Origin of the sequence: Haladaptatus pallidirubidus, from assembly GCF_020700235.1 — an archaeon.
Lineage (GTDB): Archaea > Halobacteriota > Halobacteria > Halobacteriales > Haladaptataceae > Haladaptatus > Haladaptatus pallidirubidus.
In genome coordinates this window covers 228,732-344,074 of the sequence record NZ_CP085305.1, presented here as the reverse complement: position 1 = coordinate 344,074, position 115,343 = coordinate 228,732, and the positions used below count along the sequence as shown (strand labels likewise).

The 115,343-nt window shown below is 55.4% G+C and carries 111 protein-coding genes and 4 pseudogenes (2 of these 115 cut by a window edge); 64 read left to right on the top strand and 51 right to left on the bottom strand.

Annotated elements, in window-relative coordinates:
- From LIX15_RS28530 to LIX15_RS28470, 12 genes and pseudogenes are all read right to left on the bottom strand, one after another.
- On the bottom strand, positions 1-435 hold the beginning of the coding sequence (locus LIX15_RS28530) for an orc1/cdc6 family replication initiation protein (protein WP_227778186.1). It extends 960 nt beyond the left edge of the window; 435 of the gene's 1,395 nt are visible here — the first part of the coding sequence; the start codon lies at positions 433-435; its stop codon lies off the left edge, out of view.
- Positions 436-941: 506 nt separating this feature from the next.
- The gene (locus tag LIX15_RS28525) at positions 942-1,868 is read right to left on the bottom strand and encodes a DMT family transporter (protein ID WP_227778185.1); all 927 of its coding nucleotides are present in this window, start codon (positions 1,866-1,868) and stop codon (positions 942-944) included.
- 166 nt (positions 1,869-2,034) lie between these two features.
- Positions 2,035-3,843 (bottom strand): formate/nitrite transporter family protein, encoded by a 1,809-nt coding sequence (locus LIX15_RS28520; protein WP_227778184.1) that lies wholly within the window; start codon positions 3,841-3,843, stop codon positions 2,035-2,037.
- 515 nt (positions 3,844-4,358) lie between these two features.
- A pseudogene (locus tag LIX15_RS28510) lies at positions 4,359-4,875 on the bottom strand (archaea-specific SMC-related protein); the annotation flags it as partial.
- A 222-nt stretch (positions 4,876-5,097) separates the two neighbouring features.
- Positions 5,098-5,691 (bottom strand): rod-determining factor RdfA, encoded by a 594-nt coding sequence (gene rdfA, locus LIX15_RS28505; RefSeq protein ID WP_227778183.1) that lies wholly within the window; start codon positions 5,689-5,691, stop codon positions 5,098-5,100.
- A gap of 395 nt (positions 5,692-6,086) precedes the next feature.
- On the bottom strand, positions 6,087-7,025 hold the full coding sequence (locus tag LIX15_RS28500) for a nucleoside hydrolase (RefSeq protein ID WP_227778182.1): 939 nt from the start codon (positions 7,023-7,025) through the stop codon (positions 6,087-6,089).
- 59 nt (positions 7,026-7,084) lie between these two features.
- Positions 7,085-8,830, bottom strand: coding sequence for an ABC transporter ATP-binding protein (locus tag LIX15_RS28495; RefSeq protein ID WP_227778181.1), 1,746 nt, complete (start codon positions 8,828-8,830; stop codon positions 7,085-7,087).
- The gene (locus LIX15_RS28490; RefSeq protein WP_227778180.1) at positions 8,827-9,606 is read right to left on the bottom strand and encodes an energy-coupling factor transporter transmembrane component T family protein; all 780 of its coding nucleotides are present in this window, start codon (positions 9,604-9,606) and stop codon (positions 8,827-8,829) included. Before LIX15_RS28490 ends, LIX15_RS28495 begins: the two co-directional genes overlap by 4 nt.
- A gap of 69 nt (positions 9,607-9,675) precedes the next feature.
- Positions 9,676-10,305 carry an ECF transporter S component gene (locus LIX15_RS28485; protein ID WP_227778179.1) on the bottom strand — a complete coding sequence of 210 codons (630 nt, stop codon included), beginning with the start codon at positions 10,303-10,305 and terminating at the stop codon, positions 9,676-9,678.
- 199 nt (positions 10,306-10,504) lie between these two features.
- Complete coding sequence (locus LIX15_RS28480) at positions 10,505-10,954, bottom strand: universal stress protein (protein ID WP_227778178.1); 450 nt, start codon at positions 10,952-10,954, stop codon at positions 10,505-10,507.
- Entirely contained in the window at positions 10,951-11,901 is a 951-nt protein-coding gene (locus LIX15_RS28475) for a nucleoside hydrolase (protein WP_227778177.1), read from the bottom strand. Before LIX15_RS28475 ends, LIX15_RS28480 begins: the two co-directional genes overlap by 4 nt.
- Entirely contained in the window at positions 11,902-12,735 is an 834-nt protein-coding gene (locus LIX15_RS28470; RefSeq protein ID WP_227778176.1) for an NAD-dependent epimerase/dehydratase family protein, read from the bottom strand.
- Between the two features lie 93 nt (positions 12,736-12,828).
- Here LIX15_RS28470 and LIX15_RS28465 point away from each other — a divergent pair, with 93 nt between their 5' ends.
- The gene (locus LIX15_RS28465) at positions 12,829-13,554 is read left to right on the top strand and encodes a metal-dependent hydrolase (RefSeq protein ID WP_227778175.1); all 726 of its coding nucleotides are present in this window, start codon (positions 12,829-12,831) and stop codon (positions 13,552-13,554) included.
- A 37-nt stretch (positions 13,555-13,591) separates the two neighbouring features.
- Here LIX15_RS28465 and LIX15_RS28460 read toward each other — a convergent pair whose 3' ends face one another.
- The 3 genes from LIX15_RS28460 to LIX15_RS28450 all read right to left on the bottom strand — a co-directional run bounded on the left by LIX15_RS28460 (position 13,592) and on the right by LIX15_RS28450 (position 16,381).
- A complete protein-coding gene (locus LIX15_RS28460) occupies positions 13,592-14,695 on the bottom strand; it encodes a mandelate racemase/muconate lactonizing enzyme family protein (RefSeq protein WP_227778174.1) in 1,104 nt (367 codons plus the stop codon).
- A 70-nt stretch (positions 14,696-14,765) separates the two neighbouring features.
- Entirely contained in the window at positions 14,766-15,587 is an 822-nt protein-coding gene (locus tag LIX15_RS28455) for a fumarylacetoacetate hydrolase family protein (protein ID WP_227778173.1), read from the bottom strand.
- 2 nt (positions 15,588-15,589) lie between these two features.
- Positions 15,590-16,381 carry an SDR family oxidoreductase gene (locus LIX15_RS28450; RefSeq protein ID WP_227778172.1) on the bottom strand — a complete coding sequence of 264 codons (792 nt, stop codon included), beginning with the start codon at positions 16,379-16,381 and terminating at the stop codon, positions 15,590-15,592.
- A gap of 268 nt (positions 16,382-16,649) precedes the next feature.
- On the opposite strand from LIX15_RS28450, the gene LIX15_RS28445 reads away from it, so the two are divergent.
- Positions 16,650-17,411 carry an IclR family transcriptional regulator gene (locus LIX15_RS28445; protein ID WP_227778171.1) on the top strand — a complete coding sequence of 254 codons (762 nt, stop codon included), beginning with the start codon at positions 16,650-16,652 and terminating at the stop codon, positions 17,409-17,411.
- 621 nt (positions 17,412-18,032) lie between these two features.
- On the opposite strand, the gene LIX15_RS28440 is transcribed toward LIX15_RS28445, so the two are convergent.
- Positions 18,033-19,412 (bottom strand): exo-beta-N-acetylmuramidase NamZ family protein, encoded by a 1,380-nt coding sequence (locus tag LIX15_RS28440; protein ID WP_227778170.1) that lies wholly within the window; start codon positions 19,410-19,412, stop codon positions 18,033-18,035.
- A 69-nt stretch (positions 19,413-19,481) separates the two neighbouring features.
- A complete protein-coding gene (locus tag LIX15_RS28435; protein ID WP_227778169.1) occupies positions 19,482-21,323 on the bottom strand; it encodes a glycoside hydrolase family 3 protein in 1,842 nt (613 codons plus the stop codon).
- 524 nt (positions 21,324-21,847) lie between these two features.
- On the opposite strand from LIX15_RS28435, the gene LIX15_RS28430 reads away from it, so the two are divergent.
- The 14 genes from LIX15_RS28430 (at position 21,848) to LIX15_RS28365 (ending at position 34,669) form a co-directional block, all read left to right on the top strand.
- A complete protein-coding gene (locus LIX15_RS28430; protein WP_227778168.1) occupies positions 21,848-23,005 on the top strand; it encodes an ABC transporter ATP-binding protein in 1,158 nt (385 codons plus the stop codon).
- A 50-nt stretch (positions 23,006-23,055) separates the two neighbouring features.
- Positions 23,056-24,054: an LLM class flavin-dependent oxidoreductase gene (locus tag LIX15_RS28425; protein ID WP_227778167.1), complete on the top strand. Its 999-nt coding sequence runs from the start codon at positions 23,056-23,058 to the stop codon at positions 24,052-24,054.
- A 463-nt stretch (positions 24,055-24,517) separates the two neighbouring features.
- A complete protein-coding gene (locus LIX15_RS28420; RefSeq protein WP_227778166.1) occupies positions 24,518-25,885 on the top strand; it encodes an extracellular solute-binding protein in 1,368 nt (455 codons plus the stop codon).
- Between the two features lie 104 nt (positions 25,886-25,989).
- A complete protein-coding gene (locus LIX15_RS28415) occupies positions 25,990-26,922 on the top strand; it encodes a carbohydrate ABC transporter permease (RefSeq protein WP_227778165.1) in 933 nt (310 codons plus the stop codon).
- Complete coding sequence (locus LIX15_RS28410; RefSeq protein ID WP_227778164.1) at positions 26,919-27,812, top strand: carbohydrate ABC transporter permease; 894 nt, start codon at positions 26,919-26,921, stop codon at positions 27,810-27,812. Before LIX15_RS28415 ends, LIX15_RS28410 begins: the two co-directional genes overlap by 4 nt.
- 3 nt (positions 27,813-27,815) lie before the next feature.
- The gene (locus tag LIX15_RS28405) at positions 27,816-28,223 is read left to right on the top strand and encodes a carboxypeptidase-like regulatory domain-containing protein (protein WP_227778163.1); all 408 of its coding nucleotides are present in this window, start codon (positions 27,816-27,818) and stop codon (positions 28,221-28,223) included.
- A gap of 117 nt (positions 28,224-28,340) precedes the next feature.
- Complete coding sequence (locus LIX15_RS28400; RefSeq protein ID WP_227778162.1) at positions 28,341-29,165, top strand: SDR family NAD(P)-dependent oxidoreductase; 825 nt, start codon at positions 28,341-28,343, stop codon at positions 29,163-29,165.
- A gap of 180 nt (positions 29,166-29,345) precedes the next feature.
- The gene (locus LIX15_RS28395) at positions 29,346-30,110 is read left to right on the top strand and encodes an IclR family transcriptional regulator (RefSeq protein WP_227778161.1); all 765 of its coding nucleotides are present in this window, start codon (positions 29,346-29,348) and stop codon (positions 30,108-30,110) included.
- A gap of 71 nt (positions 30,111-30,181) precedes the next feature.
- Positions 30,182-31,300 carry a mandelate racemase/muconate lactonizing enzyme family protein gene (locus tag LIX15_RS28390; RefSeq protein WP_227778160.1) on the top strand — a complete coding sequence of 373 codons (1,119 nt, stop codon included), beginning with the start codon at positions 30,182-30,184 and terminating at the stop codon, positions 31,298-31,300.
- Complete coding sequence (locus tag LIX15_RS28385; RefSeq protein ID WP_227778159.1) at positions 31,297-32,460, top strand: alpha-amylase family protein; 1,164 nt, start codon at positions 31,297-31,299, stop codon at positions 32,458-32,460. The genes LIX15_RS28390 and LIX15_RS28385 overlap by 4 nt, the downstream gene beginning before the upstream one ends.
- 175 nt (positions 32,461-32,635) lie before the next feature.
- Entirely contained in the window at positions 32,636-33,163 is a 528-nt protein-coding gene (locus LIX15_RS28380; RefSeq protein ID WP_227778158.1) for an ABC transporter substrate-binding protein, read from the top strand.
- Positions 33,091-33,468, top strand: coding sequence for an anhydro-N-acetylmuramic acid kinase (locus LIX15_RS28375; protein WP_227778157.1), 378 nt, complete (start codon positions 33,091-33,093; stop codon positions 33,466-33,468). Before LIX15_RS28380 ends, LIX15_RS28375 begins: the two co-directional genes overlap by 73 nt.
- An 83-nt stretch (positions 33,469-33,551) precedes the next feature.
- Positions 33,552-34,196 (top strand): HAD family hydrolase, encoded by a 645-nt coding sequence (locus LIX15_RS28370; protein ID WP_227778156.1) that lies wholly within the window; start codon positions 33,552-33,554, stop codon positions 34,194-34,196.
- Positions 34,197-34,288: 92 nt separating this feature from the next.
- Positions 34,289-34,669: a RidA family protein gene (locus LIX15_RS28365; RefSeq protein WP_227778155.1), complete on the top strand. Its 381-nt coding sequence runs from the start codon at positions 34,289-34,291 to the stop codon at positions 34,667-34,669.
- A gap of 17 nt (positions 34,670-34,686) precedes the next feature.
- On the opposite strand, the gene LIX15_RS28360 is transcribed toward LIX15_RS28365, so the two are convergent.
- A complete protein-coding gene (locus tag LIX15_RS28360; protein WP_227778154.1) occupies positions 34,687-35,490 on the bottom strand; it encodes a creatininase family protein in 804 nt (267 codons plus the stop codon).
- Positions 35,491-35,604: 114 nt separating this feature from the next.
- Between LIX15_RS28360 and LIX15_RS28355 the strand changes: the two genes are divergently transcribed.
- Positions 35,605-36,774, top strand: coding sequence for an exo-beta-N-acetylmuramidase NamZ family protein (locus tag LIX15_RS28355; protein WP_227778153.1), 1,170 nt, complete (start codon positions 35,605-35,607; stop codon positions 36,772-36,774).
- A gap of 176 nt (positions 36,775-36,950) precedes the next feature.
- Here the strand turns inward: LIX15_RS28355 and LIX15_RS28350 are convergent, their stop codons facing one another.
- On the bottom strand, positions 36,951-37,856 hold the full coding sequence (locus LIX15_RS28350) for an endonuclease/exonuclease/phosphatase family protein (RefSeq protein WP_227778152.1): 906 nt from the start codon (positions 37,854-37,856) through the stop codon (positions 36,951-36,953).
- A gap of 641 nt (positions 37,857-38,497) precedes the next feature.
- On the opposite strand from LIX15_RS28350, the gene LIX15_RS28345 reads away from it, so the two are divergent.
- Both LIX15_RS28345 and LIX15_RS28340 read left to right on the top strand, forming a co-directional pair.
- Entirely contained in the window at positions 38,498-38,785 is a 288-nt protein-coding gene (locus LIX15_RS28345; protein ID WP_227778151.1) for a DUF211 domain-containing protein, read from the top strand.
- Positions 38,785-39,372, top strand: coding sequence for a VIT1/CCC1 transporter family protein (locus LIX15_RS28340; RefSeq protein ID WP_227778150.1), 588 nt, complete (start codon positions 38,785-38,787; stop codon positions 39,370-39,372). Before LIX15_RS28345 ends, LIX15_RS28340 begins: the two co-directional genes overlap by 1 nt.
- A gap of 52 nt (positions 39,373-39,424) precedes the next feature.
- Here the strand turns inward: LIX15_RS28340 and LIX15_RS28335 are convergent, their stop codons facing one another.
- The 4 genes from LIX15_RS28335 to LIX15_RS28320 form a co-directional block, all read right to left on the bottom strand.
- The gene (locus tag LIX15_RS28335) at positions 39,425-40,798 is read right to left on the bottom strand and encodes a calcium:cation antiporter family protein (protein ID WP_227778149.1); all 1,374 of its coding nucleotides are present in this window, start codon (positions 40,796-40,798) and stop codon (positions 39,425-39,427) included.
- Between the two features lie 462 nt (positions 40,799-41,260).
- Positions 41,261-41,449 carry an HVO_2922 family protein gene (locus LIX15_RS28330; RefSeq protein WP_227778148.1) on the bottom strand — a complete coding sequence of 63 codons (189 nt, stop codon included), beginning with the start codon at positions 41,447-41,449 and terminating at the stop codon, positions 41,261-41,263.
- Between the two features lie 238 nt (positions 41,450-41,687).
- Positions 41,688-42,464, bottom strand: coding sequence for an SDR family NAD(P)-dependent oxidoreductase (locus LIX15_RS28325; protein ID WP_227778147.1), 777 nt, complete (start codon positions 42,462-42,464; stop codon positions 41,688-41,690).
- A gap of 358 nt (positions 42,465-42,822) precedes the next feature.
- Positions 42,823-43,395 carry a DUF2238 domain-containing protein gene (locus tag LIX15_RS28320; protein WP_227778146.1) on the bottom strand — a complete coding sequence of 191 codons (573 nt, stop codon included), beginning with the start codon at positions 43,393-43,395 and terminating at the stop codon, positions 42,823-42,825.
- A gap of 279 nt (positions 43,396-43,674) precedes the next feature.
- Here LIX15_RS28320 and LIX15_RS28315 point away from each other — a divergent pair, with 279 nt between their 5' ends.
- Entirely contained in the window at positions 43,675-44,037 is a 363-nt protein-coding gene (locus LIX15_RS28315; RefSeq protein ID WP_227778145.1) for a hypothetical protein, read from the top strand.
- Between the two features lie 146 nt (positions 44,038-44,183).
- Here LIX15_RS28315 and LIX15_RS28310 read toward each other — a convergent pair whose 3' ends face one another.
- Together LIX15_RS28310 and LIX15_RS28305 are read right to left on the bottom strand one after the other, a co-directional pair.
- Entirely contained in the window at positions 44,184-44,474 is a 291-nt protein-coding gene (locus LIX15_RS28310) for a hypothetical protein (protein WP_227778144.1), read from the bottom strand.
- Positions 44,408-45,118, bottom strand: coding sequence for a TAXI family TRAP transporter solute-binding subunit (locus LIX15_RS28305; RefSeq protein ID WP_227778143.1), 711 nt, complete (start codon positions 45,116-45,118; stop codon positions 44,408-44,410). The genes LIX15_RS28310 and LIX15_RS28305 overlap by 67 nt, the downstream gene beginning before the upstream one ends.
- A gap of 384 nt (positions 45,119-45,502) precedes the next feature.
- On the opposite strand from LIX15_RS28305, the gene LIX15_RS28300 reads away from it, so the two are divergent.
- Positions 45,503-45,730, top strand: a complete 228-nt coding sequence (locus tag LIX15_RS28300; RefSeq protein WP_227778142.1) for a hypothetical protein — start codon at positions 45,503-45,505, stop codon at positions 45,728-45,730.
- A 6-nt stretch (positions 45,731-45,736) separates the two neighbouring features.
- Complete coding sequence (locus LIX15_RS28295) at positions 45,737-46,963, top strand: CaiB/BaiF CoA transferase family protein (protein ID WP_227778141.1); 1,227 nt, start codon at positions 45,737-45,739, stop codon at positions 46,961-46,963.
- Positions 46,964-47,193: 230 nt separating this feature from the next.
- Here LIX15_RS28295 and LIX15_RS33885 read toward each other — a convergent pair whose 3' ends face one another.
- Complete coding sequence (locus LIX15_RS33885; RefSeq protein WP_390185196.1) at positions 47,194-47,661, bottom strand: MGH1-like glycoside hydrolase domain-containing protein; 468 nt, start codon at positions 47,659-47,661, stop codon at positions 47,194-47,196.
- A complete protein-coding gene (locus LIX15_RS28280) occupies positions 47,655-48,020 on the bottom strand; it encodes a glucosidase family protein (protein WP_227778138.1) in 366 nt (121 codons plus the stop codon). The genes LIX15_RS33885 and LIX15_RS28280 overlap by 7 nt, the downstream gene beginning before the upstream one ends.
- A 205-nt stretch (positions 48,021-48,225) precedes the next feature.
- Here LIX15_RS28280 and LIX15_RS28275 point away from each other — a divergent pair, with 205 nt between their 5' ends.
- From LIX15_RS28275 to LIX15_RS28265, 3 genes are all read left to right on the top strand, one after another.
- Positions 48,226-48,528, top strand: a complete 303-nt coding sequence (locus LIX15_RS28275; RefSeq protein ID WP_227778137.1) for a Rossmann-fold NAD(P)-binding domain-containing protein — start codon at positions 48,226-48,228, stop codon at positions 48,526-48,528.
- The gene (locus LIX15_RS28270; protein ID WP_227778136.1) at positions 48,489-49,055 is read left to right on the top strand and encodes an NAD(P)-dependent oxidoreductase; all 567 of its coding nucleotides are present in this window, start codon (positions 48,489-48,491) and stop codon (positions 49,053-49,055) included. Before LIX15_RS28275 ends, LIX15_RS28270 begins: the two co-directional genes overlap by 40 nt.
- Before the next feature lie 69 nt (positions 49,056-49,124).
- Positions 49,125-50,306, top strand: coding sequence for an AGE family epimerase/isomerase (locus tag LIX15_RS28265; RefSeq protein ID WP_227778135.1), 1,182 nt, complete (start codon positions 49,125-49,127; stop codon positions 50,304-50,306).
- 44 nt (positions 50,307-50,350) lie between these two features.
- Here LIX15_RS28265 and LIX15_RS28260 read toward each other — a convergent pair whose 3' ends face one another.
- Positions 50,351-51,538, bottom strand: a complete 1,188-nt coding sequence (locus tag LIX15_RS28260) for an MFS transporter (protein ID WP_227778134.1) — start codon at positions 51,536-51,538, stop codon at positions 50,351-50,353.
- A gap of 294 nt (positions 51,539-51,832) precedes the next feature.
- On the opposite strand from LIX15_RS28260, the gene LIX15_RS28255 reads away from it, so the two are divergent.
- Both LIX15_RS28255 and LIX15_RS28250 read left to right on the top strand, forming a co-directional pair.
- Positions 51,833-52,612 (top strand): SDR family NAD(P)-dependent oxidoreductase, encoded by a 780-nt coding sequence (locus LIX15_RS28255; protein WP_227778133.1) that lies wholly within the window; start codon positions 51,833-51,835, stop codon positions 52,610-52,612.
- Positions 52,613-52,691: 79 nt separating this feature from the next.
- Positions 52,692-53,720, top strand: a complete 1,029-nt coding sequence (locus LIX15_RS28250; RefSeq protein ID WP_227778132.1) for an LLM class flavin-dependent oxidoreductase — start codon at positions 52,692-52,694, stop codon at positions 53,718-53,720.
- 334 nt (positions 53,721-54,054) lie between these two features.
- Here the strand turns inward: LIX15_RS28250 and LIX15_RS28245 are convergent.
- A pseudogene (locus LIX15_RS28245) lies at positions 54,055-56,149 on the bottom strand (beta-glucosidase family protein).
- Between the two features lie 218 nt (positions 56,150-56,367).
- Positions 56,368-56,781 (bottom strand): winged helix-turn-helix domain-containing protein, encoded by a 414-nt coding sequence (locus tag LIX15_RS28240; RefSeq protein ID WP_227778131.1) that lies wholly within the window; start codon positions 56,779-56,781, stop codon positions 56,368-56,370.
- A gap of 127 nt (positions 56,782-56,908) precedes the next feature.
- Between LIX15_RS28240 and LIX15_RS28235 the strand changes: the two genes are divergently transcribed.
- The 9 genes and pseudogenes from LIX15_RS28235 (at position 56,909) to LIX15_RS28195 (ending at position 67,170) form a co-directional block, all read left to right on the top strand.
- The gene (locus LIX15_RS28235; protein ID WP_227778130.1) at positions 56,909-57,457 is read left to right on the top strand and encodes a DUF8170 family protein; all 549 of its coding nucleotides are present in this window, start codon (positions 56,909-56,911) and stop codon (positions 57,455-57,457) included.
- 372 nt (positions 57,458-57,829) lie between these two features.
- Positions 57,830-59,194 carry an adenylosuccinate synthase gene (locus LIX15_RS28230; protein WP_227778129.1) on the top strand — a complete coding sequence of 455 codons (1,365 nt, stop codon included), beginning with the start codon at positions 57,830-57,832 and terminating at the stop codon, positions 59,192-59,194.
- Positions 59,195-59,345: 151 nt separating this feature from the next.
- Positions 59,346-60,537: pseudogene (locus LIX15_RS28225) on the top strand (mandelate racemase/muconate lactonizing enzyme family protein).
- A gap of 515 nt (positions 60,538-61,052) precedes the next feature.
- Entirely contained in the window at positions 61,053-62,348 is a 1,296-nt protein-coding gene (locus LIX15_RS28220) for an ABC transporter substrate-binding protein (protein ID WP_227778128.1), read from the top strand.
- Between the two features lie 2 nt (positions 62,349-62,350).
- Positions 62,351-63,265, top strand: a complete 915-nt coding sequence (locus tag LIX15_RS28215) for a branched-chain amino acid ABC transporter permease (protein ID WP_227778127.1) — start codon at positions 62,351-62,353, stop codon at positions 63,263-63,265.
- Complete coding sequence (locus tag LIX15_RS28210; protein WP_227778126.1) at positions 63,262-64,305, top strand: branched-chain amino acid ABC transporter permease; 1,044 nt, start codon at positions 63,262-63,264, stop codon at positions 64,303-64,305. Before LIX15_RS28215 ends, LIX15_RS28210 begins: the two co-directional genes overlap by 4 nt.
- Positions 64,302-65,057, top strand: a complete 756-nt coding sequence (locus tag LIX15_RS28205; RefSeq protein ID WP_227778125.1) for an ABC transporter ATP-binding protein — start codon at positions 64,302-64,304, stop codon at positions 65,055-65,057. Before LIX15_RS28210 ends, LIX15_RS28205 begins: the two co-directional genes overlap by 4 nt.
- A gap of 112 nt (positions 65,058-65,169) precedes the next feature.
- The gene (locus LIX15_RS28200) at positions 65,170-65,874 is read left to right on the top strand and encodes an ABC transporter ATP-binding protein (protein ID WP_227778124.1); all 705 of its coding nucleotides are present in this window, start codon (positions 65,170-65,172) and stop codon (positions 65,872-65,874) included.
- Positions 65,875-66,021: 147 nt separating this feature from the next.
- The gene (locus LIX15_RS28195) at positions 66,022-67,170 is read left to right on the top strand and encodes an NAD(P)/FAD-dependent oxidoreductase (protein WP_227778123.1); all 1,149 of its coding nucleotides are present in this window, start codon (positions 66,022-66,024) and stop codon (positions 67,168-67,170) included.
- Positions 67,171-67,307: 137 nt separating this feature from the next.
- On the opposite strand, the gene LIX15_RS28190 is transcribed toward LIX15_RS28195, so the two are convergent.
- The 5 genes from LIX15_RS28190 to LIX15_RS28170 all read right to left on the bottom strand — a co-directional run bounded on the left by LIX15_RS28190 (position 67,308) and on the right by LIX15_RS28170 (position 71,309).
- On the bottom strand, positions 67,308-68,519 hold the full coding sequence (locus LIX15_RS28190; protein ID WP_227778122.1) for an inorganic phosphate transporter: 1,212 nt from the start codon (positions 68,517-68,519) through the stop codon (positions 67,308-67,310).
- A 362-nt stretch (positions 68,520-68,881) separates the two neighbouring features.
- On the bottom strand, positions 68,882-69,169 hold the full coding sequence (locus LIX15_RS28185; RefSeq protein ID WP_227778121.1) for a PI-PLC domain-containing protein: 288 nt from the start codon (positions 69,167-69,169) through the stop codon (positions 68,882-68,884).
- Positions 69,170-69,190: 21 nt separating this feature from the next.
- The gene (locus LIX15_RS28180; protein WP_227778535.1) at positions 69,191-69,583 is read right to left on the bottom strand and encodes a glycerophosphodiester phosphodiesterase; all 393 of its coding nucleotides are present in this window, start codon (positions 69,581-69,583) and stop codon (positions 69,191-69,193) included.
- A 24-nt stretch (positions 69,584-69,607) separates the two neighbouring features.
- Positions 69,608-69,733 (bottom strand): twin-arginine translocation signal domain-containing protein, encoded by a 126-nt coding sequence (locus LIX15_RS28175; RefSeq protein WP_227778534.1) that lies wholly within the window; start codon positions 69,731-69,733, stop codon positions 69,608-69,610.
- 514 nt (positions 69,734-70,247) lie between these two features.
- Positions 70,248-71,309, bottom strand: a complete 1,062-nt coding sequence (locus LIX15_RS28170) for a Gfo/Idh/MocA family protein (RefSeq protein ID WP_227778120.1) — start codon at positions 71,307-71,309, stop codon at positions 70,248-70,250.
- Positions 71,310-71,674: 365 nt separating this feature from the next.
- Here LIX15_RS28170 and ddfA (LIX15_RS28165) point away from each other — a divergent pair, with 365 nt between their 5' ends.
- Positions 71,675-71,968, top strand: coding sequence for a DdfA family disk-determining factor (gene ddfA, locus LIX15_RS28165; RefSeq protein WP_227778119.1), 294 nt, complete (start codon positions 71,675-71,677; stop codon positions 71,966-71,968).
- A gap of 441 nt (positions 71,969-72,409) precedes the next feature.
- Here the strand turns inward: ddfA (LIX15_RS28165) and LIX15_RS28160 are convergent, their stop codons facing one another.
- A complete protein-coding gene (locus tag LIX15_RS28160; RefSeq protein WP_390185144.1) occupies positions 72,410-73,663 on the bottom strand; it encodes a C39 family peptidase in 1,254 nt (417 codons plus the stop codon).
- A 392-nt stretch (positions 73,664-74,055) separates the two neighbouring features.
- On the opposite strand from LIX15_RS28160, the gene LIX15_RS28155 reads away from it, so the two are divergent.
- Positions 74,056-75,324: an ArgE/DapE family deacylase gene (locus LIX15_RS28155; protein WP_227778117.1), complete on the top strand. Its 1,269-nt coding sequence runs from the start codon at positions 74,056-74,058 to the stop codon at positions 75,322-75,324.
- 128 nt (positions 75,325-75,452) lie between these two features.
- Here the strand turns inward: LIX15_RS28155 and LIX15_RS28150 are convergent, their stop codons facing one another.
- The 7 genes from LIX15_RS28150 to LIX15_RS28120 all read right to left on the bottom strand — a co-directional run bounded on the left by LIX15_RS28150 (position 75,453) and on the right by LIX15_RS28120 (position 83,321).
- Entirely contained in the window at positions 75,453-76,286 is an 834-nt protein-coding gene (locus LIX15_RS28150) for an ABC transporter permease (RefSeq protein ID WP_227778116.1), read from the bottom strand.
- A complete protein-coding gene (locus LIX15_RS28145; RefSeq protein ID WP_227778115.1) occupies positions 76,283-77,203 on the bottom strand; it encodes an ABC transporter permease in 921 nt (306 codons plus the stop codon). The genes LIX15_RS28150 and LIX15_RS28145 overlap by 4 nt, the downstream gene beginning before the upstream one ends.
- On the bottom strand, positions 77,203-78,294 hold the full coding sequence (locus LIX15_RS28140) for an ABC transporter ATP-binding protein (RefSeq protein WP_227778114.1): 1,092 nt from the start codon (positions 78,292-78,294) through the stop codon (positions 77,203-77,205). The genes LIX15_RS28145 and LIX15_RS28140 overlap by 1 nt, the downstream gene beginning before the upstream one ends.
- A 5-nt stretch (positions 78,295-78,299) precedes the next feature.
- A complete protein-coding gene (locus LIX15_RS28135) occupies positions 78,300-79,418 on the bottom strand; it encodes an ABC transporter substrate-binding protein (protein ID WP_227778113.1) in 1,119 nt (372 codons plus the stop codon).
- A gap of 123 nt (positions 79,419-79,541) precedes the next feature.
- Complete coding sequence (locus LIX15_RS28130) at positions 79,542-80,627, bottom strand: pyridoxal phosphate-dependent aminotransferase (protein ID WP_227778533.1); 1,086 nt, start codon at positions 80,625-80,627, stop codon at positions 79,542-79,544.
- Positions 80,628-80,921: 294 nt separating this feature from the next.
- The gene (locus LIX15_RS28125; RefSeq protein WP_227778112.1) at positions 80,922-82,244 is read right to left on the bottom strand and encodes an aminotransferase family protein; all 1,323 of its coding nucleotides are present in this window, start codon (positions 82,242-82,244) and stop codon (positions 80,922-80,924) included.
- Between the two features lie 282 nt (positions 82,245-82,526).
- Positions 82,527-83,321, bottom strand: coding sequence for a hypothetical protein (locus tag LIX15_RS28120; RefSeq protein WP_227778111.1), 795 nt, complete (start codon positions 83,319-83,321; stop codon positions 82,527-82,529).
- 125 nt (positions 83,322-83,446) lie between these two features.
- On the opposite strand from LIX15_RS28120, the gene LIX15_RS28115 reads away from it, so the two are divergent.
- Positions 83,447-84,688 (top strand): serine hydrolase domain-containing protein, encoded by a 1,242-nt coding sequence (locus LIX15_RS28115; protein WP_227778110.1) that lies wholly within the window; start codon positions 83,447-83,449, stop codon positions 84,686-84,688.
- A 129-nt stretch (positions 84,689-84,817) separates the two neighbouring features.
- On the opposite strand, the gene LIX15_RS28110 is transcribed toward LIX15_RS28115, so the two are convergent.
- Entirely contained in the window at positions 84,818-85,276 is a 459-nt protein-coding gene (locus tag LIX15_RS28110) for an ester cyclase (protein WP_227778109.1), read from the bottom strand.
- Positions 85,277-85,841: 565 nt separating this feature from the next.
- On the opposite strand from LIX15_RS28110, the gene LIX15_RS28105 reads away from it, so the two are divergent.
- The gene (locus tag LIX15_RS28105; protein WP_227778108.1) at positions 85,842-87,101 is read left to right on the top strand and encodes a sulfite oxidase; all 1,260 of its coding nucleotides are present in this window, start codon (positions 85,842-85,844) and stop codon (positions 87,099-87,101) included.
- A 675-nt stretch (positions 87,102-87,776) separates the two neighbouring features.
- Here the strand turns inward: LIX15_RS28105 and LIX15_RS28100 are convergent.
- The gene (locus tag LIX15_RS28100; RefSeq protein ID WP_227778107.1) at positions 87,777-89,213 is read right to left on the bottom strand and encodes an MATE family efflux transporter; all 1,437 of its coding nucleotides are present in this window, start codon (positions 89,211-89,213) and stop codon (positions 87,777-87,779) included.
- A gap of 910 nt (positions 89,214-90,123) precedes the next feature.
- Between LIX15_RS28100 and LIX15_RS28095 the strand changes: the two genes are divergently transcribed.
- The 3 genes and pseudogenes from LIX15_RS28095 to LIX15_RS33495 form a co-directional block, all read left to right on the top strand.
- Positions 90,124-90,402 carry a hypothetical protein gene (locus LIX15_RS28095; protein ID WP_390185149.1) on the top strand — a complete coding sequence of 93 codons (279 nt, stop codon included), beginning with the start codon at positions 90,124-90,126 and terminating at the stop codon, positions 90,400-90,402.
- An 827-nt stretch (positions 90,403-91,229) separates the two neighbouring features.
- Positions 91,230-91,391 carry a family 20 glycosylhydrolase gene (locus tag LIX15_RS33500; RefSeq protein WP_368410721.1) on the top strand — a complete coding sequence of 54 codons (162 nt, stop codon included), beginning with the start codon at positions 91,230-91,232 and terminating at the stop codon, positions 91,389-91,391.
- A 44-nt stretch (positions 91,392-91,435) separates the two neighbouring features.
- Positions 91,436-91,663, top strand: a pseudogene (locus LIX15_RS33495) (family 20 glycosylhydrolase); the annotation flags it as partial.
- 56 nt (positions 91,664-91,719) lie between these two features.
- Here LIX15_RS33495 and LIX15_RS28080 read toward each other — a convergent pair.
- Together LIX15_RS28080 and LIX15_RS28075 are read right to left on the bottom strand one after the other, a co-directional pair.
- Positions 91,720-92,109: a DUF7344 domain-containing protein gene (locus LIX15_RS28080; protein ID WP_227778518.1), complete on the bottom strand. Its 390-nt coding sequence runs from the start codon at positions 92,107-92,109 to the stop codon at positions 91,720-91,722.
- A gap of 79 nt (positions 92,110-92,188) precedes the next feature.
- On the bottom strand, positions 92,189-92,863 hold the full coding sequence (locus LIX15_RS28075) for a helix-turn-helix domain-containing protein (protein WP_227778517.1): 675 nt from the start codon (positions 92,861-92,863) through the stop codon (positions 92,189-92,191).
- Positions 92,864-93,337: 474 nt separating this feature from the next.
- Here LIX15_RS28075 and LIX15_RS33880 point away from each other — a divergent pair, with 474 nt between their 5' ends.
- The 8 genes from LIX15_RS33880 (at position 93,338) to LIX15_RS28035 (ending at position 99,293) form a co-directional block, all read left to right on the top strand.
- Positions 93,338-93,508 carry a hypothetical protein gene (locus tag LIX15_RS33880; protein ID WP_438267238.1) on the top strand — a complete coding sequence of 57 codons (171 nt, stop codon included), beginning with the start codon at positions 93,338-93,340 and terminating at the stop codon, positions 93,506-93,508.
- A 288-nt stretch (positions 93,509-93,796) separates the two neighbouring features.
- The gene (locus LIX15_RS28065; RefSeq protein WP_227778516.1) at positions 93,797-94,420 is read left to right on the top strand and encodes an HAD family hydrolase; all 624 of its coding nucleotides are present in this window, start codon (positions 93,797-93,799) and stop codon (positions 94,418-94,420) included.
- Positions 94,417-95,319 carry an adenosylcobinamide-phosphate synthase CbiB gene (cbiB, locus tag LIX15_RS28060; RefSeq protein WP_227778515.1) on the top strand — a complete coding sequence of 301 codons (903 nt, stop codon included), beginning with the start codon at positions 94,417-94,419 and terminating at the stop codon, positions 95,317-95,319. The genes LIX15_RS28065 and cbiB overlap by 4 nt, the downstream gene beginning before the upstream one ends.
- Positions 95,310-96,050, top strand: coding sequence for an adenosylcobinamide-GDP ribazoletransferase (gene cobS, locus LIX15_RS28055; protein WP_227778514.1), 741 nt, complete (start codon positions 95,310-95,312; stop codon positions 96,048-96,050). The genes cbiB and cobS overlap by 10 nt, the downstream gene beginning before the upstream one ends.
- Positions 96,050-96,595 (top strand): NTP transferase domain-containing protein, encoded by a 546-nt coding sequence (locus LIX15_RS28050; RefSeq protein WP_227778530.1) that lies wholly within the window; start codon positions 96,050-96,052, stop codon positions 96,593-96,595. The genes cobS and LIX15_RS28050 overlap by 1 nt, the downstream gene beginning before the upstream one ends.
- Positions 96,592-97,593: a nicotinate mononucleotide-dependent phosphoribosyltransferase CobT gene (gene cobT, locus LIX15_RS28045; protein WP_227778513.1), complete on the top strand. Its 1,002-nt coding sequence runs from the start codon at positions 96,592-96,594 to the stop codon at positions 97,591-97,593. The genes LIX15_RS28050 and cobT overlap by 4 nt, the downstream gene beginning before the upstream one ends.
- On the top strand, positions 97,583-98,593 hold the full coding sequence (locus tag LIX15_RS28040) for a threonine-phosphate decarboxylase (protein WP_227778512.1): 1,011 nt from the start codon (positions 97,583-97,585) through the stop codon (positions 98,591-98,593). Before cobT ends, LIX15_RS28040 begins: the two co-directional genes overlap by 11 nt.
- A complete protein-coding gene (locus tag LIX15_RS28035) occupies positions 98,586-99,293 on the top strand; it encodes an adenosylcobinamide amidohydrolase (RefSeq protein ID WP_227778511.1) in 708 nt (235 codons plus the stop codon). The genes LIX15_RS28040 and LIX15_RS28035 overlap by 8 nt, the downstream gene beginning before the upstream one ends.
- Before the next feature lie 27 nt (positions 99,294-99,320).
- Here LIX15_RS28035 and LIX15_RS28030 read toward each other — a convergent pair whose 3' ends face one another.
- Positions 99,321-100,376: a PGF-CTERM-anchored ABC transporter substrate-binding protein gene (locus LIX15_RS28030; RefSeq protein ID WP_227778510.1), complete on the bottom strand. Its 1,056-nt coding sequence runs from the start codon at positions 100,374-100,376 to the stop codon at positions 99,321-99,323.
- A gap of 159 nt (positions 100,377-100,535) precedes the next feature.
- Between LIX15_RS28030 and LIX15_RS28025 the strand changes: the two genes are divergently transcribed.
- The 3 genes from LIX15_RS28025 to LIX15_RS28015 are packed head-to-tail and all read left to right on the top strand — an operon-like array spanning position 100,536 to position 104,028.
- Positions 100,536-101,834 carry a cobyrinic acid a,c-diamide synthase gene (locus tag LIX15_RS28025; RefSeq protein WP_227778509.1) on the top strand — a complete coding sequence of 433 codons (1,299 nt, stop codon included), beginning with the start codon at positions 100,536-100,538 and terminating at the stop codon, positions 101,832-101,834.
- 2 nt (positions 101,835-101,836) lie between these two features.
- Positions 101,837-102,544: a cob(I)yrinic acid a,c-diamide adenosyltransferase gene (locus LIX15_RS28020; RefSeq protein ID WP_227778508.1), complete on the top strand. Its 708-nt coding sequence runs from the start codon at positions 101,837-101,839 to the stop codon at positions 102,542-102,544.
- Positions 102,544-104,028 (top strand): cobyric acid synthase, encoded by a 1,485-nt coding sequence (locus LIX15_RS28015; RefSeq protein ID WP_227778507.1) that lies wholly within the window; start codon positions 102,544-102,546, stop codon positions 104,026-104,028. The genes LIX15_RS28020 and LIX15_RS28015 overlap by 1 nt, the downstream gene beginning before the upstream one ends.
- A gap of 939 nt (positions 104,029-104,967) precedes the next feature.
- Here LIX15_RS28015 and LIX15_RS28010 read toward each other — a convergent pair.
- Positions 104,968-107,424, bottom strand: a complete 2,457-nt coding sequence (locus LIX15_RS28010) for an MEDS domain-containing protein (RefSeq protein WP_227778506.1) — start codon at positions 107,422-107,424, stop codon at positions 104,968-104,970.
- 295 nt (positions 107,425-107,719) lie between these two features.
- Positions 107,720-108,220, bottom strand: coding sequence for a hypothetical protein (locus LIX15_RS28005; RefSeq protein ID WP_227778505.1), 501 nt, complete (start codon positions 108,218-108,220; stop codon positions 107,720-107,722).
- A 302-nt stretch (positions 108,221-108,522) separates the two neighbouring features.
- Between LIX15_RS28005 and LIX15_RS28000 the strand changes: the two genes are divergently transcribed.
- From LIX15_RS28000 to LIX15_RS27980, 9 genes are all read left to right on the top strand, one after another.
- Positions 108,523-109,014 (top strand): plastocyanin/azurin family copper-binding protein, encoded by a 492-nt coding sequence (locus tag LIX15_RS28000; protein WP_227778504.1) that lies wholly within the window; start codon positions 108,523-108,525, stop codon positions 109,012-109,014.
- 216 nt (positions 109,015-109,230) lie between these two features.
- On the top strand, positions 109,231-110,232 hold the full coding sequence (locus tag LIX15_RS27995; RefSeq protein WP_227778529.1) for a Cdc6/Cdc18 family protein: 1,002 nt from the start codon (positions 109,231-109,233) through the stop codon (positions 110,230-110,232).
- Positions 110,233-110,301: 69 nt separating this feature from the next.
- On the top strand, positions 110,302-110,424 hold the full coding sequence (locus LIX15_RS33050) for a hypothetical protein (protein WP_265338464.1): 123 nt from the start codon (positions 110,302-110,304) through the stop codon (positions 110,422-110,424).
- A gap of 341 nt (positions 110,425-110,765) precedes the next feature.
- A complete protein-coding gene (locus LIX15_RS34080; protein WP_486327118.1) occupies positions 110,766-110,987 on the top strand; it encodes a DUF8156 family protein in 222 nt (73 codons plus the stop codon).
- Positions 110,956-111,039 (top strand): hypothetical protein, encoded by an 84-nt coding sequence (locus LIX15_RS34075; RefSeq protein ID WP_497007447.1) that lies wholly within the window; start codon positions 110,956-110,958, stop codon positions 111,037-111,039. The genes LIX15_RS34080 and LIX15_RS34075 overlap by 32 nt, the downstream gene beginning before the upstream one ends.
- Before the next feature lie 130 nt (positions 111,040-111,169).
- Positions 111,170-111,472: a DUF7344 domain-containing protein gene (locus LIX15_RS33875; protein ID WP_438267237.1), complete on the top strand. Its 303-nt coding sequence runs from the start codon at positions 111,170-111,172 to the stop codon at positions 111,470-111,472.
- Positions 111,473-111,646: 174 nt separating this feature from the next.
- Positions 111,647-111,925: a DdfA family disk-determining factor gene (gene ddfA / locus LIX15_RS27990; protein ID WP_227778503.1), complete on the top strand. Its 279-nt coding sequence runs from the start codon at positions 111,647-111,649 to the stop codon at positions 111,923-111,925.
- Positions 111,926-112,108: 183 nt separating this feature from the next.
- On the top strand, positions 112,109-112,780 hold the full coding sequence (locus LIX15_RS27985) for a helix-turn-helix domain-containing protein (protein ID WP_227778502.1): 672 nt from the start codon (positions 112,109-112,111) through the stop codon (positions 112,778-112,780).
- 81 nt (positions 112,781-112,861) lie between these two features.
- Positions 112,862-113,191 (top strand): DUF7344 domain-containing protein, encoded by a 330-nt coding sequence (locus LIX15_RS27980; protein ID WP_345411327.1) that lies wholly within the window; start codon positions 112,862-112,864, stop codon positions 113,189-113,191.
- Between the two features lie 142 nt (positions 113,192-113,333).
- On the opposite strand, the gene LIX15_RS27975 is transcribed toward LIX15_RS27980, so the two are convergent.
- The gene (locus LIX15_RS27975; protein ID WP_390185202.1) at positions 113,334-113,471 is read right to left on the bottom strand and encodes a ribbon-helix-helix domain-containing protein; all 138 of its coding nucleotides are present in this window, start codon (positions 113,469-113,471) and stop codon (positions 113,334-113,336) included.
- Between the two features lie 332 nt (positions 113,472-113,803).
- Between LIX15_RS27975 and LIX15_RS27970 the strand changes: the two genes are divergently transcribed.
- Positions 113,804-115,343, top strand: partial view of a PAS domain S-box protein gene (locus LIX15_RS27970; RefSeq protein WP_227778499.1) — the 5' portion only. Its footprint extends 926 nt past the window's final position; the window shows 1,540 of its 2,466 coding nt (coding positions 1-1,540); its start codon is at positions 113,804-113,806; its stop codon lies beyond the right edge, outside the window.

The following is a 115,343-nucleotide window of genomic DNA, read 5'->3' as shown; positions in this document are numbered from 1 at the left end:
TTCGACGAGTTTGTAAACCGCACGATCGAGTGTTGTAATCGGTTGACAATTGAGGCTAACGACTCCGAAGTTGATGTCCTGTGACTCGCAGAGTTCGACAATTTGTCCGCAGACGGCATTGACGATCAGAGATTTCCCGGTACCGGATGGACCGTAAAGGAGCATATTAGGTGGCCGCTCATCACGGAGAGCCGGTTTGAGATAGGCGACGACCGCTTGAAGTTGGTCGTCTCGACCAACGATTCGCTCTTCGTCGATGATGGTATCTGGCTCGACGAGGTTACGGTTCACGAAGACCGATTTACCGGAATCTTCCTCGAGGAGTTCGCGAATCGTCTTTTGATTAGAGTTGTCGTCTACCGGGGGGTCTACGGCGGTGTCGTCTGGGTCATCTGAATGAGCACTATCAGATGTCCCTGTGTCATTCCCTGGCATATACAAAACCAACGGTACTGTGAATAAAAAACTACCCATATCGAAGTCTATCTACACGAATATTCGGATTTGATAATCTCTACTGGTTGCATAATCGATGTTGATACGAACCACAACCGAAGTCTAAGAATGACGAACTTGTCTCACCCGTATGTTAGGCACATCTGTCTCATTCGTGTGTTAGACAAATTTCTGGCTGTGCTAATCTAACGAGCTCACAGTAACAGAAACCTTCGAGCGGTGCTCTCGCCCGTCATCAGTCGTCATGCGTGGAGCCAAGCTTTCGGATGGTTTTTACGGAGATGGTCGTGATACCACTTTACCGCTTTTGGGTACGTCGAGCTAATCATTTTCGAACCGCAGTGGCAGCAACAGGCTACAGGCATGCGATAGCGTGGAAGGTAGGGATGATAAACATTCGCTTCTCGGCAAGAAGCAAGTCGCGAATGCAGTTGCTGTCATCCGATTCAAGAAACGATAGTGTTACCGCGGGAGTGGGCCACAGCCTACTGTTTCGCGTGTTCCTCGTGTTTCGTCGTTCCATCTACAATGTTGGCAATGCCTCGACGCTTAAGCAGAATAAAGCCGATAAAAACGACGACGAATCCGACGACCGTGAGTGGTGTGATTGTTTCCCCTAAGACTACGACTCCGACGATGGTCGCGACGATCGGTATCAGATACGCAACGAGTGATGTTTCGAGCGCGCCGCGAACGTCGAGGAGGGTAAAATAAATCAAAAAGGCGATGGCAGTAGCGAAGATTCCAAGATATGCAACTGCAGCGCTACTTCTAGTACCGGTCGGGAGTGAGAACGTCTCACCGATACTAGTGCTAACGACGTGGAGGAGCAGTCCACCAGTAAACATCGACCAGCCGGAGAGTGCGGCCTTATCGAGGGTTGGTTTGAATCGCTGAATGAGAACACCCCCGAGCGCCACACCTGTTACTTGGATGAAAATCAAAAGGCGGCCGGCGACATCGTTTCCGAGCAAGTTTGCCGGATTCGGGCGGATAATGAGGCCGACACCGATGAATCCTAAAACGATTCCGACTGTATCGGTCGCCGAGATACGTTCTTCCGGAAGGAGGCCAACCGCCCATAGCGATGTCATAATGGGAAGAAGACTCTGTAGGATGGCAGCCATTCCGCTGGAGACGGTCTGTTGACCGATAAAGAGGAACGCATTCGCGCCGACGAGAAAAACTCCTCCCGCGAGGACGGCACCGACGTTCGGTTTGTCGGTCGGACACCACGCGGTGTCGCTACGAAGCGCATACCCCAGTAGGAGGATCGCAGCAATGTCGTAACGGAATGCGGCGAAGAGTATCGGTTCGAGCGATTCGAGACCGACGGAGATTGCTAGGAATGAAAAGCCCCAGAGCGTCGCAAGAACTCCGAACAGTCCAATAGTGAGGAAACGACGGTTCACGAACGATCGAACGTTCGCCAGCTAATTATTGCCCTCGGTTTGTTTCTCGCTGGAACGACAGCTCCTCTCACATTCATCGAATTCCCTCATTCATCGACATCTAACATTCGAAAAATCCTCTCGTTTGAAAAATTCCAAATAGATACTAAAACGGAGGTTCGTGTCGCTAGTCACCGAAAAGCCGTTCAAAAAACGTCCGATTGTCCGGTCGCTCTGCGAGTAACACTGAACAATCGACCTCGTTGAGAATGTCGAAATGTAATGACTCGGTAACGAGTCGTGAGAGGAGTCCCTTTTCAGTCGCTCCGACGATTACCAACGAATGTTCCTTCGATTTGCGACTGATTGCATCACCAACGTTACCGGAATCGTCAACCACGAGTTCGGCACTGTCTAAATCGTTGTCTGCAGCCCACTCGGCAAGAAACTGTTCACCTGATTCATATTTACCGGGACTATCGACAACGTGCAACAGGGTAATCGTTGAATCGAGAGCTGATTTGAGGGCCCGTGCAACCTCGGCCCCCAGTTCCGAATCTGGTCCTCCCGCGGTTGGTAACAGGATTTTCGAAGCGTCCATTCCACGATCTCTGAGTACGAGAAAGTCGCAGGGAAGCCGGCTGGTGAGTTCGTCTATCGGCCGCTCTGCGCGAGCGTCTCCCCACGGCCGGTCGGTACCCCACCCCATCACGACGAGATCTGCGTGTTCGCGTTCAGTCGTATTGAACACCTCTTGAAACGAGCGGTGGGAAACGACCGTCGATGTCTCATACGACACGTTGTATGAATCTATGATTTCGCGGACGCTTTCCATGAGCTCGTTGGATTCTGTGACGATTCGTTCTCGCTGATTGTGGTCGTAGCTCATCGACGCACGAGGCGGCGTCTGTACGATGTGAACCGCGTGGATGACCGCGGACGGATGCTCGCTAGCGAGTACACACGCTAGATTCACGATTTCTGACTCGGTTCGAGGGTTCCCGATTGGAACCAGTATCCGGTATGAATCATCATCGGCGGCGACCGCCTCGCTGGTATCGATCATCGAAACGTATGAACGACCTACGAAAGTGCCAAACAGCCACTCTCGAACCGACAGTTGGCGGTCTGCCCCTTCGAACCGAGCCGATTCCAGGCGACGTTCGCTCGTTTGAAAGTAGTTGACGACCGTTACCAGTACGACCCCACCTACGGTGTTGCCGAGTAACACCGGGCCAACGAACTGCGTCATTCCGATGGTGAGACCAACGTCACCTGCGAGAACCAAATACACCAACTCGGTGAAGGAAACGACGACGTGAAAGAGATCGCCGAGTGGAATCGCGAGGAATGCCAAATAGATTACCACGAGTCGAGAAATCGTGTCACGGGAGGCGTATACCACCCAAACGACACCAGCGACGATGAGACCAGCAAAAACTGCCTTAAAAAACAGCGATGTCACTGGCGTTTCGATACCGTGTTCAGCGTGGCTCAAGGCCATCATTTTCGCTTCGGGAGAAAAGACGTTTCCCCACAAAAGGGCGGTCGCGCCGATGGCCCCTCCCGCGAAGTTGCCACAGAGTACGATGAGCCAGTGTCGTAACAACCCAGGAATGCTGACGAGCCGTTCCAGATTCAATGCAACAGGCGGGAGCGTATTTTCGGTGTACAGCTGGTAACCTCCGATAATGATATAAATGAACCCAAGTGGATACAAGATGACGCTTAAAAGCGGGTCGCCGTCCATCGTGGCCGACATCGATGAGTACAATAAGAATGTAATCGTAATCGCAAAGCCACCCGCGAGCGCGCTAAAAAACAGTTCACGGGAGCTCGAAGTGACCTCCTCATCGGCGGCAGCAATAATCCGCTGGAAGATTTCGTCCGAAGAAAACCGATCCCGGACGACTGCTCCGACGGCGGGGGCACCGCTTCGAGAGCTTTCAACAGCATCGCGAACAGTCTCCTGATCCTCCCGTCCCGAGTCTTCCATGTCTACCGTTACTGTTCGACAAGCTAAACGACTTACGTCATATTATCGTTTAAAAACATAAAATCAACTAATTTATATATTGATAAATATTTGGCATTATACGTTCTATTTCCCGACGTTACGGTTCAAATTGAGTGTGTCAGTACTCACCGTTCGTGAAAACGGCTGGTCACAACTTCCTATGTACGACGTGTCTCAACGTGCGATCGACTCCCGAGCGGCGATGAGTACGGATTCCACGAGAAGTTCACCTCGTTTGCCATGAAGAGGTACCGGTCGTCCGAATCAATCCGGCAATTTGCCGTCGTTCCCAACAAGAGTCCACTTCGGCCGATAACTCGATGAAAAGACGTTACACTTACCTGTTTCCGTAAATCGAGGATGACTTAGATTTCGGTCACGCACTCGTACTCGTCATCGAGTGCGGCGGCATCCTCGGGAAGCAGCGCAGCTACGAGGTAGCATACGTAGTCGCTGAAATACTCGACGAGCCTCGCGATACGGTTCGAATCGATCGCATCGAGCGTCGCTCGTTTCTCCTCGATTTCGTCCGCCAACTGATTTTGCTTCTCTTCGAGCGTCGGGAGCGTTTGAGCGAGCGACTCCAACTCCTCCAGTTTATCGTCGATACGGCGCTTTTCGTCCGTGAGCTGCTTTTTCCGCCTGAATCGCCTTGATATCGACGGGGCGCATAATGAGGTTGCGGAGGTCGTCCCCTCGCGCTACTGCGCGTCGCGCTTCGTTCGATTCGAGTAAGAACGAAAAGGGATCTGTGAGTTCCGGGTCGTCGAGATACGGGTCGCCGCTCGTCACAATTGCGCCGTTTCGTCGGGTGAGTGTCCGCGTGTAGGTTTCGTCACCAACCGTGAGTTCGACTGACCCCTCGTCGGCGTCGCCTTTGATCGAAGCTTGTTCACTGCCTAGAGCCGCCATAATTGCTTGAAGGAACGACGTTCTGTTAGTTGCGTTCCGACCAGTGAGAATGGTTACGCGCGGGGTGAAGCTGACGTCAGTTTGGTCAATCCCGCCGATGCTGTGTGCAGTGACCTCTACTTGGGGTTACCTCTGCTGCGTCGACTCCATTAACCGATTGTTAGGTGCGCGGTTATAATCAAATTTCTGTACTGTGTGCAACGACGATACTATCGTTCTAAAACGAGAGTAAACACACGTAAAATAATCAGTTTGATAAATATGTATGTACCTTTACACTTACAGGTAGGATATCTGTGGTGTGGGAGAAAGAGCTCCAGTTCAGCGCTCGCACTCACAACCGCCCGCCTCGAGAAGGTCGTCTACCGGGTACGATCGGCCACACGAGTTGCAGACGACTTGTACGTCAGTGAGGACGTCGAAGTCAGTAAGGACTATTCGTTCCGTGTTGCGAAGATTCTTGAGTGTCGTCTCGGTAACTGCAGCGGTTCGATTCTGAAGTCGTCGAATCGTATCGGCGGCCTTCTCAATGTGTGCCCCTTCGTCGTCTGTATTCGATTCGTGGCTCACGTCGCGATATTTAGTGAGATAGGTGTGGATGGCTTGATGGGACACGAAATCCTGTTTCAGGCGCTCCACGTCGATTCCCTCTCGCGCAAGGGAGTTTTCGGTCTCCGCTCGGATACCGCTACTGACTGTCGTATCGGTTAGCAGCCGATACGTATTCTCGACCTCGCCCGAAAGCAGCGATGCGTTCTCTCGTTCCAGCGCGGTACGTAACACCGTCTGGTTAAAGAAGTCGGCGAGTTCTCGAAGACTGTACTGCTCGTCGCCTTCGCCGATCCAGTAGGTTTCGAGTGTTTCTCCCATACTGTCCAACTGGTACTCGCTGATTACGCGTTCGACTTTACTCATCTTTGTTTTCGAACTTCTTTCGCCCATGATCTTTAGATTGGTATCCGATTCAGTGTAGAGAGTAGCACCCGACTACCCTGTTTCGGTTATAATACCAGAAGTATAACGGAGTTAAGGGTACCGGTTTTACTCGGGGAACGCGTCAAAGTAGTACTTAGTACTGTCCAACTGTCGCGTTCTCGTTTCCGCCAGTATTTTAACCGAACATTGATAATCTGCCTGTCTAATATTGTTTCTCTCTACTGACTAGTATATCTATTTGATAGTGGCATAGTTCACACAATTCAACTCGAAACACGATTCGGCCGGAGAATGAGCGAACGGTTCGACCTATAGTCGAAGTCGTCAGCAAGACGTATACGGTGACACTGACGAGCGACCGAATCCGGAGATTGCTACTCGACGAATGTTCGGAGGCTGTCGAGAACCGTGCGTTGGTACGCGTCTCCATCCACGTCGAGTGCCACCTCACAGTTCGGTGATTTCTCGTAGACGCCGTGTTCGTCGTAGATGGTCGCGCCGTTCGACGGCCCGCCCGTCGTATCGATTTCTACGTACGCCTTCTCGAAGTCGAGCGCGTCGTTGACAATGTCAGCTAGAACGACCGCATCACTCGCCAATCCGCCGTCGTGCCCGAACTTCGAGCGCACTTCTTCGATGCTGAACTCCAAAATGGCAGCTATCGTCGGGAGAGGGGCTGCTTCCTCGGCAAGCGCCAAAATATCTGCCGTATCCACATAGACGTGTTCCGTCACGTCGAGGCCGACGACTTTCGGACGAGCATCTTGAACGACGCGGGCTGCCGCAGCGGCGTCTACGTAGAAGTTAAACGACGCCTGCGGCGTCACGTTCCCCGTCGTCTTCAGCGCGCCACCCATCTGGTAGATGTCTCCAACCATATCGGAAAGAGATGGTTCTTTCGCGAGCGCCAACGCGATGTTGGTCTGCGGCCCGAGCGCCGCGATGGTGAGGTCGTCGCCGTGTTCGTGCGCCTGTTCGAGGATGAAATCGACCGCGTGCCGCTCTATCGGCTCGATTGATGGGTCGGAAAGACCCTCTCGAACCGCTTCGGGAAGTCCGTCCGGCCCGTGGACGTGTTCGGCCATCTCCAGTTCATCCGCGAGCGGACGGCCCGCGCCCTTTGCGACGGGAACGTCCGTTCTATCGACTAGTTCGAGTAGTGACAGCGTGTTTCGTGTCGCGTTGTCCACCGTCGTATTGCCTGCGACGGTTGTGATGCCGACGACGTCGACATCATCGGCGGCGAGTGCGATGAACAGCGCGATAGCGTCGTCGTTCCCCGGGTCTACGTCCAATAGCAGTTTTGTACTCATGTGTATCGTGTAATTGTGTGGTCGCGTGACTGTATTTCGTGTGGTTGTGTGTTTCGAAGTCAGTTCGACGGCGATGCACCACCGGTCGAAGCATCGACGGCGTCCAGTAACTCGTCGACTGAGAGGACCGAACCGACGCCGAGTTCAAGACTTAGTCGTGTCACCGTCGGTGGATGCACGTTTGAGCGAGCGAGCGTCTCGGCATCGCCCAACACTGTGCGCGTGTCGCCGTCCGCGATGACCTGCCCCTCCGCGAGGAGAACCGTGCGGTCGGCGTGTTCGCGCACGAAGTCCATGTCGTGCGTGATGACGACGACGAGCTTCCCTCGTTCCACGAGGGTGTCGACGGCATGTCCAAGTCGTTTGTATCCCGGAGCGTCCTGTCCGCTCGTAGGTTCGTCGAGGACGACTATTGGTGTGTCCATGGCGACGATGGAAGCCACCGCGACTCGCTTGCGCCACGGTTCGCCGAAATCGTACGGGTTCTCGTTTCGTCGCTCCTCTACTCCGAGTAGCGACAACGCTTGTTCGGTCGTTTCCGCCACTCGTTCGTCGTCGAAGCCGAGATTTCGCGGTCCGTATCGTATCTCCTCTTCGACGGTGCTGTGGAAGAGTTGGTCGTCCGGATTTTGAAAGCTCAGTCCGACCTCGTGGGCGAGTTCGGCGGTGGTGTGTTCGGTCGTGTCCGCGCCGCGAATGTACGCGACGCCCTCGGTGGGTTCGAGGAGTGCGTTCAGGTGTTTTACGAGCGTGGACTTCCCCGCGCCGTTCTGTCCGATGAGACAGACGCAGCCGTCATCGAGTGAGAATGAGACGCCACGAAGTGCCTTGACGCCGCTCGGATACTGATGGTGCAGGTCGTTGAGGACGATATCGGCCGTCTCGTCGAGAGGTTCGTCGGACGGCGAAGCGCTGCGTCCACCGTCGGTTTTGCTGTCGAATCGTTGACGGTTGCCGACGTGACGGAGTTCGGACAGACAACCGGACTCCGTCACCGGAATCGGCTCGTCGGACGCGATGATTCCGGCGTCGCGGAGCCGGTGACCGATTTCGACCGGGACGGGGACGGGTATCGGAAGTCCCTCCTCGATAGCTCGGACGAGAACGTCGTCCGGTCGCCCGTCGAATTGAATTTTGCCGTCGTCCATCACGACGAGCCGGTCGAGGTGGGGTACCAGTCGCTCTATCTCTTGGCTGACCATCACGATTGTGTAACCGTCGTCGTTCATCGACCCGACCACGTCGAACACTTCCTCGGTTCCCTCGGGGTCGAGTTGCGCCGTGGGTTGCCGGAGAACCATCACGTCGGGTTGCATCGCGATAACTGATGCGATGGCGACGCGCTGGCACTGTCCGCCGGAGAGTTGCATCGGATTACGGTCGGCGAGGTCTTCAACCCCGATGGCGGCGAGACTCTCCCTGGCGCGGTCACGCATTTCATCACGAGTAAGACCGTGGGTTTCGAGTCCGAACGCGACCTCTTCGAGGACAGTCGAGGTTGCTCCTGTAAGCTGGTCGTAGGGATTCTCGAAGACGAATCCGATCTTCTTCGAAAGCTCGCCGACGGTCGATTCGACCGTCGAATTTCCTTCAACTGTAACCGTTCCCGAGAGTTCTCCGTGATAAAAGTGGGGAATCTGCCCGGAGATGAGCCGACAGAGGGTCGCCTTTCCGGCCTCGCTCTGTCCCACGATTCCGACGAACTGGCCTTCTTCGATACTGAAATCGATGTCGTTTACGGCGTATTCGTCGTCTGGTTGAGTGCCGTACTGAAACGTCACGTCGTGTAGTTCGATCAAACTCATGTGAGAAGTCTCCATGCGATTGCCGCGATGACGGCGACGCCACCGAGGTACCGTAGAACGCGTTCGCCCGTCGGGTCGGACACCTCGTACAGGTACGTCCGCGGCCCTTTCGCTTGGAATCCACGGGCGTTGAGCGCTAGTGCTCGGGTGTTTGCGACGATGAGCGTACTGATGAGCAGAGGTGCTAACAGCGCGACGATGGACGAAAGCCGCGTCCGAACATCCGCTGTGGTGTCGAGCCCGCGCGCTTGCTGTGCCTCCGAGATGGCCCCTGCCCGATCTCGAATTTCCGGAATTATTTGGAGCGACGCGATGAACACGTACGCGAGTTTGCTCGGCACGCCCTTCTCCATGAGCGCGATTCGCATCCGCTGTGGTTGCGCCGTCGTGGCGAACAACAAGAATGCCAATATGAGGACGCTGATTCGAAGGAATATCAGCCGCGCCTGCTCGAATCCCGACTGCCAAACGGTTATCGAACCAAACGTGTACAACGCCGTCGGATCCGTTGGTTTGAGCAGAATACCTTGGATGAGCAGCAGGAAGAACGCGAACGGTACCGCGACCGCTCCGTACAGTTTGAGGACGAGTCCGTGCACTCGTGCGACGAACACGAGTCCGAGCAGGACGAGCGCTAGCACGAACGGGATTTGGTAGTCGCTGACGATAAACACTACCAACGAAAGGCAGGTCGCGAGGACGATTTCCGTCACCGGATTCATTCTGTGCAAGATGCTCTCGCCGGGCTGGTATATCGAGGTGTCCGAATCAGGCATCGATGTACCCCTCACGTGAACGGAGACAGCCGTAACCACAACTCCATTTCATACCTTTTCTTGAAGCAACTACGAATATATATCTTGCCCCTGGGGCGGCAGGTACCGAGACGGAACCGACTTTCCGATGAAGTACGCGACGAAGGCCGACCCACCTTTGTCCACGAATTCGACGGCCAACTGAGCGGTGGCCGCGCTTTCGACGAGGCTCCGACCCGTCGCGACGAGCGTCGCTGTGACCAGACTTGTCCCCGAACTCGTGACCCCGCCGAACACGAGGACGACGATGGGTGTCGCGATGATGGTGGCCACAATCGTGAGAACGATGGCCGGAACGATTGTCTTTTTCACGCTGTCGAACCACCCCCTGCGAGCTAAAAATCCCGTGACGAGGCCGATAGCAACCGGAACAGGCATGAACGCCAGCTGAACCGGATTGCCGAGCATCGCTTGGACCAGATTCGCGAGGCCACCGGTTAGTGCGGCCGCCCACGGTCCAGCGAGGATTCCGATGAGCATTGTCCCGATGTTGTCCATGAACAGTGGGAGCTTCAGTGTACTCGCGATGAATCCGCCGATTGCATTGATGCCGATACCCAAGGGAATGAGTACCCACGTCGTCGTCGTGAAATCCTCCGAAACGCTTTTACGAAACCGTTCGATGCGACTCGTACTAGTCGTGGCACCTGTGCTTGACATTATGTACCATGAATGAGTGTGAGATAACCTCTATTAAATGTTTGGTTCTCCTCGATGCGGAGGCGTACCGTCGTTTTCACCCGACGGTGGACGGCCGAAACTTTGTTTTCGGACGGAGATGCGAGTGCGTCTCCGTTCTACGCGGTTCGTTATCTTACATCCCAATGCGAGATTCGTGTTTTTACGTTTATCATCACCGCTACACAGTCCGTACCGTGACGAACCCGTCGAAGTTCAGGATAACCGACTGGGCCGTATCACCGAACAACGCCTTTCCCGTCGGCGATCGCCCTCGGTTGGTAACGTAGACATGGTCACAGTCATGGTTTTCCGCGACGTCGATAATCTTACTCGACGGTCGAGTGGTTTCGATTCGTTCGCCAATTGGGAGATACTCGACCCCCAGAGGGTCGAGAATTTGATTCCCGAGGTGCTCCGCAAATCGGTGGACGGTCTCTGCCGTTTCGTCGGTGTTATCGTCGAAGCCGTCCCACTGTCGTATCGCATCCACCGACACATCCTCGCTTCCCTCCGATACGAGCGCGAGCACGACGACCTCGACGCCTGTGGCCGCGGCGACCACGCCAGCCTCTTCGAGCAGTTCCAAGTCAGTTTCCGTCGGTTTGACGACGGCGAGTATTCGATTCATGCATCTTCCTCGGGCAATAGCCCTTCCAAGTTCGACATGATGACCTCGCGACAGCGCTCGATGTCCACATCGAGCGCGACGGTACAGTTCGGTGATTTCTCGTAGACGCCGTGTTCGTCGTAGATGGTCGCGCCGTTCGACGGCCCGCCCGTCGTATCGATTTCCACGTACGCCTCTTCGTACGTCAGGGGGTCGCCGAGGATACCGGCCAAGACTACCGCGTCGCTCGTGATAGAACCGCCCTCGGCGACTGTTCCGTCCGGCCCCTGCGCCTTGTATTCGAGGATGTCCGCGACCACGTCGCCGAACGGCCCTCGACCGCGGAAGCGTTCCTGTGATTCCGGCGGGAGGTACGCGGGTTCGGTTACGTCGAGACCGACGACGGTTGGCCAACCATCCTGAACGACGCGAGCAGCGGCGGCGGCATCGACGTAGAAGTTGAACGACGCCTGCGGCGTCACGTTCCCCGTCGTCTTCAGCGCGCCACCCATCTGGTAGATGTCCGCGACCGTATCCGGAAGTGTCGGGTCGAGTGCCATCGCCAATGCGACGTTCGTCTGTGGGCCGACGGCGGCGATGGTGAGGTCGTCGCCGTGTTCGCGCGCCTGTTCGAGGATGAAATCGACGGCGTGCCGCTCTATCGGCTCAGTGGACGGTTCCGGAAGCGCCTCACGAACAGTTTCCGGCACCCCGCCGGGGCCGTGGACGTACTCGGCCATCACGAGTTCGTCCGTGAACGGACGACCCGCACCCTTTGCAACCGGAACGTCGGTTCTATCGACGAATTCCAATAGCGCGAGGGCGTTCTTCGTCGTGTTCTCGATGGTCGTGTTTCCCATGACCGTCGTGAGACCGACAACTTCGACGTCGTCGTTTCCGAGCGCCATCAAAACGGCGAGGGCGTCGTCGATTCCGGGGTCGACGTCGAGTAGCAGCTTTTCCGCCATTTAGTTCCCCTCCGGCGGCGCGTCCCATTCCTCGCCATTGTCCTGGGGATCGTAGCCGATAACGTCCCGTCCGTGCTCGATGCTGAACCAGCGGCGGTCGTTGTCGCTGACGCCAAAGAACACGTCGAACTCTACGTCGTCGTCTTGCAAGCAACAATCGACCTGTTGAGCGAGGTCACGACGGGACTGCCACATTGCCTTCATCCGGGCGACTTTCAGTTCATACTCCGGGCTGTCGCGCTTCCACTTTCCTTCGTCAGCGCCGTGTTCGGCATCGCCGTAGGGATGGTCGTACTCCTCGTGGCGAACCGAGCAGATTCGGAGCGCGTAGAACTGTTCAGGGTAGTCGTAGTTCTCGACGTAGTACCGACCCAGATCCTCGTCGAACGATTTCGACGTTCCGTAGTAGGAGTCGGGACGCCGGGGCGAATCTTGGTCGACCAGCAGGTCGAAGTCCGGCTCGTACAGTTCAGGCGCGAACTCTACTTCGTACATGCCGACGACGTGATTGGTGGAGCCGAAGATGAACTTCGGCACGCCCGCGTCTTTGGCGGCTTCGAGCGCGTTCTGCATTCCGATGATATTGTTCTGTAGTATCTGTTCCCACGTACCGTCGGTTTCCGGGTAGCCAGCGAGGTGAATTACTGCGTCTTGGTCGTCGAACGCCGGACGCATCTCCTCGTAGTTCGAGACATCCGCGATGAACGTGTCGTACTCCTCGCGTTCCGACCGATTGAGGTACGTAAACTCGTACTCTTCGCGGTCTGCGAGGTGGTCGATGATGGCCGTGCCGACACGGCCGAACGCACCCGTCAGTAGGACGTTCTTGGTCATGTGCTGTAGCAACCCGTTTATCGGCACCTCATAAAAGTGTTCAGGTCAGTTTACGTCGGAACAGTATTGTAACCGGGGAAAAGAGGGGTAGCTATGTCGGCAGCAGCACCACCCAGTCTCACGTACTACGGCCTATCGTCGTTCGAAGTAACGGATGGAAACGTTCGAATACTCGTCGACCCGTGGGTCGTCGAACCCGAATGGACCGACGTTACGGTGTCGGAGTTCGAGGATACGGACGCAATCTTCGTCACGCACGGGGCCTACGACCACCTCGGGGATACCGTCGAAATCGCGGTAGAGTCGGGTGCAACGGTCTACACTGAACCCGCGGTCGCCGACCACCTCGTGACCGAGGGTGTTCCTGAACCCAACGTCGAACGAGTCATTTGGGGAAACGCGTTCGAACTGTTCGGCGTGGAGGTGCGTGTTCTCGAAACCCGCCACCTCTCCTACTTCGAATCGGACGGCCAGCGACTGTCGGGGATGCCGCTCGGGTTTCAGTTCGACTTTTCCGACGCGAGCCTCTACTACGCCGGGGACACGTCGCTGTTTAGCGACCTCGAACTGTTCGTCGAACTGAACGAGCCGGACATCGTAATGCTACCTGTAGGGAGCGCACCAGGCGACCTCGCACCCCTTCCCCCCCGCGACGCCGCCGTTGTCGCCGGGTGGCTGGACGTCGAAACCGTGATTCCGGTTCACTACGTCCCGGGAAGCGACGAGGTCGAGAAGTTTGCCGTCGAACTCGCAGACCGGGCGGGAGAAAACGCGCCAACTATTACCGAACTATCCGTCGGCGAACGGTACAAACTGTAACCGCGTTTGCAAATTCCAAATCCTTCTTCCCAGACACTCAGATTCGGAACTCTTCGAGGGCGTCCCGTTCGAGTTCGACGCCGTGGCCGGGGCGCTGTGGAAGTTGTATCATGCCGTCCTCTGGCTCGACCGGGTACGTTAGCACGTCGTCGAACGCCTTCACGTCCGAGTCGCGGTAGAAGTACTCTATCCAGAGGCCGTTTTCGATGGCAGCGAGCAGTTGGATGTGCAGATCCCAGTTGTAGTGCGGTGCGACTGGAATGTCGTGGCACGCAGCCATGTCGGCGACGCGCATCCACTCGGTGACGCCGCCGACGACCGTCACGTCGGGTTGGATGACCTCGACGGCGTTCTCGCGGAGCAAGTCGGCGAAACCGTAACGGTTGAACTCCAGTTCGCCGCCTGCGACGGCGTAATCGAGCGACTCGTTGACCTCTCGGTAGAGGTCGAGGCTGTCCGGCATCACCGGTTCCTCGATGAAGTACGGATCGTACTCCTCGAACGCGCGGCAGGCGCGGACGGCTTCCTGTTTGTTCTTCCACTTTCCGTTCGCGTCCATGAGGAGCGTTCGGTTCGGGCCAATGGCTTCGCGGGCGACGCGCACTCGTTCGACTTCCTCCTCCAACGACTTCCGACCGACCTTCATCTTGACGACGTCGTGACCCCGGTCGACGTAGGTTTCCATCTCCTCGCGGAGGCCGTCCAGACCTTTCCCCTCGCGGTAGTAGCCGCCGCTTGCGTACGCCGGAACTTCGTCGGCGTGCCCGCCGAGCAGTTTGTACAGGGGCATTCCGGCGGCCTTCGCCTTGATGTCCCAAAGCGCGGTGTCGATGCAGGAGATGGCCCGCACCATCACGCCCTTTCGGCCGATTTGCACCGTGCCGTCGAACATCTCGCGCCAGAGACGCGACGTATCTCGGGGGTCTTCGCCCTCGACCATCGGCGCGAGAACGCTCTCGACGGCCTGCGCGACGACATCTGCGCCGCCGTAGCCGAGCGTGTATCCCACGCCCTCGGTGCCGTCTTCCGTTCGGACGTATACGATGGCGTGGTCGCGCTCCTCGACGACGCGAGTCGCGAAGGCGACGGGTTCTTTCAGCGGAATCGATACGGCAAAGCTCTCTACTTCTGCTATTTTCATGGGTGGTGTGTTATCTTGGCGCACGGGATGTCTAAAATCTTTCTGACGATGAAGTGACGTCCGAATCGAGTCATCCGACCACATCCGAACTGACGGTGCCGACGCGTTCGACCTCGGCCCTGACGCTGTCGCCGGGAACGATGTGTTTCGCACCGGGCGTCCCAGTCGAAATGACGTCTCCCGGTTCGAGCGTCATAACTTTCGAATGGAACGCCACGAGTTCGCGTGGCGACGCCATCATGTTTCGAATCTGGTTTTCCGCGGCGACTTCCTCGTTGACGACGGTTCGCACCGACAGTTCGCTGATCGAACCGACCCGGTCGGTTGTGACCATTGACGAACCGAAGACGAGGAAGGTGTCGAAGCTCTTCGACCGGGTCAAAAAGCGCGGATTCCGCTCCAAGATATCCTCCGCCGTCATGTCGATGACGGGGACGTATCCGGCGATGACATCATCGACTTCGTCTTCGGTAAGGTCGGAACACGTCTGACCGATTACCAGTGCGAGTTCTGCCTCCGCGGTAACGCGGTTCGTGATATCGCTCGGCGGCAGTCGGATTGAGCCTTCGGGGCCGGTGGCCGTCGTCGCGGGTTTCATGAAACTCGCCGGCTCCGTAGGACTGTCTTCGTTCAAATCCGATGCGTGGTCGGCGTAGTTCAGCCCGATACCCCACAGTTTCCCGGGGCGTTCGAGCGGCGCGGCAAACGAAAGGTGCTGTTCGGGAACGCGGCGCGCAGACGCCTCGTCCGGCGTCGGCAAGTCGCCCGCGGCGGCAAGCGGAAGGGCGTCTCGAACCGAAGTGAGTGATGGGTCGGCGGACGAGAGCGGAACGAATCCGTCATCGTCGCCGAGCATGGGTCTACCGTCGATTGTTCGTGCTAGTCGTGTCATGGCTACAGGTTGGACGCGCCCTGCCCTCCGTCGATCGGGACGGCGACGCCGTTGATGAAACTCGACTGCTCCGAGGAGAGGAAGGCGACGGTGTCGCCGAGCTCCATCGGGTCGCCAATACGGCCGAGCGGGTTGATGTCGCCCTTCGTGTCGAGACCCTCTTCGTAGCTGTCGTACTCTCCTCTATCAACGGCGGCCTGAATGAGTTCCTGCTGGCGAGCCGTCTCGTGCGGCGCCGGGAGAACCGCATTCGAACGGACTTCCGGTGCGAGTTCCTTCGAAAGTGTTTTTTCGAGACCGATGACGCTCATGCGAACGGCGTTCGAAAGAACGAGCGACGGAATCGCCTCTTTGACGCTTCGAGAGGTAATCGTAACGATGGTGCCACCGCCGTCCTCGCGGAGGTACGGAGCCGCCTCGCGGACGAGGCGAACGACGCTCATTACGAGGAGGTCGAACGCACCGTACCAGTCCTCGTCGTTCATTTCCATGAAGGAGCCGCTCGGTGGGCCGCCGGCGTTGGTTACGAGGTGGTCGATTCCGTTGAACTCCTCGACTGTGCGTTCGACGAGGTGTTCGATATCTTCGTAGTTCGTCAGGTCGCCTTGGACGGCGAGAATATCACCTTCGGCGACGGCTCGGATGTCTTCTTCAGCCTCCGCGAGGCGTTCCTCGTTTCGACCGTTGATGACGACGTTCGCGCCCTCTGCCGCGAGGGCTTTCGCCGACGCCTTTCCGAGACCGCTGCTCGATGCTGTAACGAGAGCTACATTTCCATCTAGTTCATAGTCCATATTCGGCACAGGAGTATCTGAGACACCACATGTAAAAGCTTTCGCCGAACTTCGCTCGTCATCGCGTTTAGCCGCGCTAAACCGATTTCAGTAAATAGTCCGCGACGAACGAAAGCCATACGTCGAAAACTCGGTTGATACTGCATCTCGGGGCTCAGGAACGCATTTCTACTCAGTCTCTAGCGCGTAAACAATGATGGAGTTAGAGTATCGATACGTTTAGAATTGCTAAACAACTTTTTTGTAGCTGGCTCTCCCCTCAAGTGACATGGGACGCGCAAAAAACCCGGTAAAGGCCGTGGAAACCACCGCCACAATTCTCAAAAAGGTAGCCGAACTGGATGGCGCGGGAGTAACCGAACTCTCGAACCACCTCGATATTACGAAGGGGACGGTTCACAATCACTTGACGACGCTCGAAGAAAACGAACTGGTCGTGAAAGACGGTAACCGATTCCGATTGGGACTTCGATTCTTCGAGTTTGGCGAACAGATAAAAAATAAGCACAAAATTTACGAGGTAGGGATGCCGGAAGTGGACAAACTCGCCGAGGAAACGGGCGAACTCGGTAACATTCTCGTCGAAGAGCATGGCCGCGGTATCTATCTCTATCGCGCGGAGGGAGAAAACGCTCTGTCGCTCGATACGGGCATCGGCTCTCGCGTCTATCTGCATCAGACGGGACTCGGGAAGGCCATCCTCGCGCATATGCCGAGAGACCGCGTCGAAGCAATCATCGACGAACACGGCCTCGCACCGAGCACGAAACACACCGTGTCGTCGCGCGAGGAACTCTTCGATGATTTGGAACAGATTCGCGAGCAGGGGTACGCACTCGACATGGAAGAACGAGCCGAAGGGATTCGGTGCGTCGCAGCACCGGTTATCACGAACGACGGCACCGTTCGTGGGGCCGTTAGCGTTGCTGGTCCCGCGAGCAGGATGCGCAGCGAACACCTGGAATCAACCGTTTCCGATATGGTCATGCGGGCCGCGAACGTCATCAGCATCAATCTCTCATACAGCTAGCTTTCGTCCGTTTTGCATTGCTAAACGATCCGTGTCACACTCACTCACTGTATTTGAAACAATCCTATTACAGTACTAACGTTGTAAAGAATGTCTCTCGTCTCGTGTGATCACAGCCACAACGAATCCGTCCTCTCATTCATCGCTTGTGACGGTCAAATCGTGGATAAGTATCGGTAAGTGGTTAGCGACATCTTTCGTCTGTTCGAACAATACCATTTAAATTATGTATTCCATATGCAATCTCAACATTCAATTATGAACAGTATAGCAGTATTACGTGAAAGGATGCGCAGAAAGATTCGTACCAGTAAACGACGCTGCTTTCGCTAAACGCCGCTTGTGGTGTTATATTTGCTATTCTAATACACCTGCAATCCGTTCCAACGTGGCAAGCGTGTCGTTCGTGAGTATTTCCGCGTTTGTAGCCGCGAACCGGCGCATTATACGTCATCTCGATTTACCGTTAACGTTGATATTTATTGTGGGTCTTCCACAATATCAAACGTCACAGCGTACCGAACTCGGGAGTATTTCTAACGACTACCTGAAAAAACGAGAATGCAAAAACGACGATCGATGAATCATCATAGACAGTAAGCCGACGCGGAACGCAACCTACTAGCGACGCGGGCCGCCGTACAGGAGATACTGCCTTCGAATCCGCCGGAACTCGTCCAAATCGTCAGACCACTCGCTTCGAATACGATCGGCCAACGCCAGTGGATCTGTGTCGGGGTCGGCGTCCTCGATGGTTTTCCTGAGTTGGCTTCCGTTCGCTCGACTGTCAATTGCGTAGGTGTCGCCCCACGTTAGCCAGTCGCTCTCCGGATAGGAGAGGAACGCAGATATCAGCATCGCTAGCCCGACTCGAACGGGTTGAACGGTGTTGCGGTCGCGAACGTGTATCTGCACGCCCGCCGCGGTGTCTCCCTCGTGGTCGTCGAACGTAGGGGTGAACCAAATTGGGCGGAAGCGAACACCGGGGAGATTCAATTCGTTCAGAGAACTCGCCCACTCCTGGGCGTCGATCCACGGTGCACCGATAAATTCGAATGGTTTCGTCGTCCCGCGACCTTCGGAGAGGGTGGTCGCTTCGAAGTACACCATTCCCGGGTATATCGTCGCCGTCTCCAACGTCGGCATGTTGGGCGACGGCGGCACCCACGGCAATCCGGTTTGGTCGTGCCAACTGTTTCGTCGCCATCCGCGCATCGGAACGACTTCCAGGTCAGCCCCCATCTCGAACTCGTTGTTGAAGTACTGCGCGAGTTCGCCGACGGTCATTCCGTGAACGATGGGAAGGCGATAATCACCGATGAACGAGGCATTCTCCTCGTCGATCCGACTCCCCGTCGGTTCGAGCGGGGCAATCGGATTCGGCCGGTCGAGGACGACAATACGTTTATCGGTCCCACCGATGGTTTCCATCGCATAGGCGAGGGTGTAGATGTATGTGTAAAACCGAGCACCGACGTCCTGAATGTCGAAGAGGACGGTATCGATGTCATCGATCATCTCCGGCTGCAGTTTCCGATTGTCCCCGTAGAGGCTAGTGACCGGAAGCCCGGTCTTCTCGTCGACCGTGTCACCGACCTCCTCGCCCGCCTCGGCGTTGCCGCGAATTCCGTGCTCGGGACTGAACAGCTTCCGGAGGTCGAACGATTCGTGCTCGTACAGCAGGTCGATGGTCGAACGCAATTCGCTGTCCGTGCCCGAAGGATTGGTAATCAGACCCAGTCGATCACCGTCGAGGAAAGCAGTTCGTTCTCGAACGAGGGTTTCGACGCCGAGTCTCACCGACTGGCAACTTCCCTCTGACGATTGTGCTCCCGTGGATCGTGCGGCCGACGCGGCGCTCTGGCTACCTAGCAATCCCGTTGTCCCGAATACGGTTCCGATCGCTCCTGCTACGGTAGCCTGTAGCCATCCTCTCCTCGTCGAAGGAACTGACCGGCTGGCATCTACACTAGTCGACTCGGTATTGTTACCGTCTACCATGAAAAATAAATCATGTTAATAGACTATAAATCTTTGCACCGATGTGTCGGAAACGGAGGTGTGGTTCGTCTACTCGTTCTCGTACCGGAGTCCGTGACCGTACGGGTAGTGACCGTCTATTCTGACTGGGAGCGCTCCCCTCGGTTCGACGCCGAAAACGACATCCACTGCGGCCTCCAGCGCAGATACGTTCAACTGCGCCCACCGGTCGAGCGCGTACGACGCGAGATACGCATCGACATCGGGGTACGATGCGATATCGTACGGGAGACCGACGGACACCGCCGCTGTGGGCGTTCCGGTGTCACGTACCGCATCGACGAGCCGGGCCTGTCCCTCGGGAAGGTCGGACGCGGAGTACGTGGCGACGAGGACGCGATCCGCGTCCGCCGCGAGCGTCGCCGCTTGGTCTATCTCCTCGTCGGTCGGATCCTTATCGCGCCACTGGCTCGATTGCCACGAGACGACATCGCCGGTAGCGGTATCTCGAACGGCCGACGCGATGACATCGGTGTGGATGACACCGGCGACGAGCGTCGTCGCGTTCGTTTCGTCGTCGAACGGAAGGACGTCCTCGTTTTTGACGAGCGTCATGGAGTCGCGAGCGATCTCCGCGGCGCGCCGACGATGCGGAACCATTCCGGTGCGATGGGTGGCCCGCTCGGGTTCAACGTATATCCGACCGCTCCGTCGTTCCCCGCCTCGCGACAGCAGGCCATATTTCATCTTCGTTTCGAGAACCCGGGCAACCGCCTCCTCGACGCGCTCCATGGAGAGCTCGCCGATTTGTACGGCATCGTACAGCGCATCGACGGTTTTCGCGTGTGTCTCGTAGTCACCCATGGACATGACGACGTCCGCGCCCGCCTTCGCCGCGAGAACCGCCGCGCGGTCTTGCCCCCAGATGTCCGTTATCGCTTGCATCGACATCGCGTCGGTGACGATGAGACCGTTGAAGCCGAGTTCGTCGCGGAGGAGACCGGTGAGAACCGGCGGCGAGAGCGTCGCCGGTCGTTCCGGGTCGATAGCTTCGACGACGATGTGGGCGGTCATGAGGGCGTCGGCCCCGGCGTCGATGGCGGCCTCGAACGGGGGAAGATGGACGTTTTCGAGGGTTTCCCGATCGTACGAGACAACCGGTAGACCCGTGTGAGAGTCGACGTGAGTGTCTCCGTGCCCGGGGAAGTGCTTCGCGGTGGCAACGATACCGCGCCCGCCGGCTTGGAAGTTTGATACCTGTGCGGCGGTGAGGCTTGACGCCAAATCGGTATCCCCGCCGAACGACCGGATGCCGATAACCGGGTTCGACGGGTTGGTGTTGACGTCCGCGACCGGGGCGAATCCCCAGTGATAGCCCATCGCTCGGGCTTCCGTCGCCGTGATGGTCGCGGAATCGGCCGCCGCTCGTTTGGAGCGGAGCGCTCCGAGGTTCATGTTCCGCGGGAACTGCGTCGTCTGGTCATCTCGCAGGTCGCCGACGCTGTGGGCGGTACCGAACTCGAAGTCAGCACCGACGAACAACGGAAGCGCGGACTCCGTCTCGGACGCCCAGCGCTGCAGTTGATTGTTAAATTCTGCTGTGTGCGCCGGAGTGTCGATGTGTTCGACCATCGCCGAACCGACTTTGAGATCTTTCACGACCGCTTCAGCTTCCGATGACGGCTGACCGTCATCCGTCGGGTTCATCAGCGCCATCACCATCTGACCGACTTTCTCTCTGTCGGAGAGATCCGTGAGCGTTTCCTGAACGACCCGTGACCGATAATCGGTATCGGTTGTCCGCCCGTCCCCGGAGGCCAATCCCGGAACCATCGATACCACGCCAGCGGCGCTGGCCGACCGAACGAACATGCGGCGGGTGGTTGTACTCTCGGCGCGTTCGCGGGACGGACTGCTGTTATCGAATGGCATGACATCCGATAGCAGTTTAATTGTTATAAATCATTCGAAATTTTAAATAATATAGATAGGTAGATTGATATTGGGATGCGCGTCGCCGTTCAACGGTAATCAGTGATGTCGAGAGTCCCGGTACACTGTCGTCAAGTACGCAATGAACTTCCGTGATACTGAACCGTGTGCGTGGTGATACCTCGCGGAGCGCGTCGGTGCCATTCCTTTTCGATTCTGGGATTCGTTCTCCGCCGTATTGGTTTACATCGTCGGTCTCATCCGCTTTTTGGTCGATTTTTACCGACGATATTCGATGATGTATCACGGTTCGAGCGGTAATAAATTACAAATCTAGTACTGTAACGGATATTCGCCAGATACTAACAGCCGCTTTCAGTAACGGAGTTCAGCATCGCTGAAATCGTGGCTGTAAATCGGACTTCGCCTACTCATTCGAGACGAAAAACAAGATATTCTGTCACGGTTTAGAAACGACCGTTACAGACGTAAAGTATATTCAGGACGCGTCTCGAAATCAAAGCATGGCATCGTTAACTCTTGACAGACTCAGGAAGGTCTTCAGTTCCGAGGGTGACGATGGAATCGTTGCCGTCGACGACGTATCCATCGACATCGAGGACGGAGAGTTTATCGTACTGGTCGGTCCGTCGGGAAGCGGGAAATCGACGATTTTGCGGCTCCTCTCGGGTCTCGAGGAGCTATCGGACGGCGAAATCTACGTCGACGATACGCCGATAGGCGACGTCAAACCAAAGAACCGTGACGTCGCCATGGTGTTTCAGAACTACGCGCTGTACCCGCACCTGACGGCCAGAAAGAACATGTCGTTCGGGCTGCGAATGCGGGGCGAACTCTCCGACGAAGAGATCGAACAGCGCGTCGATCATGCGGCAACTATCATGGGCATTGAGGAACTGCTGGAGAAAATGCCGAACGAACTCTCCGGCGGCCAGCAACAGCGCGTGGCGCTCGGCCGCGCCATCGTCCGGGATCCGAAAGTGTTTCTGATGGACGAACCGCTGTCGAATCTCGACGCGAAGCTTCGGACGACGATGCGAACCGAAATCCAGCAACTTCAGTCGGAACTCGACGTCACCACTCTCTACGTCACGCACGACCAGACGGAGGCGATGACGATGGGCGACCGAATCGCCATTATGAACCACGGGGAGCTCCAGCAGATAGCGACGCCGCTCGAAGCGTACTACGAACCGGCGAACGTCTTCGTCGCGGGGTTCATCGGCAGTCCGTCGATGAACTTCATCCGGATGTCCGCGTCGGTTCGCGAGGACGGCGTCGTCTTCGAGCATCCGGAATTCGATTACGAGACGTCGGGAACCTTTCGCGAAGAATGGGACGCCGAACGTGAAGACGTGTTGGTTGGGGTTCGTCCGGAGTCTATCCAACTCGCGGAACCTGACACTCCGGACGGAATCACCGTCACCGTCACCGTCGTCGAACCGCTGGGAAAGGAACGACTCCTGTATTTTACGCTCGGGGACGAGACGTACATCGCGAGCGTGGATGGGCGAACGCTCGTTTCGGAGGGACAGGAGATTACCGTGCGATTTCCGGAATCCCAGTTGCACGTGTTCGATCCCGACACCGGAGTCGCCGTTCAAACGCCGGAAGCGCCGTCCGATGGGGACGGCGAGTTCCCCTCCCAACTGAATTTATAACGCCTCACACACCCCGAATTTTATATCGTAGCTGTCCGTTGCAGTTCCGTATGGGTCTGGAGATTCACTACAACGTTTACGGCTGTTTCCGCGAGCCGCGAGCGGACGTCGAGCTCGCCAAAAAGGCCGTCGACGCCGGGTTCGAGGGAATTTGGATCGGCGATCACTTCATGCCGTGGATCGACTCTCGGCCGTTTACCCACCACATGCTCCCGTGGTTCGGGACCCTGATGGCTGAAATCCCGGACGTCCCGGTTGGAACCTCGGTCACCTGTCCGATGCTTCGCTACCGTCCGCCCCTTCTTGCACAAGGTATCGCGACGCTCGACAACATGTATCCCGGTCGATTCAACCTCGGCGTCGGCGTTGGCGAAGCGCTCAATGAATCCCATTTCCTCGATGGTGGGTGGCCGAGCTGGTCTAAGCGGTCGGTGATGCTCGTCGAAGCGCTCGACGTGATGGAATCCCTCTGGACGTCGGACTCCTACATCTTTCACCGGGGGAACCATTTCGAGTACGATCAGCTCAAACTGTATACCCGACCGAAATCGGACATTCCTATCCACTGGGCCGCTTGGGGTCCGAAATCCTGCCGGAAGGCGGGACGCCATGCAGACCACCTGCTCACCGCCGCGCCCGCGGAGCAGATCGAAGAGCACATTATTCCGAACTATCGGAGGGGGTTGGAGGACGCCGGACGGGAGTTCGCGAACCGGGACGTAACGACGGAGTTCGCGGCGAACGTCGGCAACCCGGACGACCTGGTCGCCGAAATCCGCGAACGAGGGGAGCACGTTCCCGACGACACCGAACTTGGCAACCCCGACCCGCGTTCCATCCAGCGCGTCGCCGATACGCGGCTCGCGGAGCTATCCGACGAGGAGATCCGTGACGGCCACAACATCACCGACGACCCGGACGAACTCGTGGCCGACATTCGACGGCTCGAGGAGGCTGGCGTCACCCGCGTCCTCGTCGGCTCGCACTGCGGTGATCCGTACCGCACTATCGAAGCGTTCGAGAATCACGTGTTTCCAGAACTCCGATAGCGCGGCCGAGTTCGAGGATACACCCGTTGGCAGTTTTAGTTCCACCGTCGATGGCATTCGTATGGAAATGGCGAGCGTGACAACGCGCCGTCAGAAAGTTCGTCGAAATCGCCGAGGATGCGGGGGGATCCGGTCGTCCACCACTAGCATTCGATCTCGGGATTCGTATCGCGACGATACTACACCCCGTCAACGGAATTCTACCTCCCGATGGACGCCGTCTAACTACTCGCGGGAAGCCGACGTTATCCACGACCCACGCGTTGTCAAAGACAGTATCATCGCCGTCTCGCAAGAATCGGGATTAGGTCGATATCGACAAGGCGAAACTCGGACGGCATCAAACTTCGGAGTGAACTCCCGGCCACTCTTATTTACCGGAGTTAGTAGCGCTCACCGAATCGAAAATATAATTCTCCACTTATGTTATTGTAACTATACGGTAAATATATATCCTCTCCCAATGGCAGATGATACCATGCCGGAAGATTCGACTCGGCCGACTAGCTTCCATTCCAGTCGCCGCCAGATACTGGCGGCGACCGGTGGTGCCGCTCTTGCCGGACTCGCCGGGTGCATCGGTGGCAACGATGGTTCAGACCAACTGAAAGACCCGATCGAACTGTACACGTGGAATCTCCCGTTCCTCGAGGAGTCAATCAACGGCTGGATGGACCAGTTCAAAAAGGAGTATGGCGATAAGTACGACGGACTCGAAGCCGAGTGGACAGACCGCGGACCGGCGACCGGAGACGTCCTCTCGTACTTCCAGTCTCGGCTGCAGAGCGATGACCCCGTCAACATATTCGACACCCAAATGACGACGTACACCCGGTATGCGAAGGACGACATTTGGGTGGACTTGAACCAGTTCGCAGACGAGGAGTTCCTCGGGAAATACTACGACAAGCTGATCGAGGTGATGACCTACGACGATAAACTCGTCCAGATGCCGTTCTACATGGGTTCGATGGCAACGTACTCCCGGAAGAAGTGGTTCGACGAGACCGATCTCGACCCGCCGACGACGGACAATTTCTACTCAACGATGGACTACCTCGACGCGGCGGAACAACTCGTCGAGAACTCCGGAGCCAAATTCGGCCTCACGTTCATCCGCTATGACTGGCAGCTGTGGCCCTGGTTCCAGAGCGAAGGTATCGACGTTCTCAACGATGACGGAACGAAAGCTGCGTTTAACACCAATCGGACGCGGGAGATACTTTCACGGTTTCGCGAACTCACAGAGAAGGGCGTCATTCCGGAGGTGTCGTGGACCGGCGAGTGGAAACCGGCCGCCGAGCAGTTCGGCGCAGGGGACACGGCGATGTTCTACAGCTCGACGTCCGCCTTGCGATTAGTGCAAAACACAGGGAGCGATTGGGTCTCCGAGGATTCGGTCGTTCTCGGCGGCGCACCGAGAAACGGCCGATACGGCGGGCCGATGACGATGCACGGACTCGGCGCCGTCAAACCGAAGACATCGGAGAAGGCGCACGAAGCGTCGTTCGACTTCATCTCCGTCATCGTCAACAAAAAATGGCAGAAGGATTTCCTCCGCAACACGACGGTGCTGGTGCCGCACAAGCAGGCGGTGAAGGAACTACAGAACGACTCGCAGTTCGTCGAGGAGAATCCGCTGCTCGTGGAAATATACAAACTGTGGGACGCCGTCAGCGCGGATGTATGGGTGCCTCCGCTCATCGAAGCGTCCAGCGAGATGTCCCAAACCATCGACAAACAGTTCTCGGCGGCCGCGCTGGGCGAAAAATCCGTGGACGAGGCGATAAACACCGCCGAACAGCAGATCAACCAGGCGCTAAACGGGTGACGACGTTCCCGTTGTAACCGATTTCGTCCGCCCTCGTTCCCCGAGCATCTTACTATACCACGAGAAAAACTAAAGTATTCCCGGCAAGAGGTAACACGTATCGAATGATATCAAGAATAGCCGAAACCGGCCACGCCGTCGGAACGGCGGTCGGCTACCGAAATCTCTCGAAGAAGGGGCAACGAACGGTGAAAGCCGGACTGCTTCTGTCGCCTGTTCTGCTCTGGCTGGTGCTGTACAAGTACCTCGCGCTCGGATACAACGTCTATCTCTCGTTCAGCGAGATGAGCTACACCGGCGAGTTCAGCTTCGTCGGGCTGGCGAACTGGCAGCAGTTAGCGAACGACCCGGTGTTCTTCCAGAGCCTATTCAACACGGTCGTTCTCTTCGCGACGATTCCCGTCTCCATCGCCATCGCACTCGGTATCGCGATACTGCTCAATCAACAGTTTCCCGGTAACAACGCGTTCCGGTCGCTGTTCTTCCTCCCGTACATCACGATGATGGTCGCCATCGCGGTCATCTGGCAGTACATGTTCAAGACGGACGGCGGCGTCATCAACTACTTCCTGCTCCAGCTCGGCGTAATCGAATCGAACATCTCGTGGTTTGGTGACTCGACGTGGGCGTTGGTCGCTATCTTCGCCATCCAAGTCTGGAAGACGGTCGGCTTCTACATCGTCATCCTGCTTGCGGGCCTCCAGACGATTCCGGAGCAGGTGTATCAAGTCGCGAAGATAGACGGTGCGACCCGCTTGCAGCGATTCCTCTACCTCACGCTTCCGCTGTTGAAGTCCACCATCGGCGTCTGCATGCTCGTCGGAATCGTGATCTCGTTCCGCTTGTTCGATCTCATCCTCGTCCTGACCAACGGCGGCCCCGGGAACGGGACGGAAATCCTTCTGACGTGGATTTACAAACAGGCGTTCTTGCACGGTAACTTCGGCTACGCGGCCGCCCTGAGTGTCGTCATGATAGCCCTCGCCGTCGTCGTCGCGCTCATCGGCCGCAACCTCCAACGGAGCAGCCACCTATGAAAATCAACGATTACCTTTCCCGAAGCGACTTCGCCCTCACGAAAGGTGTCGCGGCGTACCGAGACGACCCGATGGAGTTCTACCGCCGAACCGGTTTGTTCCTGGTAACGCTCTGTATCGGGCTGCTGTTCGCGTTCCCGTTTTACTGGCTCCTGAAGGTCGCGTTAACGTGGCCGGCCGCTTCACTGTACGCCGGCACGCCGTCGCTGGCGATTGAGAACCCGAGCCTCTACAATTTCGTCAGAGTGTGGCACGCCATCCCGTTCGTGCGCTACTTCGCGACGAGCCTCATCGTGACGGGCATCGCCGTCGCGAGTCAGTTGCTGTTCTGTTCGCTGGCGGCCTATGGCCTGTCGATGGATTTCTACGGCAAGAAGTACGTCTGGGGGTTCATCCTCACCGCGATGATGATTCCGTTCCAAACCATCTTCCTCCCGGACTACCTCATCACGCAGAAGCTGGGACTCGTCAACTCCTACACGGGGCTCGCAATCGTGGTCGCGATGAGCATCGTCAACATCCTTGTCCTGCACGACGCGTTCACTTCGATTCCCGACGCGCTCTCGGAGGCTGCGCGACTCGACGGCGCATCGGAACTATACATCCTGTTCGGCGTGTACTGGCCCCTGTCGAAGCCCGCGCTCGCGACGACCGTCATCCTCTCGTTTATCTTCTCGTGGAATTCGTATCTCTGGCCGTTGGTCGTGGTCAAAGACGCGCAGTACACGCCGCTTCCGCTGGGACTCGCGGAGTTCCAGAGCCAGATGTCCGGCAACTTCGCCCTCCAGTACGCGTTCGCCATCATGGTGCTGTTGCCGGTACTCGTCGTCTTCCTCCTGTTGCAGCGACAGTTCATTAAAAGCGCCATCCTCGGCAGCATGAAAACCTAAGCTATGAAAATCCCACCACTAGTCCGACTCGCGATGGAACTGATCACGTGGAAGCGCCTGCTGTTCAACCGGTTTACGCTACTGGCGGTAGTCATCTGCATCGCCACCGTCACGGGGGCGGCATACGTCGACGAAAACGACGACGGAACGGTCGCAGGGTCGGTCGTCACCGAGTCCGGCGACCCCGTCGCGAATGCGAACGTCACGCTCCGCCAGATACCCCTTCAGGGTGTTCCGAAGGTCGCGTCGACGACGACGAACGCCGATGGCGAGTTCGAGTTCCGAGACCGAACGAAGCTGCTGGAGTACATTATCCAAGTCAAAATCGACGGCACGGTCGTCGCCTCGGAACACCATCATCTCTACTTTCGGGGTCAGAACCAACAGCTCGTTGTCGAGATAGACGAATGACAGTCGTGACGGCCGCGACCGTGATTCGGAGGGAACTTCGTCCGCCCCTTCCCTAACCAAAGTTCACCCATTTCGGGTGCACGTAATTTTAAATAAATACGATGATCTAGAATCGCCATGGACGGAAGACAGCTATCGGGATCGGTAGCGCTCGTAACGGGTGGTAGTTCCGGCATTGGTCGCGCGATTGCGACGCGGTTTGGCGCGGAAGGGGCATCCATAGTCGTCGCCGACGTCGATGCGGAGGGTGGCAAGGAGACGGTTTCGATGGTCGAAGCTGAGAGCGGTGACGCCGCCTTCGTCGAGACCGACGTCACCGACGAAACCGACGTCGAGTCCGTCGTCGACGCCGTCGTCGAACGGTACGGCCGTCTCGACGTGCTCGTCAACAACGCTGGCGGGTCTGGGGGAGACGGAGCGCTTCACCGAATCGACGCGGAGGAGTGGAGCGACATGCTTCGGCTCAATCTCACGAGCCATTTTTTGTGTTCGCAAGCGGCACTTCCGCACATGGTTGCCTCGGACGGCGGATCGATGATACACGTCTCGTCGGTCAATGGACTGCTGGGAATCGGCTTGACCGGCTACTCGGCGGCGAAGAGCGGTCTTTTCGGCTTTTCGCGGGTCGTCGCCGCACAGTACGGACGGTACGGTGTCCGATCGAACGTCATCTGTCCGGGGACGATTCAATCGGCGTCGCTCGCGCGAAAACGGGAGCGAGAGTGGGACGAGGCGCTCCAGGAGCAGTGGTTCGACCAGTACCCTCTCGGTCGGTTCGGTCGACCGGAGGAGGTCGCCGACGCCGCGCTGTTTCTAGCGTCCGACCGGTCGAGCTACGTAACCGGAACGGAACTCGTCGTGGACGGCGGACTGACGGCCGGCCTCGACCAGACGCTGCTCGAACGACTGTACGACATTGACGAACCGCCGATTGTCGAGTAACGACGAACTGCCGACTATCGACCACCGACCAACGACCGCCGACTAACCCTGTCGACCGGGCACGCGTTAGAAAAACGCCTTTCGTAACGATATTCTGTATCGGCCGGACGTATTTTTCCGACCCGATAAAACGAGGGAAGGCTATTTGTGAAAAGAATCCTAACATCGGAGCGACCCCGAATGACCTACAAAGCGAAAAATCCGGTGCAAGCGACACAGCGCTCTCTCGACATTATCGAGACGCTATGGGAACTCGACGGTGCTCGGCTCACGACGTTGGCCGATCGACTAGAGCTCCCCGACAGCACCGTCCACAGCCACCTGAGTACGCTGATGGAACGGGGCTACGTCGTCAAATCTGGCAAAACGTACCGCCTAAGTCTCCGGTTTTTGCAGCTTGGCATCTACACCCGCGACCTGCGCAAGCTTCACCGCGTCGCGAAGGCCGAACTCGAGGAGCTAGTCGATGACGTCGGAGGCGTCGCTAGCCTCGTCGTCGAGGAGAACGGACAAGGGGTTTTCCTGCACTCCGTCACCAGCGACGGCGCAGTGCCGCTTGAGACAACGCCCGGGACGCACGTTCATCTCCACGCGTCGTCGTTCGGCAAGGCGATTCTCGCTAACCTCTCCGATACGCGAGTAGACGAAATCGTTCGTCGCCACGGCTTGCCGACGTACACCGACCAGACGATTGCCAACGAGGACGCCCTGCGAACGGAGCTGACCGAAACGCGAGAACGGGGAATCGCCTACGACGACGAGGAGCGAGTGGCGGGTGCACGCTCGGTCGCCGTCCCAGTGAAAAACGAGAGCGGTCAGGTCGTCGGCGCTATCGGCGCATCGGCTCCGACCGGGCGACTGTCAGATCGACGGTTCACCGAAGAGCTTCCGGAACGCCTGCGTGACGCGTCCAACGTCGTGGAGTTGAAACTCATCTACTCGTAACGGACTCTGTTGCATCCATTGTGCTATGACATCACGGAATAATTTTTATACACAGTTCCCATTGACCAAGTATGGCAATCTCCGAACTGGAGGCGATACCGATAGCGGTCGGTGTCAAATCCTTGGACGAAGAGTTTGGCCTCGCTCCGTACAATAGTAACCACGACGCCGTCGAGAGCGTCGACCGACTGCTCGTTCGGTTGGAAACGGACGACGGTCTAGTCGGTTGGGGGGAAACCCTCGTTCCAATGCGGTCACCAGCGGCCGCGACAGCAATTATCGACGATATTCTCGCGCCGGAGTTAATCGGACGCTCGGTCGACGACATTCAGTCGTTCGGAGAGGCGTTCTACTTCCCGTACACGAGGATACATCCGTTTCTCGGTGCCGTGAAGACGGCGATGTGGGACGCGGTCGGGAAACGGTTCGGTGCGCCCGTATCCGAACTACTCGGGGGGACGATCAAGCGCGATGTCTCAGTCGCGTTCTGCCTCGGGATGCTCGACGCCGAGGAATCCCGCGAGCACGCCGCGTTCGCCAGAGACCGCGGGTTCACCGCGCTGAAAACGAAGGCGGGGTCGGACTGGCGTCGGGACGTCGAACGCATCAAGGCGATGCACGACGAGGTGGACGGTGAACTGGAGTTTCGACTCGACCCCAATCAGGGTTGGACGTTCGAGGACACTGTTCGTGCCGCCTCGCTGCTTGAAGACGACGGCATCTATCTTCAGTATCTCGAACAGCCGGTTCGCATCGACACGTACGGGACGTACGAGAAGCTTCGCTCGCGCCTACGAACGCCCGTCGCGGTCAACGAAGACACGTACTTCGAGCGGAACTTTTCCCATCTTCTTCGACAGGACGCAATCGACGTCGGCGTAATCGATTTCGTTCCTGCGGGCGGCATCCTGGACGCGAAACGACTCGCCGGGCTGGCGAGGGAGGCGGGCGTCTCCCTCTCGCACCACTGCGGGTTCGACCTCGGCGTCAAGACCGCTGCGATGCTCCACACGGTCGCCACGACGCCAGCGATAAACCTTGCCCCCGATTCGGTGTACTACGCGTGGGAGGAGTACGTTGTTGAGAACCCTCTCACCATCGAGAACGGTTCGATGACCGTTCCGGACGAACCGGGATTGGGCTTCAGCGTGGACGAACGAGCAGTCGAACGACACCGCACCGACAGATGACGGCTGTCTGGAGCTACCCGTGGGCGCTGTACTCCTGCGGCCTCGACGAAGAACTCGAGCGACTTGCCGACATAGGTGTCGACGCACTAAACGTGGCGAGCCACTACCACTCCGTGCAGACGCTCGTTCCCCGGTCGCCCGACGACCGCTTCACCCAGTATCCCGGGGGATGCTACTTCGCACCCGACCCCAACATGTTCACGGACACTCCCATATCTCCTCGGATAAACGAAGTTAACGGGCGTACGGACGCGCTGGCGACCATCGTCAATAGCGCGGCTCGGCGCGACATCGACGTCAACGCCTGGACGGTCTGTCTGCACAACTCCCGTCTCGGGGCCGCACATCCGGAGTTCTGCGTCCGAAGCGCATTTGGCGATGCCCACGACCACTCACTTTGTCCCTCGCACCCTGAGGTTCGGACGTATTTCGCTGGAATCGTTGCCTCGCTCGCAGACTACGACGTCTCGCGAATCGACCTCGAATCAATCGGGTTTCCGAACGTCTTCCACGGCCACGGAGCTAACTTCGGCCACCAGAAGGAGCAGGTGCTCACGACGCCGACCGAACGATTCCTCCTCTCTCAGTGTTTCTGCGAGGGTTGTCGTTCGGCTGCCCGGAACCATCCCGTCGATATGGATACTGTCGAACAACGAGTTCGGGAGCTGCTCCGCGACTCGTTTCGGGGACCGAACCATTCGCCCCCGTCGTTCGCGACCCTCATCGAACGCGACGCGACGCTCGACGCGCTCGTCGCGTTCAGAGCGTCGGTAATCGAACGGTTCGTCACCGACCTCGCGGCCGCGAGTGGGGAGGTTCCGCTGAACTACTACGTGGCCGATGGTTTCGGCCCTAATCCCGACGACGGCTGGCCAGCGGGCGTTCGTCCCGACCGCATCGACGAACACCTCGACGCGGTCACCGCGATGTGCTACACGGAGGATTTCGACGTCGCCGTCGAGCGGGTCGAGGCGGTTCGCGAGCAGTACGACGCATCAGTGAACGCCGCCGTGACGCTCGATCCGTCGATTATCTCGACCGAATCGGCGTTCCACGAGTTGACGGATGCGATTCGAGACGTTGGCGGTGGCCCGCTCAACATCTACAACCACAGCCTTATGGGCGAAGAACAGGTACGGTGGCTCTCCGCAATGGATTGATTGTGTGCCTGGAGGTTGTAATCCGGATCAACGAGCCGATTAGCGGATAATATTGATTTAACCTGAGATATTGCGAGTATCACGCCCATCGCAACTTATATACAATTTACTTATATATTAATTATAAAAGAAATAGAAAAAATTATGTAGAATTAGGAAATTTGTAACCATGGACATGGATGCCCTTAACGAGAGCTGCGCAGTTGCATCTGCGCGCCGGCAATTCTTGGTAGGTCTCGGCACGAGTGTTACCACTACCCTGTTGGCTGGCTGTACGAGCGACAACGGATCAAACGCCAACGGGCCAAAAACAACACCAGACGAGATCCCGAAAGGCGGGACGCTCGAAGTTACCGCCGCCGCCGACCCGCAAAACCTCGATCCGCATACGACAACCATCGACGTGGCTCAGATGGTTCTTGACAACGTCGTTGAGGGACTGTTTACGCTTGATGAAAATCTCAAACTTGAACCAGTTCTCGCGACTGACTACAAGCTACGCGATAATGAGACGACATACGACATCGCGCTGAAGGAAAATGTGACGTTCCACGACGGATCAGAGTTCACCTCAGCGGATGTGAAATACTCCATCGAGCGAATCCTCGACCCCGATGTTCCTCGACCCCGATGTTGGTTCACCACGCGCGGCGATTCATCGAAGCGGGACGCAAGCGCGGCCTTTCCGACGACGACCTCGTAGCGACCTCGTCTGCGCTCACCGCGGCGTCAATCGCTGACGCGTACGACCGGTTTTCCCCGCAGTATCCCGACGAAGTGTACGTTTCGGGCGGTGGCGCGTACAATCCGACGCTACTCGAAATGCTGCGCGATGCCCTTGACACGCCCGTCTACCGAATTCGGGAACTCGGCGTTGACGCTAATGAGAAGGAGGCGCTGCTGTTTGCACTTCTCGGTGCGACGTGCATCGACGGCGTTCCGAACAACGTACCGAGCGCGACCGGTGCCGACCGTCCCGTCGTGATGGGAAAGATATCAAAGCCATGATGGAGGACGAATTTCACGACGCGACCGACGTCCCCCTTCGGTACCACAGGGATTTTGAACAGTCCTTCCCCCCGGCGACCGGCGTGGAACTCGTCGTGTTCGACTTCGACGGGACGCTTGCGGAACAGCGTGGGAGCTGGGGATTGCTCTATCGGCTCTTCGGAGTCGAGGAGCGCGGTGCAATGCGTACGGAAGCTTTCTGGGACGACGAACTTACGTTTCAGGAATGGTGTTTCGGTAATGTAATAGACTGGCGCAATCAGGGTGCCACACGGGAACATATTGAACGTGCCGGTGACGCAATTAAACTAACAACAGGCGCAGACAGGCTCCTACGAACTCTTTCGAAGCAAGAAATTCCGTATGGCATCCTGAGCAGTGGTATAACGGATCTTATCAGGCAGATAGGCGATTTTGACCCTGTGTTTGTACGATCGAACGATATTGAATATAAAGAGTCAGCCCCAGTCAACGTTGACGCTGCAGTCGGTCCGTTCGACAAAGGCGACGTTCTGACCCAAATATGCGAGTCGAGAGATATCACGCTTGACGCTGTCATGTACGTCGGTGATTCCCACTCAGATCTCGAGGCATTCGACGTCGCCGGCATTGCCGTCCTTTTCGACCCCGACGATCGCATTGATGCCGACGATTATGCACTTGTCGACGTAGTGATCGAGAAGCGCGATCTCTCACTGGTCTGTGAACTGTTCGACGTAGACCCCTAATCGGCGAACGGCTCATTTAGTTTCGAATAACTAAAATTATATATCGGCAAATAACCCTAATCTTTACTAAGTTTGATATCGACCATTCTTTTATGGAAGAGATTCACACGGATTCGGCACCGGCCAGCATCGGCCCGTTCTCGCAGGGAATCCGCGACGGCGACCGCGTTTACGTTTCCGGACAGGGTCCCGTCCACCCCGAAACGGGCGAAATAGTGAGCGACGACGTGAGAGTACAGACGGAACGAACCCTACAGAACATCGAGGCAGTGCTGGACGCCGCCGACCTATCGCTTTCCGACGTGGTCAAAACGACCGTGTTCGTGACCGATATGAGCGACTACGAGGCGGTCAACGAAGTGTACGGTGAACACGTGGACGAACCGTATCCGGCTAGAAGCGCCGTTCAAGTCGTCGAACTTCCCATCGACATTCGAGTCGAAATCGAAGCTATCGCGTCGCTTCGTTCCTGACGTACCTTTATCGACCGTCACTTGTTTTTAGCGTGTATCTCTTCGAGCAATGCCGCGAGCTCGTCGGCGAGTCGTTCGAGGATTCGTTCACCCTTCTCGGCGCTCGCGAGTTCGGGTGCTCCGATGGCTCCGGTGTTCGAGTACTCGTCGAACGACCGGTACACCGAAAGCGCTCCCCCATCGAGCAGATCCTGTCCGCCGAGGTCGTAATGTTCGTCCCAGTGCGTCGCTTCCATTCGATCCTCGCGGACGAGACCGGGGTGGAGATGCAGCATCAACGACGTTTCGAACTCCCCGCCGTGGGCCATTCCGCCTGTCTCGCTCTCACGGATGTCATCAATAAACGACTCGGCGAGATCGAAGTAGGTGAGACCCAACACTTCGCAGTCCGGATGGTCGGTGCCGATGGTACTCACGGCGCTGCTGACCAGCGATTTGTTTCCGCCGTGCCCGTTCAACAGGAGGATAGCGTCGAATCCGTTTTCGAGCGCCGAGTCCGCCACTTGCTCGAGTAACGCCAGTAGGGTGTCGAATTCGGCGGTTATCGTGCCGCCGAACGGGAGGTGATGCGGCGAATACCCGCTCCAGATTGGCGGGGCGATGAGAATGGGATCGTCCGATGCGAGGCGCGTCGCGCCCGCGGCGGCGACCGCCGTAGCGAGCGCGCTATCGGTTACAACAGGAAGGTGGTCGCCGTGTTGTTCGACGCTTCCAATGGGGAGGACGAGAATCGACCCTGGCCGGTCGGCAGTGTCACGGATTTCCGGGGCAGTTCGGGTGACGAGCGATACCTGTTGGTCGGGGAGCAAGCCGATTGTCATGGCAATACTTGTGACACGCTGTGACAAGTATGTTTCCATCGGTGAAATCTCGATGACGGCGAGACAACGCAGTAGTACACAGATTTAAGAGTTATCGCACGCCACGTTTCCACTATGGTACGACTTGGCGTAGAGTCATTCGTGCGCGATTACGGCGACTCCCTCGATACGGAACGCCTCGGGCTTATTTCGAATCCGTCCGGCGTCACGCGGGATCTAACCCCGACGGTGGACTTGTTATATCGAAGTGATAACTGGAATCTCAGACGACTGTTCGCGCCGGAGCACGGCATCCGTGGGAACGTGCGCGAGAACGGTAGCGGCGTGGACGAGACCATCGACGACCGAACTGGGTTACCGGTACGCAGCGTTCGCGGCGAAAACGGGACGCAGTTCGCGCGGGCGATCGAAGACCTCGACGTCGTGATCTACGATATGCAAGACGTTGGCTGTCGCTTCTACACGCTCGTATCGACGCTTGTGTACGCGCTCAAGGGCGTCGAGGAAGCCGACAAACGGTTGCTCGTTCTCGACCGGCCGAATCCCATCGCTCCGCTCGAACCGGCCGGGAACCTTCACGCTCCGCTCGGCGGTTCGACCCTCGAGGAGTACGTCCTCCCCGTCGTTCACGGCCTCACGGTGGGTGAACTAGCGTGGTACTTCAAAGAGGAGTTCGACATACGAGCGAACGTGGAAGTGGTCGAAGTAGAAGAGTGGGAGCGCGAAACGTGGTATGACGAAACCGGCCATCCATGGGTACCGCCGTCGCCCAACATGCCGACGTTGGAGACGGCGACGCTGTATCCGGGGACGTGCTTCTTCGAGGGAACCACTCTCTCCGAGGGGCGCGGAACGGCGAAACCGTTCGAACTCGTCGGGGCGCCGTGGGTCGACGCGCAAGAATGGGCCGATCAATTGAACGATTTCGACCTCCCCGGCGTCGGATTTCGACCCGCGTACTTTACGCCGATGTTCTCGAAGCACGAACGCCGCGACATCGAGGGTGTGCAGCTTCACATCCTCGACCGCGACCGTATCGACCCCGTCCACGTCGGGTTCGTGATGCTCATCTCCGCGTTCACGACCTATCCGGAGTCCGACTGGCTGCAATACGACAGCGAACATTTCATCGACCGGTTGGTCGGCGGAAGCCACCTCCGAAAGATGGTCGACGAGGCCAACGCGGAGGCAGACCCCATGGAAATGGCGACGCGTTTGCGGGAGTATTGGCACAAAGATATCGACCGATTCACCGACCTTCGGCAGCGATATGCGCTGTACTAACGTACTTTCCGAAATCCCTCAAAACGAGAACGTCGCTGGCGTCAGGTGAACACCGATGACAAAGAGAATCGCCCGTGACTTGTCATATTTGATTTGAAAACTTTATTTCTGTTTATAATAGATACTATTTTTCGTACAAAGATACTTTTCAATTATTTGTGGGAACAGGGGTCCATCTATTCTTCTGAACGTCCGATTCCCACCGTTGATCCGGAGATCGACAGTTCCGCGACGACGGGACGATGATCGGATGCGTGGGTCTTTACAACTTTAACTGAGTTTGTCCCTATCGTCGAGGATGTCAGTACGTAATCAATCCGCTTGGTCGGGTTCTCCGCGGGAAAAGTGTATCCCGTCCCGTCGCCCTGCCCGTCCCAAGTGTCATCGAACATGTCCAACAGTGGGGCCAGTTCCGGTGCATCAGGCGTCGCATTCAAATCCCCCATGAGCACTGTTGGTTCCCGATTACGTACTATCTTCAACATATCGTCGACCTGCATCCGGCGCACAGCGGGGTCGGCTCGATAATCCAAATGAGTCGCGTAAACGGAGAGTATAACGCCCCGTATATTCACCCGGACTTCGGGGAAGCCAGGAGCCAGTTGGGGTTCAGTTCCGATTTGCGTCGATAAACGAGTTATTTCGTGGTTCTCTGCGCGCAGAATGGGATGTTCGCTTAGCACCGCTAACCCGTACTCGCGCCGAGGACGATTTTGCTCCAGTGGCTCTAAACTGTATATCGGGGCGAAGAAATAGTTCATATCCAGCATCTTCGCTAGCCGTTTCGCCTGATGCTCGAAGTTCGAACGCGCTCCCCAGTGGCCGTCGACTTCTTGAACCCCGACTATCTCCGCGCCGGATTCTCGAATAACGCGTGCCGTGTGTGTAAGATTCAACTGACCGTCCGAACCGGCTCCATGATGGATGTTGTAGCTCATCACGCTCACATCGCGGTCAGGAACCTTTCGTTCGGCCGAGACGCTCCCCACGAATCGACCGGACAGCAAGCTGAACCCGCTGGCTCCGAGTAACGAAAGTGCACTTCGGCGCGTTCGAGATTCCGTGTTCTGGTTCATCGGCATAAACGAGTACTAGCTTCGCGACCGTATAAATATTATCAATATTAAATTAAAATTAAAAAGATAGCAAAGTTGACCTCATGAAGTTCACAGCCCGCAGCTATGAAAGACGCCGTTGTTTTTGCATTTCACAAAAAGGGGGAGGAGTCTCTTGCGGGTTAGTTCCACGCCGAGGAGTTAAAGCAAAATGAACCACAGCAATGTCTAATTCCGGTACCAGTTACGCTGACGAGCGTGAAGCGGAGATAGGACTACTGACCGCGGTTTGCTGATTCACGAATACGAAAGTACTTCAGCTCCACGAGGAGGTCGACTGTAACTCGAGCTTCCGGTATAACAATCGCGCGGGCACTGAACCGCAACGACTTCTGGGCTTCACCCTGACAGTGCTGCCGACCGTCTTTACAGTGTATTTCGCTATAACGAAGGAAATAGATTCAATCCTAAAACGCATTGTCTGCGACCATCTTCAATCCGGTCGCACAAGAGGTCATCCCGGGATTTGTCGCCGAGGTCGATACAGATCGCATTATTGAGACGGACGACTTTTTCGGTCACTCTCCCTGAATCCTAGAAGTGAGAACGCAATCCCCCTGCGAGATAGTATCAGTACACCTTTGAGACGTGACACGGTATACGCGACTATGACTCAAATCCGCCGCTTGGTGATCGACGTTTTGAAACCACACGAACCACCGACCTTGGAGTTCGCACAACAGGTGTCGGAAGCGGACAGTGTCGCCGGCGTCAATGCGTCGGTCATCGAACTCGACAGGGAGGTACAGAACGTGAAGTTCACCATCGAGGGTGAATCGGTCGAATATGAGGCAATCGAGGCAATCATCGAGAATGCGGGCGGGTCGATCCACTCGGTTGATCAGATCGCGTGTGGGGAGTATATCGTCGAGGACGCGCCGACCCCACAGGACTAATGAGAGCGAAACCGGATTCGGAGTCGCTTTTACAGCGAGTTGGGTTCGATAGTATTGGCCCTATCGCGCGACGATACTTCGTCTCGAACGGGTTCGACGGTGCGCTCACGGGCGTCGGGATCACCGTCGGCGCGTACCTCTCCGGAGTGCCCGACGGCCTCACTGTCGTCAAGATCGGTCTTAGTGGAGCGGTCGGTCTCACGACTTCCGGCGTCTGGAGCGTGTGGGAGATCGAACGCGCCGAGATGAAAGCGGAATTGCACGACATCGAGGATGCTATGCTCACCGATTTGAGTGACACCGAAATCGAGCGAAACAAGAACAGTAACCAGGTGATTAACGCACTGATGAGCGGGCTTGGACCGCTGTTCGGCCTCGTGTTACCGCTCGTTCCGTTCCTCTTCGAGGGAGCGACGCTCTCGCTGTTACAGGCCACGATTTTCTCGGTTGCCATCGCGGTCGGTGTGCTGTTCACTTTCGGTGCTTACATGGCGTCGATCTCTCGGCAGCGATGGTACATCGCTGGCATCCGGATGGGGATCGCCGGCATCGTCGTCGCAATCATCAGCATCTTTCTACCTGGGTAGTGCCGCGGACGACGAGGCACGAGACAGTCACTACCCATCTCGAACAACAACATTATTCGGCGCATTTGGACTGACTTCTCCCGAACGCGTCCCGGACGTTCGCGGCCGTGTGTTCAAGGAGTTCGCGAACGCTCTCGGAGCGAGAGACGAACAGTCCGACGCTCAGGACGATGTAGACGGCGGTGTAAGCGTACAGGATGAGGAGACTAAGGTTCGTAGCAGCAGTTCCTGCGTACGTCTGAATTACGTAGAACTCGGCGATGACCTGCGAAAGGAACAATACAAGCAGCGCCACTGCCTCGCGGGCGCTGATCTCGAAGTTGGTCAGGATGGCGATGGCGAAGAAGCTCTGGGCGGCGGTAATCCAGATCTCGGCGGCTTGCTTCTGATCGAACGCGAGTGTGCCGACGTGACCCGCAGCGATGCTGTAGACGACGGCCAAAGTTCCGATAAGCAGCGTCCACTGGTTGAGCTTCGAGGAAATCAAGGCATTAAAGCCAGCAGTGGAGCGGGCCTTGTTCACGAGATAGGCGACAACGATGAGTTCGGGGCTCTCGCTCGCCAGCGGGGCGAGCCACTGGATCATGAAGAACGACGGGATTCCGAGGTCGGTTCCAAGCTCTTCGAGACCCAGTGCAAACGGGTGAACCGACTCGAAGATGACTAGCCCCGAAAAGACAAACAGGAAGAGTACGACTGCAATGCGTCGCCCCTGTGAATACTCTTGGAAGTAGGCGGGGACGCCGACGTGCGTGTCTCCCTCCTCGACATCACCACGGACGATGATGCCGATGTAGAGGGCGTAGAGGCCGACGAGAACGATGGTATCGACGATTCCTATGCCACCGCCGAACGGGATGAAAAACGCGTAGGTCGTTGCGGCGAGCAGGAACACAATCTCGAGGGAGATTTCACGATCGATACTGACTGCATTTGCGAGGAATCCGGAGCGTTGGAGTACCGATGAATCGCTCGTCTGCTTTGCTCGATAGATCGTAAAGAGTGCAATGCCAGACCAACCAATCCCGATGAGGATACGATTCGCACCGGTCATATTCGCGATTGCGAGATTGGCCGCCTCCACCCCGCGGTTGGTACCCTCGAACGCACCGGCGTTCCACGCATAGAGGGCGTCGACGGCGTACTCTGGTGCGACGGCAAGCACGGCGAGCACGGCGATGGCGAACGCGGTCGGGACGTCCTTTTCGGCGGTTTCTGCACCCCACGCGAGCAAAAACGCCGATCCGAGAATCGCGAGTCCACCAACGAGAACGGCGACGGTGGGGACGATGTTCGTCCCTGGGCTCTCCGGAGTCGAGGCCGGATCAAGGTGGTACCCGTTCGTAACGAACAGTAGGAGAAACGGAAGTGTCAGGAGGAGTGCACCGACGACCGCGACGAGCGGGTGACGAAGACGCTTAGTCATAAGTTCTACACCCCGACGGGACGTATTGGCCATTCACTAGATTCACTTTTGGCAGGAATATCGTGTTACTTCGATTGGCCAATCCTTCTACCCGAACGGTTGGAAGTATCGATGCGAGTGGCCGTGAAGTGAAAGACAACAACTGGTTTGTTCGAAGTTGAGATTTGGTTTCCCATGGGGAAGCATACCTTGCTCCAAATCGGGTCAGTTTCATTTGTACCTCAAAACATGCGATAATCAACTAAAAACCACAAGATAACGCTTAGGGCAATCAAATCACCGTCGAGAGATGCTAACTCGCCCATATTCCTCGTAAAGCGGTAAGTTGAGTATCTGGCTGTTGTAACCCATGAAACGTACATTTTGACCATCTATAGAAGTAGAGAGACTACTGACCCAGAATCCATCGCAAGCTACGTCATCGAAAATTTTTGATTCAGTGCCAGCGAATAGCCTTCACGATTAGTCGGAAACGACGACATCGGCGTTTGGTGCGCTGATTTTCACGCTCTGAATTCCGCGCTCTGCACCTTGTTTTGAGGCATATCCCTCTCCGCTGTCCGCAATGATATTCCCGTTAGAAACAACGAGTCGCCAGCGCCATTCACTAGCAGTATCCTGATACAATTCGAATCTGGGCTTCTTTGGCATATACGTCGGTTTAGTGATTGAGCGATAGTAACGATGACCATTTCAACTCATAACTTCCAGTGGTGCAGTTATAATTGCCAGTACGGCGGAGTAAACAGTACCAACACGGGGATGATTTCAATATTCGACCGACACGAGGAACTCACCAAGTTTCGTAGACAAGTGAAATAACGCTAACTTTGAACAGGTCGGCGATGCCAAACGCGCGGCCGACGATACGAACCGATCGTCAACGCGGTCAGCGCTTACTCCCCCAACCGAACGAGAGCCACCCGCCGTCCGGGTGAAGAATTTCACCGGTCATGAAGTGTTCCCCTTCCGCGAGGAACACAGCGCAGTTCGCAACTTCCTCAACCGTACCGAATCGCCCGAGTGGGGTTCGGTCAACGACGTCCTGCTCGTCGAAGCCGATTTGGTCTTGCGCATCATCAACCATCTCGGTTCGAATGTACCCCGGTGCGATGGCGTTGACTTGTATGTCGTGTTCGGCCCATTCGACAGCCAAACAGCGGGTAAGGTTGTTTACCCCGCCTTTCGACGTGTTGTAGGGGGTTCGGCCGGTTTGTCCCTGTTCGCCCATCATACTGGAAACGTTGATGATGCTCCCGCCGGTGCCCTGTTCTATCATCCGTTTTCCCGCCAGCTGTGCGCCGCTAAACGCACCGGTCAAGTTCACGTCAATGACTCGCTGCCAATCTTCCAGGGACATCTCCTCCGCGGGGCCGCGGATGTTGATCCCGGCGTTGTTAACCCAGATGTCCAACGAACCGTACTCTGAGACGGTTTGGTCAATGAGCGAATGAAGCGAGTCCGGGTCTGTGACATCCGCTTCAATGGGAATGGTATCGCCGCTTTCGTCGGCAATGTTGGTGACAGCGTCCGCCGCTCGTTCTTGAGAGCGAGAGTTGACGACGACGTTCGCGCCGCGGGAGGCGAACTCCCGCGCAATCGCGAAGCCGATACCGCTACTTGAACCCGTGACGACTGCAGTTTTGCCGCGTAATGAACTAGTCACAGTTGAGGATTAACGCGCTCGCTTTTGATTATTTTGCCCACTTTTCCAATGGTTATATATTTTCAATATGATTTAAGATCCTAACGTCCAATAGCACCTCGTTCCACCGCGAAATGCTCGATTCGAGTTATTACGCCTCCGATTGTATACTAATATCAAATTCTGTGCTTCCGCTATCCTCTTCGGGCCTCCGAACGTTGATTTCGACGCGCTCACACAATTCGCCTCAGAGACACTGTCTGGCGCCATCACGCTGACATCGTCGCATGACTGGCCGCTTGTGAGGGCACTCTTACACCCTCGCTGTCATCCTTATGTCGGTCATCTACGCTCAATTACCCGAACGTGTTTGCCCGACCTAGTCAACACGCCGATACAGGTTTCGAAGAAGTTCGTCTCCGAATACGAGGACGAGAACCGCACCGAGAAGATTAAACACGAAATCGCGAACGATATCCGACCTGCCATAAACCACGAGTATCGGTTCGAGACCGAAGCGATCCGCGACGGCGTGGATGATGTACTCCATGAGTTCCCACAAACTGCCGATGCCGACGATAACCGCGAGGACGCGCGGGCGGGGGTTACGGCCGTCACGGAGAGAAGCGGCGTAGACGAGTCCGCCGAGAAGCGTTGAGGAATGTGTGTGGGTGAGGTGGTCCCACCACCACACGTCGTCGTACGGTCCGAGCATCCCGACGGCATGAGTGAGCATCGCGGTATCCGAATACAGGCGTTGCCACGGCCTGAATGTGACGTCGTACCGCTGTTCGATGATATCGGGAAGATAGGTCGCTGCGAGAGACACGACTGCGTTAACGACAGCTCCCGGATTCCGTCTACGAAGTCCCACAACAAACACGAACCCGATTGCGCATCGAATTCCTTGCTCGATTTTCCGGGTCACCACTTTCTGCGTGCTCGTAATCACGGGTGCTGACCACCTGTTGTATCGGGCACGACAAATAGATTTGTATCGCTTCATCGACTCGTGGATTCATGGTTGCGAGTGGCTTCCAACCCGACGAACAATCCGCAAATTCGACCACTTTCGAAAAGTATCTAATTTTCTTAATATCTTGACTGCGAACAGAACACCCGACAGACACATCCTCGTGGGCGACGTTCAGTAATACTGGGGGATCACAGTGAAACGATTCGAAACGCGTATCGGCACGAACGCATCGCTACCGAAATCAGGGAGAGTAACATGGCTATCCTAGACACGCTCATCATCTTCGTCGTCAGTTTGCTCGTCGGTGGATTCGGCATCTACATCGGAGCGAGAGTGGCGACCGACCGTCCGAGTGGCTACTCGCATGCCATCGTCACCGCCCTTTTCGGTGCGATAGCGTGGGGAATCATCAGCTTCTTCGTGGGTTGGATACCCATCCTCGGCGCGTTGTTGGCGCTCGTCGCGTGGGTTGGCGTTATCAACTGGCGTTACTCCGGCGGATGGGGTACGGCAATTCTCATCGGTCTGGTCGCGTGGTTCGCGGCCGCAATCGTACTGTACGTCCTCGCGCTGTTGGACATCGTCGCCGCCGGCGCGCTCGGAGTCCCGGGCGTCTGAATCGATTCAGCACTAACACGCGAACAAAACGAACCGAAGTCCCGCCCGCCCTCGATTGCAATCGAGGGCGAGCTGATGTGTCGAAGTTCTTCGATTTTTTCACCATCGCCGGGTGGTAATCGCGATAGTAAGAAAACGCGAACCGGTCAGTTTGTGCCGGCCGGAGTCGGCGTTTCTGGCGGTTCGTTGACGGCGTACTGTTTGAGGAACACAGCGGCGATGACAGCGAACCCAAGCATGTCGGTCAACGGACCCGGTGCGATTAGCACCACAGCTCCGACGACGAGTGCGGCTCGTTCGAGGTAGCTGGCGGCCATATACAGAAAGCCCTGCGTTCCGGCGGACAGTGCGACTACGCCGATGACGGCTGTTATCGTACTCGTGGCGATACTCGTCGTCGAGCCGACGAGCAGGAGCTGCGGCCCGTAGACGAACATGTACGGTACGAGGAAGCCGGATAAGCGACCGACCAGAATCCGGCTTCCACCTGTCCGTCCTGAATCGCCGTTGCCGTCTCGCTGAACGAGAGACGCTGTGCGTCGATATCATCGTAGGTGATGTCGAAGTAGTTGAGAAGTTCCTTGGCGATGACTTCGGTTCCGGATCCGGGAGCACCAACGGAGATTTTCTTCCCCGCCATATCCGGAATCGTTTCGATGTTGGAGTCGTTCGTCGTAACGACCTGGGTGCTGTTTTGATACGCCCCGAAGGCGGCTTTCAGGTCGAGTGCATTGTCGAAGTCGCCCTCGCCGTTGACCGCGAGGAGGACGGAGTTCCCGAGAGCGAGAGCCATGGTCATCTCGTCGTTCGCGACGAGGCGACAATTTTCGACGGAGGCCCCCGTCGATTCGGCGGTCGCCTCGACGTTGTCCAAGTTTTTGTTCATGATATCCGCCATCCCGCCACCGAGCGGATAGTAGACACCGCCCGTCCCGCCGGTGCCGATGGTCACGAACTGCGTTCCACCGTCGCCGTTGGAACCGCCTGAATTCCCCGATTCGGCGGGGCCTCCGGAACAGCCGGCGAGTGTCGCCGCCGCTGCGATACCTGCGCTCGATTTGAGGAACGTACGCCGATTCATATCGTGAGGTGTTTTACCACTATTCATACACAAAAACAACAATCGATAACGATAAATGCATAGAATGAAAATTCTACCAAATTATGGAAGTTTATAGTTGGTAATATTGGACAATTGTAACTTTAATCAGTTCTTTGGTTACCGCACCCCCTCGATGAATCGAATCGTCGAACCGTTGTTCCGACGGTACTGGGCCCAGTCGTCGATCTCTTGCTCAGCCCGCTGCTGGATGCCATCGCGAATGCGATTGTATTTAATATTAAATATATTATATTTCTCGCCTCCATACTAGTCCATAGGTTAAAAATGGATCAGCAGTATTTTTGCGGAGAACGCCCTATCGAAACAGTTTAACCCGGATTTTTCAAACCGACTACTACGACCATGCTAGATTCAGTCTCGCCAGATGCGAACCGACTGACCGAAGCGCGGACGAGTCGGAAAACCCATCCCGTCGTCCGACTGCTACCGGGCACGAATGAGAGTGAAGCGGGGTACTTGCGGGTGCGTTCGATGATGGGCGCGGAGACGGCGTCAACCGCGGAGGGAACGCGCGGCGTTTGTGCATTGATTTCCGAACAACGCCTCGCCGGGTACGCTACCTTCGAATAACGACTCATGGTTGGAGAAGCACAACGGCCAGAGACGAACAGTGGCCCCCTCGACGGCGTTACCGTCCTCGACGCCTCTCGCGTCCTCGTCGGCCCGTTCTGTACGATGCAGTTGGGCGACCTCGGTGCGGATGTCATCAAAGTCGAGCGTCCGGACGGAGGTGACCAGACGCGCGGGTGGTACCCGCCTACATACGGCGAGTCCGAAGAGAGCGCCTACTACCTCAGCGTGAATCGGAACAAACGCTCGCTGACGCTCAACCTCTCGAGCGAAGACGGGTGCGAACTCTTTCGCGACCTCGCGAGCGAGGCCGACATCGTCGTGTCGAACTTCCGCGTCGGCAAGATGGAAGAGTGGGGGCTCGATTATCAGACGCTGCGGAAGGACAACCCCGGCCTCGTGTACTGTGCCCTCTCGGGGTACGGCGAGTGGGGGCCGGATAGAGACCGTCCCGCGTACGACCTCATCATGCAAGCGGAAGGCGGCCTGATGAGCATCACCGGCGAAAAGGACGGTGCACCGGTTCGTGTGGGCGTCGCAATCGCCGATATCGGGGCGGGCATGTACGCCACGCAGGCGATCCTCGCCGCGCTACTCGAACGCGAACTCGGGGACGGGGCAGGGCAGAAAATCGACGTGTCGCTGCTCGACGGGCAGGTCGCATGGATGAGTTACATGGCGTCGAACTACTTCGCGACGGGGACGGCGCCCGGCAGGATGGGAAGCAAGCATCCGACCATCGCCCCTTACCAAGCGTTTCCGACAGCGGACGGCTACGTCGTTATTGCGGTTCCCTCGCAAAATCTCTGGCCGAAGTTCTGCGCTGCAATCGACCGCAACGACCTCGTCGACGACGACCGATTCCGCGACAACGCCTCGCGCGTCGAAAATCGTGAGGAACTCGATACGCTGCTCGAAGCCGAGATCGAGGCGTACACCACGGAATACGTTCTCGAACTGATGGACGACCATGGCGTCCCGGCGAGCGAGGTCAAGGACATGGAGGACGTGTTCGACAACCCGCAGGTCGCGGCGCGGGGGATGCACCAATCGGTTTCGCACCCGACCGCGGGTGACGTCGAGATGGCGGGAAGCCCGATGCATCTATCGAAAACGCCCGCGAGCGTCCGCTCTCATCCGCCGCTCCTCGGCGAACACACTGAAGAAATCCTGTCGGAGTACGGCTACACGGCGGCCGATATCGACCGCCTCGACGAACGAAACGTTATCTGACACGCATCGGGGCGGATCGCTGGCGTCGTTTCGGCCTGGCCGAAACGACGCCAAACCTATTTCGCTCCGGCAATCGTGGCTTTCGACTCGCCCATCGGTGTGAGGACGTCACTCGTTGCGCGTCCGCGCCTGAAGAAATCCGAAGACGCTACCAGCGCTCCACGCCGCCGGGATACAGGCATCGGGATGGTGAACGGTTCCGGAGGAGATATCTTTGCTGTCGAACCCGACTATGAACTCGGGGAAGCCGAACCAATCCGGAGCGTCCGCCCGAACCGCGTCGGCGAGAGCCGACAGTCCTTCGAAGCGAGAATTTCGGCGACATCACGACGGCCACGCTCCGCGAACCCCATCGCAACGATGCTCGTATCGTGTGGCCAAACGCTCCCGCGATGGTACGAGAGCGGGTCGTATGCGTCGTGCGAGGATGCGAAGGTTCGGAGTCCTGCCGCCGTAAGCATATCGTCGTCGGTCAGTCGGTCGGCGACGCGAGCGACCCGGTCATCATTTCCGAGACCGTCCCAGACGGCGTGTCCCTGCTTCGAGGCGACGGTCGGGATGACGCCGCGGTCGTCGATACCGATCGCGTAACACTCCTGCTCGGGAAGCCACAGGTCGGCGTCGAACGACGCCGCGAGGGTATCGGCGACGACTCGACACTCGTCCGCGAGCGCCCCGTCGCCGACGCCGTCTACCAGCGGTGAGAACTGTTGGACCGCGCGGTAAACGTACCCTTATACTTCGGCGAGCGCGACCGAACCCTGCGCAGGCGTTCCGTCCGGGCGAGGAGCGCTTCGGTGCTGTCCTTCCCGCCGAGGTGTTCGAGGCCGAGGGGGTGGTCGTGTGAACGGTAGAACAGGTACCCATTGTCGTCCAGTTCGTCGAGCGTCCACTCGATAGCCGCCTTCACGTGGGGATAGAGTTCCTTGCAAAGTGCGTCATTCCCCGTACGATGCACGGTGTCCGCGAACAGTGGCGTTGCATCGACCGTGCCGTAGTACGGCGCTCGAACGCTCCTGCCGACGGCGGGGCGGTCCCCGTACCGTTTCTCGTGCATAATCCGACCGCGGCTTCGAGCGTCGCCCCGTCGAACTGTCGTCCCTGCTCCCCGGCTAAAAACCGCAATGTCCGCTCCGCCACGGACGAATCGAACGGTAGGAGTTGGTACCCGACAATGAGCGAATCACGTCCGAACGGGGCGAGGAACCGGGGCGCTCCCGCCGCCGGAACGCCGCACGGTCGAACAACTCGTCTCGCTTGGCGTGCGCGCCTCCGAATCCTGCCTCGACGAGTTCACGAACCTCGAAGAGGCGTTCGTGATGACCACCTCGATGTACAGTACCGACGAAGCGCTCGCGGCCCACTTAACCGACCGGGGCGTGACAGTACACGACCACACCGAGGAGGGGTTCTGGAGCGAATCCGTCGCCGAGTTCGGCATCGGACTCACCATCGACGCACTCAGGCGGATCCCGCAAAAGTACGAGGCGATGAACGGACGCACGACCCGTGGGACGTCGATTTGTTGTCCAACGAAGTACCCGGCGCGCGTGGCCACCAGTTAGCCGACGACCCGAACTTCGTGAGCGGAACCATCGTGAGGAAAAACGTCCGCGTCGCCGGTATCGGTAACATCGGCAGTCGCTACGCATCCACCGCCGACCATCTGGGTGCCGACGTGGCCGCATACGACCCGTTCGCGGACGAACCGTGTTTCCACAGCACCGACGCGCGCCGCGTCCACGTCCTCGACGACCTCATTCGCGATGCAGAAATCTTCGCCCCAACGATTCCGCTCACCGACGCGACGGCGGGCGTGATAACCGCGGATCACATCAACGCGCTTCCGACTGGATCTCTCCTCGTGTTGATTGCTCGTGCCGGTATCTGTGATATGGATGCAGTTCGCGACCAGGTGCTCGCCGACGAACTCGTCCTCGCCGCGGACGTATGGGACGAGGAACCGCTCTCACTCGATGATCCGCTACCCGACCGTGACAACGTCGTCCATACGCCTCACATCGCGGGTCGGACGCGGGACGCGAACGAACGGTGGGCGGAACATCTAGCCGCACACTTCAGTTCGCGCTGACGGACGGGACTTCGCTCGACAACCCAAACTACTCATCTCGAACACCGTATTATTCACATCCCGAAACAGATGACATCACCGAACTATCGAAATCCGTGGGTACTCCAACAGCAGATGCACCGCGTGCTGAACTTCTACTATCCCGACTGTATCGACACTCGGTATGGCGGTTATATCGCCCAACTCGACGAACGGGAGGGGTTCGTCTACGACGGGCGGACGAAACACCTCGTCGCGACCGCGCGGGCGGTTCACAACTTCAGCGTCGGCGCTCTCATCGACGGCCCGGTGTGGTGCGAGACGGCGGCGGAACACGGACTTCACTTTCTCTCGAACCACCACTGGGACGACGGGAACGACGGGTACGACTGGATTCTCGACGGACGGAATACTGCGGACGCAACTCGGTTCTGCTACGGCCACGCGTTCGTTCTCCTCGCAAGTGCCCGGGCCGTCGAAGCGGACGTTCCGGGGGCGGAAGACGAACTGGCACGCGCCTACGGCGTTATCGACGACCGGTTTTGGGAGTCGGAACACGGCCTGTGTGCCGACCGGGCGGACGGACGATGGGACACCGTCGCACCGTATCGTGGCCAGAACGCGAACATGCACACCTGTGAGGCGCTGCTCGCAGCGTACGAGGCGACCGACGAGGACCGTTATTTAAAGCGTGCGTACACCATCGCCGAGGCGCTCATCGAGCGCCTCGCGACCGAAACCGACGGCAAAATCTGGGAACATTACGACCGAGACTGGAACATCGACATGGCGTACAACGAAGACGACCCGCGACACCAGTTCCGTCCGTGGGGATACCAACCGGGACACCACGCGGAGTGGGCGAAGCTCCTCTCGATTCTCGCGACGCACCGCTCCGAACCGTGGCTGCTACCGACCGCGAAGAACCTCTTCGACATCGCAATCGAGGACGGGTGGGACGACGAAAGCGGCGGCTTTTACTACACCGTTGACGGTGACGGCCAACCTATCATCGCCGATAAGTACGGGTGGGCGGTCACCGAAGCCATCGGTGCCGCAGCGTTGCTGGGGCGAACGGACGAGCGGTACCTCGATTGGTACGATCGACTCTGGGAGTACGCCGAACAATACTTCATCAATCCGTCGTTCGGAAACTGGTACGAACGACTCACCCGAACGCACGAACGCGATGATCCAAACCGCGGCGTCGAAGTGGAACCAGGCTACCACCCGCTCACCAATTCGTTCGTCGCGTTGCGTGTCTTCCGATAGCGAAGACGCCGTTCTCGGTCTCCTTCAGGTTCCAGTCGTGGACGTTAGGCGTGTCGTCGAACCCCCACGAGCAACACGGCCGCGGCGAACGTCGTGGCGGCGAGCAACCCCCAGCCGAACCCGTAGCCGCTCGTTTCGATGAGCAGGCCGAACAGTGGTGGTGCGACCAGTCCGCCGGCGTTAATTGCGGTCTGCCCACCGGCTGTCGCTCCGCCGATGTCGTCGGCATCGACGAGCTCCGTGAGACACGCGTAGAAGACACCGGTCGACCCGTGAATCGAGATTCCGAGTCCGGCGAAGAGCACAATGGCGACCGGGAGCGTCCACTCACCGACGGCGAGAACGGCGAAGAGGACGATTGCGACCAGTATCTGTCCGAGCGCAACGGTCGCCGCACCCTTCGCGCCGCCCAGTCTGTCCGCGAGATTTCCGGCACCGATACGCCCGACGCTCCCCGTTATCTGCGTCACTGCGAGTACGATACCGCCAGCGGCGGTGCTCGCATTCACGGCGTCGTCCACGTAGAGGACGGTGTACCCGAGCATCGAAAAGATGGACGCGCCGACGAACAGACCGGCCGTAACGAGTAGGAGATACGCTCGGTTCGTCCGCAACCGGGAGAGGTTCGGTAGCGAAAACTCGCCGCTGCCGCCCGAGCCATCGTAGAGGGCGACGAACCCGAGCGCATACCCCCCCGCGAGCGCCGCGATAACCCAAAACCCGAGCTGCCAAGCGGCGACGGTGGCGACGCCCGTAACTACGAGCGAAGCCGCACCACTGCCCGCGGTGACACCGACCTGCTTCAGTCCCATCGCGAGGCCCTGGCGGCCGTCTGGCGAGCTGGCGACGATGGCGCGATTCGAACCCGGCATCGCCGTTGAGTAGGCGACGCCTAACAGCCCCCCGGCACCGAGAAGGAGACCGTACGAAGGAGCGAGCGACACGGCCACGGCCGCGACGGCGAGCGCGAGGAGTCCGACGGTCATCGTGCGTTTTTCGCCGAAGCCGTCGACGGCCGCCCCGCTCGGAAACAGCATGAGCGTATATCCCAACAGGGTCGCCGTGAGAAAGACGCCGACGAGCGATTCGGAGAGGGAGAACGCGTCGCGGATGAATCCGGTGGCAGCGAAGACCGTGTAGTAACAGAGGCTCGCCGCCGTCTGCCATCCCGTGACCGTTGCCACCAACCGCCAACTCTGCGGGGCGGACACCGACCGTGACTCTGCACTCATTTGATGAATGTGGGGATCTCTACGAACTAAGAATACCGAGTCCGGTCAATCGTTCCGGTATCGTCGTTAGTGGTGTAATCGTTCCGGCGTTCACGCGCGGTGGTGTGCAGCTTCGACTGACTACCCGTCGAGGGTACAGCGTGCCGATTTCGACAACGAACCGTTCATCGATGGTGGAAACTGACGCGTACCATCGCAGTTCGTCGCCAGACTCCGTCGCACCACCGAACCGAACCCTCGATTAACGAACGAGAGAGATAAACGGTTTTGTGAGCGTCGCTCGGTAGTACTCTCATGACCGTTCTGAATGCGTTCAAACTTGACGATCGGACGGCAGTCGTCACCGGTGGAAACCGCGGAATCGGGCGCGCTATTGCGAACGCCCTTGCGGAGGCGGGTGCCGACATCGTCATCGCAAACCGTAACCCGGAGTCGGGGGAGGCGACGGCAGATGAAATCGCGAGCGCGACTGGGGTCGGAACGTTCGCCGTCGAATGCGACGTGACTGACGAGGATGCGACGACGGCAATGGTCGAGCAAACAGTCGAGCGTTTCGGCGGGGTCGATGTGCTCGTGAACAACGCCGGTATCGTCGTCCACGAAGCCATGGAGACGATGACGCTCGAGGAGTGGTACGCAGTCATCGAAACGAACCTGACGGGCGCGTTCCTCTGCTCGCGCGCTGCCGGGCGCGAAATGATTTCGAACGACGGCGGCGTCATCGTGAACGTCTCTTCCATGTCTGCGTTTCTCGCCAATCACCCCCAGCGGCAGGTGGCCTACAATGCCTCGAAGGCGGGACTGGAGGGGTTCAAGAACCAACTCGCTTCGGAATGGGCTGAGTTCGGTATCCGAGTGAACAACCTCGCACCCGGATACGTCGCAACCGACAACGCGGATCAGGGTGCACAGGTTGCCGAGAACGCCGTCGAAACCTGGGAACGCGAGATGTTACAGGATAGGATGGCGTCGCCGGAGATGCTCGGTCCGACGGCGGTGTACCTCGCGAGCGACGCCTCCGCGTACATGACCGGGGAAACGGTCGTTCTCGACGGAGGCTACTCCGTGCGGTGAACGGCCCTGAGGTTAATTCCCAAGGAACTCTTCCTGCTGGTAGCCCAAACGTTAACCGTCATAGCCCCTGCCATCGGATATGGAGCTCTCTATCGTCGACCTCTCGCCGGTTCCCGCCGACGGCACTGCGACCAACGCCTACGCGAACACCGTCAAAACCGCCCAGCAGGCGGATCGACTCGGTTATTCTCGATTCTGGGTCGCCGAACATCACGGGATGGCGGACACCCTCGCGGGGACGACGCCCGAGGTATTGCTCGGACACCTCGCCGCCGAAACCGACTCGATTCGACTCGGGTCTGGGGCGGTGTTGCTCAACCACTACAGCCCGTTCAAGGTCGCCGAGCAATTCGGTGCACTGGACGCGCTCGCACCCGGACGTATCGACGCGGGCCTCGGCCGGGCGAACGGTTCACCGGCCGTCGACCGCGCCCTCGGGACGGAACGCCACGTTCAGAATCCGGATACGGACCACGCCGAGAAAATCGAGGCCGTCGTCAACCACCTCTACGACGACTACCCCGACGGGCACGACTACGGCGACTTGGAGATTCCGCGCTCGGGCGAGGATGCACCCGTTCCGTGGGTGCTCGGGTCGAGTCCGTCGAGCGCTGCTATCGCGGGCAAACTCGGCCTTCGCTACTGTTTCGCGGCGTTCATTCGACCGCAGTTCGCCACCCGTGCATTCGAGGAGTACCGCGAACACTTCCAACCGTCGCGGCTGGCCGGTAGCGTCGATGACCCGCACGGGATGATTGCGCTGAATGCAGTTTGCGCCGAGACCGACGAGGAGGCGGCGCGACTTCGAGCAGTGGCCGAGGCGTCGTACAAGCGGATGCGACGTGGCGTCGTTGGAACCAGACCGTCAATCGAGGAGTCCATCGACGAACTCGGCGGCGTCCCCGAGCGGACGCCTGCGACGCTCGAATCCGACGAGTGGCCGCGGGCGATTTCCGGAAGTCCCGAGACGATCGCCGGTCTGTTAGAGCAACTCGCGGGCCGCGTCGGCGTTGACGACGTGATGATTCAACACGCCGTCACCGATCAGGACAATGCGCTCCGGTCTCACGAATTACTGGCCGATGGGGTCGGACTTACACCTCGCTAGCCGAGGCGCTTGATCGGGGATACCTCCACCGTCGAACCGTTCGTCGCGTTTCACGGACTGGATGAACTCTTCGCAGTTCTTTACATGTAGGAAAGGTGGTAGAGGTCGTGATGAGTAGTGTTGAGCTCATAGTTTTAAACGACGGCTACAATACGTGGTTGATGAAATAATCATTCATGAATGAATGTGGTTGATGAACATAATTGTGTTCACTACTGAACTCATGTCTTGAACCAGATGACTGTCGCCATCGAACGTACTACCCGAATAGCCGTTTTCGAGGAGATGACGACGCGAAAAAATCCGAGTAACACGCCGTCCAGCGGCGGGCACATCACCGCGTCGTGACGACTTCGAACCGGATGTCGTGGGACGACCGACCAACCCCGACGTTGTACTGGCCGGCATCGACGACCCACCCCTCGTCCTCGTCGTAGCGGCGGAACGCTAAATCGTCGAGCGAGACGTCGACCGTATTCGTTTCGCCGGCGGGAATCTCGACGGTGGCGAAACCGCCGAGTTCCTGCACGGGTCGGCTGATTCCGTCGATTTCCGGCGGCGAGACGTAGGCCTGAATGATTTCGCGACCGTAGCGGTCGGTGACGTTTTCGACGGCGACGCGCACCGTCTCGTCGTCGATCATTCTGGCATCGCGATATTCGAAGTCGGCATAGGAGAGGCCGTGACCGAAGGGGTGTAGGTTGGTTCGAGGTTTACGGCGTCGAAATGGCGATAACCGACGAAGATTCCTTCGTCGTAGTGGACGACGTCACCGCCGCCAGGAAACGTTCGCTCCTCCGCCGTCGGAAAGTCGTTTTCGGGCGCGAACGTGACAGGAAGACGGCCTGCAGTGTCGGCGTCGCCATATAGCATCGCAGCAACCGCGCCGCCGTCGGCTTGGCCGGGATACCAGGTCTCAAGGATAGCTGCGACATCGTCGCGCCACGTGAGGTCAATGGGCCCGCTGGACTGGACGACGACCGTGCAGTCGTTCACCGCGGCTACCCTTTCCACGAGTTCGTCCTGGTCGCCAGGAAGGCGGAGGCTCTTCCGGTCGATCGCCTCGGACACGCTGTCGCGCACGACGACCACCGCAGCGTCAGCGTTCGCGGCCGCTTTTGTCGCAGCTTCGAGGTCGGTCTCATCGGCGTCGTCTATGCGATCATCGCTCTCGTTCGAGACGTCGAAGAACGAGAATTCCTCGATCTCGAGGATGCTTTTCTCGACGCTCACGGCACCGTCCGCCCGGTCACGGATACCGTCGGCAGTTGCGGTCTGCTCGAACGGGGTTATCTCGGAGGAGCCCCCACCGCCCAGCATTGCCGTTGTCGCACTTGAGCCGAGAACCGCCACGTCGGTGTTCGTATCGAGGGGAAGCGTTCCGTCGTTCGCATGGAGAACCGAACCCCGGCAGGCGATAGAGTCGGCGAGAGTGCGGTGTTCAGGTGCGTCGAGTTCACCGTCCCTGGAGTCGTCGTCGAACAGACCGATGCGGTTCATCTGGGTGAGGATACGCGCGACCATATTATCGAGGCGCTTCTTGGGCACGTCGCTGCGCTCGATCGCCTCGCCGAGCGGTTCGGCGAACAGTCCCGTCTTTGTAGCGTCGGGCATACCGTCGTGGTCTTCGAAATCGAGCGAGTCCTCGATGCCGAACGCCGACCGAAGTTCCTCCTGAGAAATTCCCGGCATTTCGAGGTCGAGGCCGCCAACAGCGGCCTCGACAGTGTTTTCGGTTCCGAACCAGTCGGAGACGACGTATCCGTCGAATCCCCATTCGTCCTTTAAAATCTCGGTGAGAAGGTGATGATGTTCGCTCATGTGGGTGCCATTGACGCGGTTGTACGAGGTCATCACAGACCCGGTCCCTGCGTCAACAGCGACTCGGAACCCTGGGAGGTACAGTTCGCGGAGTGCACGCGTGCTCACCTCCGCGCTGACGATTGCGCGGTTGGTTTCCTGGTTGTTCGCTACGTAATGTTTCGGCGTCGCAATCACGTTTTCGGAGTGCAAACCCTCGACCACCGCAGCGGCGAACGCTCCGGAGACCAGCGGGTCTTCGGAAAATATTCGAAATTCCGACCGCAGTGGGGCGTCCTGATAACGTTAAGCCCCGGACCGAGGAGTGCGTGTTGCCCGTGAGCTTTGGCCTCGCGTCCGAGTGCAACACCCTGCCCACGCGCGAGGGCGGTGTCGAACGTCGCCGCGAGGGCGATCGGTGCGGGAAACGTGGTCGATGGTCGTCCCGGGACACGCACCCCAAGCGGCCCGTCCGCGAGTTTAAATTCCGGCACGCCGAGCCGTTCGACACCGGGAATGTATCCCGTCGTCGTCTTTTCTGGGTCGACGGCACCGTGGACGAGTCGAAGCTTTTCTTTCAGCGTCAGTGCCCGGACGATATCGTCGATGGCGCTGCCACTCCCTGACATAGATGTGTCGAAGTCTATTATACGCTACTTAATCATTAGCATTGGTTCAGATTTCGACGCGAATGAGAACAGAATCACAGCGCTGCCTTGAGGATTTGCTGGGCGGGACTGCACCGCCGACGCTGCCTCCGAGACTGTGCTCGCTGGCGTGCGTTCTTTGTTGGCTCGGTTTCTCCTCTCCCCCGTTCAATGGTGGAACCGGTATGGTCTGCGTCTGATTACCTGTCATCGGGTCGGGGAGCGTTTTCGTACTTGACCATCTTATCGGGTTTGTCAGAAATCGTCTCGTAGATGCGTTGGAGGGTCTCCTCGGCTTCGAGGAGATTGTGTGCCTCGAGGAACGCACGGCCCTCGTCGGTCAGCCCGTAGAACTTCCAGGGGTATCCTTGCCGACGCCGGTCGTCCGAAAGCGCGACCTCGTTCACGATGCCAGCGTCGATCAGCTTCTGAATGTGCTTGTAGACGGTGGCGTCGCTGACACTGGGGTTGAGCTGCTCAAGTTCGTACATCGATGGGAGTTGCTGTGGATGTTGTAGGATGTTGGTGACGAGTGCAAACCGCGTCTGCTGAGTTACGAAATGCACCAATTCGCGGGCTTCTGCGCTGCCACCCGTTCCCAAGTCGGTACTCATACTACCAGTTACGCATCGACGCGACAAGTAGTTTACCCTGAGGTAAACTAGTCCAGAGTAAATTACTGTGATTGACTCGGTAACTTACTTCATAAACACTATATTACTCACGTTATCTGCGTATAGTATGCCCGACGAAGAGTCGCCGGTTCCGGAGGAGGTTCTCACGAGCGCGACTGAACAACTTGACCAGGATACGCTCTCGCTGGCAGACAACGAAGAAATTATTCGGACGTTAGGCGAACTCACACCCGTTTACGAAAACGACCGCTCGTACTTCGTTCTCGGAAACTACGATCGAGAGCCAATCCGGCGACTGAACCTCGTGACTGACCGACTGAACCGTCGTGAGGGCGCCTATGCGTTCCGGATGGTCGACATCCGCGGTGAATGGGACAATAGCATCCAGAAGTTCTGTCTCATTGCCGACCTCGTCACCTACCTCGTCGGTGTCGCCGAGAAAGATCCCAGCGACTTCCTCGTCGAACAGGGACTGCTCGTCGGTACCACCGAGTACTTCTCGAAGAGTTACGTTCTCAAACGCGAGTATGAAGACGAAGTTCGTCCGTTCGGGTGGATGCAAGACGGCGTCTTCGACCTTTTCGAGAACGAGGGACGGCTGTATCGGTGGCGAACAGACGAAGACCTCCTCGAATCCGCCGAATCGCTTCCGTGACCAAACGCACGCGCGGCGACGAGAGTGACCGCCAACCCGTCCAGCGTAGCAAATGTGCGATTCTCTCCCGAGGGCGGCGGTTTCGGTTTCAAAAATTTCTTCGAACCGACCGCGGTTCAATATCTTCATTTCGAATCGAGTTCCTAACCCATATCGTTGAGAATCGCTTTTCTCGTTGCTGGTTTCATATATAAATCGACTAACCTACATTCGTAACGTTAGTGAATCAGACGTCAAAGCGCAGCGTACCCGTCCGGATGGGTAAAATCGCGCTCATCGGAGCACGTGACCATCACAATCGTGTACTGGTCGCCGATTTTTGGCAGCCAAATCGTCACCAATTTGTAGGACGGGCGCCGACGTAGTCCTGATATGACAGTCACTATCATCGGATCGCAACTGGGTGACGAGGGCAAGGGTGGCGCTGTCGACCTTTATGGCGAACCCGCCGATGTTGTCGTTCGGTATCAGGGCGGCGACAACGCCGGCCACACCGTCGTTTTTGATGATGAAAAGTATAAACTCTCTCTCCTCCCGTCGGGTGTCGTCCGAGGGAAAGAATGTGTCATCGGCAATGGCTGCGTTGTCAATCCCGAGACCCTTTTTGACGAACTTGACGCCCTTCGAGAGCGCGGATTGAATCCGTCCGTTCGCGTCGCCGAGCGCGCGCACGTAATCTTCCCATACCACCGCATCATCGACGGAATCGAAGAGAACGACAAAGACGACCTCACCGTGGGTACGACTGGGCGAGGAATCGGTCCGACCTACGAGGATAAAGCCGCCCGGTGCGGAATCCGTATCGGTGATTTGCTCGAGCCGGAGACGCTTCGTAACCGACTCGAATACGTTGTTCCGAAGAAACGAGCGACCGTTGAGGGTTTCTTCGAAGCGGAAACGGACGAGGCGTTCGACGTAGACTACCTCTTCGAAACCTACCGCGAATACGGCGAGCGTCTCGCGGAAGAGGATATGACTATCGACTGCGGTGCCTATCTCTCACGGCGAATGGATGCGGGTGACGAATTGATGTTCGAAGGTGCACAGGGGACGCTCATTGACATCGACCACGGTACGTACCCATACGTTACCTCCTCGAATCCGTCGGCGGGTGCGGCCTGCACCGGAAGCGGACTCGGCCCGTCCGTCATCGGTCAAGGCGAAGTCATCGGCGTAGTAAAAGCATACACCACGCGTGTCGGAAACGGTGGAATGCCGACCGAACTGGCTGGTGTGGAAGGACAGACGCCTGGCTATGAAGGCGGCGCGAACACCAGTGAGGAAGAGGAGAAACTCGCAACGCACATCCGCGACGAGGGTGGCGAATACGGGACGGTTACCGGCCGACCACGCCGCGTTGGGTGGCTCGACATGTCGATGCTTCGCCACGCGACTCGTGTTAACGGCTTTTCGGGCATCGTCGTAGGCCACATCGACGTCCTGGCCGGTCTCGGCGAAGTAAAGGTTGGCCACAGTTACCAGTTTGACGAAAGCGAGATGAAAACCGTTCCTTCGACGACCAAGGGGTGGGAACGCTGTGCGGTCAATTACAAGCAGTTCGATGGCTGGCCGGACGTCGACTGGAGTGCAGTCGCGGAGGAAGGATACGAGGCGATACCGGAGAACGCCCGTAGCTATCTAGAATACATCCAGGACGAACTCGATACGCAGATATACGCCGTTGGCGTCGGCCCGGCGCGCGAGGACACTGTCGTCATCGAAAACCCATACGAGTAACGCGGTCGTCCGGTGTCGATAGGCTCGACACCAATCAGTTGCTTCGTTGGTCGCCTGTGTCAGACAACAACATCTGCCCACATCGACTCGTCCCGACATTTCTCGATCGGTTCCCTATCTATATTTCGATCGGATTCTAGTTTTCAGATGGATAATAATCGAGAGCGTAAAGGCGCACGCCGTCGAAGTTCCCGTTGTCCCGCTTGAACAGGAAGGTATCGCCCCATACGTTACCAACCACGGTCAGGTAGACGAAATGACCAGGATTTTGGTGAGGGTGAAAACGGACGAGGGTATCGTTGGTTGGGGGAGATGCGAAAGTTCCTGTCCCCATCGGCCACGATTTCCGTCATCGAAGACGGCATCGCTCCATGGGCCGTCTGTCATTCACCGTTCGAGGTCGAATCACTACGTCGGTAGATGTTCATCGAGTACACGAATGCCGATATGTTCTTTTCCCCTATCGAGGTCGCGTGCTGGGATATCGTCGACAAAGCACTCGATAAACCCCTGTATGAGTTGCTCGCCGGCTGGACGACGCCGGATGTCAACGAGCGTGGTGGCGAACCGGGGGAACGGAACAGCAACAACGCTAATGCCGTTGATGTCGCATACTGTCTCGGGATTCTCTCACCCGAAGTGTCCGCGACCGTGCGGCACGGGTGCTTAATGAGGGTTACTCGACGCTAAAAACGAAAGCCGGTCGTGATTGGAAACAGGACGTCGAGCTCGTTGCCGCCATGCACGACGAAGTCGACGGGGAACTCGAATTCCGACCCGACCCCAATCAGGGGTGGCGACTCGACGAGGCAGTTCGAGTCGCCTCCTCGCTTGCGGACCGTGGTATCTATCTCCAGTACCTCGAACAACCGATTCGGGTGAATGCCCACGGGTCGCTCGCAAAACTCCGTGAACGCACACCGCAACCGGTCGACCCAAACGAGGACACGTATATCGCACACAATCTCACGGAGTTAATCCGACGGGACGCAATAGACGTTGCAGTTCTTGATATGACGCCAGCAGAAGGCATCACGGCGGTTCGGCAACTGGCTAACATTGCAGAGGCGGCCGGAATTCCGGCCATCCACCACTGCGCTTTCGACTTAGGTATTCGAACGGCAGTCATCGTTCACACTGTTGTGAGCGTTCCCGGATTCGACTTGGAACCGGATACCGTCTATTACGCGTGGGAAGACGACGTTCTCGTCGACAACCTCACGCTCGAAGGCGGAGCGATTACCGTTCCGGACGAATTAGGACTCGATATAGAAGTAGACGACGGGAAAATTGACGAGTACCGCATCGGTAGAAATCGATTTGTAGTGGTCGGGTCGCCGTGATATTCGATTTTGTTCGGCGTCGAGTTCAACGACGCGCTGTTCGAACTCCTCAATTCGTCGGTCTACTTCGTAACAGCCGGAGCCGGAGTATATCACAATCTGTTCTCTTCTCGATCAGGATGATTCGAACAGTAGTGTTGTGGGAGGCGAAAAAGTCGTATTCTGTGAACAAAAATGACCCATCACGTAACGGTTGTACTTTTGTTCAGGCGTGATGAGTCACTTCCGAGGATGAACAATTGTTCATCCGATCGCCTGGAAACTGCTTCGCGGACCGATCATATCGCGTCGTTCCGCGTAAAGAGCGTGAGTTCTATAGCGACTGTATCGAGCGTATGCCCGATAGGCACGAGATGGTTCAGATTTCTCTATCCTTGGATTATTTATAGATGTTATCTTTACAATAAGATAGGTCATTTCCTAAGTGACGATTAGAACCTTACCAAAAATAATAATAAATTTCCAATTATAGGGAGGGAAAGCTATATATCACTAGTTTGTTCATCTCAAGTGTGATGATACCAAATGGCACAGAAGGCGTAGATCGTCGGACATTTCTCAAATTTGCTGGCGCTAGCGGACTCACCGCCACAGCCGGTTGCCTCGGGTTTGGGGAAAGTGGTAATTCGGATACAATCGTCTTCGGACAGCCTGCAGCACAGACTGGCCAATGGGATTTTCTCCAGCCTGGAATCTCTCAGGCTACTGACGTAGCTGTTGAGGGTATCAACAGCGCTGGCGGGCCGTTAGACTCCCAGTTAGAGGTAATTCGGCGTGACACCGCCGTCAACCCACAAGAGGCTCGGTCAGTGGTCACCCAACTTCTCGATAATGACGATGCAGTGGCTCTTCTCGGGCTATTTTCTAGCGAAATCAACCCGCTGTTCAATTTTTTGCAGGAACAACAGACACCTATCGTGACGCCGTGGCCTGGGTCAAATTTCCTCGATACCCGGGGCGGTGACAAAGGAACCCCGGAAAATATTGACGACGATGAATGGATTTGGCGAACCGTTATTAGCGACACTGTTCACACTGCCGGTGCTGCAAAGCGCGCACTTGAGCAGAATCATAACACGATTGGCGTTATAAATGGTACCACAGAAGGGGCACGAAGTTGGGCTGATGGCTTTATAACGTCCTATGAGAACGGTGGCGGGACGGTCGCAAACCAAGTTGAGGTCAGCCAAGGGGAATCAAGTTACCAGTCTGCCCTCGACCGATTGTTTGGAACTGACTTCAGCGCATTTGCCGTGAGCATCCCCCTGGAAGATGCAATCACCCTACTATCCGATTGGGCCGACGGCGGTTACGGGCGCCAACCCATCCTCTCGGATCCACTCTCACAGAACGAACTCGCCAAGCAGGTCGGTAGTGACCTCAATAGCGCATGGGCCGCTAGTCCAGGCCAGTCTGGGCCAAGCTATAATACTTTTCTTGAAACATACAAGGGTGCAGATGGTAATGCCGAACTCAACGCGTGGACAGCTCCAGCATGGGATGCTATCCAAGTTACTGCATTAGCCGTCGAAAGAGCGGGTGAAGCAAGTACAGAGGCAATCGAAAAAAATCTTGGACCAGTTACCCGCGGTAATGGTACTGAAGTTGCCTCGTTCGCCGAGGGAAAGGAGGCGTTAGGAAATAACGAGGAGATCGTTTACCGTGGTGCGGCAACATCTATGAGCTTTACCGACTTCGGGAATGTGTTTGGGTCGGTGAATATCAACACCGCACAGAATGGAAAGTTCACCCAACAAGAGGTCATACCGGCAGAAGACCTGCGCGAGTTTGTCAGCGAAGATCAGTACTAAATATGGGACTCGCACAGAATATCATCTTTGGCCTTGTAACTGGTTCGTACATCGCAATCGCCGCAATAGGTTTTACCCTTATATATGGGATTGTGAACATGATAAACTTCGCCTATGGCGAGTATCTCACCGTCGGAGCATTTGTCGGTGTCGTCACTGCTGGTATGCTCCCGCTCCCGCTACCAGTTGCAGTATTCGTTGCAATGGTTGCTAGCGGTCTCGTCAGTCTCATTCTCGCTCGGCTGTTCTTCACTCCAATCAACGAAACCGGTCCTGTGCCGATGCTGCTGACATCGATCGGATTAGGGCTGGTGCTACGGAACGTTATTCGCCTGACTGCCGGGAGAAGCGGACGCTACTTTGACACCGAGGTGGCGACATTCAGGGTAGAGAACTTGCCGGATCTTTCAGTTGGATCGGTAAATCTACTCGGCGACCTGTTTGTTACCACCCAACAGCTCCTGGTTATCGGAAGCGCAGTCATAGTCTTCCTCGCGTTACACATATTGTTGACACGTACGGATGTCGGTATCGCGATGCGAGCGATGGGCGATGACGAAAACCTAGCCCGTGTCCGTGGCATCAACACGCAAATGATTCGAGATAGCGTCTGGGTGTTGGCCGGAGTACTCGCGGGGCTAGCGGGAGTCCTCATTGGTGTCCAGACAAATGTCAGTGCCGGGACTGGCTTCAATCACATTCTACAGATATTATCCGCTGCCATTCTTGGTGGTGCAGGGAGTCCATATGGTGCCATTGCAGGATCGTACATTATCGGACTCATGCTGGCGCTGTCGGTAGCGTTCCTCCCCTCGGGGATGACCGGCATTTCGTCAGCTATTGCATTCCTCGTTCTTGTGGTCGTTCTGCTGATTAAGCCGAGCGGTATCGCGGGCCAAGAGGTACGAGAAGCATGAGTGTTGCCGATCGCCTCCCCAAGAGTGATTCGGAACGAGCACTCCTAATTGGAAGCATCTGCATCTTATTGGGGGCGCTACTCACGCTCACCCCCCTACGTACGACGCTTCCGAGTGGGCTCTACGTCTTTTTTGAGGTTGGGATCCTGTTTGTTATCTACGGAATACTAGTGTTGGGTCTCAATCTCCAATACGGCCATACAGGGCTCGTTAATTTCGGCCACGTGGTCTTTTTCGCCGTCGGCGCGTATACGGTGGCGATGTTGTCAGCACAGGATACCTTCGCCGGTATCGGCCTAGGGTACCCCTGGCCGTTGACACTGGTAGTCGGCGTAGTCACTGCGGCACTACTCGGTGCTATCGTTGGCGCTACCTCTCTCCGTCTGCGAGACGATTTCCTCGCCATCGCAACGCTTGCGACCGCGGAAATATTTCACACACTGTTCATCAATTTCCGAGGAATATTCGGCGGCAACGTCGGTATTCTTGGCGTGCCACAGCCGGTAAAGGATCTTGCTGGCGATGGTGATACCACACTGTTAGCAACTCTCCTGCTCATTGGCGGTCTCACCGCGGTGACGTTTACCGTAGTGACCCGGTTGACCAACGCACCATATGGGCGGGTATTACGGGCTATCCGGGCAGATGAACTGGTCACACGGTCGGTCGGCAAGGCCACGTTCACCTACAAGATGCAAGCGTTTGTCTACGGTGCAGCACTTGCAGGCCTTGCTGGCGGTCTATTTGCGCTCTACAATGGTGCGGTAGCCCCAGGGTATTTCACCATTCAGGTAACGGTGACTGTCTGGATCGGGATGCTACTCGGTGGTGCCGCTAACAATCGTGCGGTGCTAGCAGGTCTCGCGATTATCATGGGTCTTCGCCTGCTATCACGGTTTGCGCTTGGTGTTGCCCCAGTGTCCGCTGATGCATTTGCTTCCATTCGACTCATCGTAGTCGGCATGATATTAATAGCCGTCATTCGCTACCGCCCGGCTGGTATTTGGGGCAACGCTAAAGAGCTGGGGGTGGATTCGTGACACTACTCGGTGTCGAGGGTCTTAGTAAGGAATTTGGTGGTCTTCGCGCGCTCAACGAGTTGTCGATCTCCGTTGAACGTAAGGAGCTCGTCGGTGTGATGGGTCCAAACGGTGCAGGCAAGTCAACGTTTTTCAATTGTATCAGTGGTGTCGTATCCCCCGACGATGGTCGGGTTATCTTCGATGACAAGGACATCACTGGTAACTCACCCGAGACGCTCGCCCAGGCTGGACTCGTTCGGACGTTCCAGCATACGCGGGAACTGGAAACGATGACGGTTCGCGACAATGTACGGCTCGCCGCACCCGGCCAACCTGGAGAGCGTACAATCCCTGCACTGTTGCATACCGAGTCGATGCAGGAACAAGAACAGAAGGTTCGTCGTCGCGCAGACGAACTGATCGAAGCGTTCGAACTTGATCATCTCGCTGACGAGTACAGTAGTAATCTCTCTGGTGGGCAGCGAAAGCTACTTGAAATGGCTCGGGTGCTGATGCTCGACCCGGAACTCCTCTTATTGGATGAACCCTTTGCAGGAGTGAATCCGACGCTGACCCAAGAAATCGCCGATCATATTCGTGACCTCAATGACGAAGGTATGACCATTGTCATCATCGAGCACGAACTCGAAACGCTGACCGAACTGGTTGATCGTCTCATCGTCCTTGAGCAGGGACGTCTTCTTGTGGAAGGTGTTCCTGAGGAAGTGCTGTCCGATGAGCGCGTTATCGAAGCCTACCTTGGAGAGTGACAATGGATATACAATACACCGACGAACGTACTGAAATGCGACTGCAACTAAATTCCATTCACTGGTCGCAGTATGTGTCCAGTATCATTCAATCGAAGAAGGAAGTGATCGCATGACGCTGCTTGATGTTTCACAACTCGATGCTGGTTACGGCGATCTGCAGATACTCTTTGACATCGATCTCCATGTTGATCCTGGCGAATATGTTACCATCGTTGGGCCAAATGGTGCTGGCAAGTCCACGGCGATGAAAGCCGTTTTTGGCATCGCCGACTGTCTCGGCGGCAGCATCACCTTCGATGGAACGGATATTTCTGATCTTCCGCCTGAATCGGTAATTCATAACGGGTTGAGCTACGTACCTCAAACGGCGAACATTTTTCCCTCACTAACCGTGACGGAGAACCTCCGATTGGGGGCCTATATTCTCGATGACATCCCGGAGGACCGCCGTCAGGCGGTCTTCGACCGCTTTCCGATTCTCGCAGAACGTCTCGACCAGAAGGCCGGGACGATGTCCGGCGGCCAACAGCAGATGCTTGCAATGGGCTGTGCACTGATGCTCGATCCAGACCTCCTCTTGCTGGACGAACCTTCGGCCGGTCTTGCACCAGATCTCGTCACAGAGATGTTCGACCGTGTGGACGCAGTTAACGAGGCTGGAACGGCCATTTTAATGGTCGAACAGAACGCCAAGGAAGCATTACGACGCTGTGACCGTGGCTACGTGCTGGCACAAGGAGAGAATCGCTACGAAGGCTCCGGGAATGAACTGCTCAACGACGAGGAGGTTCGCAGGCAATTTCTTGGCGGCTGACTGCACCAATTAGTCACATCCGCTATCAGGTCCTTTCGATTGCTGGCGGTCGCACCGATCGGTGTTTTATGCCTCCCTTTGCCAACCGCTATCATGACATATGCTCACAACAAACTTATTTCGCGGCGGCATACTGTGTCTTTACATATGGACGTCGTTGTTATCGGAGGAGGGATTGTCGGCTTATCATCTGCATACTACCTTGCACAAGCGGGCATGAATGTCACTCTTTGTGAGAAGGGTTCCATCGGAATGGAAAGCACCGCCCGCTCTGCTGGCGGTATCAGGATGCAATTCTCGACTGATATCAATGCTCGTTTGTCATTGGCAAGCCGAGAAGTCTGGGATAACTTCACTGAGGAATTTGGAGTCGACATTGCTTATCGGAAGTCTGGTTATCTCTTCCTTGCGCGTACTGAGGAGACAGCAACGCAGTTCCGTGAAAACGTTGCGATGCAGAACTCTCTCGGTATCGAAAGCAAGTACCTCTCACCGTCAGAGGCTGTCGATTACTGTCCGGGCCTTTGTTCAAATCATTTTGTTGGCGCAACCTACAATGCGAGGGACGGCTATGCGGATCCAAACCTAGCCGTGCAGGGGTATGCGACGAAGGCACGTGAACTCGGCGTCAACATTCAGACGAAAACAGCCGTTCGTGATGTCCTTACCGATGAATCGGGTGTCACAGGAGTTGAGACGGACGCTGGGAAACTCAATGCAGATTACGTCGTTAATGCTGCTGGCGCATGGTCGGCTAACCTTGCCACGATGGCGGGAGTTGACCTTCCGATCTACCCGCGCCGACGACAGATAGCGATTGTCGATCCGACACAGCCGATTCCAGAAGACCATCCTTTGACTATCGACCTTGACACCGGGTCATATTTCCGCCCAGAACGGGATGGGGCAGCAATCGTCGGCGGTCATTTCGATGACGAGGACGCTAATGTGGCTCCAGACGCCTATTCAGACTCAATGGCTATCGAGTGGGCAGCCACTGCTGTCGAACACGCAGCGAACTACACAGCGTACTTCGACGGCGATTCGCGCATCCGGAGGGGATGGGCGGGATTGTACGCAGTGACGCCCGACCACCACCCCATCATCGAGGAAACCATCCCCGGATTTGTCACTGCTGCTGGGTTTTCGGGGCATGGTTTCCAGCATGCTCCGGCGACTGGGAAGTTGGTCGCCGAACTGTGTGTTGATGGCAAATCTTCTCTTGTCGATATTGATCCGTTGTCAAGTCGTCGTTTCGAACGTGATAGCGAGTTCGTCGAACAGAATGTCGCCTAAATCTCGCTTTATTTGTAGATATTACAGACGTCTATCTTTGAATCTGGTCGGTTACCGATTGCCATTGTGTTGGCTCTTGCTAGTCAGAAGCACGAAAGCAATCAGGGACAGCGCTGCTGATACAGTTGAAAATCGGTCTAACTGAAGAGCGGAACGAACTCGAACAACAGGTACGCAGAGACTGTTGCAATCCCTGGAACGATGTTCTGCATGGCGATAACGCGGGCAGTCGTCCATGGTTTATACAATGCATTAACGGCAGGGAGCGGGTTTTTATCCGCTTCAGTAGCCGATGAGGCGTGAGCCTCTTTCTTTCTGGCTTCATCAATCGTCGGTGTGTCCGCAGTGTCTACAGCAAGCGCACCACCAGTGATTCCTGGTGGCCCTTCTTCGATCATTGTCGAGCGTCGAGTATATTCTTTAACGCGCGTAGCACGGCCCCATCCAAGACCAACAATACTCATTGTTGAAACAATGACAATACTAGCAGGGATTCCAAGCGCTGAAAGAATGGTGATGAGTGTGGAACTCACGACTGCGACTATCAATGCGGCAAGCAAAGGCATATCGGTAAGTTCGTTCCCCATCGTATCTATCGTCCGCCGAGCAATTGTAAACGCGCCTAATGCAATGGCACCCCCCGCAATCAGAATCCCGTAGTTCATGTCAATAGCGCCGCTGCCAACAAGCGGAGCAATTGCGTTCGCCATGTTCGATGCACCAGCCGAAAATGCGGTATAGCAAGCGACGGCGATGACCAATACGGTACCAATGAATTCTCGCATAGTCGTGTTCGGGCCTAGTGCCGGCCGGACAATCCAGCCAGAGCGATGGATGTAAAATAGTGAGCCCTCGCTTTGCGTGATTGCAAACCAGTTGAGAAGCGTCGGGTACCAGTACCGACCGATGACGGCACTCACCCAAAAGGCGATCACCGGAGAGACGAGCCACCATGAGACGATCCGTCCCATCACTCCCCAGTCCAATGCATCAGTTGCGAGGCCGAGGCCAGCAATCGTGCCGACGCCCGTCATCGAGGTCGAGGCAGGAACACCGACAATATTCGAGAGAAATAACGCGAGTCCGATGAAAAAGAGAACTGCGATACTCGCTTCGAGAGTGAAAAATCGACTCGGAACGATTTCACCACCCATTGTGTTGATGACATTGCGGCCGACTGTCCATCCGCCGACGAGCGCACAGATGCTCATGAGGAATGCCGCTCCGAATTTTGAGATAGTTTGACTTCCAACTGCTGGACCGAAAGCAACTCCCGTATTCGAACCGCCGACATTGAAACCCACGAAAATCGCGACAGCAAGTCCGACGACAAAGAGTATCTCTACCATAGCTGAATCATGTGAGATTGTTTGTTAAGTCCTTTGTCAGGGTCTAATCAATACTTTTCCTGGCGCTTTCCCATCGGTTGGCTTTCTTTTCAAACGTCTTACTCTCTTCTTCTCAACCTATTTAATTTGGTCAACGCAATGCGGTCTGACGTTGCTAGAGTTCTTGGTTGTCACGACGTGTACCGAACAGCTACGTGGATTTTTATCGATATTCTCCAATCAGGATATTATACCCGTTTTCTACCGGCCGACAATTCTATTTCGACCGACAAATTCGAAGAAAGAGCGATAGACTACAGCAGATTTGGATAATCGACAATAAGACCATCTAGATCCGTTTTGGCCAGTTGCGTCGCCTGGTATCACGTCTTAACAGCCCAAACGTTCACGGTACGCCCATCCTCGTAAGCGACATCGACGAGGTCGATATCAACTTCTCCTTCAAAGAAGGGTGTCCCCTGAATGAGGTCATACGATGGGTGCAGTACCTCGGCGTCGTACTCGCGGGTGACATTGAGACCGCCTTCAATATCACTTCCGAAGCGAAACGCGATAGGAATCGATGGATCTGACTCGCGCGTGGTCGAAAGAGCCGCTTCGTAGAACGAAGATACGAGAACGTCGTTCTGGAACTCATCCGCAATCGACAAAACTTTTCGAACGAAGGGCTGTCAGAGCTCTTCCTGCGTTTCCAACTCTTGACAACTTAGACCCTCGGAGATCACTTCTTCCGACCCCGGATTTTTCATCTCGATGTTCACGCAGATCGACGATGGGATCGTTTTCATCACCTCACGGAGCGTCGAAACCGTTTGACCAGATTCCAGTACCTCTGCGTTTAGAACCGACTCACAGTCCATCTCCCAGACGAGTTCGTCGGCGTTGGTAAGACTTTGCTCACCGTCATCTCGTTCGCTCAAACCGTTGTCGTGGAGAACGACTACTTCACCGTCTGCACAGGGTACGACGTCGATTTCGATCATTTCGGCATCGTCTCGTGCTGATCCCGACATCGCAGCGATCGTATTCTCCGGATACTTCCCCGCGAATTCGCGGTGTGCAATGATACTCGGATTTGCTTTTTGTTTCTAGGTCTTTGAGTCTGTGTCGCCGGTAGTGTTTTCGTTGGTATCTTCTTTTGCTAGTGAAGTGGAACCAAACGCCGTTGCCGTCACAGCCATGCCGGATCCTTGAAGAAAACGTCGTCGACCGATGTTGCTATTGGTGTTAGGAATCGCAATATTATAAATAAATTACAAAATATTAATTTATATATTTAATAATAATTGTGTTTGTCGTGCTTCGTCGGTACCAGCATCAGAAATCGAAGTCAACCGCTGTCTGACGATTGGTTACTCGTCCCTGGTCTTTTGCTCGTGCACGACTAACGAGTTAGCCGTCTGCACAGACAACATCCGCGTACGTCCGGCGGTTCGTACTGACAATAAAGAGAGTGGGAAGGATCCGCCCACCAAACGTGGGTTGTTGAACTACTTTCGAAACCGGTGATGTTCGGTTTTGTAAATCCTGTTTACCACAATATATGTCATCAAAGTTCTAGATTTCCCTGGTCTTAGCGTACCGTTCCACACCCGAACGCGGCTCGCGAGTACCCCGGTAAGCCAAACGATAATTGTTGCCTCATCGGAAAAGAAAGCGTTTTAATGCCCGTCGGCGGTCGTTCACGCGACTTCTTGTACCATCCAGAAGACGACACGGACGTTCGAATCAGTCTAATGCAACGTCATTCGGATCGATAGCAACGAATTCGCCATTCTGTCGTGCAGACTCATACGCTGCCTCTGTGACCGCAGTTACCCGCAGTCCATCGAGAGCCGTTGCCGGTGGCGCTTCGCCGTCCCGAATTGCTTGGATAAACGCCTCTGCCTTGTTCGGAAGATTTCCACGATCAAGCCGGGGAGCGTATTCACCGCTCGCGGAATCTATTTCTGTAAGCTTGTTCGGTTCCCAGTCCTGACTCTCGAGATATATGGCGCCCTCCTCATCCCACATGTGAATATGCTCACGCATACAGGGTGTCTCGCCGGAGCAAACGACCGTCGCTGTTGTCCCTTCTTCGAAGCGAATCGTGACGTGAGATTGACCGTCAACACGTTGTTCGTCATCGACGAAATCCATCTCAGCAGACACCGCTGTGGGTGTAAGACCCGTACTCCAGAGGATAGAATCGAGAATGTGGCTCCCCGTATCGTAGAGATAACCACCACCCGAGAGATCGGGATTCATCCGCCACGCATCGCTGAACCGGTCGACCCAGTCTTGACTGATTTCAGCCGTTATCCAGCGTGGAACGCGGCCCGCTTCTGTTAGCGTGTCCCGTGTTTTGACGAACGCCTCGTAGAGATGCCGCTGATACCCTACCATCAGTATTTCGTCACGGGTGGCATCGCGTTCGACGAGATCGCGAGCATGATCCAGATCCGTCGTGAGGGGCTTGTCACAGAGTATGTGTAGATCGTGTTCCATCGCCGTGAGTATTTGCTCGTAGTGAAGTGTGTGCGGAGTTCCGATCAATATCGCGTCGAGAGGCTCCGTTTTCACCATCGTTTCGTACTCGTCGTAGCGTGCCTCCTCCGGAATCCCGAGTTCGTCTCCGGTCGTTTGAAGAACCTCATCGTTTATGTCGACGAGGGTCTCAACGCGAGCGCCATCGACGTCTTGGAATTGACCGCCGACGGTTTGGCCGATAAAACCACCGCCGACGATACCGACGGATACCAAAGACTCCGATTCGCCTATCGTTTTCTCTACTATTGAATCAACGGTCATCGTAGGATAATGATTGTACTGCAATCAAAAACTGTTGATTCGTACTTGCACTTATTGCCGATTCTCTTCTATCTGTTCGCCAAAGATGGGACTGTTCTGCTAGTAGTCGAGAGGTGCCGATGCAACTGCCGTACTCATAAGTACTCGTACGACTTCCGTTCCGAACCATATCACTTCTCTCGGGTTGTTCTCGACGATTCTGCCCGGTCAATTTCGAAATGAAAACAAACGGCAAGCGTCGTCGACCTGCTTTTCTGAGGGTGCCGTACAGAGATTTTGAGATGAGGGTTGCACTGGAGAAAATCGTCTGTCACCCAGTTTATCACACCTCATTTATATGGCTCGCTAGCTAGCCTCTGCATGTTATGAATAACAACGAAACGGAAAATGGTGATTCTTACACCCAAACAAACCGTGACCTTTCTCGGCTTCCACCCAGTATTCAGGTTATTAACGGAGTTGCCGATGCTGCTGGATGTTCGGTTGACGAGCTCGCCCCCCTTTATGAAGTTGTCAACCCAGATGCATTGGATCGACTGTATGCACCAACGTATCGTGGCAATATGCGTTCTAGTGGCGAAGTAACATTCTCATACGCTGGCTATCATATCGCGGTCGATGATTCGGGTACTGTCGATATATCCCCCACCGAACCGTAAAAACGGTACAGAAATCCCCTCTACTTCACTCAAAGAGTGCTATTCTACGGTCGGTTCTCTTCTCGAACATCTAGAGACGTTGGAGACAGAGCCAATACAACGGCGGTCAATAGCGAAAGTCGCATCGAAGTCGTCTCTACTTTTGAAGTAGAGAGAGCGCAAAACGAGTTCACTAGCTCAATCTCCGTATCTTACTAGGAAAGGATGTGACGGGGCAAGAGCGGATCAGGAGTGATGGCGCCAGATCCGGTGACCGTCAGAGCGACCTCGCCACATGCTAGCTATTGTCTTTCATGGGAAAATACTTGTGGCGATTCAAGAAAATAAGCCTGATATCGACTAGTACTTTGGAGGAAGACCACCTCATCATCCAGAACAATGCGGGTTGATGGTCATATATAGTGCTGTCCTTTTGCGCTAATTTCTAGCAATGCATTACCTCTACCGGTGATTCCAGTTACGCTGTCCATCGGGTGCACCATCTGGGAGCTTGTGTCCTGGTGGATGAATGATGTACGCGATTCCACCGGTTCCCGAGGTGCGCTGCCAGACGTTTTCGAACGCCTCTCGTGGATACACAACCCGGACGTCGTCGTTTGTCGGTGCAACTGGATCGTTCGCGACGACATTTCCTTCATCTGTAAACCCGACAACGACCATGAGATGTCCGTTCGTTCCATACCCGGCGCCGGGTAATTCCTCTTCTTCGAATGACTGCGACGTGATCACCGGGATGCCGGCCTTAATATACTGTTCAAGCTCGTTTAAGGAATAGAGCCGAGTCACATAGCCTTCCATCCCAAATCTTCCGGCATACGCGATATTAAATGGCCAATTACCTGCTCCGTCATACCCGTAGTCGAATGTGCCGCGCGCCGCAAAGTCGACTTGTGGATCTTTGTATGCAGGGTCGACCCAACTCATCTGCTCTTTCGTCGGGCCGCGTCCCCAATAGGACACGACCATTGCAGTCGAGGTTGGACTACACCACGCTTCACCACCGCCATTCCATCGCGGATACTCTCCAGCATGAATTGACTGTGAATATTCAGGGACGTCAAGGGTAATGCCACCCGCACCTCCACGGGGACTGGCGTCTACATGCTCTTGCTCTGGTAGACGGGATGTCATTGCACTCACTGAACGCAGTACTGGTGAGTGGTCACTTTCCGGAAGTTGATACAGCGTTACCCGAAGTTGATAGGACTGTAGTCGAACGCCATCTGCGGCCTTGAACGTATCAATGGCGATGTCACCGTATTCGTTATCCTGCCCGAACACACAAGTCCGGTGGATATCTTTGTCCGTTGTCGCCCACCGACCCATGACGTACCATCCGGTCCGGTTGCCACTGGTAGTCGTCCCCTGCATCTCTACTTCTAACCACGTTCCTTGAGGGATATCGGCTGTCCATGACGCAATCAGTTGCTTCGCCCCAAACGTTACCGACCGCGTGGGCGATGTCCAGCGGCTGTAGTTCCACGTTTTCGTCCCAAATCCGTACGGGTCAGTGTATTCACGTTGGCCGATCGGATACGCCATCGTGAGCGACCGAGCCCTATCCGTAGGTCGAACCCCGCTAAATTTCCCTCGGAGGAAATTACGTGGCGATGTCCATCGATCTATGTCGATGAACTCGTCTTTTTCCGCCTTTTCCTCGCTTCCAGCACTAACAGTCGGTACGCTACCGATCATTCCAGCAATGCCGATCGATTTCAGAACGTCTCGTCGACCAACTAGCTGACCGTTAGTATTTTTATGACACTCCCTATCGTATACCATACTCGGAAATTAGAGCAATAGGTAATATATCTAATTTTATAAATAATTAAATAATATTCTAGCTATTATAAAATTATAACAATATACGTATGGTGATCCCAGGTTGCGACTGCTGTCCTTTTTGCGGAACATGCTGGACTACGCGATTCACGTCCGCCGTAAACGGTGAAATTCTCCCGTTGTTTAAAGACAGAGGATTCTATGACCCTCTCTTGGTGACTCACGGAGATGATGCTGGATCGAACGATTGTAAATGATACAATATAGGGTAACAAATATCACGGTTGATTTCGAAATTCCATCTGATGGCCGATTTCATCGAAACATACGGCGAGGATCTCCGGGATCTCACTGAACAGCTACTAACCTTCAAGACGACCAGTGGAAATGAGAAGGAAGCACAGGAGTGGCTATCGGATCGAATGAACGAACTCGGTTTCGAGGTGTACACGTGGACTGCCGATGCGGAGGATTTGGCCGATAGTGCAACGTTCCCGAGCGCAGATGCAATCGACGTTGACGAACGACCCAGCGTCGGGGGAGTACTCGAATTCGGCGATCCTGAAACTGGGCCGACGCTGATCTTAAACGGTCATATCGACGTCGTTCCAGTCGAGGAATCGTCGTGGGAAACGAACCCGTTCGAACCTGTTTGGGACGGCGATTCGCTCACGGCTCGTGGCGCAGTGGATATGAAAAGTAATCTCGCAGCGTGTATTTTCGCTGCGAAATACGTCCACGAGACCAACAACGATCTCGATGGACGGATCGTCGTCGAAAGCGTTGTTGGTGAGGAAGAAGGTGGAATCGGCGCCGTCGCGGCGGCACTTTCGAACCCGTATCCGTTTGAGCGAGACGCCGCGATTATAACGGAACCGACGGAATTGGACGTTGTGACAGCCGTCGAGGGAAGCGTGATGATGAACCTCGAAATCGAAGGACGGTCAGCCCACGCCGCTACCCGTTGGGAGGGAGAGTCGGTTCTTCCCCACTTCGAGCGGATTCGAACGGCGTTCCGCGAACTCGAGCTGGATCGCAACGAACGCGTCATTCATCCTCTGTACGAGTCATTCCCGATTTCCTGGCCCGTGAATTTCGGAGCCGTCGACGCGGGTTCGTGGGCGTCGAGCGTCCCCGCTTACCTAACGAGCGAGATTAGAATCGGCGTCGCACCCGGTGAGAAGAACAATGCGGTCGAAACGGAGTACCGCGACAGACTCGACGCGGTCGTGGCCGAGAGCGAATGGCTTTCGGAACATCCGCCGACATTCGAGCGCAGGGCGATCCAGTTTGAACCCGCAGAAATCGATGTGGACGAACCTATCGTTACTGCAGTACAAGCAGCGATGAGAAATCGGGGGATAGACAACACGGAACCGCGCGGGGCAACCTACGGGGCTGATTCGCGTCACTACATCGACGCCGGAATCCCGACCGTTCTTTTCGGAGCGGGATCGATCAAACAGGCTCATTTCCCAAATGAGACCGTAGAATGGTCAGACGTCCTTACGGCGACGGAGGTGCTCGTGGACGCTACCGTGGAATTTCTATCGGCAGAGACAGTCGAGTCGTGAACTGTCCCGCTGTTCAGCCGTGCGGTACCAGCGTTGCGTCTCTCCTCTTCACGTCGCTCGCTCTTACGGATGGTGACGAGCATCCTCATTTCGTACTGTCGCGAGAATTACGCTGTCGTCGGTGGATGTCACCGACGAGTGAGTAGTTCCACCCGCGTGAGTGAGACGGCTATGAGAACGAGTGAAACGGCGAGAAGGAGGAATACGACGCTGATGACATTCACCTCGGGCGTCACGTTGTAGCGAATCTGATTCCAGATATAAATCGGTAGCGTCGTGGTGGACGAATCCTTGACGAAGTAGGTGTAAACAAATTCGTTAAACGAGAGCGTAAACGCCAGCAATCCGCCCGCAATAATGCCGGGGAAGACACTCGGGAGGGTTATCTGCCGAAACGTTTCGAGTTCGTTCGCTCCGAGATCCTTCGACGCTTCCTCGAGCTGTCGGTCGAAGGTCAGGAACGTCGGGAGAATAACGAGCGTCGCAAATGGAATCGTTCGGACGACGTGCGCGATGACGATCGACCAATACCCCTGTTGGAAGTTGATTGCACCGAAGAACAGCACCATCGCGATTCCGGTGACGACGAGCGGAACGACGATCGGAAGCGTCGCGAGCAGCTGGAGGATATCCTTTCCGGGGAAGACAAACCGATCGACTGCATACGCGATCAACGTCGCGAGAATGACGCTGATGAGCGATGCGACGATGCTTATTTTCAGCGTCGTAACGATGGAACTAATCGCGGCCTGGTTGTTTAAGAACGTAACGTACCATTGGAGGGTGAGTTCCTCCGGGGGGAATGCCAGGACGCCTCCTTTTGCGAAGGACATGAACACGAGAACGCCGATGGGAAGCCAGAGGAACAGAAAGACGACGATCATCGCGATGCGTCCCAGGTGCGCGCCGTATCGGTGAACGATTCGTTCGACGGGTCTGAGGACGCGATTCAACTGATTCATCGTGTGTCATCCCCCTGTGCGAGGAGGTTTCCACCGGCGCGTGAACCGAGGACGAGGAGGGCGACGACCAGAACCGTGACTATCATCCCGATTGCCGCACCGAACGGCCAGTTGAATGCGGATTTGAACTGTTCTTCTATCACCATTCCGATCATCACGTTGCTGGTGCCGCCGAGCAATCGCGGGGTGATGAACGAGCCGAAGGTGGGGATGAAGACGAGGAGAATCCCGGTAATAACTCCGTTCGCAGTCGTTGGAAGCGTCACCGTGAAGAATGCCTTCAACGGGCCTGCCCCGAGGTCTTTCGCCGCATCGATAAGCGCGGGATCCATATTCGTCAGCGATGCGTAAAACGGTAAGACGGCGAGAGGGAGCCAAACGTACGCAAATCCGATTAACACCGCTTCTTGACTGTATAGCACTCCAATTGGCGAATCAACCACGTTCATGAGCATGAGAACGGAGTCGAGAACGCCACCGTTTTGAAGGATGTTGATCCACGCGTACATTCGAATGATGTAGCTCGTCCAGAACGGGAGAATCACGAGCAAGAGCAGGAGCGTAGTATAACGCGTGAAGCGTACGATACTGTACGCGAGAGTGTACCCAACGACAGTAACGATCGCCGTCACTTCGATCGAGATAATCAGGCTTCGCCACACGACCGTCAGGTATGTATCCGACGTCAGGAACTGTGTATAGTTCTGGAGGGTAACCGGACCGTCGATCTGTCCCTGCCGAAATGAAATGATGAGCATCGACAGCAGGGGTAACGCGAAAAACAAAGTGAGGACAGTGAGCGGTGGACCAACGATGAGCGCTTTGTGAAGCCGAGGACGCTCTCGAAGATAGCGCAGGAGGCTCTGCACGGAGCTCTCTGCCTCCGATGACTCTCCCGTACGGGCGGCATTTGCCATTACGCCACCTCCTGTGGCGGTGTTTGCTCGGTCGGGAAGACGTGCATGTCGTCGGCGTTCCAACCGACGACGACATCGTCACCGACGGCAAATTTTTGACCGCGAACGTTCGCGATCAGCCGCCCCCACGGGGTTTCTATTACGTAGATGATGTCACTCCCTTGGTAACTTCGCTCTTGAACCGTCCCCCTCGTTTTGAGCAACTGACCGTCAGTACCGGTATCCGACACCGACACCTTGTGGGGACGAACGCAGACAGTTATATTGTCACCGGACGAAACGGGCGGCGCCCCATTGCGAGCGAACGAGACAGGCTTCGATTCGATTTCAACAGTAATTTCGGTTTCTGCCGTTCCGGTTACGACGGCAGGTATCTGATTGACGTCGCCGATAAAATCCGCGACGAACGTCGATTCGGGCGTTTCGTACAGGTCTTCGGCCGAACCTATCTGTTCGATTTCGCCCTCGTTCAGCACGACGAGCCGATCCGAAACGGACAGCGCCACCTCCTGGTCGTGCGTCACGTAGAGGAATGTCGTCCCCGTCTCGGACTGAATCCGCTGGAGCTCCGTCTGCATATGCTGTCGGAGCTTCCTGTCGAGCGACGAAAGGGGTTCGTCGAATAGCACTAACTCCGGTTCGTTGACGAGCGCACGAGCGAGGGCGACGCGTTGTTGTTCGCCACCACTCAGTTCGTCGGGAGATCGGGAGCCGTATCCGTCCAAGTGAACCATCTGAAGCATCTTTTTGGTTCGCTCCGCGCGTTCGGATTTTTTCACCCCGGCTTGCTTGAGACCGTATCCGATGTTTTCTGCGACCGTTAGATGGGGGAAGAGGGCGAGGTTCTGAAACACCATGTTGATGTCCCGTTCGAACGGTGGCACGCCGACCAATTCGGTCGTATTGAGTCGAATTGACCCGTTGGTTGGCGTTTCGAATCCAGCAATCATTCGCAGTATCGTCGATTTCCCCGACCCACTCGGGCCGAGAATCGAGACGAACTCTCCATCCGAAACGTTGAACGAAACGTCTCGAACCGCGGTAACGTCGCCGAACTCTTTGGTCAAACTTTCAACTGTGAGTAGTGACATTGTGATTAAGCCGATTTCACTGCCGTCCAAATCTCGCTATATTTGTCCCGAACCTCTTGGCTCAACTGCTTCTGGAACACGAGCTTCCAACTATCCGGCCAGTTCGTGAACTCGCGCTGCTCTTGCGACAGTTGCTCATCGATGTTCACGGCGGGCATGTATCCCATCTCGGTAAATAGCTTCGCCGCGTGCTTTTTCTTGGATGCCCAATCAATGAACTGGAGGCTCGCCATCGGATGCGGTGCTCCCTTAGGAATCACAAACAAGTCACTAGTGTACAACGCACCCTCTTTGGGAGCGGTGTAATTCACCGGCGCGTTTTCGTGGAATTTCGCGGAGTAGGTGCGCCCCATGGTCAGCGGGCCAGCGACGACCTCTTCGTTGACGAACATGCTCATTCCCTGTTGGTAATCTCCCCAGTAGGTTTTCAGGAGCGGTTTTTGCTGCTTGAGCACCTCCTCTATCTCTTTGAAATCACCGGGGTCGATCGGATCTTGGTCCGTGTAGAGCGCGGCGATTTGGCAGGAAACGGTGCTGTTGTCCCACATCGTAATTTTACCCTTGTTCTCGTCATCCCAGAGGACGTCCCAAGACGACGGCGCTTCGTCGAAGTGATTTGTGTTGTAGGTCAACGGATAGAGAACGATGCTTTCCGGGACACCGTACGTTTTTCCCTCTTTTTGGTACGTCCCGACGTTTTTCACGCGGTCGGTGACGTTCTTCCAAGACGGCATCTTATCGACTGGTAATGGATGGAGGAAGTCGTTTTCGATGGAGCGTTCGACCCAGTTGGCTGTCGCCGAGATGTTATCTATTTCGGAGTTCCCGCCCTGTAATTTCGAGTACCACTGGTTCGGACTGGAGAAGCCGCTGTTCGTGATGTTGACGTCAAATTCCTTCCCGAAGGCCGTTTTCGCGTAGGCGGCCCAGTCGTCGTACCAGTTCCACATGACGAGCTCGTTCTCTAAATCCTGTGGCGGCCAGGATTCGATATCCATCGGTGATTTTTTCGATCCACCGTTGCCGCCGCCGAGGCACCCCGCAAGCGTCGACAGACTCGCGGCGGATCCTGCACCAGCCGCCTTTATAAACGTGCGCCTTCCCATCTTGGGACTGTTTAGCATATACACATCGTCAGAGAGTACCCACTTATACTGTCCGGTAATGGTAAATCTGCCAATCTTTTAGCGTACAGGGGAAATTTTCAGTAAATACGTTACCCGTGTTTAAATTGGATCACCTGCTGCTCACCACCAACGGTGGTCTGTGAGTTGGTTTACCGCTTGCGTCAACGTTTCTTCGTTTCTGGAGAAGGTAAACCGAATCCAATCCGCTGATCCATCCGTGTAGAAGCTGCTCCCTGGAACGGTCGCCACACCCGCTTGTTGGATGAGCTTCTTTGCGAATGCGACATCGTCCTCGTCGGTGTCGTATTGTACCATCATATAATACGCTCCGTCGGGTTTTACGGGATTCAACCCGGCATCGCGAAGGCCATCATAGAGAAGCTCTCGACGCTCACGATACGAGTCCCTGAGCTCGGAGTAATACTCTTCGGGGAGCGAGTACGCTTCGACGCCCGCTACTTGAAACGGCGTTGGAGCACAGATGCTCGTGTAATCGTGGATCTTCCGTAGTTCTCGGGACAACGGTTCCGGTGCGAGTGCGATGCCAACTCGCCACCCCGTAACGCTGTAAGTCTTCGAAAGCCCGGTACAGACTACTGTCCGGTCGGCTAGGTCGCCGACCTCAACCGGACTTACGTAGTCATCGTCGAAGACGATGTGTTCGTATATTTCGTCAGTGACGACGATAAGATTCTCGTCCGCCGCGACGTCAGCGATGATTTCGAGTTCGGATCGGCTGAACACCTTCCCTGTCGGATTTTGCGGTGTGTTCAAGATGAGGAGGGACGCGTCCCGAGCCGCGTCCTGTAATTCGTCCGCGTCGAGCGTCAAGTCATCCGTTATGTCGAGGGGAACACCTTCCGCGCCCGCGAAATTGATCGCCGGAATGTAACTTTCGTACGTCGGTTCGAAATAGATGACTTCGTCTCCGTCACCGCAAAATGCCAACAGGGCGGACATCACCGCTTCGCTGGTTCCACACGTAATTGTCACCTCTGTCTCCGAATCATACTCGACACCCTTCCAGTCACGATATTTTCTGCTGACTTGCTGGCGGAGTTCCGGTAGCCCCCACGTGATCGTATACTGGCTGTTCGACGTAATCGCCTGCTGTGCCGCTTCCTTCACCGCTGCGGGTGTCTCGTCCTCGTCCGGGATTCCTTGTGAGAGATTAATCGCACCCGCCGCGAGTGCTTCTCTGGTCATCTCTCGAATCACCGATTCGTTTACGCTCTTCGTACGATCCTCCTCGAACTGCAACTTCTGCTTGCCGGTGTCTGCCATAGAGTAGTCTTTGAGAGCGCGTATATCAATCTATTATAGAAAAGACATAATTATCGGATTCGTATCTGGTCTCAGTATCTGATAGACGTGGTCAGTTTGAAATGTTCGTAAATTCTCGGTAATCATCCAAAATTATCGGGCACTTTAAGGGGGTGAAAAATCGGAACCGAACGGAAACGTGTAGGAGACGAGCGCCCTTCTGCTCGTATCTAGGCGTTACTCGCCTTCAAACACGGTTGCTATCGACTCGTCGAGGGTAGTTAGTGCCTGTTCGAGTTCGTCCTGGTTCGCGATTAATGGCGGTGAGATGATGATCTGGAATCCCGGACGGCCGCCACCGAACAGCACACCCCGGTTACGAGATTCCTTGATTACGTCCCCGACGGGGTTTTCGCCCTCGTCCACGCGCGGGTCGTGAAACGAATCACCCGTTGTCGGATCCGCAAATTCGACGCCCCACAGGAATCCGCGGCCGCGAACGTCGCTCACGACGTCGTGATTCGCTTCTATCTCCTGTAATCCCGATCGAAGGGTCGCTTCCTGTTCGACGACGTTCTCGATCACACCATCCGAATACGCGTCGAGCGCGGCGGATCCGGCGGCGCAACTAACGGGATGTCCCCCGAAGGTTTGCCCGATATCGAAGCCATTCGTTCGAACGAACGAGGCTACTTCGGGGGTGACGATGACTCCCGCCAAGGGGGCGTAGGCGCTCGTGACTCCTTTAGCGAACGTGATCATATCGGGATCGACGCTCTCGGTTTGAATCCCGAACCACTCCCCGCACCGACCGAATCCGGTGATGACCTCGTCGGCGATGAGGAGAATATCGTATTCATCGCAAAGATCCCTGACGTGGTCGAAGTATCCCGGGGGAGCGGGAAAAGCGCCGCTCGTTCCGGCGACTGGCTCCATCAGTATCGCTGCGATCGAATCCGGGCCCTCATTCCGAATTACGAATTCGAGGTGTTCACCCGCCTGTCGCGCTAACTCTTCCGGGTCGTCGGTATCGAACGCCTTCGGAATCGGCGGGAGAAATTTTGCCGCTCCGGAAGTCGCCGCATGACGCTCGATCGTCGCGCGCGTCTCGGGGTCTCCCGTCAGGGCGCCCGCCCCGTACGTGCCACCGTGATAGGATCGCCATCGGGTGAGCACCGTCGGAGCATCTTGGTGTTCGCGGGCGAATTGAACGGCAATCTCGTTGGCTTCGCTTCCGGAGATCGAAAAGAAGGTGTGTGAAAGGTTATCCGGGGCGATTTGGGCGAGCTGATTTGCGAGCGATTCACGAACGGGTGTACGCTTTGCGGATGAAACGTACGGGATTCTGCGTGCCTGTTCATCCATTGCCCCGATCACGGCTTCGTTGCTGTGTCCGAGGTTCGTGCAATACAGCTGCGAACAGAAATCAAGATACTCGTTTCCGTCGGTGTCCCGAACCGAGGTTCCGTCTCCTTCAGCTATATTCACCGGCTTGTTGTCTGGATTGTACCAGTGATGGATCGACGCTGCCTCCTCTCTAACGGGATCGTGCCGAGACATATCGGGTGATTTTCCTCCAATACAATAAACGCTCGCTTGAATACGGTCGGAATTCGTCGGATAATATTAGCTTCGAACATCTCCATACGTTGCAAAACAGTTGCTGGCGCTGGAGATACGAGCCGAGTGCGTCCATCCATTTTCCCGTTGGTGCTGCTGTGCTTGTAGCCGCCAAACTTCGTTTGGGTCATATCACTGAACCAATTGTTCATACAGGTGTTTCCTGCCTCAAGCGTCTGGAGACTATCTAGTGAGTCGAATACTCTCAACCACCGGTAGTGCTTACTCTTTCCGTCTTGAAACCAATTGAGTCAGTTGTGATACCGTTTTCATCGCCCACTTTCCCCGAGCATCCTCCTCTCCCTCTCCGTTACGTAATTTCGATTCGTGGAGCTCTGAAAACACCGACTTTCCACCGAAATTCGGCCGGACGAGTAAAATTACTGAACTTGTGCCGAGTGTGAACCCCAGCATCCCCGCGATGAACGCCGATGTCAGTAGCGGCTTACTGGTTTGCAATGTCTCGAGTTGGATGAGTGTCACGAACAGCCCCGATACAGCCAATACCACGCCTATTCCTTTCAGCCAGAAGTCGATCTTTGATCCACGCGAAGAGATGTATAGCGTATAGATTAGGATGACTCCAGCGAAGAATTCGAAGCCGAACATCGTTAGGAGAACCCCGACGGTTTCTAACATCGGTGCGATTGGGGATACTAACTCTTGAAGGGCGTTCTGCGAGCCATCCAGAATCAGGAGTGCGACCCGTAGCTCGGCAGCGATCACCGCGTCGAGAATTCGAAACAGATGATCTGCGAGCGAGGATTCCAGTCGGATGACGAACTCCGATAGCTCGAAAAAAATTTGAGCGCCGGTGAACTCGGCAAGAAACGAGACCAGAAAAGCGGGGACGATCATGACGACCGTGATGCCTGTCACGGCGGAGATTACTTTCGTGCGGTTTCGTCTCAACAGCCGATACGTGACCCAGATTGTAACCAGTAAGGGAAGTATCGTCACCGGGTGATCAGCAACGATTTTGGTGGTTGAGTCCAACATCTCTTGGCTAGTCTTCATCGGTGGTCGCAGCTGAAAAGAGGTAACGTTTTCGCCTGCCTCAAATATGGACTTCATATTCATAAAAAATATTAAAATATACTAGTAAAAATTATATATTTAAACACGATTATAGATGACGTGCTATGCAACGTCGAACGTACTTGAGAACATTTGCCGGTGTCACCAGCCTAGGGACGCTGGCGTCCACGAGAAAAGCGCTCGAAACAGACGGTCGGGAACCGCCGAAAGAAACGCCGCCAGCAGACGCGCCACTGGAAGAGATGCAGTCGACGCCAATAGACGGAAACGAGCAGAAAAGAATAACGACCTTCCTCGAAAGGCACGTCGCCAAGGGGACGTTTCCCGGAGCGGCCGTGGCAGTCGTCGGCGAGGACGGACAGCTGTATCGGAACGCCGTGGGAAAGGCCCAGACCGTGCCGGTGACGCGGGACATGACCGAGGAAACCGTCTTCGACCTCGCGTCTGTGACGAAGGCGGTCGCGACTGCGACGTCGGTGGTTCAACTGATCGACCGCGGCGCGTTGCGCATCGACGATTCGCTCTGTGACTTCTACTGTGGCATCCCCGAAGGCGGGTACGGCAAGTGCGACATCACTATCGAACACCTTCTCGCGCACACTTCGGGGTATCCGGCGTGGTTGCCCCTCTGGACGGAGGTGGACGGTCCGGATCAAGCGATAGATTACATCCTCCGTGATACGCCACTCAACACCGAACCCGGAACCGAAGTCACCTACAGTGGTCTCGGCTACATCCTGCTCGGCGACATCGTACGCCGAGTGAGCGGTACCCCCCTCGACGAATACGCCGACGCGAACATCTTCGAACCGCTGGCGATGAAGACGACGGCGTTCAATCCACTCGACGCGCTTTCCGAGACCCACAGTTACGCAGCGACTGAAGACAGTGCGTACTACGGCGAAGTCGTCGTCGGCGAAGTCCACGACGAAAACGCCGCCTTCCTTGGTGGCGTCAGCGGAAATGCCGGGCTGTTCTCGACTACCGACGACCTCTCAACGTACGCTATGGCGCTGCTCAATTGTGGAAAGGCGAACGGAACGCGAATCCTCTCGAAGCAGGCGGTGAAAAAAATGACCAAGACCTGGGCTGCCGACTCCGATGGGGACCGCGGTCTCGGGTGGGATCTGACCGAGATGTTCGGCCAACAGGACAGTGGAGCGCCCTACGATACGGGTACTTTCGGCCACAACGGGTTTACGGGAACTTCCGTATGGTTCGCGCCGAAGATGAACTTCGCCGTCGTCACACTGACCAACCGCGTGCATCCGAGCCGCGACAACTACGCTATCTCCGAATTCCGTCCCGCATTCCACAACCTCGTCGCGTCGCTCGTTTCATCCTGACCGATACCACTCGTATTTTACGTTCAGTTCACAGTCGTCGGCGTGCTTTACCCTTGACTTCGTCCGCAGATATTCCGTCCACTGCGGTATTCGCTTCAAAAGCGACAAACGAAATGATGGATGCCTTTCTTACGGCTGATCGTCCATTTCCATCCCGGCGACGAGTTCATCCGGGAGCGCGCCGATCTGTATGAGCATGCCGAGGATGTTGACCTCCTGCCACGTTTCGGCGAGCTTCCCATCCTCAAACCGGTTGATATCGATTCCCGTAACCGTTACCTCTTCATGCGTCGGCTCAATCCCCATCATCTCCCCAACGTGTTCGCCTGTCTGTGACCAGCGTCCGATCACGTAATCGTCGGTAGGAATGAGTTGCTCGGTGACGAGCGGCCCATCTATAATGCCAGCGCCCATTTCGGCCATTTCTCGGTATGTCTCACGGCCACGCATTGGCTCTGGCATGGACGCGTCGTGTAAAACGTAGTCTTCGGCGACCAGTTCGTTGATCGCATCGAAGTTGTGTTTTTCCCAGACTTCCTCATTGAGACGGCGTGTGAGTTGCTCATTTTCTTCGGTTGTCGTGCTCATGATAATCTTCCCTTCGTATCCGCACGGCTTCGACGCTGTCTCGATGCTTAGTTATGAAGTCGTGGGATAGTATCAGGTAGCCATATCACTATCCAACTATACGTCGCTTTATTTGGTTCATACTGTTCTTCCTCCCGAAATGCCGCTGGGAAGCTCTGCGAGCGGTGTTCACTTACTGCTCAGACGATGGGAATCGACGGTTGTGAGTAATGAATCGATTCCCAATATACATCTGGTATATTTCTACGTTAACCGTTCGTTGATAGTCTGGCCCATTGTCTCGTGTCGCCATCGATTCTGGGTACTACGGGATTCGATAGTGTCACTGAATTACGGTTCGGTAATACACACCATTCCATCCCGACTCTTACCGCTTGGCTTCCGTGAATTCGAGAGATGTCGCCACTTTTCCCCATCGTTTTGCAGGCCCAATCTAACAGAGAGCCACGTCGAAGCATATCAGAAGGCTAGATTTCAACACCGCCGGTTGGTCGATTCGAGATGACTGACACTGCACTTTCAGGCAAAGGAATGGAGTTCATGGCTGACAAATGTGGTGTCATCGATGACACCACGTGATCGGAACGAAACCGAAGCGCCCCAAAATAAGGATGCGCCGCTCAGCGAACGGTACCCGGGATTGGAAGTGCTGTCTGCCGACCCGGAAAACGCGCAGACCGCGTCACGAAGCCATCTCGAAACGTATCTGACGCCGCGTGGAGAACATTACATCCGCAACCATCACCGCACTCCCAAGATAGACGAAGACGAATGGACAGTGTCGCTCACAGGGATGGTGACCGACGAGGATGAACTGACGATGGACGAGATCAAACACGACTACAGCACCGAATCCGTCGTTCACATGATGGAGTGTTCGGGTAACGGTCGCGCATTCTTTTCTCCAGAGGCCGAGGGCGACCAGTGGACGGACGGGGCAATCGGCAATGCGATCTGGACTGGGACTCCCGTACGAGAAATTCTTAACGAATACGAAGCCGCTACTGGCGACGGACTCTGGTTGTCAGTGATGGGTGGTGAAGCGATTGACGACGAAGACGTGTACTGTCGGTCGATTCCGATGGCGAAGATTTTGGACGACTGTTTGTTGGCCTACGAGATGAACGGGAAGCAGCTGACCGCCGAGCATGGCCATCCTGTTCGGTTGCTTGTCCCCGGATGGTTCGGGAATAATAGCGTCAAGTGGGTCGAACGAATGCACGTGATGGATACGATGGTGTTCGGTGACGAATGGACATCAAAAAACGGCCGTGATTATACGAAGTACCAACAATCTTCGTATCGGATCCTCCCGGCACAAGACGACGAACCGAAACAGTACGCGTCGGTCGATATCTTTAGCACCCACGACCAGATGCAGTCTCCGGACAAGATTCGAAATGCGTACCTCTTCGACCAACTCGTCAAATCACTCATTACTTCGCCGACTGATGATGCCGAACTTACTCTGCCCTCGGACGGGAAACTCGAAATTACAGGGATCGCGTGGGCCGGTGAGGACGAAGTGGAGCACGTCGAAATTTCGGTCGATGGCGGGAAAACATGGCATAAAGCGGAGTTCATTGGTCCCGAACTCGGTCGCCACAGCGTTCAGAAGTTTCGGTACGTCTGGAATGCCGACCCGGGTAAACAAACGCTCCTCTCACGGGCGACGGACGAACACGGACGTAGTCAACCCGCGACAATTTCCGATCCGGAAGCGGGGCTTCGCGGGATAGACGGAACTGAATATCCCTGGAACCAGAAAGGGTATGGTAATAATGCGTACGTTCCACTTGGAGTATCCGTTACCGTGCGGGAGTAACCGGTTTGCCGCCTCGTGACACTTAAATCCGTTCGAGGAGTCTCACCCACTGCGATTCTCGCTCCGATGACGAACTGGTACAGTAGCTATTCGTTTTTGATTGCTTTTTTCGCCTGGTCTCCTCTTCCTGTCTGATTCGAATAACAGCGTCCGGGAGCGATTGGACAGTTCTATAAAACGAGACTCCCCTCCTCATCGTCAAGAAAATAGAATACTTGTTTTTAGAAATCGCCAGTCACGACTTGTTGTGTCTCTGCCAAAAGACGTACCAGGCCACGACAGAAAGCTTCGACGTACGGAATAGCGAATCAGTGATCCATATGGTTGAACGAATCAAACGCATTGCACGAGGGGTAGATAGCATAACAAGGGCAGTTTGGAATGACTCGGGTCTCTTCATGAAATCATTATATTATTGATATTGATAGTTACGGCTGCTGCAATTCCTGTCATCCCGATCGCGATCATTGCGCGATACGTCGCCAACCGTTAACTGACATTTTTGTCCCGGGAAGCGGTCGTGGGACGAAACGGTCTCGTTGAACTTGATGGTAAGATCAAGGCCGGATGACGGGCGTGTCTCCATCAGTATGCATTTTCGCCTTATCCTCGCGATAGTCTTCGAGTTCATCGACTTGCTGTTTTAGCTCGCTGCTGCGGCGGTCTACTGGTACGCTAGTCGTTTGCTGTGGTTGGTCTATATGAACGACTGATCCGTTTCCAATGGCCCCCATCGAAGCGATAGTACGTTACGATCGCTGGAATGCCGGTTTCGACGATCAATGTGAGAGACAGTGCAATGAGCCCAACAGAAGTTGTTGCACCGAGGTATGCGACGGGTAACGCGAAGAGATACAGTCCTAATGTCTGTCCATAGAATGGCCATCGTGTGTCGCCACCCGCACGGAGTGGACCTGTTGCGCTTCCGATCACACCATAAAAAACGACGCTCACACATGTCGCGTAGATTAAATTCTTCACTATTGGGAGGACAGCTGGATCATTGACGAATACTTGACTGATAGGGTGCGAGAAGAGAGCAACAACGATTGCAATAAGGACGTACACAGACACTGTAAATCGGAATACGTCTCTCGCGTAACCTTCGGCTTTCTGTTCGGCACCCGTCCCAAGTGCTTGCCCGACAAGGCTGCTCGAAGCAAGGCTCAATCCCCAACCAGGTGTATCCATAAGTGCTCGAATCCGAAGCGCGATGACGAATGCAGCAACTACGTTTGGTCCGAAGAGGCCAACAATGGCGATTAAAGGGAGCTGACCTCCGGTTCGGGCGAGGTTCGTAAGAACGAGCGGTGTTCCAATATCTGTAATTTGCTGCATGAGTGCCTGATCGACGTGCGTGTCATCGAGAGTAATCGTCACAGGGAACGCTCCGATCAGGGGGAGCGTTCCCACTGTGAATCCCCACGCAAAGAAAATCGTCACGAGGGCTGTGCTGACAACCGTTCCGATCGCTGCGCCAAGAACTCCGAAGCCAAGACCAAAGATAAGAACGGCATTGATGCTAATGTTCAACACTGCGCCACCAGCACGGAGGAGCATCGGAATCCGTGCGTTATCAGCACCGACTAGCGTTCGGCTTCCGATCAGGTTCGCTGCTGCGAAGGGTATCCCAAGCGCAACAACTCGGAGATAGGTCGCTCCATATTCGATTGCAAGGCTATCGGAGCCAACGAGTGAAATCAGGGTGTGAGGGAGGAACCAAAGAAGGAGCGCTAGCGGTATCGTTATAGCCACCGCTAAAAACGTGCTCGTTTTGACGATGCGGTTGAGTTCGTCGTATCGGTTCGCACTAAACCGCTGTGAGATAAGCCCGATTGTTCCGTCTGCGATCCCGCCACCAAACGAAAATGCGAGCCCCCAGAACGGGGATGCAAAGCCGATACCTGCAATTGCCGCGGGACCCACCGCCACCCCGACCATTGCAATATCCGCTGCTGATTTCGACATCCGGGCAACGCCGGTAATAATTCGGGGCCATGCAAGTCTGGTGGCGTGGTAGACCCGATGCTCATCGATCAGGTTCAGCGCAACCAATAGATGGCCAACCTGAAGGAGAACACCTCTCACGGGGTTGTATGATTTGAGTTCCACAGAATCTACTGCGACATATGGTAGTTGCGTATAAATTCCTTGTGGAGCATTGAGAAAAAATATAATAAATGTCCATGATTGACGTAGACTACCAACTATCACCCGCTTCCTGAAAGTTTTCTATAAAGCGATTAGGCATGCGTAAATCGATGATTAACGGAATTTCTATCGAACTCCATGGTATGTCGGAACACGAAAGGTGAGGTGCAGTCGTCGGACTACCCACAGAAATCCACGACAAACTCTGATTTACGAACTGCCCGCAGAATATCCTCATCGATAGTTTTCTCCATATATTGGCCAGAAATATCGCGTTTTCTCTCGTCTATCCCAGTCGTCATCTTTTCATTGTCTTAATTTTGCATACTCCGTCGTATCCCTGCAGAGGTGGCCGCCCAAGAGCGTCGGCCTACCGCATTGCACCCAGTGATCGAACGGTGTCCGACATAATCCACGCCGTTTCGTTATCCGGTTCTTCAATACAAATTGCAAAAAACGATTCGCGGCCCTCATCGACGGTAATTCGGTACCCACTGCTAGCTAATTCTCGACCTTCGTCAAAAGACGGTTCAAAGGTAGTCACACCCGGTTTCAGAGGCAGACATAAATAACACTCCTGGTTTGAAACAGGCGTTATTTGAGAATCTCCGTTTAGGGAATGACTTTATGTCTATCACCAGTAGCTGGAAATAGATACGATACCATTGAAACAATGAGCAGGCACGAAATGCTCCAACTTATGTTTCTGTAAAACATCTGTCCTCGACTTCACGAATCACTCGAGTCGATTTTTAGCTCACGCGATGCGCCTTCGGCTCCTTATCTATTTACCCCTCTCAAATCATTCAAATGAACGACGAATGCAATTGCCACCACAGTTAACCAACTACCGATAGTCACTGCATTCGGAATGATGGGTGAAAGTCAAGAAAAAATGATGGGACGGCCAGAACAAAAAGCAGCAGGTGAATCCGCACAGGATCCAATTGTACTCGCAGCTATTGCGTCCGTTGGCTTGTCCTGGTACCAGTTCTTCATCCGAGGCAACAGGACACAGGGGATATTCATCGGATTGTGGCCTCCAACGCTCCTCGCGTTTGCAAGCTACTTCAACCAAAAACGGATGGAAAAACGAATGAATCCGACCAACATGATGGATTCTGTCCGGAAAAAACTCCGCAGTAAATAACCCGCTAACTTTTTGCCGAAAGCGCAAACCAGCGTGGTTGCAGACCCAAGATGCGCTCGAAGTAGACAAAATTACCTTCTCAGTGCGACCGTGCGTGAGAACTGGGTGTATGGAACTACCATCCTACTTTACGTTGGTTTTTCTGATCTAATAATTGGTAAGTAGTGTATCAAGAGTCGGAGAACATTTCTTTCGAAACGATTGAGTGGGACATTTCGACCGCGCGAAACGGTAGACAGGGATTATGAACTCGGTCGCGTAATTAATCATTGATAATGTATCTCAAAATATTATATAAAATATAATATATTAAATAAATAATAACACTGCGAAGAATTGGCGTAACTTACTACGGGTGATGGTAACCGTAGGGGGTCATTTCCAGCGGCGTTTCCGGAGGCGACGTTACATTATCTAACAAACAGAACGCATGAAGAACGAAGATTTGAGTCGGTTGGAAATGCAGTTCCTGCCCCAGTCAATGCCAAATCAACGGAGAGTGAACATTCGATAACGTTAGATACGGTAACCCGCATCAACTCGGAGGAGACAATGGAGGTCGCAGAGTTTCTTGCTGGCATTCTACACCCATCAACGGGTTACCGGTTACCAATCGTCGATACCACAAGCGAAGCACCGACGGACAGTATTTCTAATGTTTTCAGGTGCTTCCAAATTAGTCGGAGATGAGGGGAGTCGGTTGAATGTCAACAACTGCAGCACGACACGTCCAAACGCTCCGAGTCGTCTCTTTGCCGGTGTTCAGACGTTACGCCAACTACTGCCAACGTCAATTGAAAGTGACGGAGGAGTCTGAGTCCTAGGCAATCCCCGGCAGATATATCCTCGACTATCCGCGTTTTTCATACTGTGGAGTACATCTATCTGTTGCACATCATTTCTTTTCTGTTAATAAAATCAAACAGTATCTCGACTATCTTGCGCAGTACATGGTGGACTTCCTTCATCTTGACCTAACCGACGATTAGGGTTTGCGAATCGAAATCAAGATTTAGCCAAAACTAACCGAGTAAGTGAATCGTCCGTGAAAGGGCCGGAAATGGCGCTCTGGTTGGAAACGCTATACGATATCGTGTTTATGCTATTCCCGAGGCTATCAGCTGTTGCTGAACTCGGCTGGTCACCGAAATTGCGGACGTCATGGCCGGATTTCAAACGGCGGTTAGCTGCCAAGGGACACCATTGGGACGTGATTAATATTAGCTACTACCAATCGCTACGGGTACCTTGGTCGAACTGAACGGAACTGTCCTATTGGTACTGTTTAACCAATTTATGGGATGTATTCCACAGATACTATTTTGCTGACGCGAGCAAATCGGTTAACATCACTTCGGCGGTCGGTGAAACCGTCGGGGTGACCGTCTGTGCGTTCGCGTCGTATTTGATGAGGTTGCAATCGGCGAGTTTTGGGAGGTGAACATGCTGTAGGCGGATTCGGAGTCGTTGCTTACTATTCCCCACCGCTGACGATGCTGCTGTTGATGATCGATTCGTTTGGGCGTGCTCGACGAGCCGCGTCGTGAGCTCATCAACCGAAACGGTTCCGCCCGTATCCGTCAGCATTGCAAGAAGGCGATGCCGCTGCGAATCTGCTAGCACGTCCACCAACGTCGCAAACGAAACGTCATCGTTAGGTGGTTCTCCCCAGGTTAGTTGCTCTCTTTCGTCGGATGGCACTTTCATTACTTACTGTTAGCGGATACCATCCCTTGTGACTGTTCTTGCCTCATCAAGCCTTTTTAAGTGAGGGCGGAGGACGAAGCTATTGAGACTGTCCATGGAGGTTGTCCGAGAGACCTACCGCTTGTTCAACGATCGCTTTCGTTCCACGACGGAGACGATCTGACAGTGCTTGTGAGCTAATATCGAATTCCGCAGCAAGTTCGTCGAGCGCGACGGTACGCGGTGAGTCAAAATAACCACGTGAAAGCGCTAATTCAAGCGCTTCCCGCTGTTTCTGTGAGAGGAAGACGTTGTTGAGGTCGGCACCCATGTCACGAACCGTGTAGACGGTGCCAAGATCGAATGAGATCTCGCTTTCTTGGCTAAGGGCGTGAAATTCCGAGAGGTGCTCGTGTGAGGGAAAGAGCAGTCGAAATTGCCAACTTTCATTTCCGTGACCTCTCGCATCCAGGATTGTAGCGTTCGTCTCAACGAGAGCTTCAAAAAAGGAGTCAGGGGGAAGTGACCATTCGATTGCGTATAGTGTCCGGTCGGCGGTTCGGTCAATTCGTTGGAGATCAATCACATCTTCGTTGTCATGGACGCGCTGTTCAAAGGTATCTACATCTTCTCCACGCACCCAAAATAGTGGTAACACATTTTCACCGACCGGAACGAGCTTCTCGAATTCGACAGAGAGGTTGGGATCGGCGGTAAGGAGTTCGCCAAGTTGGAACTCCTGTGGACGCATGGTGAGCTCAGCAATGACTGCCATACTAAACTAGAAGTTCGGGAACGGTATTGACTTGATGGGAAAGACGGTTTTTCATTGCAACACCTCTAATATATTATTATAAATCTGAAAATAAATTAAATTAACATTACTCTTGAAAAGAGGAGCCTTAGGTGTTTACCGACGCTAACGTTCGACCAGCGGGCGAATCTACTCGTCACCTCGCAGTACTACAAATTGTTCTCCACGATACCTCTGGCCGGTAGTCGGCTTCGATACCCGATTCCAAGACCTCCCTGGTTATTTGACCAATAGGTTAAATAGACGGGAGGGCAAACGTTTAACCGGATGGTTGAACAACCGCCGGACGACCTGGACCTCGACTCGATCTCCAAGGTCCTAGCGCATCCGACTCGGCGAACACTTATCGAATAGGTGGCCGCCGAACCAAAGTGCGTCAGTGAGTTAGCCGAGTCCCACGACGTCTCTCTGGCCGCAATCTCCTAGCACCTCCGTGTGCTGGAGGAAGCGGGTCTAATCGAGGTCAAGCAAGACGGACGCGTTCGCCGCTGCCATTTGGATGCTGCCCCACTGAGCGCGGCGTTCGGCTGGTTGACCCGGTACCGCGTCCTCTGGGAAGATCGATTGGATACACTGGTTAACCATCTGGAGAACGAAGACCAATGACAGCAGACGAACCCGCGCCTGAAACGAGTGAGATGACGCTGACCGCTAACCCAGGCGAACAAGTCTCTAAGCAACTGAGACTACATCGAGAACCTGCACGGTTCCGTAATTTTTGATTCCACTGTGGCTGGTATGTTGTTTTCTAGCATACAGAATAAAGTCGATGAGCGATAGCGGCGAGCGAACTAATACAACAAACGGCCATTTCTTTGACGATTCTAATTGGAGGAACTAGTAGAGCCAGGAATTCCTCCTCTTTCAAATAGATGGGCTACATATCGACCGGTTGTGGCAGTTTCGTTTGACCTCTTCGGGACGCTCGTCGAAGTCACACCTCCAGACGACCCCGCACAAGCCGTTGGGACTGCACTCACCGAACGAGATATTTCCGTCCCTTCGGATTGGGAGCGCATCTATACAACCCCCTACATCGATACTCCTCCCGGCGCGGAACTCTCACTTGACAAACACGTGGATGCGGCACTGGAAGATCGTGGCATAAGCACCTCAAATTCAGTTATTCGAGCGGCACTCCTCGACGCGTTCAAAGCTCCTGTTTGCACACGAACTGACGCCCAAACTGCTGTTGCCGTCGCTAACGATTACGGATCAGTTGGAATTCTCTCGAACTGCAGCGTTCCTGGACTTGTACGATATGCCCTTTCTCAGTCCGAGCTTAACCTGGACGTTTTCGATGCGGTCGTCAGTAGTGTTGAATGCGGATGGCGGAAGCCAGATGAACGCGCATTTCGCGAAATTACCGGTCGTCTCGGCGTTCCGCCCTCCGAACTCATCCACGTCGGTGACGATCCAGAAACGGACGGCGGAGCAACCGAAGTGGGAGCCAGCGTAATCCTCCTCGATAACGTTTCGCTGAGCGACATTCCGCGGGAAATGGAGCGGACTCAATGACTCTCTACGGTCTTCTTGCGGTCGCGATCGCGTTCTTGTTAGATTGGCTCTTCATGGAGCCGCCGACGCGAGTGCATCCAGTGGTTTGGTTCGGTAAAGCGACTGCCGCGGCCGACCGCGGGTGGTCGGCCCCTCGTGAGACCGGCGTGCTAATCGCGTTGGGACTGCCTGCGATAGCTGCCGTCGCCGTCGGTGTCCTCGGTCAGTTAGCTCTCGCTGTTCACCCCCTTATCGCTAGCATTCTCGCGGGCGTCGTTCTCTTTACTACGACGAGTATGCGGATGCTCCTCGAAACCGCGACCGAGGTGACCGAACTGACCGAGACGAATATCGAGACTGCCAGAGTGGAGATTCGAGCGCTTGCAGGGCGCGATGCGTCTTCACTCTCGCCGGGAGAGGTTCGAAGCGCGGTTGCCGAAAGCCTGTCCGAGAATTTGGCTGACGGTCTCGTTGCATCTCTATTTGCCTTCGCCCTCTGTGCGCCCGTATCGCTTCCGTTGGCCGCTGCCGCAGCGACGTGGGTTAAGGCGGTCAACACGCTCGACTCGATGTTGGGTTATCGGTCGAAACCTGTCGGCTGGGCGAGCGCACGGCTCGACGATATCGTGATGTGGATCCCGTCCCGACTCAGCGCCGTCTTAATCGCGGTCGGTAGTGGTGGAGTTACAGTCCTTTCAGAAGCCCGTACGTGGGCTCACGAGCCGCCATCCCCAAATTCCGGCTGGCCGATGGCGACCCTCTCCGCGGTGCTCGACGTCCGGTTCGAAAAGCCGGGAGTTTACGCGCTCAATTCTCGCGCGTCGCTTCCGGTGGCCGCCGACGTGGGAGAAGGCGTGCAGATAGTCCGACGAGCGAGCCTCCTCGCTTACATCTCGACGGGGGTAATCGCATGGTTCTGACGGCGGTTCGTGGCGCGCTCGGGTTTTTGAGTCGTCTACCGATCGGTCACGATGAAGCTGCGTGGGACGCGTTTCGGCATACCTCGGCAGCATTCCCTCTGGCAGGATATGTTATCGGTGCATTCCTCGCCGTTCCACTCCTGTTTCCACTTCCCGCGTCCATCGGTGCTGCATTGTTCCTCGTGACCGTGTATGGAGTTACGGGAATTAATCACATCGACGGACTGGCTGACCTCGGCGACGCTGCAGTGGTACACGGTGCGGAGAAACGTCGTGCCGTGATGAAAGATACGGACGTTGGCGTTGGAGCCCTTCTCGCCGTTTCTCTCCTTATTGCTGGACTTGCGCTCGCTGCAGTCGAGTTGGTCGCGCTTCCGCTCGGAACTATCGTCGCCATCGTCATCACCGCGGAGGTGAGCGCGAAACTCGGAATGGCGGGATTGGCAGCGTTCGGATCGCCCGCACACGAAGGATTGGGCTCACAACTCATCGAACAGACTCCCCGAGGATTTATCATTGCGGTTATCGTCTCGATTCCGGCGGTAGCTCTCTTATGGCCTCCGCTGGTCGGTATCGTAACGATGAGTGCCGGTCTACTCACAACCGCTACAGTTGGTCAGTGGTCACGGTCGTGGCTCGGTGGCGTCAGCGGGGACGTGTTCGGAGCTGCCAACGAACTTTCCCGGTTGGTCGCACTTCACGTGGGGGTGGTCACGTGGACGCTCTTTTGATGTGCGGCGGCAAAGGAACGCGGCTCGACGCACCCGTCGAGAAGCCGTTGTTCGAAATCGGCGGCGTGCCGATGGTGGACCGTGTCGTCACCGCCGTGGCTGAGAGTCGAATTGAAGCCGTTCATGCTGTCGTCTCTCCGCACACTCCGAAGACGCGGTGTCATCTCGACTCCTGTTCAATACCCGTTATCGATGCACCCGGAGACGGCTACGTAGAAGATCTATCGTACGCGCTCAAGCGCGTCAAACCGCCGATTCTCACCGTGGTTTCAGACCTCCCGCTCCTGGACGGAGAATGTCTCGATCGTCTCCTTTTCGCACACGACCGCGGTTCTCTCACGGTCTGTGTGCCCGCCGCCCTCAAGCGGCAGTTGGGAGTAGGCGCCGATATCACGTTCGAGCACGGCGGGCAAGAGCTTGCTCCGACCGGACTCAACATCGTCGGCAAGGGCGACGCCGAAACCACTCACGTTACTTATGATGCCCGTCTCGCAGTCAACGTGAATCGACAGACCGACGCACCCGTAGCGGAGGCAATCCTATGAGGTTCATCCTCGCCTCGGGAACGACACGAACCGCCGAAATCGACGGTATCAGCGCCGCTGGTGCGGCCCCGAATCTGATGGCACACACGCCAAGTGCGGACATCGAAATCGTCGAATACGGACGACCGGTTCAGGTACCGATCGTTCCGGTGAGTCCGAGCGGCTGTCCGACGCCCGCCGTCATCACACGGGCCGTTCGGGAACGACTCGGCTTCGAGCTGACCGTCATCGATGCCGGGTTGATACGACCGACAAGTACACCGACCGTTTCGATTGGCGCACAACAAGGTGCAGATATTCGGAAGACGAAGCCGGTTCCTGACGCGCGGGAGATATTCGAAGCGGCGCGGCAGTTCGGCGAGGCACTTCCCGACACATCGATAATGATCGGCGAGACGATTCCAGGCGGGACGACGACCGCACTGGGTGTTCTCAGGGCGTTGGGGGAGAACATCGGCGTTTCGTCGTCGCTCCCGGAAAATCCGCTCTCGCTCAAACGACGGGTCGTCGAAGAGGCGTTGGCGGCGAGCGCTCTCGATAACGGTGGGGCTGCCGGTGACCCGATTCTCGCAGTAGCTAGCATGGGTGACCCCGTCCTCGCAACGGTGGCCGGATTCACCGTCGGTGCCCTCGAATCCGGAACTGACGTGACCCTCGCTGGCGGGACGCAGATGCTCGCGGCGGCGGCGCTCGTTCGCCACGCTGGAATCGGTGTACCGCTCGGACTGGCGACGACGTCGTTCGTCGCCGACGACGAGACGGTCGCGCTTAACCGAGCGTGTGGTGCCCTCGAACTCGAACTCGAAACCACCGACCCGAAATTTGACGAGAGCGACCACGTCTCGATGCTGCGGTACATCGAAGGGGAAGGAAAAGAGGGCGTCGGAATGGGTGGCGCGCTCGCCCTCGCTCGGAGAGCGGGCATCGATATGGATTCGATTCGGGACAACATTATGGAGGTGTACGATCGACTCGACGGTGACGCCGATGAACACTGACGCCATCGACGACGTCGAACGAGTTCCCCACGGGAGTTCCAATGACCTGGACGTGCTCGATTTCAGCGCCAATATCAACCCGCGAACCCCTTCCGGCGTGGAGGACGCGTATCGTGACGCGCTGGATTTGGCAGGAACGTACCCGCCGGACGACTACCCAGCGTATCGTGATGCGGCGGCGAACTACGTCGGCTGTGCACCCGAGGAAGTGATTCCGACGCCGGGTGGTCTCGCCGCGATTCGTCTGACCATCGAAACGACGGTTTCGACGGGTGACTCGGTGCTCGTTCCGTTCCCTAGCTTCGGCGAGTACCACCGTGAGGTGCGCCTCCAAGGAGCGACCCCGGCACTCGTTCCCCACGACCGCATTCTCGAAACGGATCCGACCGACCATGCGCTCGTTATCGTCTGCAATCCAAACAACCCAACCGGTGATGTCTACGATTCCGACGAACTCCGTCGCTATGCGGAACGATGTCGGAACGCTGGAACACCGTTGCTCGTCGACGAGGCGTTTCTCGGCTTCTCCGAGCAGGAGTCGATAGCAGGGCAGGCGGGCGTCATCGTCGCTCGTTCTCTGACGAAGTTGTTCGGCCTGCCGGGGTTGCGCGCCGGATTCGCGGTCGCAACGGGTTCTGTGCGGAACCGACTCGAAATCGCCCGTCGCGCGTGGACGCTCGGCACCCCCGCTGCCGCCGTCGGGACGTACAGCATGGGATGTACCGAGTTCATCGCCGAGACCCGCGATCGAATCCGCAACGAACGCAGCAGAATGCGGGCTCGACTCGCCGATACGTTCGATGTTCATCCATCGGATGCTCCGTTCCTGTTACTGACCGTGAGCGATCGTGACCCCCGTGCAATCGTTCGTGCGGCTCGTAAGCGCGATGTCGCCATCCGCGATGCGACGACGTTCCGCGGTCTCGATTCGCACGTTCGGGTGGCGGTGCGTCTTCCGAACGAAAACGACCGACTGCTGGACATTCTCGAGGATGTTTGATTCGGCAGTTCGAGAAGGCGTGCTCCAACTCGCCCGCCCCGATACCAAGTGGCTTAGTAGTGGTTGGAACGGCGGATTCTCCGACGCGAATGCCGCCTACAACATCTCGGTTCCGAAGGGGTTCCAGCGGACGGATCTAGACGCCTATATCGACGAGCGGCGGACGAGCGCGCGGTTCGACCGTCCCGGACCGGCGCTCCTCACTGGCGTCGACCTTCGCCACGCTCGGGGTGCTAGACGTGGGTCGGTCGAAGCGATCGTCACCGCCGGTGTCTCGAATCCCGCGGCGCTTCCTATCGACCCAAGCAACGAGACGGAGTCGATCGCTGACGCTTCGGACGAAGGGCCGGCGTATGGGACTGTGAACGTCATCGTGGGTACGACGCACGCTCTCGACGATGGAAGTCTCGCGACGCTTCTGTCGGTGGCCGTCGAAGCGAAGACCGCGACGCTGCTCGCCGAGACCGGCTTTCCCGGGACGACGACGGATGCGACAATCGCGGCGTGTGATCCGAACGGGAACGAAGCAACCTTCGCCGGGAGTGGGACGCCAATCGGTGCGGCGGCGAGAGCGTGCGTTCGCGACGCCGTCCAAGCGAGCCTGCGCTCACGCTACGCGACACGACCGGTTCCCTCGTCGGTCGAGGATGCAAAATATGGTGTCACCACCGAGGTTCGAACCGAGACGTTCCACCCCTAAGAATTGTTTATCGGGACTGGTCGCCGCTCACCGCCACCGGCGAATACAAAGCAGCGCACCGACCATCCCAACGACAGCGCTGGTTACACTGAATCCCGCTTGCCCCTCAGATTTCGTCGTCTCCTCGTTCTCGACGGGGGATATTGTCGTTTTCGTGGTGGTTTCGGCCGTGGTTGCGTTTGCCGCCGCATACGCGTCCGGATGGAAGCGTTTAGTGAGGTTCGTAATCGCGTACACCACTCGCGGCGCGGGTTGATTCATGTACTCGATAGGAACCACGATGGTCTGATTTTCCCGCACGGCGGTAAGGTTTCGGTAGCCGGCTTCCTCCGGAACGGCCGGGTCTTGTTCATTGAGGATGATCCAGTCGGGATCCTGCTTTACGACGACTTCTTTGCTGATCTGTTTGTAGCCGGAGACGCCCACCTTGGTAGCGACGTTGTTTCCACCGGCGGTTCGGATGATCTCGTTGATAAACGTCCCCTCGCCAGACGTGTATCCGTAGAAAAGGTAGAGTACGTCAGGCCGTTGCTCTCCTTCGACCGCCTGTCGGACGGTACCGATGCGGTCTTTCATCCATGAAACGGTTTTCTCGGCCCCGTCACATTCACCAACGAGGGTTCCAGTAACGGTCGTGTCACGGTAAACGTCTTCTATCGAAGTTGAGCTTCGATAGGCGTAGACCGTCACTCCGGCATCACGGAGCTTTTTCACGGTCTCCCTTGGGACGGTGCTCGGTGCGAGAACGAGATCCGGTTCGAGCGAAACCACCTTTTCGATGTTGACGAACGACTGGCCGGTTCCGGACACGTTCGCTTTTTTATCCGCTTCCTCCAGGTAGTTTGCGTACTGGGTTACGCCGACGACTTTGTCTTTTGCGCCGATCTCCCACATGATCTGTGCGGCGCTCGGTGAGAGCGTGACGACTCGTTGTGGTTGTTCGTCGAGTGATACTTCCGTGCCGGTAGCGTCTGCCTTGGTCACTGGAAACGAACAGCTCGGTTGCTGTGTCGCCGTCGCCGCGGGAGGGACGGCCATCGTAGCTACGAGTAGAAGAATCGCCAGCAGTATTCTCTTTCGCATGTGACCGCTCTTCGAACGTATCCAATAAATATTTACCTAATGCAAATTCACTTTCACACCGTCGAACTCGCTGCCAGCTCGTCCGAAGACATTGAACAGACCCGGAACGAGTGAGAATGCATTGTTCGAATCTACAGCATCCCACACCATACCGTGACAATGAACGGATTCATCATCGCCGGGACGGCATCGGGCGTCGGTAAAACTGTCGCCACACTTGCGGTTATTCGCGCCCTCGAAGCGGTGGGTCAGACGGTTCAACCCGCAAAAGCGGGCCCGGATTTCATTGACCCGAGTCATCACGCCGCTACCGCGGGACAACCCTCGCGCACGCTCGACACGTGGCTTCAAGGAGAGGATGGAATGCGACGAAATTACTATCGCGGAACAGGCGACGTTTGCGTCGTCGAAGGCGTAATGGGTCTTTACGACGGGGAGCAATCAAGTACCGCACGAGTCGCCGATGTCCTCGATCTTCCGGTCGTGCTCGTCGTCGATGCGAGTGCCGGAATGGAGAGCGTCGCCGCGACTGCGCTCGGCTTTCGAGAATACGCACTACAGATTGGAGGCGACATCGACGTTGCCGGTATCCTCGCCCAACGCGCCCACGGCGGGCGGCACGAACGAGGCGTTCGCGAGGCACTTCCCGACGAGTTGGAGTATTTCGGTCGAATTCCACCGATATCCGGCCTCAAAATTCCCGACCGTCACCTTGGACTGCAGATGGGAGAAGAAAATTCCGTGGAGAGAGACGCACTCGATAAAGCCGCCGAACACGTTCGGACGAATCGTTTGTTAGATATCGCTCGCGAGCCGTCCCGTCCGTCGTTGCATCGACCGAACCCCGCTCGAAACCGTCGTGTTGCAGTCGCTCGGGATAAGGCATTCCGGTTCATCTATCCGGCCGTGCTGGAACGACTTCGAGCCCGGTCTGAGGTCGTGACGTTCGCGCCGACAGCGGGTGATGAACTTCCCGATTGCGACGGTGTCTACCTCCCCGGCGGCTATCCAGAGCTTCATGCAGAACAGCTTGCCGACGCTCCATCGCTTTCGACTCTGTCGGAACGAGCGAGCGACGGACTGCCGATTTTCGGTGAATGTGGGGGGCTGATGGCGTTGGCTGAATCACTCATCACTACAAGCGAACAAACGTATTCGATGGCGGGAGTGCTCCCTGCCGACGTTCGGATGCACGAGCGGTATCAGGCACTCGACCACGTCGAACTCCGTGGCTGCTCGACGACGCTCGGTGCTAATCGAGGACGGACGATTCGAGGGCACGAATTTCACTATTCGAGTGCGGATGTCGCGTCCGATGCCTCCTTCGCCTTCGACGTGGTACGAGGAACCGGCATCGACGGGGAGCACGATGGATTGACCGAGTTCGAGACGGTCGGTACATACTGTCACGTTCACGCCGCGAGCGGCGCGTTCGACGCCTTCATCGATTCACTATAATCATGTCTGAGAACGATCCCAATACGACCGAAACGACCCGTGACGAACAGCGACAACGGACACCCGGCAAAGGTCGAACACCGACGGCCCGACCTCTAGAAGCCGGCGCTCCGGACGAGTTTGGTCTCGTTCAACTCTGGTGGGGGGACGGCAAGGGAAAGACCACTGCCGCACTAGGAATGGGCTTTCGCGCCGCCGGACACGGCTATCGCGTCCACATGCTTCAGTTCATGAAGGGCGGGGCCTCGAGCGTCGAGGATGTCCGCGGGGAGTACAACGCCATCGACCATTTCCCCGGATTCACGTACGAAAACACGGGGAACTACGGCTGGCACGGGTTCCTCGACGGCTCGAACGACGACGAGCACGCTGCAAAGGCGAAGGCTGGGTTCGCCCGGGCCAAAGAGCTCATCCACGCTGCACGAGAGGCGGCGCTCGATGAACCGCTTTCACTTGATGATTCCCCTGAAGCGGGCGTTCATATGTTGATTTTGGACGAAATTCTCTACGCGGTGAACCGAGAACTGATCGATCCAGAATCGGTCGTCACTCTCATCGAGTCCAAGCCCGATAAGTTGGAGTTGGTTCTCACGGGGGGACACCGACGACCCGAGTATCTTCTCGATCACGCGCACCTCGTTACCAACGTCCGAAAGGAAAAACACCCCATCGACGACGGACAACGCGCTCGCAAAGGAACCGAGTACTGATGACGAAAACGGTGCTCGTCGCGGGAACGGAAAGCCATGTCGGCAAGAGCACCGTTGCCGCGGGACTGTGTAGACTCCTCGCCCGACGCGGTGTGTCGGTCGCGCCGTTCAAAGCGCAAAACATGAGCAACAACGCCCGGGTGGTCGTCGATCCTGATGGAAACTGGGGCGAAATCGGCATTTCACAGTACGTACAGGCACGGGCCGCTCGAATTTCAGCGACGACGGATATGAACCCCGTTCTGCTCAAACCGCGAGGGGACGGCGAAAGCCAGCTCGTGATACACGGTAAAGCCGTCGAAAACGTCGCTGCCGGATCATACTACGAGTCGCAGTGGGAGCGCGCGAGACGCGCTGCTATCGAGTCCTACCAACGATTGGCGGAACGCTCCGATGTCATCGTTGCGGAAGGAGCTGGCAGCATCGCCGAAATCAATCTCCACCACAGAGATCTCGCGAATGTAGAGACGGCGCGGTTTGCGGATGCGTCGATTATCCTTCTCGTAAACATCGAACGTGGCGGAGCATTCGCCAGTCTTTACGGCACGTTGGAGCTCATGCCGGATGATGTCCGTGACCGTGTTCAGGGGGCGATTATCACGAAATTCCGCGGTGATGAGGCGCTCTTGACGTCCGGTATCGAAGCAATCGAAGAGCGAACTGGCGTCCCTATTCTCGGTGTGTTGCCGTACGACGATCCAGGTCTTCCAGCGGAGGACAGTGTTTCGCTTCCTCAAACGGGTGAACGAGCGGTGTTCGGGGACGACGATGATATCCCCGACTGTCGTTCCGTAACCATCGGTGTTCCACGACTGCCGCGCGTATCGAACTTCACCGATCTCGAACCGCTAACGAACGAACCTGGTGTCCGTGTTACGTACCTTCCACTTGACTCCGACCTCAGTCGTGTTGATGCGGTCGTACTCCCCGGGTCGAAGAATACGGTCGATGACTTACTCGCCCTGCAAAACGCCGGGTTCGATACGCACCTCGCCGGCTTTTCCGGCCCCATCGTCGGACTCTGTGGCGGCTATCAGATGCTCGGCGAACGAATCACGAATGCGGCGCTCGAGAGTACCGACGACCACGATGCCGTATCCGGTTTCGGGCTGCTCCCCATCGAAACGCACTTTTCGGCCGAAAAGCGCGTCGAACGAGTGACTCAAACACTCTCCCCGGTCGAGTTACTGTCCGGTGTCCACGGCACGGTGAGCGGGTACGAGATTCACATGGGTCGGACGACGCCAACGCAACCGATTGATCAGCCGATCGGTGAGGGGAGTGCCGCAGTGAATCACGTCCTGGGGACGTATCTCCACGGCCTCTTTGAAAACGAGACGCTCCGCGCCGGATTCGTAAGGGCCGTGTTCCGCTTCGCTGGAAAATCGCCTCCCGAGAAGACAGTAGTCCAGTCATCCTACGACGATGCTGCTGATCTCGTCTCAACGAGCATCCAGATCACAGACGAAATTATCGATCTGTGACATTCCGGCCGATAATACTGCTTCCTCTTCGGTGGAAGAATAATGACAATCACGATTATAATTATTTAAGCAGGTGACGATACAAAGATATGAACTCTCAGTGCTTGTGTCGGTCAACCGCCCCCGAACCGAAGGTAGTCAATGGAGAAAAGCCAGTCGTCGTAAATCACGTTTTGGAAGAGACGCACTCCACTGTAACTCACGTACTAGTATGTGTCATCAGCAGCGTAGTGTGACGAACAAACTACCGATGAACTCCAGACGCTGAGTGAGCAGGATCAATTTTGGTCTTGTTCACACCGAGCTCCAGCAAAGGAGCTACACACCGATCACTCACGGTTACTCCGATTAATAGAGCAGTAATCTAAGGCCACTTCTCAGGAGATTCTTTCTGGTAATCATGTATGAACCGGAGTAACGGAGTAATCTCCTCGAAATTTGGCCCTATTCGGATCATATTAGCGTCTTTGTTCCACTCGATATATCCAACGTTGGCAAGCTTCGGTAGATGGTTATGATAGAGTTCGGGTGTGAGCTGTTTGTTATCTATAGCATCGAACTCTTTAATGGCAAATTCGTCTTTACCGTATGATTTTTGTTTTTTGATTAGCAGTAGGATTCGTCGGCGGTCTGGGTGACTAAGGATATCGAGCATTCGATCCAAAGGCTGTGACACCGTGATACAATCGGTCGTGTTACTGACCATCATCTTTCCTTGAGGGGAGGGCAAAGGAAAGCATGACTTCGAATTATTCGCACTACCACAGAAATGGATGCGTATTATCTAGATCTGTCTTTGAGTAGATCGATCCGGAAGTGACCGCAAATACACCGCTTCGCTAACTTTACGAACAGTGTAGTCCTGGCGATCGCTCGCCAATAATCATGTCCGGTCGAAATGATCCGAAAAACGAGTTCGAGATCCGGTGTCCCAGAGGGTCAGGAGTTTTCAAACACCAGTTCGCAGAGTCGGCGTTGGGCTTCTCGGAGGTGGTGGGAGAACGTCGATTGCGTGATATCCAGCGTCTCGGATAGTTCCTTACCAGTTCGTACCCGCGGTGATTCAAAAAATCCGCTTCGGTACGCGGTTTCAAGAATTTCACGTTGCCGCTCCGTAAATCGTTCCGTGAGAGCATTGCGCAAGTCGTGGCGTGACTTGATTGGACGATCATGCACACGTCGAGTCATGAGCTCGGTGCTCTGATATCTCTCTTGCATGGTTTCGACGAACTCCCGAACAGTAGTGGTGGCGGGAAGATCAATGACGGCATTGATGGTCGTATCTGTAACGGTGAGCGAGCGAATGAGACCCTGATTCTCGAGAATGTGTGATGCGAGCGTCGGCCGTGTTACTATCGCTTCGAAAACGCATTGTTCTTCATCATCTCTGATAGCCTGTAATTCTGCGATGCCAGCCACCTGTTTGGCACCGGCCAGGACATCTTTTGGAGCAACTCCATGTGTGGTAAAGAAGAGATGGGCTGAACCATCTGACTGGGGAACAAGCCCATCGAAATTGAATTCGGTTTCACATTGACTTTCGTGTGCAAGTTGGGTAAGGATATTATCTGATTCCTGTATCCTTAGCGTCACCTCGGTAACGCTGTCTGTCCGGAGCGTCTGTTTAGTTTCGGCGGCATCGATTGCATGGGCGATTGTTTCTCCCAATTCTGTTAACACAGTTTTCTCCAGTTCGTTGAACGAGTTTGGTGAACCTGTATATAGGGTTAATACACCGTAAACCGATTTCTGATAGACAAGGGGAATGCTGATACAGGCCCGAAAGCCGTGAGAAAGGGCCGTTTCACGCCATGGTTTGAATTCTGGATCCGTCAGTACGTCCTGTACTACCTGGACTTTTCGGGTCTGCCGGGCAGTAGTTACGGGTCCTTGCTTTGCCGATGTGGTGTCGGTGGAGAGTGTGATGCTCTCGAGAAAGCCGTTCTGATCACCTGCGTGTGCGTGTGGCGTGATTGTCTCCGTCGTCAGATCCTGATCGCCGATCCAGATGCACTGATAGGGATCGAACGTCGTGAGTCGTTCGCAGACGATTTGCTCGATTTCTGCGCGCGTGTCTGCTTCCACTAGTGCTTCATCTATTTCACGGATAACACGATTGATCCTATTGAGCCGATCCAGTTGTTCGTTTTTTTTCTGGAGTGTTCTTTCGCGGTCGGCACGATCCAGCGCCGCTTCGATATTCGCCCCAACCGTCTCGGCAAGATTGACGGTTGGATTGTCGAATGCATTTGGGTGTGTTGAGCAGGTACAGAATACGCCGTGTCTTCCAAGCGGGACAATCACACCACTTCGAGGCGACGTTTCAGTCCCGTCAGAGTTGGTTGACGGTGGGAGATCGTCTAAGATATCGGGCGTCTCCGTGACGAACACTTTCCACGCACGATCCAAATACTGCTCAGAAAATCCGCTATTGAACCCGTCTGCGGCGGCTATACTACTACGTCTACATTTTAGATCACCGCTGTCTTCGTCATAGGAGTAGAATGACGCAAATGAGACACCGAGCATGTCTCGGATGATGTCGGGGGCGCGTTTAGCGATTTCTTCGCCGTCAAGGAACATCAACTCCTGAGTCGCTTCGTTGAGCGCATGTAAACCCCGTTCCCGCTGTTCGAGCGTCTCATAAGCTTGAATGCGTTCAAAGAACGAGTAGATTGATCGGTCGTCGTTGATGGTCTCTGGCGCTACAGTACTACCAACGCCTTCATGTGGGATATAATAAAAGTGACGCGCGGCTTCTTCGCCGAAGACGAAATTTGGGTGGGAGCGAATGAGTTGGTTGATGATCTCTGGGTCGAACCGCTTGACATTGTATTGGCATATTCCGATAACGGGTTGATTCTCGTATAGGGAGTTGAGCGTCTGCTCGTACTTGATCATGCGGTCGAGACTATGCTCTCTGTCGAGCACCCACGACATCTCGCCACTCATTCGTATCCCGTCATAGCCCTCGTCTTCAATTGCCTCTCGGATTGTTTCTTTTGTATTCGCGATCGTGGTCTCCAGGTCAAATACCCCCTCTTGCAAAAACAGTTCTTCCGGTGTGTGAAATGAGAGTGCACCAGTTTCGGTTGCCATCTTAACGTCAATTCCTGCTTCACGCATCGCTGCCACGACATCAGCCTTTGTATTATCATCATAGACGTAGTAGCAGCGCTCACCGCGATTGAGCCCGTCGCGGATTAAGGGAATTACGCCTGCAAACTGTTCAGCTTGATTTGCGTAGAGGAGTCCGATGTGAGAATGTCGAGAGCTACTTGGATCGTGGTGGTACTCTTGATTGGTTCCATTGATGGCAATCTGATTGAGTCGATACAAATCGTCTGACAAGTACGATGCGGAATCAAATCCGCGTTGACGTTCGTCACGACTCATGATATCTCACCCCATGCTTCGCAGACTCAATAATGTGGCGTTGTAGTTATGTTGTCTCACCCGATTTTCTCCAAGAGTTATATTTAATAATAAAAATAATTATATTTGTTAACTGTAGCAGTCTTATTATAGCACAAAGGGTGGGAAACTCGTTCATCACCCTTTCGTGGGTGTAGTTATTTTCGATCAACCAACATCCGGTTAACCCCTATGGTTCGAAATACTATCGAAGGCAAACATATACTCGAACCAACAAACGTTTGCAGAAATCGAGGGAGATACAGGGTACACTCGCCTACTCGGTCGAGTCGTTTTGGACGCCCTCTGCACGATAAAATGAGGGGTTTTCAGCTTCGCTAGGGTAGTGGATGGTAACGACTATTGGTTCCGTCCCCCATCCCCCTCTCATAGCGTACAAGTCGTCGAGGGCTTGGACGATGCTTTCGGTCGAAAGTGATGTTGATTCCTCGGGTTGAAGTAACAGCGCTGCTCCCCAACCAGTAATCCACGGAATTAGGTCGGGAGGAACGAATCCCGGGTTGAATGGAATTGACGTCGACTCCGGCGAACTCGGTAGTTCGATATCCGATTCGTTGAGGTTCGTAAGGCCGAGTTCGAGCAGTTGACGTGGGTCGTCCGCGTCGAACACTTGCATCAGTGTCTCGGCTCCGATAACAACGGAGGTGAAACCGCCGTTGACTTCGGATGCTAGCTCCTCCGAGAGCGATTGAAGCTCGGATTCGGTCCATTGAGGCCCGGTGATTCCGACGATATCAAATCCTGTTGACGTTTCCATACTCTCTTAATGGCGGACAAAGGGATAAATGTTAGTTAGATAACAATATTGGGAAGGCGTTAGGGCTGAAACAAACCGGTCAAGGAGAAAATCACTCGCAGTCCCGGGCTATAGACTGCCTATCAGAAGTGAATCGCCGAAGAACGTTTACAGAAAGTGCTAATGTCCCCTGAAACAGCTACGGATCTATTTCGCTATGTAAAACCCGTACCACAGGAGAACGTATCCTTCAATTTATTTCACACGTTAGTTCACCGGCCAAAATATTTCTATCACCGTAGGTGGTAATCTCTTCCTCGCCCATGAACGACCAACCCCGTACAAGCCGACGCACCGCACTCAAGGTCACGGGTAGTGCACTCGCTGCAACTGCTCTTGCTGGTTGTACTAGCAGTTTACCAGGCAATGAGGATAGTAACCAGGAGAGCGATTCAAAGAACAAGAGCAAGAGCGAAAGTGACAGCAGTCAGAAAGGAAAAGAAATCCGCTTGGGAGCCAAACAAAGCGGCTGGGAGGGTCGCGCCCCGAAGTCCATCAAGGGCAAGAAAAACCCAGCACTCACACTTCAGCCAGGTCAAAAGTATACGATCACGTGGGAGAACCTTGACGGCAAAGAACACGAACTCTACATCGTCAACGGGAACGACAAACCGGTCGTCAAAAGCGAGGATGCCGAAGAGAAAGGCAAGACCGTGAGTACGACATTCACTGCGTCGAAAAAGTTAGCCCAGTATTACTGTGAATATCATCCGCAATCGATGCGTGGCGATGTCAACCTCCAACAAAAACAATAACGCCCCTCAGAAAAGCTATTATATGACTTAATTTTTATCACAACAAAATATTTAGGATCAATTCAGTTCGTCTGTTCGCCGTGAATTGGTCCACGCCTAGCAGTAGCACCAATGTGGGGAAGATGCGTCCCTCTTGGAATGGTTTCCGCTATCGGAAGAATCGGAAATCGCCCACTTCCGTTTATTATCTCGGACAGAATAGATACCGCTGAAAACATGATTCACGATGCTCGCGTCCTGCAACCACAGTTCATCCCCGATGAAGTTGAGCATCGTAATCCGGAGGTTAACGCGCTTTCGAATACGCTTAAACCCATCATGGACGGTCAAACGGGAGAAACGTCACTCCTACTGGGGCCATCGGGTGTGGGCAAGACCTGTATTGCCAACTACACGGTCGAACGCCTTCGTGAGAACGTCCTCGACATCAATACGCAGTACGTCAACTGTTGGCAGGATCATACACGATTCCAAGTGCTCTACCGCATCCTCGAAGGGATCGGAAAGACGGTTGACATCCACCGACGGTCGACACCAAAAGACGAACTGCTCAACCGGCTTCAGGAGTATGATGGTTCACAGTTTGTTGTCATCCTTGACGAGGTTGACCAACTCGAAGACAAGAGCGTGCTCTATGATCTCTATCGGATGCGCAGCATCTCAATGATTCTTATCGCAAATCGTGAAGAAGAATTGTTCAGCCAACTCGATGGGAGGTTAACCAGTCGGCTGCAGACGTGTGTCCGCATCCAATTTGAGAAGTATCACCTTGACGAACTCGTTGCGATTCTCCACGCTCGCGCTCAATGGGGACTTTCGGAAGGCGCTATCGGAAACGAACAGTTGGAACTGATTGCCGACGCCGCGGCCGGGGATGCACGGGTTGCCATTGGTATTCTCAGGAACGCTGCACGTCGCGCCGATCAGTCCGGCGGCGCAACGATTACGACCGAGATTGTCCATGAAGCAGTCCCCGATGGTCGTCACGAAGTGCGCCAGAAAACCCTTGACCAACTCACAGCACATCAGCACGCCCTCTATGAGATTTTAGAAGAAGAAGGCGAACTCAATCCGGGCGAGCTGTACGAATTGTACCAGGAGCGAATTGACGAGCCGAAAACGAACCGAACCGTCCGAAATCATCTTTCAAAAATGGAACATTACCGGCTTATCGTTGCTGAAGGAAAAAATCGAGCGCGAACCTACCGACTCCGCTAAGTTCGACTTTCAGAAACGCCGAAAACGACCCGGTCTTGCCTAAGTGGTTGACCGAGAACCTATCTATTTGTGATGATCGGCCAGCGGACACCAATACTCACAGCACTCGATGATAGCATTATCCTGCTCAAAACGGATGAACAAGCACTTAGCGCGCTCCACTTGCTCGTCATCCTTTCGGCTGTCGACTAGTTCTACCGCTCCGACGACCTCTCGCGTGGAAACGATAAACGGATGCTGTCGGCAGCTGTTGACCTCGTTGCTGACCTCTCGGACGCATTCGGTGCGCCGAGTCTGCTGACTCAGCACTGAACTGATTCGCTGACCGAACCGATTCGAAATCTCGCGGACAATGCCGTTCACTGTGAACAGGCACCGTTTGAGCCACGATTTGTGGGTGACGCGTGCGAAACGCTATGTCTCCTCGCTTAGCAATGAAACGGTACATACGACGTTCGTATTTTGGAAGCGTATACTGGCGACGCGCCACCCAGCCATCGCTGGTTTCGATGCTCGAACGGAGGTGAGTGTCAATGTGGCGTACTAATGCGACGTACCGTGAACTACTCCGAGCGTTGGAGAACCACTGGAGCGACTATCGCCATGGACTTCGGCGGGCAGACCATGCGGTCTTCGATCATCTCTTCGAGTATGCTCGCGCACACGCTGACGTAACGTGGGTTGCAAACCCACCAGCACGTGGAGGTTCTCGCACTCGTCTCGATAATTCTCGAACAACAGAAGCGAATAAATGACTTAGCGGATCGACTCCACCACTTGGAAGACGATTTGAACTACCGGGAATGAGACGATGGTGTACAAAATTGATTACGTCGATGGCGACGTGCTCACTTGATCGGTAATCGAGACCGGCGTGACTTGTGAGGCCGATGAATCAATCGTTTACACCGACAATCTGCGTGCATGGTGACGGTGAGTGATTGGGGTTCGCCTGGTGAGTCTCGGTGTTACAATATCGATTCATCGCGGGAGGTCCGCCACTGTCTCAAAGAAGGAATCGATTCACTTCCAAAGCACGATCTCTCGTAGATACAGGTTGCCGTCTTGGATCACGACGACGCGCAAGCCTCTTCGAATACAGTTATACCACTGTCATTTACCGAAGTTGGTAAAGGAAAACTTGATAGAGTACGATTCGCGAAGTCAAACCATTCGATATCACGGTAGTGATCGCGTTGAGGTGCTCTTAGAGATCAGCCAGAATCACGAGTTTGAGTAATCCTGCTGACTCGGTATGGAGCTGTATTCTTCTGGCAGCAGTGTTGTGCGTTCCTGTTCAAAAACGCACCAGTAATTACTTAGTGGTGGCTCCAGTCTACCGAATCGTCAAGAACAGCTGTCTTAATAATACCTTGCATTATCAGGGCTTCTGTTCTTGTAGGTGATAGCGAACATGGATTCAACTGACGTCAGGAATGGATCAACAATTGGTGGTACATCTGGTACACTAACCGAACAAATCGTCGCTACAATCGCAGAAACAGACAAACGGTCGGTAGATGAACTCAAACCACTGTACGAGGTGATTGATCCAGACGCTTTGAATGCACTCTTTGGGCCGCACGCAGACGGCTCGTCACGGACAGTTGGTGAAATTTCATTTGAATACGCAGGTTATTGGGTGACCGTGTCGAGTAACTATGTCATTGAAATTGAACCGAAAGATGACTAGGTATGAGTGCAGCGATCCACGATTTCCTTGTACTGGGAAATAATGTGATCCATTCGACAGTCTATAGATAAGACCCAAGTGTTGGGGCGTGACCCTAAGACGGTTCACCGCTCCGTACAGCACTGTGTGTAAATATGTTTCCCAGAGATTCTATCTGGAGTCAGATTGTATGGCAGATGAACGATGAGTACTATTGTCGAACTCTCGCTTTCAGCGATGGATTTCCCGCTTGGTCGCTTGCTCACCGCAGGAACGGAGACACAAATCGAATTCGAACGAATTGTCCCTGTTGGAACAAATACGATTCCCTTATTTTGGGCTTGGAATATCGATTTCGATGAATTCGAACACCGCGTTCGTGAGCACGAACGAGTACAAGAATTGGCTGAAGTTGAGAAGGTCAATAATCGCCGTCTCTATCTCCTGAACTGGGACGCTCCTAAGGGGGAATTTTTTGAGGGATTCACGGCTGCCCAGACAATTATCCGGAGTGCATACGGCTATAACTCCCATGCGTGGGAGTTCGAGATTCTCTTTCCCACGCAAGAGGATCTTACCACGTTCCACAATCACTGCCGCGAAAATGATATCCAATATACGCTTGGTCAAATGCAGATCCTTACCGAAGCCGGTGACCATCTCCTCAACAGTATCTTGACCGAAAAGCAGCGCGACGCACTGTTGCTAGCCCTTCAACGAGGGTACTTTCAGACGCCTCGGCAAGTCACACTCTCTGAGTTGGCGGTAGAATTCGAGATCAGCCAGCAGTCCCTTTCCGATCTGATCAGGCGGGGAAATGAGGCACTGCTTGAACACGCACTGCTCGATGCGTCCGAAACGACATCACCTGAGTGAGTTGTTCCGTTCGCGGTTAGTTAAAAATACGCCGTTTGAACAGCCTAAGTGCTTGTACAATTTGCTTACTATAACCACAATATGGCCCATCATGACCGCCCTTCGCTTTCACTGAGTGAATCATTTAAGATACTATCTAACTCGTATCGGCGCCAACTTCTCATCTACCTCCAAATGAAGAGCGCTGACGCTGTCGGCCTCGATGAGTTTGTTGCGCACATCCACGAGAAAAGTGATAAAACAACGACGGCCAAACGGATACGGCTCTCGCTTGTTCATATCCACATTCCGAAACTCATTGATTACGGAGTCATCGAATACGATCGCCAGAACGAGAATATTCGCTATCGGAAAAGGACGAAACTTGAAACACTTCTCGAAGCTATGCCTATGAACGCTCAATCGGCGTGAATTACAGTTTGGGATTCTCAAAAATATATTGTAGGGGATAGCAAAAATAGAACGGTTATGTCACTCCCTGCTGTGGTGCAGCAGTAGTTAGTCAACGAAAGTGGCCTTTGATGGTTTATGATCTCGCTGCTCCTTATCTGAATCACTTATTACGGTCTTTTAACCACTCGTCAAGGAGGTCACGTATTGCTGCATCACGGTTCTCCCGATGGTGAGCAAACGCAATTTCATCGATTTGCTCGAGTTCCTCGTCCGTGAATTCGAGAGTGACCGAGTCCATGCCGAGTAAATCTTGGTTCATTGAAAAATGTATCGGATGCCAGCCACAAATATATTCGTCAGACGCACGTCTAACTCGCAGAATATATCATTGCGAAGCTCCACTGGAGGTTGAAATCCTAGGAACGCGATAAATATTTCCGACTTCCTATCGAGAAAATGAGCCTATAGAGGGTGTGAGACGGTAATTATACCTATGAAAACCGGTTACAGCCTGTCGATCTTCAAATTTTCCATGATTCGAACCACAGTGGATGAAACCATCCAAAGTGTTATATTGGTTCTCGATCTTCATCTCTTTCATCAAATGGTGCTACACCACCGCATATCACCATGACTCATCAACCCGATCACAACCCAGGTTCTGAAGAGTTCACAGCACATCTCGGTACTGAAACCACCTTTTTCCGTGACCTTGTTGAAAATGCACTCGATGGTTTTGTCACCCTCGATTCAAGCGGAACCATCGTATTCTCAAATCGCGCGGCTGAACGCCTCTTTGGATGGTTTGACGATGGCCTCGTCGGTCAATCGATAGTTGAATTGTTCCCCGACCGCCTCCGTGACGCCTATCGTGCATCGTTCCAGCAACTCGTTCACGATGACTCACAAGAGACAGATCATGAGTATGTTGAACGAATTGGGTTACATAAAGATGGATCTGAGCTATCCCTAGCGTTCTCATTTTATGAACACCAGTACGATGGAAAGCGACTCTTCACCGCACTCGTTCGTGATATCTCGGAACGAAAACAGCGAGAAACTGAACTCAAGAATACCAAAGAGAAGTACGCGAAACTCATTGAAACAGCTCCTGACGCAATCTTCATTACAGACGCTGAAACCGGGATAATCGAGGACGTAAATCAAGCTGCAGTATCGCTTACGAGTAAGTCACGTAAAGAGCTCTGTGGGCTACATCAGTCGGAGCTACATCCGCCAGAACAAGAAGAACAGTATACGGTAATTTTCCAAGAACACGTCGAACGCGATGGCGTCCGCGGTGATTCGACGGATGTGATTCAGCACGGTGTGAACCAGTACATTATCCACGACAACGGCGAACGAATCCCTGTCGAGATTAGCTCTGGTGTCACCGAGTTAGACGACAAAACCATCGGCCAAGGCATTTTTCGGGATATTTCCGACCGAGAAGAACGTAAAAAAGAGCTTCGCCATGAACGAGATCTCACCGAACGAATCCTCGAAACGAGTCCGATTGCGATCGGCGTTTTCACACCAGACAGACAATTGGTTCGGGCGAATGAACAAGTCGCCGAGATTCTTGGGGTCTCCGTCAATCAGTTAATGCGCCTTCCATCACTATATAATGATTTTACGCTTTACGATTCCGAGAATCGACCTATTGATCCAAACGACGGTCTGCTGGCAGAAGTCATCGATACTGGTCTTCCCGTTTATGATTACGAAGCAGTTCTTGAGCGAGCAGACGAAGAGCGGTGTTGGATTTCGTTGAATGCTGCTCCGCTTTGGTCTCCAGATGGTGAACTCGAATACATCATCCTCGTTGGCGAGGATATTTCTGACCGGAAAGAACGCGAAGAAGCTATCGAACAGCACCGTGACCACCTCAAAACGCTTAATCGAATTAACCGACTCATCCGTGAGGTCAATCAAACGCTCGTTCGAACGACAACGCGGAACGAGATTGAGACAAGCGTCTGTGAACGACTCGCTGCGTCCGATCTCTACCAGGACGCATTCATCGGCGAACGATCGTTGCCGAGCGGGGGCATTGAGCCTCGTACCGGTGCAAATATGAATGGTATCTATTTCGATCTACTTGACGAAGCAGATTCGGCCGAGACGAGTACCGGAGGTGCTGCCGAAGCAATTCGGACACAAGAACTCC

Coding starts and splice junctions, on each gene's coding strand:
- LIX15_RS28000 (WP_227778504.1), top strand. CDS start 108,523: ATGAACGACCAACCCCGTACAAGCCGACGCACCGCACTCAAGGTCACG.
- LIX15_RS28050 (WP_227778530.1), top strand. CDS start 96,050: ATGTGCGGCGGCAAAGGAACGCGGCTCGACGCACCCGTCGAGAAGCCG.
- cobS (WP_227778514.1), top strand. CDS start 95,310: ATGGTTCTGACGGCGGTTCGTGGCGCGCTCGGGTTTTTGAGTCGTCTA.
- LIX15_RS28495 (WP_227778181.1), bottom strand. CDS start 8,830: ATGAGTTTGATCGAACTACACGACGTGACGTTTCAGTACGGCACTCAA.
- LIX15_RS28410 (WP_227778164.1), top strand. CDS start 26,919: ATGAAAATCAACGATTACCTTTCCCGAAGCGACTTCGCCCTCACGAAA.
- LIX15_RS28335 (WP_227778149.1), bottom strand. CDS start 40,798: ATGACTAAGCGTCTTCGTCACCCGCTCGTCGCGGTCGTCGGTGCACTC.
- LIX15_RS28315 (WP_227778145.1), top strand. CDS start 43,675: ATGGCTATCCTAGACACGCTCATCATCTTCGTCGTCAGTTTGCTCGTC.
- LIX15_RS28360 (WP_227778154.1), bottom strand. CDS start 35,490: ATGACAATCGGCTTGCTCCCCGACCAACAGGTATCGCTCGTCACCCGA.
- LIX15_RS28125 (WP_227778112.1), bottom strand. CDS start 82,244: ATGTCTCGGCACGATCCCGTTAGAGAGGAGGCAGCGTCGATCCATCAC.
- LIX15_RS28415 (WP_227778165.1), top strand. CDS start 25,990: ATGATATCAAGAATAGCCGAAACCGGCCACGCCGTCGGAACGGCGGTC.
- LIX15_RS28235 (WP_227778130.1), top strand. CDS start 56,909: ATGCCCGACGAAGAGTCGCCGGTTCCGGAGGAGGTTCTCACGAGCGCG.
- LIX15_RS28040 (WP_227778512.1), top strand. CDS start 97,583: ATGAACACTGACGCCATCGACGACGTCGAACGAGTTCCCCACGGGAGT.
- LIX15_RS28345 (WP_227778151.1), top strand. CDS start 38,498: ATGACTCAAATCCGCCGCTTGGTGATCGACGTTTTGAAACCACACGAA.
- LIX15_RS28200 (WP_227778124.1), top strand. CDS start 65,170: ATGACGCTGCTTGATGTTTCACAACTCGATGCTGGTTACGGCGATCTG.
- LIX15_RS28255 (WP_227778133.1), top strand. CDS start 51,833: ATGACCGTTCTGAATGCGTTCAAACTTGACGATCGGACGGCAGTCGTC.
- LIX15_RS28400 (WP_227778162.1), top strand. CDS start 28,341: ATGGACGGAAGACAGCTATCGGGATCGGTAGCGCTCGTAACGGGTGGT.
- LIX15_RS28130 (WP_227778533.1), bottom strand. CDS start 80,627: ATGACCAGAGAAGCACTCGCGGCGGGTGCGATTAATCTCTCACAAGGA.
- LIX15_RS28390 (WP_227778160.1), top strand. CDS start 30,182: ATGGCAATCTCCGAACTGGAGGCGATACCGATAGCGGTCGGTGTCAAA.
- LIX15_RS28240 (WP_227778131.1), bottom strand. CDS start 56,781: ATGAGTACCGACTTGGGAACGGGTGGCAGCGCAGAAGCCCGCGAATTG.
- LIX15_RS28220 (WP_227778128.1), top strand. CDS start 61,053: ATGATACCAAATGGCACAGAAGGCGTAGATCGTCGGACATTTCTCAAA.
- LIX15_RS28470 (WP_227778176.1), bottom strand. CDS start 12,735: ATGACCAAGAACGTCCTACTGACGGGTGCGTTCGGCCGTGTCGGCACG.
- LIX15_RS28425 (WP_227778167.1), top strand. CDS start 23,056: ATGGGTCTGGAGATTCACTACAACGTTTACGGCTGTTTCCGCGAGCCG.
- LIX15_RS28160 (WP_390185144.1), bottom strand. CDS start 73,663: ATGATCGGTAGCGTACCGACTGTTAGTGCTGGAAGCGAGGAAAAGGCG.
- LIX15_RS28300 (WP_227778142.1), top strand. CDS start 45,503: ATGCTAGATTCAGTCTCGCCAGATGCGAACCGACTGACCGAAGCGCGG.
- cbiB (WP_227778515.1), top strand. CDS start 94,417: ATGACTCTCTACGGTCTTCTTGCGGTCGCGATCGCGTTCTTGTTAGAT.
- LIX15_RS28380 (WP_227778158.1), top strand. CDS start 32,636: ATGGATGCCCTTAACGAGAGCTGCGCAGTTGCATCTGCGCGCCGGCAA.
- LIX15_RS28135 (WP_227778113.1), bottom strand. CDS start 79,418: ATGCTAAACAGTCCCAAGATGGGAAGGCGCACGTTTATAAAGGCGGCT.
- LIX15_RS28105 (WP_227778108.1), top strand. CDS start 85,842: ATGACACCACGTGATCGGAACGAAACCGAAGCGCCCCAAAATAAGGAT.
- LIX15_RS28295 (WP_227778141.1), top strand. CDS start 45,737: ATGGTTGGAGAAGCACAACGGCCAGAGACGAACAGTGGCCCCCTCGAC.
- LIX15_RS28025 (WP_227778509.1), top strand. CDS start 100,536: ATGAACGGATTCATCATCGCCGGGACGGCATCGGGCGTCGGTAAAACT.
- LIX15_RS28035 (WP_227778511.1), top strand. CDS start 98,586: ATGTTTGATTCGGCAGTTCGAGAAGGCGTGCTCCAACTCGCCCGCCCC.
- LIX15_RS28265 (WP_227778135.1), top strand. CDS start 49,125: ATGACATCACCGAACTATCGAAATCCGTGGGTACTCCAACAGCAGATG.
- LIX15_RS28260 (WP_227778134.1), bottom strand. CDS start 51,538: ATGAGTGCAGAGTCACGGTCGGTGTCCGCCCCGCAGAGTTGGCGGTTG.
- LIX15_RS28445 (WP_227778171.1), top strand. CDS start 16,650: ATGGGACGCGCAAAAAACCCGGTAAAGGCCGTGGAAACCACCGCCACA.
- LIX15_RS28210 (WP_227778126.1), top strand. CDS start 63,262: ATGAGTGTTGCCGATCGCCTCCCCAAGAGTGATTCGGAACGAGCACTC.
- cobT (WP_227778513.1), top strand. CDS start 96,592: ATGAGGTTCATCCTCGCCTCGGGAACGACACGAACCGCCGAAATCGAC.
- LIX15_RS34080 (WP_486327118.1), top strand. CDS start 110,766: ATGTGGCGTACTAATGCGACGTACCGTGAACTACTCCGAGCGTTGGAG.
- LIX15_RS28485 (WP_227778179.1), bottom strand. CDS start 10,305: ATGTCAAGCACAGGTGCCACGACTAGTACGAGTCGCATCGAACGGTTT.
- LIX15_RS28340 (WP_227778150.1), top strand. CDS start 38,785: ATGAGAGCGAAACCGGATTCGGAGTCGCTTTTACAGCGAGTTGGGTTC.
- LIX15_RS28190 (WP_227778122.1), bottom strand. CDS start 68,519: ATGGTAGAGATACTCTTTGTCGTCGGACTTGCTGTCGCGATTTTCGTG.
- LIX15_RS27985 (WP_227778502.1), top strand. CDS start 112,109: ATGAGTACTATTGTCGAACTCTCGCTTTCAGCGATGGATTTCCCGCTT.
- LIX15_RS28385 (WP_227778159.1), top strand. CDS start 31,297: ATGACGGCTGTCTGGAGCTACCCGTGGGCGCTGTACTCCTGCGGCCTC.
- LIX15_RS28095 (WP_390185149.1), top strand. CDS start 90,124: ATGATGGGTGAAAGTCAAGAAAAAATGATGGGACGGCCAGAACAAAAA.
- LIX15_RS28475 (WP_227778177.1), bottom strand. CDS start 11,901: ATGGCGGAAAAGCTGCTACTCGACGTCGACCCCGGAATCGACGACGCC.
- LIX15_RS28155 (WP_227778117.1), top strand. CDS start 74,056: ATGGCCGATTTCATCGAAACATACGGCGAGGATCTCCGGGATCTCACT.
- LIX15_RS28005 (WP_227778505.1), bottom strand. CDS start 108,220: ATGGAAACGTCAACAGGATTTGATATCGTCGGAATCACCGGGCCTCAA.
- LIX15_RS28030 (WP_227778510.1), bottom strand. CDS start 100,376: ATGCGAAAGAGAATACTGCTGGCGATTCTTCTACTCGTAGCTACGATG.
- rdfA (WP_227778183.1), bottom strand. CDS start 5,691: ATGAGTAAAGTCGAACGCGTAATCAGCGAGTACCAGTTGGACAGTATG.
- LIX15_RS27980 (WP_345411327.1), top strand. CDS start 112,862: ATGGCCCATCATGACCGCCCTTCGCTTTCACTGAGTGAATCATTTAAG.
- LIX15_RS28195 (WP_227778123.1), top strand. CDS start 66,022: ATGGACGTCGTTGTTATCGGAGGAGGGATTGTCGGCTTATCATCTGCA.
- LIX15_RS28350 (WP_227778152.1), bottom strand. CDS start 37,856: ATGCCGATGAACCAGAACACGGAATCTCGAACGCGCCGAAGTGCACTT.
- LIX15_RS28395 (WP_227778161.1), top strand. CDS start 29,346: ATGACCTACAAAGCGAAAAATCCGGTGCAAGCGACACAGCGCTCTCTC.
- LIX15_RS28405 (WP_227778163.1), top strand. CDS start 27,816: ATGAAAATCCCACCACTAGTCCGACTCGCGATGGAACTGATCACGTGG.
- LIX15_RS28075 (WP_227778517.1), bottom strand. CDS start 92,863: ATGGCAGTCATTGCTGAGCTCACCATGCGTCCACAGGAGTTCCAACTT.
- LIX15_RS28015 (WP_227778507.1), top strand. CDS start 102,544: ATGACGAAAACGGTGCTCGTCGCGGGAACGGAAAGCCATGTCGGCAAG.
- LIX15_RS28150 (WP_227778116.1), bottom strand. CDS start 76,286: ATGAATCAGTTGAATCGCGTCCTCAGACCCGTCGAACGAATCGTTCAC.
- LIX15_RS28500 (WP_227778182.1), bottom strand. CDS start 7,025: ATGAGTACAAAACTGCTATTGGACGTAGACCCGGGGAACGACGACGCT.
- LIX15_RS28375 (WP_227778157.1), top strand. CDS start 33,091: ATGTTGGTTCACCACGCGCGGCGATTCATCGAAGCGGGACGCAAGCGC.
- LIX15_RS28435 (WP_227778169.1), bottom strand. CDS start 21,323: ATGCCATTCGATAACAGCAGTCCGTCCCGCGAACGCGCCGAGAGTACA.
- LIX15_RS28465 (WP_227778175.1), top strand. CDS start 12,829: ATGTCGGCAGCAGCACCACCCAGTCTCACGTACTACGGCCTATCGTCG.
- LIX15_RS28460 (WP_227778174.1), bottom strand. CDS start 14,695: ATGAAAATAGCAGAAGTAGAGAGCTTTGCCGTATCGATTCCGCTGAAA.
- LIX15_RS28365 (WP_227778155.1), top strand. CDS start 34,289: ATGGAAGAGATTCACACGGATTCGGCACCGGCCAGCATCGGCCCGTTC.
- LIX15_RS28115 (WP_227778110.1), top strand. CDS start 83,447: ATGCAACGTCGAACGTACTTGAGAACATTTGCCGGTGTCACCAGCCTA.
- LIX15_RS28430 (WP_227778168.1), top strand. CDS start 21,848: ATGGCATCGTTAACTCTTGACAGACTCAGGAAGGTCTTCAGTTCCGAG.
- LIX15_RS28520 (WP_227778184.1), bottom strand. CDS start 3,843: ATGGAAGACTCGGGACGGGAGGATCAGGAGACTGTTCGCGATGCTGTT.
- LIX15_RS28450 (WP_227778172.1), bottom strand. CDS start 16,381: ATGGACTATGAACTAGATGGAAATGTAGCTCTCGTTACAGCATCGAGC.
- LIX15_RS28440 (WP_227778170.1), bottom strand. CDS start 19,412: ATGGTAGACGGTAACAATACCGAGTCGACTAGTGTAGATGCCAGCCGG.
- LIX15_RS28490 (WP_227778180.1), bottom strand. CDS start 9,606: ATGCCTGATTCGGACACCTCGATATACCAGCCCGGCGAGAGCATCTTG.
- LIX15_RS28310 (WP_227778144.1), bottom strand. CDS start 44,474: ATGTTCGTCTACGGGCCGCAGCTCCTGCTCGTCGGCTCGACGACGAGT.
- LIX15_RS28215 (WP_227778127.1), top strand. CDS start 62,351: ATGGGACTCGCACAGAATATCATCTTTGGCCTTGTAACTGGTTCGTAC.
- LIX15_RS28140 (WP_227778114.1), bottom strand. CDS start 78,294: ATGTCACTACTCACAGTTGAAAGTTTGACCAAAGAGTTCGGCGACGTT.
- LIX15_RS28145 (WP_227778115.1), bottom strand. CDS start 77,203: ATGGCAAATGCCGCCCGTACGGGAGAGTCATCGGAGGCAGAGAGCTCC.
- LIX15_RS28170 (WP_227778120.1), bottom strand. CDS start 71,309: ATGACCGTTGATTCAATAGTAGAGAAAACGATAGGCGAATCGGAGTCT.
- LIX15_RS28455 (WP_227778173.1), bottom strand. CDS start 15,587: ATGACACGACTAGCACGAACAATCGACGGTAGACCCATGCTCGGCGAC.
- LIX15_RS28280 (WP_227778138.1), bottom strand. CDS start 48,020: ATGCACGAGAAACGGTACGGGGACCGCCCCGCCGTCGGCAGGAGCGTT.
- LIX15_RS28010 (WP_227778506.1), bottom strand. CDS start 107,424: ATGAGTCGTGACGAACGTCAACGCGGATTTGATTCCGCATCGTACTTG.
- ddfA (WP_227778119.1), top strand. CDS start 71,675: ATGAATAACAACGAAACGGAAAATGGTGATTCTTACACCCAAACAAAC.
- LIX15_RS28480 (WP_227778178.1), bottom strand. CDS start 10,954: ATGAATCGAATACTCGCCGTCGTCAAACCGACGGAAACTGACTTGGAA.
- LIX15_RS28355 (WP_227778153.1), top strand. CDS start 35,605: ATGGTACGACTTGGCGTAGAGTCATTCGTGCGCGATTACGGCGACTCC.
- LIX15_RS28110 (WP_227778109.1), bottom strand. CDS start 85,276: ATGAGCACGACAACCGAAGAAAATGAGCAACTCACACGCCGTCTCAAT.
- LIX15_RS27995 (WP_227778529.1), top strand. CDS start 109,231: ATGATTCACGATGCTCGCGTCCTGCAACCACAGTTCATCCCCGATGAA.
- LIX15_RS27975 (WP_390185202.1), bottom strand. CDS start 113,471: ATGGACTCGGTCACTCTCGAATTCACGGACGAGGAACTCGAGCAAATC.
- ddfA (WP_227778503.1), top strand. CDS start 111,647: ATGGATTCAACTGACGTCAGGAATGGATCAACAATTGGTGGTACATCT.
- LIX15_RS28230 (WP_227778129.1), top strand. CDS start 57,830: ATGACAGTCACTATCATCGGATCGCAACTGGGTGACGAGGGCAAGGGT.
- LIX15_RS28420 (WP_227778166.1), top strand. CDS start 24,518: ATGGCAGATGATACCATGCCGGAAGATTCGACTCGGCCGACTAGCTTC.
- LIX15_RS28305 (WP_227778143.1), bottom strand. CDS start 45,118: ATGAATCGGCGTACGTTCCTCAAATCGAGCGCAGGTATCGCAGCGGCG.
- LIX15_RS28120 (WP_227778111.1), bottom strand. CDS start 83,321: ATGAAGACTAGCCAAGAGATGTTGGACTCAACCACCAAAATCGTTGCT.
- LIX15_RS28080 (WP_227778518.1), bottom strand. CDS start 92,109: ATGAAAGTGCCATCCGACGAAAGAGAGCAACTAACCTGGGGAGAACCA.
- LIX15_RS28330 (WP_227778148.1), bottom strand. CDS start 41,449: ATGCCAAAGAAGCCCAGATTCGAATTGTATCAGGATACTGCTAGTGAA.
- LIX15_RS28250 (WP_227778132.1), top strand. CDS start 52,692: ATGGAGCTCTCTATCGTCGACCTCTCGCCGGTTCCCGCCGACGGCACT.
- LIX15_RS28020 (WP_227778508.1), top strand. CDS start 101,837: ATGTCTGAGAACGATCCCAATACGACCGAAACGACCCGTGACGAACAG.